The 115,343-nt window shown below is 60.8% G+C and carries 83 protein-coding genes and 1 pseudogene (1 of these 84 only partly in view); 39 read left to right on the top strand and 45 right to left on the bottom strand.

Going from position 1 to position 115,343, the window contains the following annotated elements:
* From HDE79_RS01085 to HDE79_RS01105, 5 genes and pseudogenes are all read left to right on the top strand, one after another.
* Positions 1 to 494 (top strand): annotated as a pseudogene (locus HDE79_RS01085) (hypothetical protein); the annotation flags it as partial.
* A 172-nt stretch (positions 495 to 666) separates the two neighbouring features.
* Positions 667 to 6,210 carry an RHS repeat-associated core domain-containing protein gene (locus HDE79_RS01090; RefSeq protein WP_184600082.1) on the top strand — a complete coding sequence of 1,848 codons (5,544 nt, stop codon included), beginning with the start codon at positions 667 to 669 and terminating at the stop codon, positions 6,208 to 6,210.
* A gap of 8 nt (positions 6,211 to 6,218) precedes the next feature.
* Positions 6,219 to 6,563 (top strand): hypothetical protein, encoded by a 345-nt coding sequence (locus HDE79_RS01095; protein ID WP_184600083.1) that lies wholly within the window; start codon positions 6,219 to 6,221, stop codon positions 6,561 to 6,563.
* 91 nt (positions 6,564 to 6,654) lie between these two features.
* The gene (locus tag HDE79_RS01100; protein ID WP_343205911.1) at positions 6,655 to 8,004 is read left to right on the top strand and encodes an RHS repeat-associated core domain-containing protein; all 1,350 of its coding nucleotides are present in this window, start codon (positions 6,655 to 6,657) and stop codon (positions 8,002 to 8,004) included.
* Between the two features lie 108 nt (positions 8,005 to 8,112).
* Entirely contained in the window at positions 8,113 to 8,589 is a 477-nt protein-coding gene (locus HDE79_RS01105) for a hypothetical protein (RefSeq protein ID WP_184600084.1), read from the top strand.
* 123 nt (positions 8,590 to 8,712) lie between these two features.
* On the opposite strand, the gene HDE79_RS01110 is transcribed toward HDE79_RS01105, so the two are convergent.
* Positions 8,713 to 9,318, bottom strand: coding sequence for a transposase (locus HDE79_RS01110; protein WP_343205890.1), 606 nt, complete (start codon positions 9,316 to 9,318; stop codon positions 8,713 to 8,715).
* Positions 9,319 to 9,538: 220 nt separating this feature from the next.
* Between HDE79_RS01110 and HDE79_RS01115 the strand changes: the two genes are divergently transcribed.
* Together HDE79_RS01115 and ntrC are read left to right on the top strand one after the other, a co-directional pair.
* Positions 9,539 to 10,546: an ATP-binding protein gene (locus HDE79_RS01115; RefSeq protein ID WP_184600085.1), complete on the top strand. Its 1,008-nt coding sequence runs from the start codon at positions 9,539 to 9,541 to the stop codon at positions 10,544 to 10,546.
* Positions 10,539 to 11,918 (top strand): nitrogen regulation protein NR(I), encoded by a 1,380-nt coding sequence (gene ntrC / locus HDE79_RS01120; RefSeq protein ID WP_184600086.1) that lies wholly within the window; start codon positions 10,539 to 10,541, stop codon positions 11,916 to 11,918. The genes HDE79_RS01115 and ntrC overlap by 8 nt, the downstream gene beginning before the upstream one ends.
* Before the next feature lie 25 nt (positions 11,919 to 11,943).
* Here ntrC and HDE79_RS01125 read toward each other — a convergent pair whose 3' ends face one another.
* A complete protein-coding gene (locus HDE79_RS01125; protein WP_184600087.1) occupies positions 11,944 to 15,807 on the bottom strand; it encodes a glycosyl transferase family 36 in 3,864 nt (1,287 codons plus the stop codon).
* Positions 15,808 to 16,211: 404 nt separating this feature from the next.
* Here HDE79_RS01125 and HDE79_RS01130 point away from each other — a divergent pair, with 404 nt between their 5' ends.
* The 4 genes from HDE79_RS01130 (at position 16,212) to HDE79_RS01145 (ending at position 22,315) form a co-directional block, all read left to right on the top strand.
* Positions 16,212 to 17,528, top strand: coding sequence for a glucoamylase family protein (locus HDE79_RS01130; protein ID WP_184600088.1), 1,317 nt, complete (start codon positions 16,212 to 16,214; stop codon positions 17,526 to 17,528).
* The gene (locus tag HDE79_RS01135) at positions 17,528 to 19,060 is read left to right on the top strand and encodes a mercuric reductase (protein ID WP_184600089.1); all 1,533 of its coding nucleotides are present in this window, start codon (positions 17,528 to 17,530) and stop codon (positions 19,058 to 19,060) included. Before HDE79_RS01130 ends, HDE79_RS01135 begins: the two co-directional genes overlap by 1 nt.
* Before the next feature lie 102 nt (positions 19,061 to 19,162).
* Positions 19,163 to 20,071 carry a phosphogluconate dehydrogenase (NAD(+)-dependent, decarboxylating) gene (gnd, locus tag HDE79_RS01140; RefSeq protein WP_184600090.1) on the top strand — a complete coding sequence of 303 codons (909 nt, stop codon included), beginning with the start codon at positions 19,163 to 19,165 and terminating at the stop codon, positions 20,069 to 20,071.
* A 615-nt stretch (positions 20,072 to 20,686) separates the two neighbouring features.
* Entirely contained in the window at positions 20,687 to 22,315 is a 1,629-nt protein-coding gene (locus HDE79_RS01145; protein ID WP_184600091.1) for a protease pro-enzyme activation domain-containing protein, read from the top strand.
* Between the two features lie 391 nt (positions 22,316 to 22,706).
* Here the strand turns inward: HDE79_RS01145 and HDE79_RS01150 are convergent, their stop codons facing one another.
* The 7 genes from HDE79_RS01150 to HDE79_RS01180 all read right to left on the bottom strand — a co-directional run bounded on the left by HDE79_RS01150 (position 22,707) and on the right by HDE79_RS01180 (position 29,310).
* Entirely contained in the window at positions 22,707 to 23,345 is a 639-nt protein-coding gene (locus HDE79_RS01150; RefSeq protein ID WP_184600092.1) for a glutathione S-transferase, read from the bottom strand.
* 36 nt (positions 23,346 to 23,381) lie between these two features.
* Positions 23,382 to 23,747: a VOC family protein gene (locus HDE79_RS01155; RefSeq protein WP_184600093.1), complete on the bottom strand. Its 366-nt coding sequence runs from the start codon at positions 23,745 to 23,747 to the stop codon at positions 23,382 to 23,384.
* A gap of 44 nt (positions 23,748 to 23,791) precedes the next feature.
* On the bottom strand, positions 23,792 to 24,355 hold the full coding sequence (locus HDE79_RS01160; protein ID WP_184600094.1) for a GNAT family acetyltransferase: 564 nt from the start codon (positions 24,353 to 24,355) through the stop codon (positions 23,792 to 23,794).
* 106 nt (positions 24,356 to 24,461) lie between these two features.
* Positions 24,462 to 25,166 (bottom strand): LytTR family DNA-binding domain-containing protein, encoded by a 705-nt coding sequence (locus tag HDE79_RS01165; protein WP_184600095.1) that lies wholly within the window; start codon positions 25,164 to 25,166, stop codon positions 24,462 to 24,464.
* Complete coding sequence (locus HDE79_RS01170; RefSeq protein ID WP_184600096.1) at positions 25,144 to 26,244, bottom strand: histidine kinase; 1,101 nt, start codon at positions 26,242 to 26,244, stop codon at positions 25,144 to 25,146. Before HDE79_RS01170 ends, HDE79_RS01165 begins: the two co-directional genes overlap by 23 nt.
* Positions 26,245 to 26,386: 142 nt before the next feature.
* The gene (locus HDE79_RS01175) at positions 26,387 to 27,049 is read right to left on the bottom strand and encodes a dienelactone hydrolase family protein (RefSeq protein WP_184600097.1); all 663 of its coding nucleotides are present in this window, start codon (positions 27,047 to 27,049) and stop codon (positions 26,387 to 26,389) included.
* An 89-nt stretch (positions 27,050 to 27,138) separates the two neighbouring features.
* Positions 27,139 to 29,310 (bottom strand): prolyl oligopeptidase family serine peptidase, encoded by a 2,172-nt coding sequence (locus HDE79_RS01180; RefSeq protein ID WP_184600098.1) that lies wholly within the window; start codon positions 29,308 to 29,310, stop codon positions 27,139 to 27,141.
* 157 nt (positions 29,311 to 29,467) lie between these two features.
* Here HDE79_RS01180 and HDE79_RS01185 point away from each other — a divergent pair, with 157 nt between their 5' ends.
* The 4 genes from HDE79_RS01185 to HDE79_RS01200 all read left to right on the top strand — a co-directional run bounded on the left by HDE79_RS01185 (position 29,468) and on the right by HDE79_RS01200 (position 34,165).
* Entirely contained in the window at positions 29,468 to 31,915 is a 2,448-nt protein-coding gene (locus tag HDE79_RS01185; protein WP_184600099.1) for a prolyl oligopeptidase family serine peptidase, read from the top strand.
* A gap of 752 nt (positions 31,916 to 32,667) precedes the next feature.
* On the top strand, positions 32,668 to 33,402 hold the full coding sequence (locus HDE79_RS01190; RefSeq protein WP_184600100.1) for a hypothetical protein: 735 nt from the start codon (positions 32,668 to 32,670) through the stop codon (positions 33,400 to 33,402).
* Between the two features lie 48 nt (positions 33,403 to 33,450).
* Positions 33,451 to 33,672, top strand: coding sequence for a hypothetical protein (locus HDE79_RS01195; protein ID WP_184600101.1), 222 nt, complete (start codon positions 33,451 to 33,453; stop codon positions 33,670 to 33,672).
* 82 nt (positions 33,673 to 33,754) lie between these two features.
* Positions 33,755 to 34,165 carry a hypothetical protein gene (locus HDE79_RS01200; protein ID WP_184600102.1) on the top strand — a complete coding sequence of 137 codons (411 nt, stop codon included), beginning with the start codon at positions 33,755 to 33,757 and terminating at the stop codon, positions 34,163 to 34,165.
* A 415-nt stretch (positions 34,166 to 34,580) separates the two neighbouring features.
* Here the strand turns inward: HDE79_RS01200 and HDE79_RS01205 are convergent, their stop codons facing one another.
* From HDE79_RS01205 to zwf, 4 genes are all read right to left on the bottom strand, one after another.
* On the bottom strand, positions 34,581 to 35,231 hold the full coding sequence (locus HDE79_RS01205; protein WP_221439980.1) for a bifunctional 4-hydroxy-2-oxoglutarate aldolase/2-dehydro-3-deoxy-phosphogluconate aldolase: 651 nt from the start codon (positions 35,229 to 35,231) through the stop codon (positions 34,581 to 34,583).
* A 57-nt stretch (positions 35,232 to 35,288) separates the two neighbouring features.
* Positions 35,289 to 37,106 carry a phosphogluconate dehydratase gene (edd, locus tag HDE79_RS01210; protein WP_184600103.1) on the bottom strand — a complete coding sequence of 606 codons (1,818 nt, stop codon included), beginning with the start codon at positions 37,104 to 37,106 and terminating at the stop codon, positions 35,289 to 35,291.
* A gap of 81 nt (positions 37,107 to 37,187) precedes the next feature.
* Complete coding sequence (gene pgl, locus HDE79_RS01215) at positions 37,188 to 37,901, bottom strand: 6-phosphogluconolactonase (RefSeq protein WP_184600104.1); 714 nt, start codon at positions 37,899 to 37,901, stop codon at positions 37,188 to 37,190.
* Between the two features lie 165 nt (positions 37,902 to 38,066).
* Positions 38,067 to 39,518 carry a glucose-6-phosphate dehydrogenase gene (gene zwf, locus HDE79_RS01220; RefSeq protein ID WP_184601055.1) on the bottom strand — a complete coding sequence of 484 codons (1,452 nt, stop codon included), beginning with the start codon at positions 39,516 to 39,518 and terminating at the stop codon, positions 38,067 to 38,069.
* A gap of 296 nt (positions 39,519 to 39,814) precedes the next feature.
* On the opposite strand from zwf, the gene HDE79_RS01225 reads away from it, so the two are divergent.
* From HDE79_RS01225 to HDE79_RS01250, 6 genes are all read left to right on the top strand, one after another.
* The gene (locus tag HDE79_RS01225; protein WP_184600105.1) at positions 39,815 to 40,567 is read left to right on the top strand and encodes a GntR family transcriptional regulator; all 753 of its coding nucleotides are present in this window, start codon (positions 39,815 to 39,817) and stop codon (positions 40,565 to 40,567) included.
* Between the two features lie 64 nt (positions 40,568 to 40,631).
* On the top strand, positions 40,632 to 41,663 hold the full coding sequence (locus tag HDE79_RS01230) for an SIS domain-containing protein (protein ID WP_184600106.1): 1,032 nt from the start codon (positions 40,632 to 40,634) through the stop codon (positions 41,661 to 41,663).
* Between the two features lie 90 nt (positions 41,664 to 41,753).
* Positions 41,754 to 42,893 (top strand): N-acetylglucosamine-6-phosphate deacetylase, encoded by a 1,140-nt coding sequence (gene nagA / locus HDE79_RS01235; protein WP_184600107.1) that lies wholly within the window; start codon positions 41,754 to 41,756, stop codon positions 42,891 to 42,893.
* A gap of 6 nt (positions 42,894 to 42,899) precedes the next feature.
* Positions 42,900 to 43,220: a TonB-dependent receptor gene (locus HDE79_RS01240; RefSeq protein ID WP_184600108.1), complete on the top strand. Its 321-nt coding sequence runs from the start codon at positions 42,900 to 42,902 to the stop codon at positions 43,218 to 43,220.
* 274 nt (positions 43,221 to 43,494) lie between these two features.
* Positions 43,495 to 46,668 (top strand): efflux RND transporter permease subunit, encoded by a 3,174-nt coding sequence (locus tag HDE79_RS01245; RefSeq protein WP_184600109.1) that lies wholly within the window; start codon positions 43,495 to 43,497, stop codon positions 46,666 to 46,668.
* Between the two features lie 248 nt (positions 46,669 to 46,916).
* A complete protein-coding gene (locus tag HDE79_RS01250; RefSeq protein ID WP_184600110.1) occupies positions 46,917 to 50,090 on the top strand; it encodes an efflux RND transporter permease subunit in 3,174 nt (1,057 codons plus the stop codon).
* Between the two features lie 763 nt (positions 50,091 to 50,853).
* Here HDE79_RS01250 and HDE79_RS01255 read toward each other — a convergent pair.
* From HDE79_RS01255 to HDE79_RS01305, 12 genes are all read right to left on the bottom strand, one after another.
* The gene (locus HDE79_RS01255) at positions 50,854 to 51,138 is read right to left on the bottom strand and encodes a hypothetical protein (protein WP_184600111.1); all 285 of its coding nucleotides are present in this window, start codon (positions 51,136 to 51,138) and stop codon (positions 50,854 to 50,856) included.
* Between the two features lie 59 nt (positions 51,139 to 51,197).
* Positions 51,198 to 51,509: a hypothetical protein gene (locus HDE79_RS22180; RefSeq protein WP_343205891.1), complete on the bottom strand. Its 312-nt coding sequence runs from the start codon at positions 51,507 to 51,509 to the stop codon at positions 51,198 to 51,200.
* Positions 51,510 to 52,379: 870 nt separating this feature from the next.
* Positions 52,380 to 52,859 carry a DUF3617 family protein gene (locus tag HDE79_RS01260; RefSeq protein ID WP_184600112.1) on the bottom strand — a complete coding sequence of 160 codons (480 nt, stop codon included), beginning with the start codon at positions 52,857 to 52,859 and terminating at the stop codon, positions 52,380 to 52,382.
* Between the two features lie 99 nt (positions 52,860 to 52,958).
* The gene (locus HDE79_RS01265) at positions 52,959 to 55,004 is read right to left on the bottom strand and encodes an alkaline phosphatase family protein (protein WP_184600113.1); all 2,046 of its coding nucleotides are present in this window, start codon (positions 55,002 to 55,004) and stop codon (positions 52,959 to 52,961) included.
* 208 nt (positions 55,005 to 55,212) lie between these two features.
* Positions 55,213 to 56,868, bottom strand: a complete 1,656-nt coding sequence (locus HDE79_RS01270) for a multicopper oxidase domain-containing protein (protein WP_184600114.1) — start codon at positions 56,866 to 56,868, stop codon at positions 55,213 to 55,215.
* Between the two features lie 218 nt (positions 56,869 to 57,086).
* On the bottom strand, positions 57,087 to 58,535 hold the full coding sequence (locus tag HDE79_RS01275; RefSeq protein ID WP_184600115.1) for an MATE family efflux transporter: 1,449 nt from the start codon (positions 58,533 to 58,535) through the stop codon (positions 57,087 to 57,089).
* Positions 58,536 to 58,725: 190 nt separating this feature from the next.
* Positions 58,726 to 59,247 carry an acyloxyacyl hydrolase gene (locus tag HDE79_RS01280; protein WP_184600116.1) on the bottom strand — a complete coding sequence of 174 codons (522 nt, stop codon included), beginning with the start codon at positions 59,245 to 59,247 and terminating at the stop codon, positions 58,726 to 58,728.
* Between the two features lie 157 nt (positions 59,248 to 59,404).
* Complete coding sequence (locus tag HDE79_RS01285; protein ID WP_184600117.1) at positions 59,405 to 60,931, bottom strand: DHA2 family efflux MFS transporter permease subunit; 1,527 nt, start codon at positions 60,929 to 60,931, stop codon at positions 59,405 to 59,407.
* Between the two features lie 133 nt (positions 60,932 to 61,064).
* Positions 61,065 to 62,336, bottom strand: a complete 1,272-nt coding sequence (locus tag HDE79_RS01290; protein WP_184600118.1) for an HlyD family efflux transporter periplasmic adaptor subunit — start codon at positions 62,334 to 62,336, stop codon at positions 61,065 to 61,067.
* Between the two features lie 9 nt (positions 62,337 to 62,345).
* Positions 62,346 to 63,851, bottom strand: a complete 1,506-nt coding sequence (locus HDE79_RS01295) for an efflux transporter outer membrane subunit (protein WP_184600119.1) — start codon at positions 63,849 to 63,851, stop codon at positions 62,346 to 62,348.
* A 24-nt stretch (positions 63,852 to 63,875) separates the two neighbouring features.
* Positions 63,876 to 64,361 (bottom strand): MarR family transcriptional regulator, encoded by a 486-nt coding sequence (locus HDE79_RS01300; RefSeq protein ID WP_184600120.1) that lies wholly within the window; start codon positions 64,359 to 64,361, stop codon positions 63,876 to 63,878.
* Positions 64,362 to 64,469: 108 nt separating this feature from the next.
* Entirely contained in the window at positions 64,470 to 64,736 is a 267-nt protein-coding gene (locus HDE79_RS01305; RefSeq protein ID WP_184600121.1) for a hypothetical protein, read from the bottom strand.
* 218 nt (positions 64,737 to 64,954) lie between these two features.
* Between HDE79_RS01305 and HDE79_RS01310 the strand changes: the two genes are divergently transcribed.
* Positions 64,955 to 65,770, top strand: a complete 816-nt coding sequence (locus HDE79_RS01310; protein ID WP_184600122.1) for a helix-turn-helix transcriptional regulator — start codon at positions 64,955 to 64,957, stop codon at positions 65,768 to 65,770.
* 236 nt (positions 65,771 to 66,006) lie between these two features.
* Positions 66,007 to 67,611 (top strand): peptidase S10, encoded by a 1,605-nt coding sequence (locus HDE79_RS01315; protein WP_184600123.1) that lies wholly within the window; start codon positions 66,007 to 66,009, stop codon positions 67,609 to 67,611.
* Between the two features lie 21 nt (positions 67,612 to 67,632).
* Here the strand turns inward: HDE79_RS01315 and HDE79_RS01320 are convergent, their stop codons facing one another.
* On the bottom strand, positions 67,633 to 68,682 hold the full coding sequence (locus HDE79_RS01320) for a LacI family DNA-binding transcriptional regulator (protein ID WP_184600124.1): 1,050 nt from the start codon (positions 68,680 to 68,682) through the stop codon (positions 67,633 to 67,635).
* Between the two features lie 139 nt (positions 68,683 to 68,821).
* Entirely contained in the window at positions 68,822 to 70,108 is a 1,287-nt protein-coding gene (locus HDE79_RS01325) for a sugar MFS transporter (protein WP_184600125.1), read from the bottom strand.
* A gap of 537 nt (positions 70,109 to 70,645) precedes the next feature.
* On the opposite strand from HDE79_RS01325, the gene HDE79_RS01330 reads away from it, so the two are divergent.
* From HDE79_RS01330 to HDE79_RS01345, 4 genes are all read left to right on the top strand, one after another.
* Entirely contained in the window at positions 70,646 to 71,668 is a 1,023-nt protein-coding gene (locus tag HDE79_RS01330; RefSeq protein ID WP_184601056.1) for a glucokinase, read from the top strand.
* 157 nt (positions 71,669 to 71,825) lie between these two features.
* The gene (locus HDE79_RS01335; RefSeq protein ID WP_184600126.1) at positions 71,826 to 74,639 is read left to right on the top strand and encodes a TonB-dependent receptor; all 2,814 of its coding nucleotides are present in this window, start codon (positions 71,826 to 71,828) and stop codon (positions 74,637 to 74,639) included.
* 204 nt (positions 74,640 to 74,843) lie between these two features.
* Positions 74,844 to 77,165: a family 20 glycosylhydrolase gene (locus tag HDE79_RS01340; protein WP_184600127.1), complete on the top strand. Its 2,322-nt coding sequence runs from the start codon at positions 74,844 to 74,846 to the stop codon at positions 77,163 to 77,165.
* Positions 77,165 to 78,238, top strand: coding sequence for a heparan-alpha-glucosaminide N-acetyltransferase domain-containing protein (locus HDE79_RS01345; protein ID WP_184600128.1), 1,074 nt, complete (start codon positions 77,165 to 77,167; stop codon positions 78,236 to 78,238). Before HDE79_RS01340 ends, HDE79_RS01345 begins: the two co-directional genes overlap by 1 nt.
* Positions 78,239 to 78,265: 27 nt before the next feature.
* Here HDE79_RS01345 and HDE79_RS01350 read toward each other — a convergent pair whose 3' ends face one another.
* The gene (locus HDE79_RS01350; protein ID WP_255488203.1) at positions 78,266 to 82,744 is read right to left on the bottom strand and encodes a DEAD/DEAH box helicase; all 4,479 of its coding nucleotides are present in this window, start codon (positions 82,742 to 82,744) and stop codon (positions 78,266 to 78,268) included.
* Positions 82,745 to 82,960: 216 nt separating this feature from the next.
* Here HDE79_RS01350 and HDE79_RS01355 point away from each other — a divergent pair, with 216 nt between their 5' ends.
* Positions 82,961 to 84,976 (top strand): serine protease, encoded by a 2,016-nt coding sequence (locus HDE79_RS01355; protein WP_255488204.1) that lies wholly within the window; start codon positions 82,961 to 82,963, stop codon positions 84,974 to 84,976.
* A 112-nt stretch (positions 84,977 to 85,088) separates the two neighbouring features.
* Here HDE79_RS01355 and HDE79_RS01360 read toward each other — a convergent pair whose 3' ends face one another.
* The 6 genes from HDE79_RS01360 to cyoA all read right to left on the bottom strand — a co-directional run bounded on the left by HDE79_RS01360 (position 85,089) and on the right by cyoA (position 90,948).
* Positions 85,089 to 85,661, bottom strand: a complete 573-nt coding sequence (locus HDE79_RS01360; protein ID WP_184600130.1) for an acetate uptake transporter — start codon at positions 85,659 to 85,661, stop codon at positions 85,089 to 85,091.
* A gap of 310 nt (positions 85,662 to 85,971) precedes the next feature.
* Positions 85,972 to 86,763: an SURF1 family protein gene (locus HDE79_RS01365; RefSeq protein ID WP_184600131.1), complete on the bottom strand. Its 792-nt coding sequence runs from the start codon at positions 86,761 to 86,763 to the stop codon at positions 85,972 to 85,974.
* 27 nt (positions 86,764 to 86,790) lie between these two features.
* On the bottom strand, positions 86,791 to 87,201 hold the full coding sequence (gene cyoD, locus HDE79_RS01370; protein ID WP_184600132.1) for a cytochrome o ubiquinol oxidase subunit IV: 411 nt from the start codon (positions 87,199 to 87,201) through the stop codon (positions 86,791 to 86,793).
* Positions 87,198 to 87,839: a cytochrome o ubiquinol oxidase subunit III gene (cyoC, locus tag HDE79_RS01375; RefSeq protein WP_184600133.1), complete on the bottom strand. Its 642-nt coding sequence runs from the start codon at positions 87,837 to 87,839 to the stop codon at positions 87,198 to 87,200. Before cyoC ends, cyoD begins: the two co-directional genes overlap by 4 nt.
* Complete coding sequence (gene cyoB / locus HDE79_RS01380; protein WP_184600134.1) at positions 87,832 to 89,835, bottom strand: cytochrome o ubiquinol oxidase subunit I; 2,004 nt, start codon at positions 89,833 to 89,835, stop codon at positions 87,832 to 87,834. The genes cyoC and cyoB overlap by 8 nt, the downstream gene beginning before the upstream one ends.
* Before the next feature lie 84 nt (positions 89,836 to 89,919).
* Positions 89,920 to 90,948 (bottom strand): ubiquinol oxidase subunit II, encoded by a 1,029-nt coding sequence (cyoA, locus tag HDE79_RS01385; protein ID WP_255488205.1) that lies wholly within the window; start codon positions 90,946 to 90,948, stop codon positions 89,920 to 89,922.
* Between the two features lie 198 nt (positions 90,949 to 91,146).
* On the opposite strand from cyoA, the gene HDE79_RS01390 reads away from it, so the two are divergent.
* Positions 91,147 to 92,484, top strand: coding sequence for an MFS transporter (locus tag HDE79_RS01390; protein ID WP_184600136.1), 1,338 nt, complete (start codon positions 91,147 to 91,149; stop codon positions 92,482 to 92,484).
* Positions 92,485 to 92,558: 74 nt separating this feature from the next.
* Here HDE79_RS01390 and HDE79_RS01395 read toward each other — a convergent pair whose 3' ends face one another.
* Complete coding sequence (locus tag HDE79_RS01395; protein WP_184601156.1) at positions 92,559 to 92,732, bottom strand: hypothetical protein; 174 nt, start codon at positions 92,730 to 92,732, stop codon at positions 92,559 to 92,561.
* A 264-nt stretch (positions 92,733 to 92,996) separates the two neighbouring features.
* On the opposite strand from HDE79_RS01395, the gene HDE79_RS01400 reads away from it, so the two are divergent.
* The 4 genes from HDE79_RS01400 to HDE79_RS01415 all read left to right on the top strand — a co-directional run bounded on the left by HDE79_RS01400 (position 92,997) and on the right by HDE79_RS01415 (position 97,309).
* Positions 92,997 to 93,257 carry a hypothetical protein gene (locus HDE79_RS01400; RefSeq protein WP_184600137.1) on the top strand — a complete coding sequence of 87 codons (261 nt, stop codon included), beginning with the start codon at positions 92,997 to 92,999 and terminating at the stop codon, positions 93,255 to 93,257.
* Between the two features lie 226 nt (positions 93,258 to 93,483).
* A complete protein-coding gene (locus HDE79_RS01405) occupies positions 93,484 to 94,512 on the top strand; it encodes an AraC family transcriptional regulator (RefSeq protein WP_184600138.1) in 1,029 nt (342 codons plus the stop codon).
* A gap of 107 nt (positions 94,513 to 94,619) precedes the next feature.
* Entirely contained in the window at positions 94,620 to 96,044 is a 1,425-nt protein-coding gene (locus tag HDE79_RS01410; protein ID WP_221439981.1) for a D-arabinono-1,4-lactone oxidase, read from the top strand.
* A complete protein-coding gene (locus tag HDE79_RS01415; RefSeq protein WP_184600139.1) occupies positions 96,041 to 97,309 on the top strand; it encodes an alanine racemase in 1,269 nt (422 codons plus the stop codon). Before HDE79_RS01410 ends, HDE79_RS01415 begins: the two co-directional genes overlap by 4 nt.
* Positions 97,310 to 97,369: 60 nt before the next feature.
* Here HDE79_RS01415 and HDE79_RS01420 read toward each other — a convergent pair whose 3' ends face one another.
* The 5 genes from HDE79_RS01420 to HDE79_RS01440 form a co-directional block, all read right to left on the bottom strand.
* Positions 97,370 to 98,545 carry an MFS transporter gene (locus tag HDE79_RS01420; RefSeq protein WP_184600140.1) on the bottom strand — a complete coding sequence of 392 codons (1,176 nt, stop codon included), beginning with the start codon at positions 98,543 to 98,545 and terminating at the stop codon, positions 97,370 to 97,372.
* 363 nt (positions 98,546 to 98,908) lie between these two features.
* The gene (locus tag HDE79_RS01425; protein WP_184600141.1) at positions 98,909 to 99,766 is read right to left on the bottom strand and encodes an alpha/beta hydrolase; all 858 of its coding nucleotides are present in this window, start codon (positions 99,764 to 99,766) and stop codon (positions 98,909 to 98,911) included.
* A gap of 115 nt (positions 99,767 to 99,881) precedes the next feature.
* The gene (locus HDE79_RS01430; RefSeq protein ID WP_184600142.1) at positions 99,882 to 101,171 is read right to left on the bottom strand and encodes an MFS transporter; all 1,290 of its coding nucleotides are present in this window, start codon (positions 101,169 to 101,171) and stop codon (positions 99,882 to 99,884) included.
* Positions 101,168 to 102,523 carry a GH1 family beta-glucosidase gene (locus HDE79_RS01435; protein WP_184600143.1) on the bottom strand — a complete coding sequence of 452 codons (1,356 nt, stop codon included), beginning with the start codon at positions 102,521 to 102,523 and terminating at the stop codon, positions 101,168 to 101,170. The genes HDE79_RS01430 and HDE79_RS01435 overlap by 4 nt, the downstream gene beginning before the upstream one ends.
* Before the next feature lie 164 nt (positions 102,524 to 102,687).
* On the bottom strand, positions 102,688 to 105,171 hold the full coding sequence (locus HDE79_RS01440; RefSeq protein ID WP_184600144.1) for a TonB-dependent receptor: 2,484 nt from the start codon (positions 105,169 to 105,171) through the stop codon (positions 102,688 to 102,690).
* Between the two features lie 758 nt (positions 105,172 to 105,929).
* Between HDE79_RS01440 and HDE79_RS01445 the strand changes: the two genes are divergently transcribed.
* A complete protein-coding gene (locus HDE79_RS01445) occupies positions 105,930 to 106,952 on the top strand; it encodes an HDOD domain-containing protein (RefSeq protein ID WP_255488207.1) in 1,023 nt (340 codons plus the stop codon).
* 79 nt (positions 106,953 to 107,031) lie between these two features.
* On the opposite strand, the gene HDE79_RS01450 is transcribed toward HDE79_RS01445, so the two are convergent.
* The 5 genes from HDE79_RS01450 to HDE79_RS01470 all read right to left on the bottom strand — a co-directional run bounded on the left by HDE79_RS01450 (position 107,032) and on the right by HDE79_RS01470 (position 111,300).
* Positions 107,032 to 108,315, bottom strand: a complete 1,284-nt coding sequence (locus HDE79_RS01450) for an HDOD domain-containing protein (RefSeq protein WP_184600145.1) — start codon at positions 108,313 to 108,315, stop codon at positions 107,032 to 107,034.
* Between the two features lie 113 nt (positions 108,316 to 108,428).
* Positions 108,429 to 108,875, bottom strand: a complete 447-nt coding sequence (locus HDE79_RS01455; RefSeq protein WP_184600146.1) for a flagellar protein FlgN — start codon at positions 108,873 to 108,875, stop codon at positions 108,429 to 108,431.
* Positions 108,872 to 109,186 carry a flagellar biosynthesis anti-sigma factor FlgM gene (gene flgM, locus HDE79_RS01460; RefSeq protein WP_184600147.1) on the bottom strand — a complete coding sequence of 105 codons (315 nt, stop codon included), beginning with the start codon at positions 109,184 to 109,186 and terminating at the stop codon, positions 108,872 to 108,874. Before flgM ends, HDE79_RS01455 begins: the two co-directional genes overlap by 4 nt.
* Positions 109,187 to 109,294: 108 nt before the next feature.
* Positions 109,295 to 109,993 (bottom strand): flagellar basal body P-ring formation chaperone FlgA, encoded by a 699-nt coding sequence (flgA, locus tag HDE79_RS01465; RefSeq protein ID WP_184600148.1) that lies wholly within the window; start codon positions 109,991 to 109,993, stop codon positions 109,295 to 109,297.
* On the bottom strand, positions 109,990 to 111,300 hold the full coding sequence (locus HDE79_RS01470) for a methyl-accepting chemotaxis protein (protein ID WP_184600149.1): 1,311 nt from the start codon (positions 111,298 to 111,300) through the stop codon (positions 109,990 to 109,992). The genes flgA and HDE79_RS01470 overlap by 4 nt, the downstream gene beginning before the upstream one ends.
* Before the next feature lie 272 nt (positions 111,301 to 111,572).
* On the opposite strand from HDE79_RS01470, the gene HDE79_RS01475 reads away from it, so the two are divergent.
* The 5 genes from HDE79_RS01475 to flgE form a co-directional block, all read left to right on the top strand.
* Positions 111,573 to 112,502 (top strand): chemotaxis protein, encoded by a 930-nt coding sequence (locus HDE79_RS01475; RefSeq protein WP_184600150.1) that lies wholly within the window; start codon positions 111,573 to 111,575, stop codon positions 112,500 to 112,502.
* A 189-nt stretch (positions 112,503 to 112,691) separates the two neighbouring features.
* Positions 112,692 to 113,093, top strand: coding sequence for a flagellar basal body rod protein FlgB (flgB, locus tag HDE79_RS01480; RefSeq protein ID WP_184600151.1), 402 nt, complete (start codon positions 112,692 to 112,694; stop codon positions 113,091 to 113,093).
* Complete coding sequence (gene flgC / locus HDE79_RS01485) at positions 113,093 to 113,524, top strand: flagellar basal body rod protein FlgC (RefSeq protein WP_184600152.1); 432 nt, start codon at positions 113,093 to 113,095, stop codon at positions 113,522 to 113,524. The genes flgB and flgC overlap by 1 nt, the downstream gene beginning before the upstream one ends.
* A 15-nt stretch (positions 113,525 to 113,539) precedes the next feature.
* Positions 113,540 to 114,223, top strand: a complete 684-nt coding sequence (locus tag HDE79_RS22185) for a flagellar hook capping FlgD N-terminal domain-containing protein (protein ID WP_343205892.1) — start codon at positions 113,540 to 113,542, stop codon at positions 114,221 to 114,223.
* Positions 114,224 to 114,261: 38 nt separating this feature from the next.
* Positions 114,262 to 115,343 carry the 5' portion of a flagellar hook protein FlgE gene (gene flgE / locus HDE79_RS01495; RefSeq protein WP_184600153.1) on the top strand. Its footprint extends 145 nt past the window's final position, so only the first 1,082 of its 1,227 coding nucleotides appear in the window; its start codon is at positions 114,262 to 114,264; its stop codon lies beyond the right edge, outside the window.

A 115,343-nucleotide genomic window follows, 5' to 3' on the forward strand; every position in this document is an offset into this window, starting at 1 on the left:
AGATCACAACCGGCAATTACTACACATATATAAACACCACCGGTACAACGATGGTGAACCTGCCGAACTTGCCGGCCGGAGGTACCTATACGCTGGGCGCTCACACTGCTTCTGGAGCGCCAGCGACGGCGCAACTCACGTGGTTTGCCGTCACAGGTCAACCCGTCACGGGAACGGTGCAAAATTTCGCGACGTTGGCGGCCGGACAAAGCGTGTTTCTTGTCTTCACGCCGACGCAAGGTCAGGACCTCAAGCTGGCGCTGACTAACCTGTCGATCACGGGGTCTACCGGTAACGCGGTACAGGTGCTCATTGATGATCCCGCCGGTAATACCGTGGCCAACGTCAGTTGCGTGGTCAATGCCGGCGTCAATTGTCTGATACCGCTATGGAAGCTTTCGGCGGGGCAATATTCGGTGATCGTGTCGCCGCCGGATGCGAACAGCACGATCAGTTTCGGCGCCAGCCTCGAACCCAACGTCAACCAGCAATGATGGCCCAACGGAAACATTGGGGTGCTCGCTTTGCCTCCTCACGTTGGGCGCATGAGCCAACGTATGCGCAAGGCGTGACATGTCTTTCGTCGTTGTCGTTGGGAAAGGATCTTAGGAATCAGTGCATCAATGACTTCGCGGTTCACGCCACGAAAAAGAAAGGGAAGCCGTCATGATCGGGAAAGGTATTCGCGGGATCGGCGCGCGCAGCATGGGTGTGTTGGCGTTGGCCGTCATCACGGCCACGGCCGGGTGGCTGGCGCGGGGATCGTCGATGATCATGCCCAGTGCGGGGCAGGCCGACAACGCCCCCTCGTCGATCGCCGCTCGCCAAACGCTGCTGCCCGATGGCCGCGGGTTGTCCATCGATGAGGCCGGTCAACAGGCCAGCCTGAGCGATGGCGCGACACGTCGGATCGTCAAGCTGCCGGAAGTACGTCGCCAGGGTTCCGTCACCGTCATGCCCGGTGGCCAGGTATTGCTGTGGGGCGGCATGGATGCCAGCGGTAACGTGTTGGCGACCGGTGAATGGTTTGATCCGGCGACCGAGCGTTTTGTTCGCACCGGTATCCTGGGCTTACCCGCGCGTGCCGGCCATACGCTGACCGTACTAACCGATGGGCAGTTGCTGATGGCCGGCGGTTGGTCGGCGAAGGGTGCACCGGCCAGCGATGTGGTGGTGTGGCAGCCGGCGTCGCACACCATCACCGCGCGCACGCCGCTCCCCGATGGCCCACGTTTTAACGCACACGCCCAGTTGCAGCCCGATGGCGCCATACGTATTGCCGGTGGCGTTGATACCGGTGGTCATGTCGTGCAGTCGACGTGGTTGTTTCAGCCGAGTACGCAGCGCGTCACGCGCGCGCCCGAGCAAACCCTTACGCGCGCATCCAATGTGCCGATGACCTTTCCCGCTGCCGATAGCACCAGCGCGCCGATCCAAGGTCCGCTGGCGCTACGTTTCGCCACGCCGGTCGATGTCCGTCAACTGACGCGCTCCACCATCACCTTGCTCGGACCCGAAGGCGTGGTGCCGACCCGTGTCGTCGGCACCGAAGGTGGTCGTCTGGCCTTCGTTCAATTGCCCGATGATCTGTATCCGGGTTCACGCTACACGCTCTTCGTCAAAGGTCTGCACACCACGGCGGGCGCCGCCGTGCCGTATACCGCGGTAGGTTTTACGACCGCGCAAGTCTTCCCGGAAAGCGTGGTGATGGCAGGCCAGGGCCACCGCCGGTCACCTTCGTCCGTGGTAGCGGATAGTGCGATGCCGGCATCGGACGCGCCGCCGCTTTACCTCATGGCCGGCGATGGCAAGGTCTCCTGCAGCGGTCACGAGAGCGATCAGTTGTGTCGCACACAAAGCTTTATCAAGGACGGTGCCTGGTACCCCGGCCTGAATAACGCGCCCAATGTGACCGGCTCGCACTGGCGTTTGTATCAGCCCTATCAGCACCTGCCCGATACGCACACACTCGAAGCCAGCCTGCCCAAGGGCGGTGCTGCGCTGATCGGTCAGGTCCGGCAGATCGACGAGACGCCGGTGGCGAATGTCGAGGTCAGTATCGGTGGCAACAAAGTGCGGACGGATGCGCGTGGCGTGTTCGTCCTCAAAGGTCTCAACCCGGGCCGACAGGACGTCTTCGTCGACGGCGGCAGCGCCAGTCATGACACGGTAAACTACGGCCGTTTCCTGGTCGGCGCCGACGTCAAAGCAAAAACCATCACGCACATGCCTTTCGTGATGTACCTGCCGCGCGTGTTGCCGCGTGACGAGATCGCGCTGCCATCGCCGACCACGCGCGAAACCGTACTCACGCATCCGGACATGCCGGGGCTGGAACTGCACGTGCCGGCGGGCGCCGTGTTCAAGGATCGCCAGGGTCATGTGCTGACCCATATCGCCATCGTCCCCACACCCGTCGATCACGCGCCGTTCCCGCTGCCCGACAATTTTCCGATGTACTTCACCATCCAGCCGGGCGATGCGGTGCTGACAGGATTGACCCCCGAAGCGGCCAAGGGCATGCGGGTGGTGTACCCCAATTACGGGCACGCCAAGCCCGATGTCGTGGGCAATTTCTGGGTCTACGACACCCAGCAGGGCTGGAGAATGTACGGTGGCGGCCATGTCACCGCCGATGCCCGGCATGTGGCGCCGGACAAAGGCGTGTCGCTGGTCGCTGCGATGGGCGCTGGCGTGTCGCTCAGCAGTGCCAATGCGCCCGATAACAAAAAGCCGAACAACAAATGTGCGGGCGACCCGGTTGACGAGCAGACCGGAACGTTCTTCCATGAGTGGAACGATCTGTCGATCAAGGACATCGTTCCGCTGACGGTGATGCGCGCCTATAACTCCGACGACAGTGGCTCGCATGTCTTCGGCATCGGCGGCAATGCCAATTTCAGCCTGCACTTGTACAGCAGCGACGGTAGTTTCACGGCGCCGCAGCTGATACTTCCCTGCGGTCAGGGCATCGTCTTCAATTCAGTGACAGGCACCTCCACCAACTGGCCGCTGACGGGCGACGTGTGGGAGCATACGGCGACCAACTCCGCCTACTACGGCGCGACGTTGCAGTTTTTCACGGGCACGCCGATCGGCGAGTTTTGGCAGCTCACGATGAAAGATGGCACGCAATACGGCTTCCAGAGCGACGTGCCCAATCAGCTGGAATGGAGCCAGGACCGCTTTGGCAATCAGCTGCTTTTCAATTACAACGGCGGCCTGATGGATCAGATGGTCTCGCCCAGCGGACGCTCCATCACGTTCAATTACGACACCAGCAATCGCGTGTCGAGTGCCGTGGACAATACCGGGCGTACGGTCAGCTACACCTACAACAGTGCCGGCGAGTTATCGCAGGTCACCTACCCCGACCAGACCAATGAGCAATATACCTACGACAGCAGTAACCACATGCTCACCCTCCAAAATCGGCGGGGCAACACTGCCATCACCAACCAGTACGATGCCAACGGGCGCGTCACCCAGCAGACCTACGCGGATGGTACGAGCTATCAGTTTGCTTATACCCTCGATAACAGCGGCAGCACGGCCAGTAGTGTTAAAGCCGCTGCGACTCGAGCAGCCGGCAAATCAATGGATCCGATCAGCGTCATCGGGATTCCTGGAAGCGGTTCCACCGGCGTCGTCACCGCCGTCGTCGTGACGGACCCGGACGGCCACCAGGAGCAAGTGACCTTCGATCAGGCGAGTCTCTATATGGCGACCGATACGGTCGCTTACGGTACGCCGTTGGCACAAACCACCACCTACGTGCGCCAGGCATCGGGGTTGGTCAGCAGCATGACCGATGCGTTGGGCCGCCAGACCACTTACACCTACGATGCCTTGGGTAACGTCACGCAAATTACCCGACTCGCCGGCACATCCAGCGCCGTCAGCGGGCGGCTAACCTATACCCCCGATTACAACCAGCTGGCATCGTTGACGGATCCTCTGGGGCATACCACGAGCTTTAGCTATACGAACGGCTGCTTGACCAAAGTCACCGATCCGCTGGGTGATAGCACGACCATTCAATGTAACGCCGCCGGGCAGCCGACCAGCGTGCATGACGCTCTAGGAGACGTTAAATCCTTTACTTATCAGGGCTACGATCTGCAAAGCGTGAGCGATGCATTGGGTCGTACGACCTCGTTCGTGGTCGATGGGCTGGGTCGCACGGTGGCGACCAAGGATCCACTAGGCAATGTGGGGCTGATGCAATACGACGTCGAAGATCGGGTGACACAGGTCACGGACGCGCTGAATCAAACGACGACGGCCAACTACGACGGCAATGGCAATCCGTTGAGCGTGACGTTGCCTAGTAAGGCGGTTATTAGCACAGCCTACGATCTTCGCAATCGTCCGATTTCGCGGACGGATGCGCTGAATCAAACCGAATCATGGACGTACGATGGCGTGGGCAATGTATTGTCTCACACTGATCGTAAAAACCAGGCGACGGTGTCTACCTATGACGCACTGAACCGCCGTGTCCTCACGTCATATGCGGATGGGTCGACCATACAACCCAGCTACGACGCCGCCAATCGCCTGACCGACCTGCTGGACTCTGGCAGTGGCCAACTCAGCTGGACCTACGACGGTCTGGATCGCGTCACCTCGGAGGTGACGCCGCAGGCGACCATCGGCTATACCTACGACGCCGCTGGCCGGCGGTTGACTATGACCTCGGGAGCGCAGGCAACAGTGAACTATGTCTACGATAATGCCAACCGGCTCACGTCGCTGACGCAGGGCAGCGAAACCGTGCAGTTCGGCTACGACGTCGCCAATCGCCGCACTTCGCTGATCCTGCCCAATGGCATCAGCCTGAGCTACGGCTACGATGCGGCCAACGAGCTGACCGGCATCAACTATCTCAACCCCAGCAACACAAGCATGGGCTCGCTGACCTACGGCTATGACTTGAGTGGTCGGCGGATCGGCAAGACCGGTAGCTTCGCCACTGACGTGCTGCCGGCGGCCACCACGCAGAACGCCACCTTCGACAGCAACAATCGCCAGACTGGTTACAACGGCCAGACGCTAAGCTACGACGCTAACGGCAACCTGACCAGCGATGGTGTCAACACCTACGTGTGGAATGCACGCAACCAGCTGAGCCAGATCACGCAAGGCACGACGGTAGGTGCAAGTTATACCTACGATGCGATGGGACGCCGCACAGCGAAGACCACGGGTACGACAGCTACGCAATACCTCTACGACGGCATGAATGCGGTGCAGGAGACGCAGGGCGGTACGGTCAACCCGATACTGACGGGATTGGGGGCCGATGAGCGATTCGCGCGCAACGACGTCACGGGGCGCACGTACTTCCTCACGGATGCCTTGGGTAGCACCCTCGGCCTTACGGATTCCACCGGTGCTATGCGCCAGCAATACAGCTACGACCCGTACGGCAAAACGACCGCGACGGATACCACGACGGGCTTCACCAATCCGTATCAGTACACCGGGCGGGAGGCAGATGGTCAGGGCCTTTATTATTATCGGGCAAGGTACTACAGCCCTATGATTGGGCGGTTTATTTCGGAAGACCCACTGGGTTTTAAGGGGGGGCAAAATAATTTATATGCCTATGTCGGCAATAATCCGCTTAGCAACGTAGATCCAAAAGGGTTAGAGTCGCCACGCGCGGCGTCAGGATGCGGCAGCATGTCATGGGCAGCGTGTGGGTCTCTTCCTCCTGCGATACCCAAAGCAGGTTGTAGTGGTGGCGGAATTGATCCAACTCTTCTTGCGACGATTATTGCTACGGAGATTGCAGGTGGTGGTCCAGAAGATCCTCTCGCCGACGCAGCGGTGGTGGAAGAAATAATTGCCGCTGATGAAGCCGCCGAAGCCGCCGAAGCCGCTGAGGCTGCAGAAGCCGCAGAAGCCGCAGAAGTGCCAGCCTCGACGCCCATAGGTAGGTCAGGCAACCCAATGGATGTGGCTGACGGAACAAATGCGCCGGGCTCCGTTGGTGATACCGAATATTCTGGGCATGCATTTGACGAAATGCAAAGTGACGGCGTTATGCCTTCAGCTGTTCAAAACGCGATAGACGATACTGCCCCAATAGCAGGAAAGGTGCCAGGCACAACGGCTTACCTTGACACCACGAATAACATTACAGTGATAACAAATTCTGAAGGCAGGGTAATAACCGTGTCGCGTGGTTTGATAAGGCAGTAGAGAAAATTATGAAAAATACGGAATCCGAAGATTTCAATCAACGACAGCTGAAGATCATGGCTGATGAATTGAATGAATTCAAATGTCAAAAAATCTCGCTCAAGTATTTAATTAAAAGGCTTAAGGAAATTTTCTGGATAATAGAATCTATGGATAAGGAATGGAGTGAGAGCTTTTTAAGGGAGTGGGGTACTTTGGAGACCGTATACGCAATATTCCTTGATCAACGAGAGCAAGGAATATTATCGGGCAAAAAAGCAGAGGAATCTATTAACGCTAGAGAAATTTCTATACTGGAGAGCGTGGAGAAGCTTGAATTTCTAGTACAGACTAAGCTTGAGCATAGGGTTTAACAGGCTGTTGAGAAACTCTCTGGCATCGTCGCGGACATAGAATGTCCAGTTCCAGATTATTCAAAGCCGTAGAGAATTATCGAGCCAAGCCATCGTCAACTATGTCTACGACAATGCCAACCGACTGACTTCGTTGACGCAGGGCAGCGAAACCGTGCAGTTTGGCTATGACGCGGCCAACCGGCGCACTTCGCTGATCCTGCACAACGCGGTCAGCATGGTTTACGGCTACGATGCGGCCAACCAGCTGACCGGTATCAATTACGTCAGCCCGACGAACACGGCCATGGGATCGCTGGCCTACGGCTATGACCTCGATGGTCGTCGCATCAGCAAGACCGGCAGCTTCGCCACCGACGTGGTGCCGGCCACGACCTCGGCGCCGGGGACCTTCGATCTGAGCAATCGCCAGACCAGTTTCAACGGCACCACGCCAAGCTACGACGCCAATGGCAACCTCACCAGCAACAGCATCGATACCTTCGTGTGGAATGCACGCAACCAGTTGAGCCAAATCACCGAGGCGGGCAATATCAAGTTCAGCTATGCCTATGACGCTCTGGGGCGGCGCACCAGCAAGAGCGTCGTGGGCGCCACGGCACCGACGACGTATCTCTACGATGGGTCCAACGCGGTGCAGGAGGCAATCGGTAACGTCACTAACCCGATATTGACCGGCCTAGGTACGGACGAGCGCTTCGCCCGCAACGATGTGAACGGACGGACCAATTTGCTGACGGATGCGCTGAACAGCACGATCGCCCTGACTGATCTCACGGGAACGATCACGCAGCAATACAGCTACGATCCTTACGGGAATGTCACGCAGAGCGATACCACGACCGGATTCACCAATCCGTATCTTTATACCGGGCGTGAGGCCGATAGCACGGGGCTGTATTATTACCGTGCGAGGTATTACTCGCCGACGATGGGGCGGTTTATTTCGGAAGACCCGATGGGGTTTGGTGGGGGGCAGAATAATTTTTATGCCTATGTTGGTGATAACCCGCTAATACATCGCGACCCGTCTGGATTATGGGTTATAAATATAGGAATTAGTGGAACTGTAGGTTTTGGGTGGGGATTAACTGGTGGTGCTGGTATAGTTTTCGACAGCTCAGGAAACATTGGAACATACGCCTATGGCGGTGATGGATTTGCTTATGGGGCTAGTGCTGGAGTCGGCGGATCGTTTATGGGTTCACTGGGAGATGACACAACGACAATTAACGATTTTAGTGGCCCCTTTGGCAATCTGAGCTTTCCATTTTTTGACGGCTATATTGATCCAAGTAATTCGGACCATTTGGGCGCAGGCTCTAGCTATGGAGTTGGAGGATCATTTTTTGCCGGATGCACAATTACCAATGTTCAAAACTACGGTAATATTAATAATATTGACGATTATGTTTGGCGTAAGATTTTTGGGAAAATGTAGGATGGTGAATAATGAGGTAAACGAAATAGGTAACCTTAATAGCCTTCGTTCCCTAGACTATGTGGCTGGAAAGGTTTTTGGTGACCAGTGGCGAGGTGTTGCACAATGGTGAAATTAATTCGTTGGGCAACGGATGATGATGAGGAGGATGAAAAATATATCCCCTTCGGATTAATGTTCTTACTTATGTGTGTAAGTCTTTATGCAATTGTGGTATCTGCACAACGAATTCGTGATATTTTTCTGCTTTCGATCGATTTTGTTGTGGAGAGTTCCCATCAGGTTTGTGAGGCTCCATTAAATAATCGTTGCGTAACCCACTACACGGTCAAAAATGGCGACGGGACAGAACATGACTTTGTTCCTTTTGGCGATCAGTTTAGCGATGACTTACTGGTATTTGATCCGCATATCGTGAAAACAGCGCGCAGCTTTACTTATGAAATAGATGGCAGAGAGGAGCGGTGGCCCTACCTCTGGCAGCATATTTTCGCTTTATTTGCAGGCGTAGTTGGCCTAATTTTTTTATTCAAACTTATAAGTACCAGAAAGTTATTTTTCGGCTTTCGTAGGCCTTTCGACTAGAGCATTTTTTGATTTATCCGCATAGATATCCTGAGGACACAAAGAAATGCGTGGCACTCGCTTGCAGAGAACGTGTCGAGGATTTCAAAATGACGGGGTCAGGTTCTGAGGTTCCCCACGTTTTCATGCCGGCAGACCCAGTTGATCCAGCAGTTGTGAACTGGGGTGTCTTAGCTGATCGATGAGTTCGCTCAAGCGCGTACTCGACCACCGTCGCATTAATGCCTCACGACCCAGTCGCATCAACGAGTAGAGTCGTCGCTTCGATCGGAACGGCGCGAGCCAGTCGTCGATACCGCAGTTTTCGCAGGCCATGCCCACGAGCCAGCTTGCAAAAGCGGCCATCGCGCTTAGTAGCAAGAGCACTTCGATACGCACACCTTTGCGCGTGAGGCTGTCTTCAAAACCCTGCCCGTAGCGATGGGATTTCAGGTCTCGGAACGACAGCTCAATTTGCATGCGTCGCCCATATAGCGTGATCAGCTGTCGCGCAGTAAGTTTCAGCGATGGGGAGGCTACCAGCAACCACGGTTCGCTTTCGCGTTGCGCGTTTTTGCGGCTATTGGAATTGCGCGCTGGCGCACCGTATCGATTGCGGTGCTTGCGTCCTTTGGGCGGTTTGGCGTGCAACACGACACGCGACGTCATTGGCTTGCTGCGCGCGACTTCCATGGCACCAAAGTCGCGCGGTCCACGCGCCGCCAGGTCGTACATGGCTTTGCATCTCACCCACTCATCCTGTCGACTTCCCGTAAACTTGATCCAGCACAATCAGAGATCTCCGGGCAAACTAACGCCAAGGAGACTGAAGGTGCACAAGAGCAAGTAGGCTCAAAATCCAAACTTTGTATCTCGCCCAAAATTTGGATTGCCGTCCAACGATGCCCGCAGTGCGCGGGTCTCTGCGACATCAATTGCACCAAACCAACGCATTGTCCATGATAGTGCAATGAATAAAGCGGTTTGGCAGGCGTGGGCTGAGCAGATGGCGACCGGGTTGGTATTGGTCGATGCGGACTTGCGCCTGGTCTGGATCAATCGAGCGCTGGCGGAGTGGATTGAGCTGGGGCCACGCAGCGCGGTGGGTCAGCCGCTGGCGCTGTTGCTGCGTGAGCCGGAACCCCTGCTGCTGGCCGCACGCGTCATTGAACAGCAGCGTCCACTGCAGTTGCGCGGTCTTACGCTGCGCACCGCAGGCGGGCGGGAAAGCCTGGTCGATATCGCGCTGCAGCCGTTCGATGCCGGGCTGTTGCTGGAACTACATACGTTGGCCGAACCGGCGGCTAGCGGCTCACCGTTGTCAGCGACGCTGCGCGGCTTTGCACACGAGGTGAAGAACCCGTTGGCTGGTCTGCGCGGTGCAGCGCAGCTGCTGCAGCGTCGCGTGGCAACGGATGATCTGCGATCGCTGGCTGGGCTGATCATCGACGAGGCTGATCGGCTGGCCACGTTGGCCAATCGTCTGCTGCATCACGATGGCGCGCCGCAGCTCGGCGCGGTGAATATCCATCATCTGCTGGAACGTCTCACCGATCTGCTGCAGGCGCAGCCGCAAGCTCTGCGGTTGAAACATGACTACGATCCCAGCGTGCCGGATCTGCTTGGCGACGCCGATCGCCTGCAACAGATTCTGCTCAACCTCGCACGCAACGCGCAGGAAGCCGGTGCACAAACACTCACCTTACGTACGCGCGTCGAACACGGTTTGCGCTGGGGCGACCGGATGCTGCGTATGGCGTTGCGGATCGATGTGATCGACGACGGCCCCGGTGTACCTGCGTCGTTGCGGGATACCCTGTTTCAGCCACTGGTGTCCGGCCGTGCCGACGGCAGCGGTCTGGGATTGGCGCTGTCGCGCGAGATCGCCCGCGAGCACGGCGGTGAACTGCGCTACGCGAGCCGGCCGGGCGAGACGGTGTTCTCTTTGTATCTGCCGCTGGAGCGCGCACATGACTGACGAAATCTGGATCGCCGACGACGATCGCGGCATACGCTTTGTGCTTGCCGAAGCTTTGCGCGATGCCGGCCTCGCCGTGCGCGAATTTGGCGAAGTCGGCGCGGTGCGTGATGCGCTGCGCGAGTCACGGCCGGCGCTGCTGGTCACCGACGTGCGCATGCCCGGTGAAGATGGTCTGAGCCTGTTGAACGATATGCAAAAACAGGGCATGGGCCCGGTCATCGTGATGAGCGCCTACACCGACGTGGCGACTACCGCGGCGGCGTATCGCGCCGGCGCGGTGGATTATCTGGCAAAACCGTTCGATCTCGACCAGGCGGTTGCCGCTGTGCAGCGGGCGTTGGAAAGCGCGCAATCGCCCGTCGCTCAACAGGCTGCCACGAGCGTCGCGAACCACGCGTTGATTGGCGAAAGCGCACCGATGCGCGAAGTGTTTCGTCTGATCGGCCGCGTGGCGGCCAGCGATCTCAACGTGTTGATCACCGGCGAAACCGGCACGGGCAAGGAGCTGGTGGCACGCGCACTGCACGAGGAAAGCGCGCGTCGCGGCAAGCCTTTCGTCGCGTTGAATACGGCGGCGATTCCCAGCGAGCTGTTGGAGAGCGAACTGTTCGGTCACGAAGCCGGCGCGTTCACCGGCGCGGTTCGCCGTGTTTCCGGTCGCTTCGAACAGGCCGAGGGCGGCACGTTGTTTCTCGACGAGATCGGCGACATGCCGCTGGTTCTGCAGACGCGCCTGTTGCGCGTGCTGGCCGGCGGCGAGTTCTATCGCGTCGGCGGCCGCGAGCTGATACGCGGCAATGTACGCATCGTCGCGGCGACGCATCAGGATCTCGCGACGCGCGTGGCGGCCGGGCAGTTCCGCGCTGACCTGATGCATCGACTCGATGTAGTGCGTATCGAGCTGCCGCCGCTGCGCACGCGCCGCGCGGATATCCCGATACTGGCACAGCATTTTCTCGCCACGGCAGCGCAGGAACTCAAGCTGGCACCGAAGCGTTTTTCGAAGGCGGCGTTGAAGGCGGTCGCGCAGCGCGACTACCCGGGTAATGTGCGCGAGCTGGAAAATCTTTGCCGCCGCATGGCCGTGATTGCGCGTGGCGCGGAAATTCTGCCGGCCGATCTTGGCGAGATCGCCGGCAAAGCTGCTGGCGGCGAGTGGACTGACGCGTTGCGCGAATGGGCATCGGCGGCGTTAGCTAACGACGAGAAAGACATTCATGCGCGTGCCCGCGATGCGCTGGATCAGACCTTGCTGCAGGCGGCGATGCAGAGCAGTGCGGGCCATCGCCAGAATGCTGCGATGGCCCTCGGCATGGGGCGCAATACGCTGACCCGCAAGCTCGGCGCGTCGCGTACGCGGCGCAGCTGAAAGGTCGGTGCGTCGCTAGCGTTCGTTAGCCGAGCACGATGCGCAGCGTATGCGTCTGTCCATCATCAACCAAAGCAACGGATTGATCAGCGGGAAGCGTCTGGCCGTCCAATGCGATCTGCTTCACGCCATGGCTAACCTTGTCTGGGTTCTCCACGGCGATCCGGTAGTGCGTGATCGCGCCGGACTTTCCATGATGCTGATAGGCCATCTCGAAGCCGGGCCAGCCTTTCGGAATGCGCGGGTCAATCTGCAGCCGGTCGCCGTGCTTGTGGAAGCCCAGCACTGCCTCCATGCCGCCGCGATAAAGCCACGCGGCCGAGCCGGTGTACCAGGTCCAGCCGCCGCGGCCGACGTGCGGATCGACTGAATAGACGTCCGCGCAGGCGGCATACGGCTCCACTTTGTAACGGGCAATGGCCTCGGCGCTGTCGCTGTGACGGATCGGATTGAGCAAATCGAACTGCGCGGCGGCGCGTTCGCCATCGCCGAGCCCGGCCCACGCAAATATCGACCAGGTGGCGCCATGCGTGTACTGGCCGCCGTTTTCGCGCACGCCCGGTGGGTAGCCCTTGATGTAGCCAGGGTTCTCCTTGCCGTGATCGAACGGCGGGGTAAACAGCCGGGCGATCTGGTTTGGATGATCGACCAGCAGTTTGTCGACCGAGGCCATCGCCTGTTCGGCGTGCTCGCGGTTCGGTGCGCCGGCAATCACGCTCCAGGATTGTGCGATGGTGTCGATCTGGCATTCGTCGCTTTCGCGTGAGCCCAGCGGCTCGCCATTGTCGTAGTAACCGCGGCGATACCACTCGCCATCCCATGCGTTTTCCAGGGCGCCGCGCATGCTGTCGGCATAATCGCGCCAGTGTTTGGCGCGCTCGGTTTCGCCGCGCAGCTCGGCGCGCGGGGCGAACAGTCCGATGGTGGCGATCGCCAACCAGGCCAGCCAGCTGCTTTCGCCGCGGCCGGCTTCGCCGACCGCGTTCATGCCGTCATTCCAGTCGCCGGTGCCCATTAGCGGCAGGCCGTGCGCACCCTGCGTGAGGCTGGAGTCGATACCGCGAGCGCAGTGTTCGTAGACCGATACCTTTTCGTCCGATACCGATGGCTGGAAGAACGCATCGCTGGCGCCTTCCGGAATCGCGTCGCCTTTGAGGAAGGGCAGCAACTCGTCCAATACGGTGTCGTCGCCGGTGACATCGACATAATGTGTGGCGACGTAGGCAAGCCACAGACGATCATCGCGGATCCTGGTGCGAATACCCTGGCCAGCCGGCGGCAACCACCAGTGTTGTACATCGCCTTCGGCAAATTGCCGACCGGTCGCACGCAGCAGGTGTTCACGCGCCAGATCGGGCCGGCTCACGCACAGCGCCATCACGTCCTGCAACTGATCGCGGAAGCCGTAGGCACCGCTGGCCTGGTAGTACGCCGTGCGTGCCCAGACGCGACTGGCCAACACCTGATATGGCAGCCAGTGGTTGAGCATTACATCCATCGCACGATCCGGCGTCTTGACCTGCACGGTGTCAAGCAGGCCGTTCCACTGCGCGCCGACGTCGGTCAGCACGCTGTCGATGTCGATTGTGCGATAACGCTTCACCAGTTCCTGCGCCTCGGCTTCGGAGGCCGCATCACCCAGCGCGAAGACGATATCGATTTGCGTATCCGGTGGCAGTTCAACGGTGGTTTGCAACGCGCCGCAGGGATCCAGTCCGGCGCCGACGCGGCCCGACAGCGGTGCGCTGCTGCTCAAGGCGGCGGGATCATCGATCGCGCCCAGCTCGCCGAGAAACTCAGCGCGATCACCGGTGCAGGACTGCTGCCGGCCGCCAAGATCGATGAATGCCACGCGATCACCGAAGTCACCGCGCCACGGGTTGCGCGCAAACAGCGCACCGGTGGACTCATCGCGTGAAGTGATCACGAATGGTGCCGGCGTGGTGCCGTTCGAACCCAGTGCCCACTCGACGTAGCCAGTGACGGAGATTCGGCGCGTGCGTCCGGAATGGTTACTCAGGCGCAGCCGCGACAGTTTGATCGAATCGACTGTGGGCACGCACTGCGTCAGCTCGGTGCCGATGCCATGTGCGTCATTGACGAAGCGCGTCCAGCCCTTGCCGTGTATGACGGCATATTTCGCGTCAGCCACGCGCACGGGTAGCGCGGTAGCGCTCCACACGTCGCGGCTTTCCTCGTCGCGCAGAAAGAGAATATCGCGTGGTGTGTCGCTGACCGGATCGTTCGGCCACGGCGTCAGCGGATTTTGCTGGCTGTTGAGCGACCATGCGTAACCGCCGCCCTCGGCCGAAACGATAAAGCCGAATGCCGGATTGGCGATCACGTTGACCCAGGGTGCCGGTGTCGGGCGATTCGCATCGAGATCGATGCGGTAGGCGCGGCCCTCATCGACGAAGCCGCCGTGGCCGTTGGAAAATTCGAGCGTGGACGGTGTGGCTGTTGCGGTGATCGGCTGCGTCGCGCGAATCGCCGCGGCGGCAGGCGTTGAGCCCGCATCCGCCGGAGCAGTATCGCTGGCGATCCTGTCGCCCAGCACCACGCGGGCCACCGTCAGCAAACCGTTGCGTAGCTCGTCCCAGATCGCGCTGTCTTTCAGACAAAAGAGTTCAGCCTTCGGTGCGTTGTTGTCCTCCTTCAGCAGCGCCTGCTGGGCGTTGATCAGTGGATCGAGTTTGCCCTGCAGGGCATCGGCGTCTTTCGCCGCGTTCAACACCACCACGTCGACGGCTAGCCGCTGGCTGCGCCACAGGGTTTGCGCCAGCAGCAGTGCTTGTACCTGCGGCAAGGTCGAGTCCTTGTCCAGTCGCAACAGCACGATCGGACGATCGCCGGAAATGCCGGCGCCCCACAGCGCTGGCGGGCCACCGCGGCCCTGAGCCAGCAAGGCGGGAGCAGCGCGTTGCGAGGCATCGCTGCTGAGCAGGGCCGACATCCAGTGGGCGAAGCGCGCGGCCTGGGCATCGTTGATGTCCAGCCGCTCTTGCTCGGCCTGCGCATGTTTTGCCGCGCCGGCAAACAGGCTCTCCGCAGCGCCACCGTCAGCCAACTGAGCTGCCAGCGCGGTTGCGCCCTCGCGTGAATCGGCCAGCTGCGTCCATAGCAGCAGCGTGACGCTGGTGCCTGGGGCAAGCGTCACGTGCTGGCGCAGGGCAAAGACCGGATCGAGTACGCAGCCGGTCGTGCCGGACAAGCTTGCACTCATCTGCATGGCCTGCGCGTGGCGCAGCGTACGGCCGCGGCCGAGAAAGCGCGCACGGTCCGTCTCGAATTCCTCGGTCGCCGGCTGGCCCTCGATGTGCAGCGCCTGGGCCGCCCAAACCTTGGCTTCGCTGGTGGCGCGTCGGCGACGGGTGGCCAGCAACAAACGATTCGCAGCATCCCAGTCGGTTTGCACAAACATCTTGGAGAAGGCCGGATGCGAATTGTCCGCGCCGATTGGGCCGATAACGACCTCCGCATAGGCGGTTATGGAGAGCGCGCGCGGCTTGTCGCCATAGTTGGTCAACGTAAGGCGGCGAAGTTCCACGTCGGCGTCGCTCGCTATCGCCACCTCCAGCATGCTGTGTATGTGGCTGTGATGACGATTGAAACTGGCGCGTCCGGGCGAGAACGCTACGGTATCGTCGGGCCCGCTGCTGCCATACGGCTGCTGGCTGGCTGACCAGACTTCGCCACTCTCTTCATCATGCAGCAGGAGATAGCTGCCCCATGGATCGCGGGTGGCATCCTCGCGCCAGCGGGTCACCGCCATGTCGCGCCATTGGCTGTAGCCGGAGCCATGCGCGCTCAGCATCACGCTGTAGTTGCCGTTGGAAAGCAGGTGCGCGCGTGGTGTGGTGCGCGGTTGTGAGGATGAGCGGAATGACATGAGAGGGTAGAGCTCCTGCGCGATCGGCGGGGGTGAATGTCGCAACCGTCATAGCGTACGTCCGCACCGGGCTAATACCGCGTGAAGTCGATTCCGGCTGGTCGTCGAATCAGGAACAATCCGTTCCATGGGAAGTCACAATGCTGCCCCGGCTTTACACGCATTACATGCATCGCACCCCACCATCATGTGCCGACCTACTTTCGGACGATACGATGATCCCGGTAATACAAGATGACGCAAGATGGCATGCGGCGACGCACAGACGAGTCGCTCCGCCCGGCGGACGTTCCGCGGAATGGCTTGTCAGCAGACGAGGTGTTTCGGTGCAGTTCGCCAAGCGTGGTTTAAATTGATTGGTCAAAATTGATTCCAGACTCTTGGCTATATCGGAAACCCATGCAATGACACAGCTACCCACGCTCACGGACGAGGCCATGCTCGATCAGATGCAGCAAGCGGCTTTTGGCTATTTTCTGGAAACCGTGAATCCGGACAACGGGCTAGTCGCCGACACCTCGCGCGAAAATTCACCGGTCAGCATTGCGGTCGTTGGTTTTGCGCTCTCGTGCTATCCGATAGCGATAGAGCGCGGCTGGATGAAACGCACCGAGGCGGTCAAGCTCAGCCTGGCGGCGCTGCGTTTTTTCCGCGACAGCGACCAGAGCGGTGAGCCGAATGCCACCGGCTACAAAGGTTTTTACTACCACTTCCTCGACATCCACAAAGGCACGCGGGTCTGGCAGTCCGAACTGTCGATGATCGATACCGCGCTGTTGATTGCCGGTGCGCTCACTGCCGGCCAGTACTACAACGCCGATACGCCGGAGGAAACCGAGCTGCGCGAGTTGGTCGACTTTCTCTACTGCCGCGTCGACTGGCGCTGGTCGCAAGACAGCGGCGGCACCATCCGACAGGGATGGAAACCGGAGAGTGGCTTTCTGCACTACGGCTGGGAAGGCTATAGCGAAGCGATCGTGCTGTACGCCATGGCAATGGGCTCACCGACGCACCCGATCAAGGACGACTGCTACACCGCGTGGACGGCCACCTACCAGTGGGAAAACCTCTACAACCACGATTATCTCTACGCCGGCCCGCTGTTCGTGCATCAGTTCTCGCACGCCTGGGTTGACCTGCGCGGCATCCGTGATCCCTTCATGCGCGAGAAGAATACGGACTATTTCGAGAACAGCCGCGCCGCAGTCCACATCCAGCGCCGATACACCGAGCTCAATCCTCACGAATTCACCGGCTACGACCAGAACTGCTGGGGACTCTCCGCCTGCGATGGCCCCACCGACGAGCAGCCGGATGAAGTCAGCGAAGATCGGCGCCTGTTTGGCTACGCGGGGCGCGGCGTGCCCTATGGTCCAGACGATGGCACGCTGTCTGCACCAGCCGTGCTTGCCTCGCTGCCGTTCGCGCCGGAATTGGTCATGGAGGCCATACGCAACATGCTGATGCGCTACCCGCAGATGACGGTCGATAACCGCCTGGCCAGCAGTTTCAATCCCTCCGTTCTGGTGAACGGCGAGCTATGGATTTCGAACGGTTACTACGGACTCGACCAGGGTATTGTGGTGATGATGATCGAAAACCATCGCAGCGGCCTGCTGTGGCAGTTGATGCGCGGTTGTAGCTACATCCGCGACGGGCTGCAGCAAGCCGGCTTCACCGGTGGCTGGCTGCAGCCTTCCGATACCGATGGAGCACGCTGATGTCGCCCCCTTTCGATGCCTCGATCACCGCGCCGCAGGATGCGTGGGAAGACAAACGGCTGGCCGACCTGCATCCAGTGGCATGGGCCAACCCGAAGCCGATGGACTGGTATCAACTGGTCATCGTTGGTGCGGGTTCGGCCGGTGTGGCCGCTGCCGAACTGGCCATTGCCATGGGCCTGAAGGTGGCGATGATCGAGCGCCACCTGATCGGCGGAACCTGCCTCAACACCGGCTGCGTGCCGTCCAAGGCGTTGATCCGTACCGCGCGGTTGTACGCGGATATGCGCAACGCCGGCCGTTACGGCGGCAAGGTGCCGGATCATATCGAGGTGGATTTTACCGCCGTGATGGATCGTGTACGGCGCATCCGCAGCCACCTCAGCGGTGGCTCGTCGGTGCGACGGATGGCCTCGCTTGGCGTCGACATGTTCTTCGGCAATGTACGTTTTACCGGTGCCGACACGCTGATGGTCAACGACCTCACGCTGCGCTTCGGCAAGGCGATGATCGCCACCGGCACGCGCCCCCATATCCCGAACGTGCCGGGTCTGCGCGAAGCGGGCTTTCTCACCAATGCCACGGTCTTCAATCTCACCGAGCTGCCCAAGCGTCTGCTGGTGATTGGCGGCGGCCCGGTCGGCTGCGAACTGGCCCAGGCGTTTCGTCAGCTGGGCTCCAAGGTCACCATCGTGCAGGACAAGCCGCTGTTCCTCGAAAAGGAGGAACGCGACGCGGCCCAGATTCTTTCCGATGCGTTTGCGCGCGATGGCATCGAGGTAAGACTCAACACCACGGCAACGGCCGTGCGCGTCGAGAACGGCGTCAAGCAGGTCGACCTGCTCAGTGCTGACTACAAAAGCACCATCGAGGTCGACGCGATTCTCACCGGCGTCGGTCGCGTGCCGAACGTGCAGGGGATGGATCTGGAAAAGGCCGGCATCAAATACGACGACGAAAAGGGCATCAGCGTCGACGATTTCCTGGTGACCAACAATCCGCGTATCTACGCTGCCGGCGACGTCTGCCTGGAGGATCAGTACACCGACACCGCAGCGGCCTCGGCACGCATCGTGGTCAACAATGCCTTCATGCGCGGGCGCATGCGCCTCAGCGAGCTGGTCATTCCGTGGTGTACTTACACCGACCCGGAAATCGCCCATGTCGGGCTGTATGTGCGCGAAGCCAATCTCAAGGGCATTCCGGTAAAAACGTTCACCGTGCCGATGCACCAGATCGATCGCGCGGTGACCGACAGCGAAGAGGGCGGCTTCGTGAAAATCCATATTCGCGAAGGCACCGACACCATCCTCGGTGCCACCATCGTGGCGCGCCATGCCGGCGAGATGATCAACGAGATCACCCTGGCCATGGTCGCCAAGATCGGCCTGCGCACGCTGGCGCGGGTGATCCACGCGTATCCGACTCAGGCCGAAGCCATTCGCGAAGCGGCCAAGGCCTACAGCCGTACCCGCATCACCTCACGCCTGCGTGCGCGCCTGCAGAAATGGCTGGCGCGTACCACCGAGTAAGTTTCTGCGATCACGCCGGCTTATCGACGACGTGAATAGACTGTGCAACACAAGCATCAAGAATTCTTCCTCTCCCCAATCACTCTACGTAAAGGACATCCGATGGAACTTGGCATGGTGGGTCTCGGCAAAATGGGCGCCAATATGGCGGAACGTCTGCTCAAGGGCGGTCACAAGGTCACCGGTTTTGATCCCAACGCTGACGCGCGCACGCTGCTGGTGTCCAAGGGCGCCGGCGAAGCCGACTCGCTGGAAGCGCTGGTCAAGGCACTTCCCACGCCACGCGTGGTATGGGTGATGGTGCCCTCGGGCAAGATCACCGACGACACCGTCGATACCTTGTACAAGCTGCTGTCGGCCGGTGACACTGTCATCGACGGCGGCAACTCCAATTACAAGGACACGCAGCGCCGCGCGGCCTCGTACGTCGACAAGAAAATCAACTATGTCGATTGCGGTACCAGCGGCGGCATCTGGGGTCTGGCCGAGGGTTACAGCATGATGGTTGGCGGCGACGAGAAAGCCGTTGACGCGATCAAGCCGATCTTCGAAACGCTGGCGCCAGCCAAGGATCAGGGCTGGGGTCGCGTCGGCCCGGTCAGCTCCGGCCACTACACCAAGATGGTTCACAACGGCATCGAGTACGGGATGATGCAGGCGTACGCCGAGGGCTTCTCCATCCTCAAGCACAAGACCGAGTTCGGCCTCGACCTGAAACAGGTCGGTGAAATCTGGCGTTACGGCAGTGTGGTGCGCTCATGGTTGCTCGACCTCACCACGGATGCGCTGGGCAAGAATCCCAACATGACCGGCATTGCGCCGTACGTCGTCGATTCGGGCGAAGGCCGATGGACGGTGGATGCGGCGATGGAGCTGAGCGTTTCCGCACCGGTGATTACCTTGTCACTAATGGAGCGCTACCGCTCGCGCGACAACGACTCGTTCGCCGACAAATTGCTGGCGTCGATGCGCAACGAGTTTGGTGGGCATGAGATCAAGAAGGAAGGGTGATTGTCGCTGGCGCGACCGAGCTTGCCGGGGTTTGATGGACACGTATGCCGAACGATAAAGTTCGGGATACGTGTCCATCGTGTCTCCACGTATCCGTCGTCGTTTTACCGAAGAATTCAAGGCCAACACCACCGCAATGGTCACCGAGCAGGGACACCCGTACCGCTGCCGATCTGGGCGGCCCGTCGTCAATAGTTGGCATGGTTAAGAGCGAGTCGGAATCCGAGTCGTCCTGGCTCCGATGGCGTGGTAATGATTCGATGTATTTCTGGTAGATCGCGCCTCCGGGCCGGCCGTCGGGCCTAGGTGCGTGTAGCTCATGCGCAGTTCCACTTGACACTAAAGCTGCGCAGGCTGCCGAGCCCGCTGCTCTTCACTTCATCTTGTGACGTACTTCAGAGTTGAATTGGTCGCGCTTCACAATTTGATATATGGCACCAGCTTATCGTAGCGATTGCAGGGGCAGATTGGCGCTGTGCACGGATTTAAGGTTCCGGCGCTCGTACAAAGGAAGGCGATGATATGAACGCCATGAGGCAACATCGGCCCGCAATACGGGCATTAAGATTTACGACGCTTGTATTGGCCTTGGTCGCAGCGTGTGCCACGAGTGATGTGCAGGCGACAGACACAGTCTGGGTCGCCACCCAGACTCAGGCCTTTTTGCCATCGACGACGGCGACGGCGTTACCGGCGACCACCAGCGAACATGTGGTGGCAGCACTCAACCCGGTTCTGCCGGATAGCAAGCCGACTCCTGCGCAAGTCCAGGCGGTAGTCGATTACCTGCAGCAAAATGGCTTTACCGGCATCAAGGTGAGCTCCAGCCAACGGTTGGTCGACGCAACCGGTACGGTGGCCGGCATCCAGGCCGCATTCAACACCACCTTGATGAGCTTTCAGTATCAAGGTCGCGCCGCATTCGGCAATAACGCGCCCGCCCAAGTTCCGCAGGCGTTGGGCGGCGTGGTAGTGGCCGTGCTCGGCCTGCAGAATGTAGCGACGGCCCAAGCCGTTGTTGAGGTGGCGCCGTCGCCGGCTTCGACGAAAGCACGCGCGAACGCGGCCGGCACGGCGGTGGAGGTAGCGCACGAGCTGACGGAATTTTCGGCTTTCTACGATGCGGATAATCTGCCCATCGGCACGGGCAGCACGGTGGCCATGGTTGCTTCCGGCGACTTGACGGCGGTGCTGGCCAATCTCAAGGCGTACACCACATCGCATGGCCTGCCGGATGTATCCACCCAGGTGATCCCCGTGGGCGATGGAAGCTATCAGGACGACCCCGCCAAGGATCTGGTGTGGACGACAGCAGTCGAGGCGATGGTCGGGATGGCCGGTGGATTGAAGCAGATTGTTTTCTACAATCCGCCCGATCTCAGCGATGCCAATCTGATCCTGGGGATTGACACGATGGAGGACGAATTCAGCTGGCCTGTCCAATATGCGAGTGAGCTGCTTCCCTTTGCCATATCGGAAGACGATGCCCATCGCAGCGGCTTGATGGCGGCATCCGACAATGCGATCGCGTTTATACCAGAGAACATCGCTCCTAGCGGCGACGACGGTGCATATGCTGAATCCGAGGGTGTGATTCTCGATGCCCAGGGAAACTGGCTAGTTGCCCCGGGCAGCTATACCGTGAACTATCCGGCAAGTGACCGCGATGTCTGGGCGATAGGCGGCACTTCGCTGTATACGAGTGGCGGCATTTATGCGTCCGAAACCGGGTGGAATTCTGGCGTGGCTCCTGTCGATCCGGAGAACCTCACGAGCGACCAGCAACTCCACGCCGGTGGTGGTGGTGTGAGCAAGTTCGAGGGAGGTCAAGGGGACTTGTTCAATCATGCCCCTTGGCGGATCGTTCCGGACGTTGCCTTCGATGCTGACCCTGCGAGTGGTGCCCTGGTCTATCTCCAGGGGAACGCCACGCCCGTCCAAGTGGGAGGCACCGTGCTCGCCGCGGCCTTGTATGTGGGTCTGAGAATCAGGATGGGATACCATCCGGAAACACCTCTCGAGCTGCTCTACACCTGCTACGCCGACTATCACGATCACATCAAAAACGATTACGCCCTTAGTGGCTACTCGATGCAACAGCTGGTGCATCCAGTCAATGAGGGCAACAACGGCTATGGTGGTTATGGGTACAACGCCGTTGCTGGTTACGATGCCATCGGTGGCTGGGGCAGCATAAATGCGCGAAACTTGAACGCACTGGCCATCGGTTACTTCCATGATTAGCCGAGTTTGAGGAGTGCCGAGTCGCAACAGACGGTATGAAGTACTCGGTGCTTCTGCCGTCAAACAATGGGTGGTCGACAGTCACTTAGCACGAGTTGAGCGATGACTTTTCAGTCTTATGCCGTCGAGGCGCAGGAGCACGCGACCATCGCTGAGTGTTTTCAAACCCAGTAGTCGTGACGGTGGGACGAGGCAGTTGTGGTGCAGGCGGATGAGCAGGTAATCGATGGTGCCTAGGTCGAAGGCCTGCCGCGCATGCGCTTCGTAGGCGGTGCAGAATCCCTACGGGTCTGCCGGCCTCAGCTCACCGCCGCACAGGGGAGTGGTACGTCAAAAGGCAGAGCTGAAGCCAGAGCGGTAAGGCTGGAGTTGCCTCAACTTTTCCATCGGATCAATCGGCGTCTCGATAGGTTGTCGAGCCGCATGGTGCGGCTGTGAATTCGGGCAGAGCTTCGGCTTTTTCCGAGAAGGCTTGCAGCGAAGGATAGTCGGCAGTTGGCACGAGTCCGGGGAGCACTTCCTGGGTGAACTTCCAGGCTACGGCGGTGCTGATGCCGGCCTGATCGATGGTGCGACTGGTGATGGCTTGCGATTGATCGCGGAAGGCTGATTCAAGCGCGTTGAAAGCGGCAAACAATTGTCCGGTGACGCGCTCTATCCATGGTTCGTGCTGTTTTTCGGCCGGCCGAAGATTGCGCTCGTAGATGATCTGCACGCTTTTCTCGTTGGCAGCCAGCGCCAGCCCAATGATGTGCAGCGCGTGGCGAAGCTCGGCGTTGCCGCTTGGCATCAGGCTTCTACCGGAGCTCGCGATCGATTCGGCATATTGAAGAATCAGCGTCGAATCGATCAGTACCTCGCCGTCATCGCAGATCAACGTCGGCGCCTTCACCACCGGATTGATCCGCTGAAATTCGTCGAACCCGCCGAATACCGAAAGCGACTGGTGTTCAAATCGAAGACCAAGCAATTGCAGCGAGATCGCCACGCGGCGAACATAGGGTGAGTCGAGCATGCCGATCAATTTCATGGTGATTCCTTTTGCATGGAGCCTGAATGGTAAAAGCTATGCGCAATAGCGATAAGCGCGGCTGGATATTGATACTGAATTCTTGTCCGGATCTTTGGCGTTTGCGAACGCATATCCATTGGCTTGATGGGTGCTTCCAAACGTCAGTCCAAGTTCGGCGCTCTTTACCTTGAATGCCTCGACATCTTCCACCGCAAAGACCAGCTTCACGGCGACCTGCCCCAGCTTCATGCTTTTTGCCGCCTGGTGTATCAGGATGATCGGGCCGCCGTCCGTCGAACTCAACTCGATCAAGCCTTCAACTTTTCCTGTGGACGCCAGTCCGAAAAATCTCTGATAGAAGTCAGCTGTTCTATCCATGTCCTTTGCATAGATCACGATGGCGTTGAGCGGTGAACGCATGGTCATTCTCGCTGTTGCCTCAAAGAGTTTCGTTGATCATCTGACTATTTAAAAATGCTTTTTGATGTGTCATACGCGAGTTCATGGTACTGGTTGCCGTTGAACTCAAATTCCTGAATCACATGAAGGCCAAGCTTCCTGGTGTGGGCGGCAAAAGATCGAGTGTTCGTCTTGTTGATAAAGGTGAGCAGGACGGGATATCGCTCGGCCATTTGGGCTCTGGAAAAATCGAACACGGCCTCAAGCACTCCGCTTCCCCTGACGGATTTATCAATGCAGACAGGGCCATATTGATACGAGTTCTCGACCGTCAATGGCTGGCCGAGAAACTCCAGTTGATCGAGCCCCTCAATCATGTGGGTGAATATCGGCCACTGCGACCAAAACCCCCAGGACGCCGCCATGACGTAGGCCACAAGACGTTCGCCGTCACGAGCGATGGACAAGCCACCTTCATCAGCTATCAGGCTTTTCAGTTGGTCCTTGGTGAACAACGTTGTTACGAAACCACTCGATTTATCCGGCTCTGCAATGGAAGCGACGTGATACTTTTTCTGAAGCTCCAGCACGTCGTAGATATCAGAAGATTGTGCAACGCTGATTTGCATTAAAACCTCATTCAAAACCAGTTAGACGAAGCAGTTGGTAGTGACCTTCCGTGCTATCCGATGGCACGACGTCCGGTAATCTAAAGAAACAGCTTTCCAAAATTCATTATCCCAACCGCAACAACTTCCTCACCGCCGGCAAATTGCGGCGGCTGATTTCGGGACTTATTTCGGTGCCATCCAGACGCGCGAGCACACGACCGTCGCTGAGTGTTTTCAAGCCCAGCAAGCGCGACGGTGGGACGAGGCAGTTGCGGTGCAGGCGGATGAGTTGGTTGGGGTAGGTGTCTTCGAGTTGGCGCAGGGATTCTTCGATCAGCAATTCGCCGCGGCGGTGCTGCACGACGACGTATTTTTCGTCGGCAACCAGGCAGATCACTTCATCGAGGGCAATGCGCACTTCTTCGCCACGCAGGCGGCCGCGCAGATACTTTGGTGTGTCGCGGCCCTGGTCGGCGAGGCGGCGCTCGGCGCGCTGCAAGGCATCGCGCAGCCGTTCGAGGCGCACCGGTTTGAGCAGATAGTCCACAGCGCCGAGTTCGAACGCCTGCAGCGCGTGGGCTTCGTAGGCGGTGCAGAAAATCACTTGCGGTCTTGCGCGGCCGGCTAGCCGTTTGGCCAAGGTGGTGCCGTTGAGTCCGGGCATGTTGATGTCGAGCAGCAGGATGTCGGGCTGCTGCTCGCCGATGGCGGCGAGCGCGCTTTCGCCATCGGCGACGCTGCCGACGATTTCCACATCGACGCAGTCGCTCAGCAGCACGGCCAGCCGCGCGCGAGCCAGCGGTTCGTCATCGACGATCAGTACGCGCATCGTTCGCCTGCCCTGATGAGTGAAGTATGGGTAGGTGGAGGCGAACGATGAAGCGTTCGCCATCGGGTCCGCTTTGTGGGCCTGCTTCGACGCGCGCCTGCGGACCATAGCGGTAGGTCACGCGCTGTCGCACGCTATCGAGGCCGTGACCGTTGCCGGGTTCGGCCGCGGTGGCAGGCAGTGGGTTGATGATTTCGATAAGGATGGCGTTACCGTTGCGCTGGCCGCGCAGGATCACTTCGCCGCCGCCGATCAGCGGCTGGATGCCGTGGCGTACGGCGTTCTCGACTAACGGCTGCAACAGCAGGCGCGGCAGCGGGAAATTATCCGGCAGCGATTCGATATCACGCTGCACACGCAGACGATCGCCCAGGCGCAGTTGTTCAATCGCGAGGTAGCGTTCGATCAGCGCCAGTTCGTCGCCGAGCGTGCCGTCGTCGTTGTTGTGCTGGCCCAGCGCGGCGCGAAACAGTTCGGAGAGATCTTCCACCGTACGCTCGGCGGCATCGGGATCAACGCGGATCAGTGCAGCCACGGTGTTCATGCTGTTGAAAAGAAAGTGCGGCCGGATGCGCGCCTGCAGTGCATCGACCTGCGCGCGCGTCACCGCGGCCAGCCGCGCTTGCCACTGCGCCAGCACGTAGAAGTAGCGCAGCATCGCGGCACCGAGCAGCGCGGCGATGGCCACGTTGTCGCGCACAAAGACGCCGCGGCTGTCAGTGCCCAATTGCATCTGCAGCGCAACATCGAGCCAGCGCGCAATGCTGCTGGCAATCAGCACGATAAGCACAATCAGCAGCCACACGCCGACATAGGACAGGTGGCCTGGCAGGCGCTGCAGCAGCGCACGCGACTTGCACAGAACCACGGCGATCACCAACGCCAGCCAGGTGACGAACAGCATGCCGACGCTATAGCTCGCCCAGTCGCGCTGGCCATTGCGCGCCAGCCACATTACCGTCACCGTTAGCGCGCCCACTATGATCAAGGCGAACAACGCAGGCAGCCGGCAGAAGTCCGGCAGCGGACTCTGCTCGACGCGTTCGCGTGGATTATTGGCGGTGGTCGGTGGAGGCATGCGGGAAGTATGCCGCATGAGTGTGGTCAAGCCGCGAGCAGTGGATCCCCATTCCAGCTTTGTCCCCAGCGATGAGAAGGAGACGATCGGTACGGAGGTGAAAGTTTCCTCGGCGAAGACGCGTGGCTGATTCGACAGCTTGTTACTTCAGCCGCTGCCCGATCCAGTCGCGCAGGTCGAAAATCTCCTGCGGGCATACGGCGTGCAGCATCGGGTAGGTATGCCAGTCGACCGGGTAGCCCAGTGCGCGCAGGCGATCACGCGAGTCCAGGCCACGCTGCAGCACCACGACCGGATCAGCCTGACCGTGGCCCCAGAAGATCGGCGTGGCCGAATTCGCCGCGTGGCGTTCGGCGGTCAGTGTGGTGTGCATTGGCAGGTAAGTGGATAGTGCAATGATGCCGGCCAGCTTCTCTGCATGGCGCAGGCCTGCTGACAACGCGATGGCGCCGCCCTGCGAAAAGCCGGCCAGCAGGATGCGCTCGCTCGGCACGCCGCGGCTGTGTTCGCGGGCGATCAGCGTTTCCACTTCGGCGACCGACGCGCGCATGCCGGTTTCGTCTTGCTGCGCGTTGAGATCGAACGCAGCGATGTCGTACCAGGCACGCATCGACATGCCGTTGTTGATGGTTACCGGCCGCACCGGCGCATGCGGAAATACGAAGCGCAGCGCCGGCCAGCCCGGTGCTGCCAATTGCGGCACGATCGGTGCAAAGTCGTTGCCGTCGGCGCCCAGTCCATGCAGCCAGATCACGCTATGGGTCGGGTTGGCGGCGGTTTCCTGTTCGGCGGTAGGCAGTGGCATGAGTGGTGTGCTTTTGAAAATAAAAATCCATGGTAGCAGCCACTGCACTGTTGCCCGAACGTTGGTGCCGGCGCATTTACTGCCTTCAATTATTTCGCATCCAACCCCAGCTCCTGCGCAAAGAAGGTCAGCATGATGGCGGTGTTGCCCACGCGCTGGCTGAAGGGTGCGCCGATGCCATGGCCGGCATTGACACGCGTCAACAGCAGAATCGGTTGATCCGATGTAGTGGAGTTTTGCAGCGCGGCGGTGAACTTGCGCGATTGCCATGGCGCCACGCGCGGATCGTTGGCGCCGGTGGTCATCAGCACGGCGGGGTAGGCGGTGTGCGGCTGCACGTTCTGCAGTGGCGAGTAGGCCAGCGTGGCCTTGAACTGCGCCGCGTCGTTCACCGTGCCGTATTCGCTGACGTTATACGCGCCATTGGCGAAGTCGGTCTCATGACGGATCACGTCATAGATGCCGACCATCGATACCGCCGCGCGGTAGTCGCCCGGATGCTGCACCAGTGAGGCACCCATCAGCAGGCCACCGTTGCTGCCGCCGAGAATGCCCAGGTGCGCGCGGTCGGTCCATTGCTTGTCGATCAGCGCCAGCGCGGCCGCGTGGAAATCATCGAACACGGTCTGCTTGTGCAGCATCTGACCCTGCGCATGCCACGCTTCGCCGAACTCGTTGCCGCCGCGGATATTCGCGTAGGCCAGCACGCCGCCGCGTTCCAGCCACGCAAGGTTGGCGCCGACAAAGTTGGGCGCGATCGGAATATCGAAACCACCATAGCCGTAAAGAATCGTCGGACGCTTGCCATTCGGTGTGATACCGCGCATCGATATCACCGTCACCGGTACATGGCTGCCATCGATCGAGATGCCATCGATGCGCTGAACGTCGATGTTCGAATAGTCGCCCGCGGGCTTCACCTTGAACACGGTTTTCAGATGGCCGCTGCGCGCGTCGTACTCAGCCCAGCGCGAGGGTGTGGTCCAGCCGGCATAGCTGATCAATGCCTGATTCTGGCCCTGCTCGGCCGCGATGCTGCCGACCGATATACCTTGCTCAGGCAGTGGCAGGCGCCGCACGAACTTGGCCCTGGCGTCGTACTGCTCCACCCACCAGTCCGGCCCCCAGCTGCGCGTGACCAGAAAGCCGTTGGCGATCGGTTCGACGCCCTGAATTGCACCATCGCGCTCGCCCAGTATCTGGCTTACCGCGCCCTGCGCATCGACCGCCAGCAGCTTGCCGCGCGGCGCATCGGCAAAGCTCGCCACAAACAGCCTTTGGCCGACCCATGCGGCCAGGCGCACGTTCGCTTCATCGCCGATGATCTTTTTCCACTGCGTGCCATCACGCTGGTAGACGCCGGCCGGGCCGCCGTCGCCGACGTTGGTCAGCACGGCCAGCTGCTTCGCGCCGGGCGAGCTGAGCAGGCGATATTCCGCCACGCGCGAGTAACCCTGACCGAAAACCACGGTGTCGTTCGACGCCGGCTCGCCCAACACGTGATGCACCAGCGTGGCATCAAACTGTCTGACCTCCGCATTGCCTTGCGGCGGCGCAAAGCGCACGTAGGTAAAGCCTTTTTCATCGGCGTCCCAAGCCAGCGCCTGCGGCGTGGTGCCACCGCCGGCCCATGGCAAGGCGTCGTCGAGAACCTTGCCGGTGGCCACATCAAGTACATGGATGGTGGTCAGCTCGCTGCCGCCCTCGGCGGTGCCGTAGGCGAGATAGTGCGCGCGTGGCGATGGCCAGTAGTCCGTAATCGCAGTGTTGCCGCCGTTGGCGTTGAGGTCGATCAGCACACGCGGTTTGCCGTTCGGCCACAGCTGCGCCATCAGCTGTGGTTGCGGTTGTGGTGGCGTTTCCTGCATGTAGAACAGTGTGCCGTTGGCCAGCAGCGGACCGGATCGTGTGGCCGACGTGATCGCCAGTTGCTGCACGCGTGCGGTCATCGCCTTGCCGTCGGGCATCGCGGCCAGTACGGCCTCGGTATGCGCGTTCTGCACGGCGATCCACTTCTGCACGGAGGGGTTGTCGGGATTTTCCAGCCAGCGGTAGGGATCGCTGACGTTCGTGCCGTGCAGCACACTGGCATCCTTGCCCTGTGGTGTGGACGGCGGCATCGAGGGTGGGTGGTCAGGATCGATCAGCGAGACATCGCGGGCAGGCAACACGGCGGCTGGCTGTACCTGGGCGGCGCAGAAAGAACTCGCGCCGAGCAGCGTGCCAGAGATAACGATCAGGCGAACGATGGCGAGGCGCATGAGCTTTACCCGGTGATCGAAGAAACACCAGCGTAGCGCCACGGCGCGTCCCGTGCAGCAGCGGCGACCCTGACTTCTGGCACGGGTAGGCGTGCAGGGCCGCTGTGCTCGGCTATGCTGATTTTTCTCATAAGATACTTTCCGTGGAGACAGACCCATGCGTCGACTGCTGCTTGCCGGCCTTATTGCTTTTGCTGTGCTGCCCGCCGCAGCCGTCACACCGCCAGCCAGTGGCGCGCCCACCAGTACACCGCTCGATCTGGAACCCATCATGGCCAATCCGGACTGGATCGGTCATCCGGTCGAGATGCCGTATTGGAGTGTGGATGGGCGTAGCATCTATTACTCGCTCAAGCGCGATGGCAGCCCGGTGCAGGATCTGTATCGCGTCGACGCCGCCAGCGGTCAAAGCACCAAGCTCGATCCGGCGGCGATGGCGCAGGCCGAAGGCCCGGCAGTGTTCGACCGCACGCATCGGCACGCCGCGTATGTGATGCACGGCGACGTGTTCGTGGTTGACGTCAGTACCGGCCGTCGTACGCAGGTCACCCGCACGCCGCAGGAGAAATCCTCGCCGCAGTTCTCCGCCGACGGTCGCGCGCTGCAGTTCCGCGACGACAACGACTGGTACAGCTACGACCTCGTTAGCGGCGTCACGTCCCCCGCTGCTGTGCTGAAATTCGCCAACGATCCGCAGGCAAAGAAGGCTGACGAGCTGGGTGATCTGCAGCTGCGTCTGTTCAAGACCCTGCGCGACATCAAGGCCGACAAGCAGGCGCTGAAGGACGAGGACAAGGCGCTCGATGCCGCCGACCCCGGTCGCGCGCCGGCGCCGTTCTTTCTGGGCGACAAGGCTACCGCCGTCGATACCGAACTCTCGCCCGATGGTCGCTGGCTGCTGGTGGTCACCGCACCGAAAGATCACGACGACGGCAAGGCGCCAGTGGTCAATCACTACGTGACCGAGAGCGGCTACACCGAGCCGAAGGAAGCGCGCACCTATGTCGGTCATAACGATCCGGCGCGGCAGTCGCTGCTGCTGCTCGATCTGCGCGAACACCAGAGCTATCCGCTTGCGACCGACGACCTGCCCGGCATCAAGGACGATCCACTGAGAGCGCTGCGCAGCCAGACTGTGGCCGCGCTGGAAAAAGACGGCAAGTCCGATGAGGCCAAGGCATTGAAGGCACCCGATGTGCGCGGCGTCCGCGTGGTCGGCAGCCCCGAAGATGGCGGTGGCGGTGGTATCGCCTGGAGCGACGACGGCAGCCATCTCGCCGTGCAGGTGCGCGCTATCGACAACAAGGATCGCTGGATCGCGAACGTCGATTTCAGCCAGCACAAGCTGGTCAACCAGCAGCGGCTGACCGATGAAGCCTGGATCAACTGGAACTTCAACGATTTCGGCTGGCTCAAGGACAGCCGCACGCTGTGGTATCTCAGCGAGCACACCGGTTACTCGCAGCTCTACAGCAAATCGCTCGACGGCAAGGCGACGGCGCTGACGTCCGGCAAGTTCGAGGTCAGCCATCCGCTGCTCAGCGACGACGGCCAGTGGTTCTACGTGCGCACCAACCAGGTCGCACCTTACAGCTATGACGTCTATCGGCTGCCGGCGAAAGGTGGCGCGCTGACTCGCGTCACGCAGTATCAGGGCATGGACGATTTCAAACTCTCGCCCGATGGCAGGCAGCTCGCCGTGCTGCATTCCTCGCCATACATTTTCCCGCAGCTGGCTGTGCAGCCTTCCGCTGGCGGCGAAGGTCATGACCTCACCAATACCATCAAGCCGGCCTATACCGCGCATGCGTGGATCGCGCCGAAGATCGTCGAGATTCCCTCCAGTCACGGTGCGGGCGTGATCTACGCCAAGTACTACGGCCCGGCTGATGAAACCGAGGCGGCCAAGCGTCCGGCGGTGTTCTTCGTGCACGGTGCCGGTTACCTGCAGAACGTCACGCTATCGTCCAGCTACTACTTCCGCGAACAGATGTTCAACAACCTACTCGTACAGCAGGGTTACGTGGTGCTCGACATGGACTACCGCGCCTCCGAAGGCTACGGTCGCGCCTGGCGCACCGCGATCTACCGGCACATGGGCCATCCGGAGCTGGAGGATCTGCTCGACGGCAAAGCATGGCTGGTGAAAAACCACGCTGTCGATCCTCAGCGCGTCGGCATTTACGGCGGCAGCTACGGTGGCTTCATGACCGAGATCGCACTGCTGCGCGCACCGGGTGAATTCGCGGCCGGCGCTGCCCTTCGCCCGGTCTCCGACTGGACCAGCTACAACGACGACTACACCTCCGACATCCTCAACGAACCGCAGCTCGATCCCGAGTCATACAAGATCAGCTCACCGATCGAATACGCCGACCAGCTGCGTGCCCCGCTGCTGATCGAACACGGCCTGATCGACGACAACGTGATGGCCAGCGATTCAATCCGCCTGTATCAGCGCTTCATCGAACTGCACAAGAAAAATTTCTGGATCTCGCTGTACCCGCTGGAGCGCCACAGTTTTGTCCATGCGGACGATTGGCATGATGAGTATCGACGGATTGATGAGTTGTTTGAGACGTATTTGAAGTCGCCCTCTAATTGATTTCTGTTTTGTTGTTGTAGCGGTGACGAATACTGGTTCGCCTGCGTCGATTGAGCCGCGCTTTTCCTCCTCTCCCCGTTGGGGAGAGGATTGAGGTGAGGGGCGGGTGCTCGCGGTTCCGTTCCTTTTTTGGCGGAACAGCGAAGAGCTTTCGTCCTCCTTCGGAGGGCGAGTCACTTTCTCTTGCGTGGCCAAGAGAAAGTAACCAAAGAGAAGGCTACCCCGCTTGGCGCTTGCCGGGCATCCATGCCCGGCAAGTCCGTGAGGTGGGGCCGGGCTTTTCGACAGGGCTCCTGCCCTGACGAAAAGGAATCGACGTCCTGTCGATTCCCCTGCGGGCCTGTCGACCCCACCTCACCGCCGCACAGGGGCCCCGTTTAAAAGCAGCGCGCCTCCTGCGCGCTCGGCCATTGCTTGCTTTGCTGTGTAAACCTAGAAAAGAGAGAAGCAATATTCGGCCTTTACTTACTACACGGGCAGCGCCCCTTGGGGCGGCGGACGCACAAAAAATCGCATGCTTAGAATTTGCCAGTTGTGTCCTCTGTCAGCTCACTTTTGCGGGGCATAAGACATAGCAACTCTACTAATGAGATGTGTAAATGCATGAATCGGCTATCGCGATAAAGAGCGATAATCCCGGACTTTTGTCACGCGCATATTTTCCCGCTTGACGCCTCGGCACCCAAGCCTGAGCATCTGTTGTATATGCCGTGACCGATGCCAAAAAACGGCTTGCCGCCCTGGAGTAAAGCGTGCGCTTGCTGATTCCTTGCATGAAATGCGTTCGAGATTTCGGAAGGCCCAGCCAGGAGCTCGCTAGTGTTGAGTTCCGTGACGATGGGAAGTACGAACTAACTTGTTCAAACGGCCACGAAACTACAACGCTCCTACAGCAACAGAGGTTCGAGTTACTTTTTGATATTGGTGCGCATGCCATTCTTGACGGCTACTACAGAGAAGCAGTGTCGTCTTTCGCCGCCAGCCTTGAGCGGTTCTACGAGTTCGCCATTCGCGTCTTTCTAAACAATGCGGGCACACCTGAAAATGTGGTTACGGCCTGCTGGAAGACAGTCTCAAATCAATCAGAGCGCCAACTAGGGGCCTTCGTGCTCATCTGGGCATCTAAATTTCACGCCAAACCAAAGCTACTAGAGCCTAATCAAGTTACGTTCCGCAACGAAGTCGTTCATAAGGGCAAGATACCCTCTAGGGAAGAGGCGCTCTACTTTGGCAATTCCGCTCTTGATGTGCTTCGTCAGAACATGCTGCAAGTACGCGATCAACTTCCAGATTCAGTGGGACAGGTCATAATTCAGCACCTGCGCAACTGCCAAGCCAACAATTCTCAGCATCATTCCTCTACGTTGTTCGCTAGTACTATCGTGAGCCTAAGTGCAGGCGACGCGTTACATCACGAGGGGGATTTGGAGCACCAGCTTGGCAAGCTAAAAACGTTGCGTTCGCTAGTGCGTGGCGGAAATGCATAACAAGTCATTCAAGCGTTAGATGCTGAGTAGCCTGGGAAATGAAAAAGCATGCGAGAAGAAGATGCATCGGAAATTGCCAAGCCTCTTGAGCTGGCAATCTGCCAACTCAGCATATCTCTTGCAGCAGCTCAGTCTGTTCTTGGCGCTTCGGAGTTCGCTCAGTTCAAGCGGGTTGTAGGCATTGCCATCGGCAACATCTCATATGAGCTTTTGGGGCCTATATATGTCCAGCATCCCGGCCTCGCTCCGTCTGGCCTGCGCGATACATAGATAGCATTCACAAAGCCGCAGCGGCTAACAATGCGTTTCTCGCGCCTCCAGCGCCGTTTAATTCCAACGTTAGGTTGCATAGATGCCGTCCTGCGTACTCAGAGTCTCTGGATCGACAGCAAAAGTTCGGGAGTTCCTTGCCAGCTCACCTGTCGAACCGATTCAAGTCCTTTGGAAAGGTGAGCCACGAATCGCTCAAGGGGGCAGTATCGTCAAGGTTTCGGGCTTCAACCTCGTGCTTTCTGATGCCGAAGGCATTGAAGCTCAAGCTGTGCAGGCAGTTCGCTTTATCCTCAAGCACAAAGACCTGGCACTTTTAATCAAGAGCCTTGGCTTCTCGTCGTCCGAGATTGATTTCGGCTTATATGACTTGGCGAGTGATAGTCGCCCTTGGCCGTCCTATCGAATTCCTTCGCGTCTTGTCCAGATAGCCGCCGATCTTGGTTGTGAGATTCATCTATCTTTCTATGGCGCACTAGCAGATGCGTCCTAGTATTTAGTTCGAGTCGACGCGCCTAATTAGGCTCGACAACAAGCGCTTACCGCTGGCAAGAAATGCTTTGGAGATTCTTTGCTTAGAAGCATCATGCCTTGGGCGATGCGTAAGCGAGCATGCTCTTGCTTTACCAAACCCCTGTGCGGCGGTGAGGTGAGGTCGATAGGCCCGCAGGGGGATCGGCATGGATGCCGATTCCTTTTCGTCAGGGCAGGAAGCCCTGTCGAAAAGCCCGGCCTCGGCTCACGGACTTGGCGGGCGCAGCCCGCCAAGCGCCAAGTGGGGTGGCCTCTCTTTTGGTTACTTTTCTCTGGCCACGCAGAGAAAAGTCACTCGCCCTCCGCAGGAGGACGAAAGCTCTGCTTCTAAAACATCGGCGTGTACGGGAGCGGAAGGTCGTGCCCAGAGAAAATCAGAGCGAGCGTAACCCGGCCGCTTCGCGCGCCAACAACTCAACCCCAGCCCAATCCCCCGCCGCCAACTTATCCGCCGGCGTCAACCAAGAGCCACCCACACAAAGCACGTTCGGCAGCGCGAGAAAATCCGGTGCACTCGCCAGACTGATGCCACCCGTAGGGCAGAAGCGCACCTGCGGCAGTGGACTGGCCCAGGCACCGAGCAACTTGGTACCACCGGCTGGGACGGCAGGAAAAAATTTCAGGAAGCGATAGCCGCGCTCCAGCAAAGTCATCACTTCGCTGGCCGTTGCCGCGCCGGGCAGCAGCGGTACGTCGCTGTCGTCGACGGCGTCGAGCAGTTTTGGCGAGACGCCGGGCGATACCGCAAAGCGTGCGCCGGCCTGCCGCGCGGCTTCCAGATCGCGCACGGTCAGCACGGTGCCGGCTCCGATAACGGCGCCTTCCACTTCGGCGGCAATCGCGCGGATCGCATCGAGTGCAGCCGGTGTGCGCAGCGTCACCTCAATCGTGGGGATGCCGCCGGCGACGAGGGCGCGTGCCATCGGCACGGCGTCGCGGGCGTTGTCGATGATCACGACCGGAATCACCGGCGCCAGCCGCATAAGGGTTTCGACCTGTTGCTGCTTGTGTTCGATGCTGCTCATGAAATCGCTCGCGGAAGGTTGGAAAGTAATAGCGGCTAGGCGTTTATCGCGAAGGGCTCAAAGCACGCCTGCGCCAAGATCGGCGGTGGTGGCGGCCTGCCGGAACAGGCCGAACAGTTCGCGCCCCATGCCGCTGTGCTGGGAGGAAAGATCGGCGTGCTGCGGCAGACGTGCGTCGAGTTCGTGCGCTTCCATCAGCACGTCCAGATGGCCATTCACCGCATCGAGCCGGATCATGTCGCCGTTGCGGATCTTGGCGATGTTGCCGCTGGCCACGGCCTCGGGGGTGACGTGGATCGCTGCGGGCACGCGGCCGGAGGCGCCGGACATGCGGCCGTCGGTGAGCAGGGCGATGCGATGGCCGCGATCCTGCAGCAGCGCGAGTGTCGGCGTGAGCTTGTGCAGTTCCGGCATGCCGTTGGCCTGCGGACCTTGGAAGCGCACCACGGCAATGAAGTCGCGATTGAGCTCGCCGCGCTTGAACGCGGCGCCGACTTCGTCCTGGTCGTGGAACACCACGGCAGGCGCCTCGATGATCAGTCGATCGTCTGGCACGGAAGATACCTTGATCACGGCGCGGCCGAGATTGCCCTGCAGCATGCGCAGGCCGCCGTCGTGGCGGAACGGTTCGTCGATGCTGCGTAGCACGCCGCGGTTGCCGCTCTGTTTTGATACCGGTACCCAGCGCAGCGTGCCGCTGTCGTTGAGCTGAGGAATCTGCGTATAGCCGTCCATGCCCGTGCCGAAGATCGTCTGCACGTCGGCATGCATCAGGCCGGCGCTGAGTAGCTGGTCGATCAGGAACGCCATACCGCCGGCCTGATGGAACTGGTTCACATCGGCGTAGCCGTTTGGATACACGCGTGCCAACAGCGGGATGACGCCGGAGAGCGCGTCGAAATCGTCCCAGCGCAGCTGTATACCAGCCGCATGTGCAATGGCGACCAGATGCAGCAGGTGATTGGTGGAGCCGCCGGTGGCGTGCAGGCCGATGACGCCGTTGATGATCGCGCGCTCGTCGATGATGTGACCAATCGGCAGATAGCTGTCGCCGAGCGAACTCAACGTATTGACCCGATGCACGACGTCGGCGGTGAGCGCGTCGCGCAACGGCGTGTCCGGTGGCTCGAAGCTGGCGCCGGGCAGATGCAGGCCCATGATCTCCATCAGCATCTGGTTGGAGTTGGCGGTGCCGTAGAAGGTGCAGGTACCGGCACTGTGATACGAGGCGGCCTCGGCCTCCAGCAGTTCGGCCTTGCCGGCCTTGCCTTCGGCGTAGGCCTGGCGAACCTTGGATTTCTCCTCGTTCGGAATGCCGCTGGGCATCGGGCCGGACGGCACGAATGCGCCGGAAAGATGGCCGAAGCTGAGCGCGCCGATCAGCAGACCGGGCACGATCTTGTCGCAGATGCCCAGGTACAGCGCGCCGTCGAACATGTCGTGCGACAGCGCAATGGCGGTGGCCATCGCGACGAGGTCGCGCGAGAACAGCGACAGCTGCATGCCCGGCTGGCCCTGGGTCACGCCGTCGCACATCGCTGGCACGCCACCGGCCACCTGCGCGGTGAAGCCCGCATCACGGGCGATTTTCCGGATCAGCTCGGGATAGCGCTCATACGGCTGGTGCGCCGAAAGCATGTCGTTGTAGGCGGTAACGATGGCGACGTTGGCGCGCCGACCGTTGCGCAGCGCATTCTTGTCGTCCGGGCCACAGGCGGCAAAACCGTGCGCGAGATTGCCGCAGGAAAGACGGTCGCGTTGTGGACCATCGCGATCGACGGCGTCAATCCGCTGAAGATACGCCGCACGCGTTTCGCGGCTGCGCTCGCGCAGGCGTTCGGTGACTTCGGCAACCACGGGGTGCAGCGTGTTCATCTCAAAACTCCGGACATTGCCCGTGTGCAGCGGCGGTGTGTGTCGCCGCTGCAGGGCATCAATAAATGGAAAACTTGCGCATCACGGGCACCAGTAAACCGCCACCGGCACGCGCTGCTGGGCTATCACGGCGTGCACCGGGTAGTCGCGCGCGGCGCCCAGGCCGAGTCGCACATCGGCCAGCAAGTCGCGCTTTTTGTCACCGGCAACCAGTAGAAACAGCGACTCGGTTGCGAGCAGGGTCGGCAAGGTCAACGTAATGCGCGGCTCGCCGGCGTCAGGTGCACGCATCGGCAGTACGCGGGATTTGCCGTTGAGGTCGAGCGCGTCGGCGAGGTGATCGCCACCGGGAAAGAACGACGCCGTGTGACCATCGTCGCCCATGCCTAGCACCACGGCATCGAACGGCAGCGCGAGTGCATTGATGCGTGCGGTGCTGGCAGCGAGGCCATCTTCTGGTGTTGGCGCATCGGTATAGAGCGGCACGAACGACGCTTCGGCGGCCTCGTTCTGCAACAGGATCGATTTCACCAGACGCGCGTTGGAGCGCTCGTCGGTGTCGGGCACCCAGCGCTCGTCGACCAAGGTGATTTTCACATGGGCCCAGTCCAGTGACTCACGCGACAACTGGGCAAAGAAATCCTTGGGCGTGCTGCCGCCAGAGACGGCGAGCAGGGCGTGTCCGCGTTGATTCAGCCCGACGCGCAGCCGTTGGGCGACACGCTCGGCGAGCGCGATGGCTTGTGCGTGGCAATCGGTGAAACTGTGGGTGGTGACGTTGAGATGAGTAGTCATGGGTAGTGGCCACACGCTCGACAATCGGAGCTTGCCAGCGTGTGCTGCTTGTCGTTAGGAAGGGACGTGGAGTCTGACGCAGAGGTCGCCTTCAACGAGTGAATTGTCGGTAAAGGCGGCGAGTTCCGGGGTTTCTCGCCATTCGATCTCTCGTGGGTCGCGAAGCTACTCACTGTCCTCGCTCCAGGTCCGGCCGTCGCGTTCGATCAGGGCAATGGCGGCGCTTGGGCCCCAGCTACCGGCAGAGTACGGACGTGGCGCTTCACCGCTGGCTGACCATGCGGCCAGAATCGGGCCGGCCCAGCGCCACGCGGCTTCGACTTCGTCGCGACGCATGAACAGCGTGGGATTGCCGCGCACCACGTCCAGCAGCAGGCGCTCGTACGCATCGGGCTGCGAGACGCCGAAGGCTTCGGCAAAGCTCATGTCCAGCGGCACGTGGCGCAGACGCAGGCCGCCCGGACCGGGGTGCTTGATGGTCAACCACAGTTTGACGCCCTCGTCCGGCTGTAGTCGCAGTACCAGACGGTTCTGCGCCAACGTGCCGGCGTCGGCGCTGAAGATCGAGTGCGGTACCGGTTTGAAGGCGACCACGATTTCCGACACGCGATCGGGCAGGCGCTTGCCGGTGCGCAGATAGAACGGTACGCCGGCCCAGCGCCAGTTGGCGATTTCCGCCTTCACCGCGACAAAGGTTTCGGTGTGCGACTTGGTATCACCCAATTCATCGAGATAGCCAGGCACTTTGGCGCCATCGGCTACGCCGGCGCGGTACTGGCCGCGCACAGTGAGCTGGGCGACATTGCTGCTGTCGATGTGCTTGAGCGAATTGAGTACTTTCAGTTTCTCATCGCGCACTGCGTCGGGTGCCAGCGATGACGGCGGCTCCATCGCGACCATGCACAGCAGCTGCAGGATGTGGTTCTGCACCATGTCGCGCAACGCGCCGGCGCGATCGTAGTAGGAGCTGCGGTTGCCGGTGCCAAGCGTTTCGGACACGGTGATCTGCACATGGTCGATGTGCGCGTTGTTCCACAGCGGCTCGAACAGCGCATTGCCGAAGCGCAGCGCCAGCAGGTTCTGCACGGTCTCCTTGCCGAGGTAATGATCGATGCGGAAGGTCTGCGATTCGTCGAATACCCGGCCGACCGCGTCGTTGATCTGGTTGGCGCTGTCGAGATCGCGGCCGATCGGCTTCTCCAGCACCACGCGCGATTTGCCCTCGTTGAGCTTGTAGTGACCGAGGCGGCCGCAGATATCGACGAAGAGTTCCGGCGAGGTCGAGAGATAGAACACGCGGATGTGTTCCGGTTGCTCGCCGATCAGGGAGGCAAATTCATCCCAGCCTTCGTCCTTGCGTGCGTCGAGCGAGCGATAGCGGACCTGTTTCAGGAAAGCCTCGATTTTTGCCTTGTCGGCGCCGCTGGTCTTGCCCAGGGTTTCGCGAACCTGCTCGCGGTAACTGTCGTCATCCAGCCCTTCGCGGGCAATGCCGACGATGCGGCTGCTATCGGGAATCTGACCGTCGATAAAGCGGTGATACAGGGCGGGCAGCAGCTTGCGCACGGCGAGGTCGCCGGTGCCGCCAAAAATCACCAGGTCAAACGGTTCGACCACCTGGGAATAAGCCGTTTGGGACGAATTGGCTTGGGTAGAACTATGGGAAGAAGCAGTCACGCAGTCACCTCGACAGATGCCAAAGGGCAGATAGCGCGACCAAGAGGCGCTACTGCCCGGTTGCCAAGGATCATACCAGTGACATACCAGATAGCACCAGACGTTTCTGCCGAATGGTCAATATCGCAAGAGGAATGAGCAAAATGCTTGGAAAATGTCACGCGGATGTCATGACTTCATCGACATGTCTTTAAGCTAGTTGCACAAGTGGTTTGTGATTGGTATCTTGTGCGACTATGGAAACCGCTCTGGCCAACGAATACCGCCGAATCTGCCACGATCCGGCCACCCATCAGCCGCTGGCCTACTTGCGCCTGCGCCGGGCGATCCGCAACGTGGTCGAGCATCGCGATATCGAGCCGGGCCAGGCGCTGCCCAGTGAACGTGATCTGTCGCTGGCGCTGAAGCTGTCGCGAGTCACCGTGCGCAAGGCGATCGCCGGGCTGGTCGAGGAAGGCCTGCTGACCCAGCGCCACGGTGCAGGCACCTTTATCGCCGAACGCATCGTCAAGCCGATGTCGCGACTGACCAGCTTTACCGAAGATCTGCGCGAGCGTGGATTACACCCGCGCTCGGAGTTTTTCGAGCGCGGTATCGGTGAAGTGACGCCGGAAGAATCGATGGCGTTGAACCTGTCGCCCGGCTCGCTGGTGGTGCGCCTGCATCGCGTGCGCTACGGCCAGGATGAGCCGCTGGCCATCGAGCGCAGCGTGGTGCCGGCCAGCGTGCTGCCCGATCCGATGCTGGTGCACGACTCGCTGTACGAGGCGCTGGAGCGCTTCAACAGCCGGCCGCGCCGCGCGCTGCAGCGGCTGCGCGCGGTATCGCTGAATGCCCAGCAGGCTCGCCTGCTGCATGTCAGTGCCGGCAGCGCGGGGCTGAATATCGAGCGGCGCGGCTTTCTAGACGACGGCCGCGTGGTCGAGTTCACCTGCTCCTGGTATCGCGGCGACATCTACGACTTTGTTGCCGAACTGCAGACGGATTGATTGGCGCGCGCCTGATCAAGACGTTTAGACGTCCATAACCTGACGATTTCAAATCGAGAAAACCATGCAAGCACGCGACACCTTGATGTACAGCGAAGCACACGAAGCCGCCGATGTCGTCGCACGCCAGTTTGCTGCCAATGATGAAATCGTCACCGCGCTGGCGAATTCGCTGCGCGCGCATCCACCGCGCTTCATCATCACTTGTGCGCGCGGCAGTTCCGATCACGCTGCGGCGTATGCGAAGTATGTGTTCGAGACACAGCTCGGCATCGTCACCGCTTCCGCTTCGCCGTCGGTCACGTCGGTGTACGCGGCCGAGCAGCGCTGGCAGGACGCGCTGTTTATCGCCATCTCGCAGTCGGGAAAAAGTCCGGACCTGGTACGCAACGCGCAGGCGGCCAAGATCGCCGGCGCACGCGTGATCGCCCTGGTGAATGTCGAGGATTCGCCGCTGGCAGAGATTGCGGATACGGTCATCCCGCTGCATGCGGGACCGGAGCGCAGCGTGGCGGCGACCAAGAGCTACATTGCTGCGCTGGCTGCCGTGTTGCATCTGTGCGCGCGCTGGCGCGGTGACACCGAACTGGCTGAAGCACTGCACGTGTTGCCCGATGCATTGCGCAGCGGCTGGGATGCCGACTGGTCGAGCTTGAGCGAAGGGCTTGAGGACGCGCACAACCTGTTCGTGGTGGGTCGCGGCTTCGGCCTCGGCATCGCGCTGGAAGCCGCCCTGAAGTTCAAGGAAACCTGCGGTTTGCATGCCGAGGCGTTCAGTGCGGCCGAGGTCAAGCACGGGCCGATGGCATTGGTGGGGCCGAATTTCCCCGTGCTGTGTTTCGCGCAGGATGACGACACGCTGGAAGGCACGCTGGCGCTGGCCGACATGTTCCGTCAGCGCGGTGCGCACGTGTGGGTCGCCGCACCGGGTCAGAAAGGTAAAGGCAGTCTGCCGGTGATGAGCGGCCTGCCGGCGCTTTGCACGCCGCTGTTGATCATCCAGAGTTTCTATCGGGCGACTGCCGAGCTGTCACTGCGCCGCGGTTTCAACCCCGATGTGCCGCCGCATCTCAACAAGGTGACCGAGACGGTTTGAGTTTTCGAGGGGCGAGGATCAGGCAAGAGCTGCTCTCGCCGGCGCCAACCATTTGATCTGCTTGTCGGACAAGCACCAAGGCCATCATCCATGACAATCGCCCTCACCAACGCTCGCGTGCTCACTGTGCAGGGCTGGCGTGACGATCTTGCCGTACTGCTGGAAGGCGAGCGCATTCTTGATCTGGTGCCGCATTCGGACCCGCGCGTGCAAAGCGCCGAGCAGCAGGATCTGCATGGCAAGACGTTGCTGCCCGGCTTTATCGATACACAGGTCAACGGCGGCGGTGGCGTGCTGTTCAACGATGCGCCTACGGTGGAGACCATTCGCCAGATTGGTGCCGCACATCGTCGCTTTGGCACCACGGGGTTTTTGCCGACGCTGATCAGCGACAGCGTCGACACCATGCGAGCAGCCATCGCGGCCGTCGAACAGGCGATGGCGGAGAAGGTGCCGGGGGTGCTCGGCATCCATCTCGAAGGCCCCTACCTCGCGGCGGCGCGCAAGGGCGTGCACGACCCCAAATATTTTCACACGCCCGGCAGCGCTGAGCTCGCCATGCTGTGTGCGTCCCATGCTGGCGTGCGTCTGCTCACGCTGGCACCGGAACAGGTGGCGAGTGAAAGCATCGAAGCGCTGGCAGCGGCCGGTCTTGTGCTGTGCGCTGGCCACACGGCAGCCGATTACGCGACAACCAAGGCGGCACTCGCTATCGGCATTCGCGGCTTCACTCATCTGTTCAACGCGATGACCCCGCTGGGCAGTCGCGAGCCGGGTGTCGTCGGTGCCGCGCTGGATGATGCGCAGAGCTGGTGCGGGCTGATCGTCGATGGCCATCACGTGCACCCGGCCACGCTACGTGCGGCCATCGCCGCCAAACCTCGCGGCAAGATGCTGCTGGTCACCGATGCGATGCCGCCGGTCGGCGCGGATCATCCGGATTTCGTGCTCAATGGCGAAACCATCACCGCCAAAGACGGCGTCTGCCAGACCGCGCAAGGCACGCTTGCCGGTTCCGCGCTGGACATGGCCGGTGCCGTGCGCAACGCGGTGGAAATGCTGGGTCTGCCGCTGGACGAAGCGGTGCGCATGGCCAGCACCTATCCCGCCGATTTTCTCGGCCTCGGTGCAAGCCACGGACGTATCGCGGCCGGCTATCGGGCCGACCTGGTGGTGATGGACGACGACTACAAAGTCACGCAAAGCTGGATCGGTGGCGCCGTCGCCTGAAGGCGCTTGCATGACACCGCGTTGCAGCCGATAAACGATGGCGCTGGTGCCAACAATGGCAACCTGCTGCCACGTCGGCCCAAGCAGGCGGCATGCGTCGATCTGGATAAGAGCTTCGGCAAATTTGCAGTCGGTGGCACCTTCAACGCCGACAGCAAACGCCACGACGATACGGCCAACCAGCACCGGCTCGGCGGTTACACCACCACCGGCCTTCGTGCCAGCTACGCGTTTGCGCCGAGCTGGAGTGTCGAGGCGCGGCTGGCCAATATCTTCGATCGCAATTACGAAACCGCGTACTGCTTCAACCAGCCGGGCCGTACCTGATACCTGACCTTGCGTTACAGCCCGGCGAGTCTTTAATCATTCGGCTGCCGTCAGCACGGAAGCTGGCGGAGCAGCACTGCAGGGAGTCGGGAGAGGGGCGAGAACACCCCTGCCTTCCGACAGGGTGAGGACTTAAGGCACATACGCTGCGGCTCGCCGACAGGCATAACGTCGGTATGATCGAGACGCACATCACTGCCGCACGCACATCATCTACCGCGACAGTGTTCGTACGCAGCGGCTCGCCGCTATGCTTGCAGGCCAAGGAAGCGCCATGAATATCTTTGCCCCCATGATCCGCCGCCCGGCAGGCACTTCGCTGCTTGCCCTGGGCCTGATACTCGCCGGCATCTGCGCCTATTTTCTGCTTGGCGTGGCGGCGTTGCCGTCGTTCGAGCTGCCGGTGGTTTTCGTGCAGGCGGCCCAACCTGGTGCCAGCGCGCAAACCATGGCCAGCACGGTGCTGGCGCCGCTGGAACGGCACTTGGGCCAGATTCCCGGCATCGACGAAATGTACGGCAATGCGACCGAAGGCTCGGCGACCGTCGTCGTGCGCTTTCATTTTGGACGCGATACGGACAAGGCCGCGCGCGATGTGCAGGCCGCCATCAATGCGGCGCAGGCCGATTTACCCGTGTTGCCGAGTCCGCCGCAGTACTTCAAGGCAGACACGGCGTCGATTCCGATTTTGCTGGTCACCCTGAAATCCGATGGGCTGCCGATCGACAAGGTCTACGACCTTACCGATACGCTGCTGCAGCCTGCGATGGCGCAAATTCCGGGCGTGGCGCAGGTGCAGGTGTTCGGTGGCACGCCGCACGCGGTGCGTATCGATCTGGACATGCATGCGCTCGCTGCCAAGGGGCTGACCGCGAACGACATCAGCAATGTGCTGATCGCCGCCAACGTCACCTCGCCGCAGGGCATGCTCTCCGACGGCCGCACGCAGATGACGGTGACGGCAAATGACGGACTGCAGACGCCGGAAGATTTCGGCAAGATCTTGATTTCCGACACCAACGGCGTTCCGGTGCGCATGTCCGATGTGGCCAAGGTCTACAGTGGCGAGCAGGACAAATACCAGGGCGCCTGGTTCAACGGCAGCAAGACCGTAGCGATGCAGATCAGCAAGCGCCCAGAGGCCAACGCGGTCGCTACTGTTGAAGCAATCCGCGCCAAGCTGCCGCAGCTGCGCGCCGCGTTGCCGGCCAATATCACCATCACGCCGATCTTTGATCTGACCCAGACCACCAAGTCGGCTCTGCATGAGGTCGAAGTGGCGTTGGCGATCAGTATCGTGCTGGTTGTGCTGGTGATGCTGGTGTTCCTGCGCAGATTACGACCCACGCTGATCGCCACACTCAGCGTGCCGCTCTCGCTGGCCGGTGCCTTCGTGATGATGTGGATACTGGGCTATACGCTCAATACCTTGTCGCTGGTGGCGCTGGTGCTGTGCATCGGCTTCGTGGTCGACGATGCGATCGTGGTGATCGAAAACATCGTGCGGCATATGGAGCACGGAGAGGACGCGCTGGAAGCGTCCCTGGTTGGCGTCAGCGAAATCGGTTTCACGGTTATTTCGATTACGCTGTCCTTGATCGCGGTATTTGCGCCGCTGCTGTTCGGCAACAGCATTCTGGTGCTGTTGCTGCGCGAGTTTTCGGTGACGCTTACCGCTGCAGTGGTGATCTCTGCCTTGGTATCGCTGACCCTGACTCCCGCGTTGTGCGGGTTGCTGCTCAAGCAGGATGCACCCGGCGTCGTGCGCGAGCAGTCGCGCATCGAGCTGGCGATGGAGCGCTTCGACCGTGGTCTGCATCAGCGATATGAGCGGGCTCTGGACTGGGCCATGCGGCATCGACGCGTGATGCGCTGGCAACCTTTTCTGCTGCTGATTCTCACCTGCGCTCTGGCCTTTGCCGTGATAAAGACCGCTGGGGGCACCTTTATGCCGGACGAGGACACCGGCCAGCTGGAAGTCGACCTCACGGCGGATACCAATATCTCGCCAAGCTTGCTGACCGAGCGTGTGAAGCATGCGGCCAGCATCATCCAGGCCGAGCCCGATGTCGTCGATATCCTCAGTATTCTGGGAGCCAACGGTGGCGGTAATGGCGCTGTCGGCAACAACGGCAGCATGTTCGTCGATCTCAAGCCGCGCGGCGGCGGCCCGGATGAGCGCCATGAAAACATCAAGGTGTTGATCGAGCGGTTGGGCAAGAAACTCGACGCGCTGCCCAACGTGCGCGTCGAAGTCTCACCGGTGCAGTTTCTCGGCGGCGGCGGCAGCGGCGACAACGCCGGCCAGTACGAATTCCAGCTCGTCAGCGCCGACGGCGGCGATTTGCAGCCATGGACGCTGAAGATGGTGCGTCAGTTGCGCACGTTGAAGCAGCTGCGCGATGTCAGCAGCAACTTCGATCAGGTCGGCAAGCAGCAGATGATCAAGGTGGATCGCGATGCCGCCAGCCGCCTCCAGGTCAGCATGGGTGCGATCGATTCGGTACTGCAGAACTCGTTCGGCCAGCGCCAGGTGTCGGTGATCTATTCCGACCTCAACCAGTATCGCGTGGTGCTCAATTCCGCTGCGGCCGAATCCATCAGCGCGCAAGCGCTGCTCAACAGTTACGTGCGCAATACGCAGGGCAACATGATTCCGCTATCGGCGATGGCGAGCATTGCGCCAAGCCTCACGCCAACGCGCATCCGCCACCATAACCAGATGGAGGTGTCGACAATCAACTACAACCTGGCCAAGGACGTGACCCAGGACAAGGGCATCGCGCTGATCAACCAGGCGGCAGCGATCGTGCAGTTGCCCGAAGGCATGCGCGTCGATTTCACTGGTGCCAATCAGAATTTTCAGCAGGCCCAAAGCAATGGCTACATACTGCTCGTGGGCGCGATCATCGCGATGTATATCGTGCTGGGTATTCTCTACGAAAGCCTCGGCCATCCACTGACGATTCTCTCCACCTTGCCTGCTGCCGGCGCCGGCGCGTTTCTCGCGCTGCTGGTCACGCAAACGCAGCTCAGCCTGATGGCCATCATCGCGATCCTTATGTTGATCGGTATCGTGAAAAAGAATGCGATCCTGATGGTCGACTTCGCCCTCGTCGCTGAACGTGAGCGCGGTCTTCCCGCACCCGAGGCGATCCGCGAGGCGGCGCTGGTGCGCTTCCGCCCGATCACCATGACCACGCTTGTTGCGATGGGGGCTGCCCTGCCGCTGGCGATCGGCTTCGGCGTCGGTTCGGAGATGCGTCAGCCGCTCGGCATCGCCATCGTCGGTGGTCTGCTCGTTTCGCAGTTGCTGACCTTGCTGAGTACGCCAGCCATTTATCTTTGGAACCACGACCGGAAGATTCGCAAGGCAGCGCGCAAAGAACGCAGGGCGGCAAAAAAGCGGCTCAAGGCGTTGGGTAAGTCGGCGCTGGCTGCGGGCTGAAGCAAACGCGATCATCTCGCTATGCCTGGAACTGTCTTCTCTCCCCAGACTTCATTGGGGAGTTTGCTACGGAGCAGCACCCCCTGCCTTTCGACAGGGTGAGGACTTAAGGCACATACGTTATGGCTCGCCGACAGGCATAACGTCGGTATGATCGAGACGCACGTCACGGCCACTCAAATACCGCCCATTGCGACGGTATTCGTGTGTGGTGGCGCGCCGCTATGGTTGCAAGCCACGGAAGCGTCATGAATATCTTTGCCCCCATGATTCGCCGCCCGGCCGGCACTTCGTTGCTTGCCCTTGGCCTGATACTCGCCGGCATCTGCGCCTACTTGCTGCTTGGCGTGGCCGCGCTGCCGTCGCTGGAGTTTCCGGGCGTCTACATTGTGGTGCAGCAGCCTGGGGCCAGCGCGCAGACCATGGCGTCCACCGTGGTGGCGCCGCTGGAACGTCACCTGGGCCGCATTCCCGGCATCGATGAAATGCACTCGGAAAGCAACGAAGGTGCGGCGTTCGTACAGATCCGCTTCAATCTCGGCCGCAGCGCGGACAAGGCCGCTCGTGACGTGCAGGCGGCGATCAATGCCGCGGCGCCCGATCTGCCCGCCGACCTGCCGACGCCACCGCAATATTTCAAATTCGACACCTCGCAGATTCCGGTGCTGTTGGTTGCGCTGACCTCGACCAGCCTGCCACCGGAAAAACTGTACGACCTCACGGATACGCTGCTGAGGCCGGCGGTGGCGCAGATTCCGGGCGTGGCCCGCGTGCAGGTGGGTGGCGGCTCGCCGCATGCGGTGCGCATCGCCTTGGATACGGCCGCACTGGCAGCCAAGGGGCTTACCGCCAACGACGTCAGCAATGCGCTGATCGCCGCCAATGTCAGCTCGCCGCAAGGGACCTTGAGCGATGGGCGCATTCAGACCACGCTGATCGCCAACGACGCCTTGCACGAGCCGGCCGAATTCGCCGATCTGTTGATCGCGATGAAGAATGGCGTGCCGGTGCGCATGTCGGACGTAGCGACCATCAGCAGCGGCCAGCAAGATGAATACCAGGGCGCCTGGTTCAACGGTCAGCGCACGGTGATCCTCAATATCAGCAAGCGGCCAGAAGCGAACTCCGTGGCCACCGCCGCCGCGATTCGCGCCAAGCTGCCGCAGCTGCGCCAATGGCTGCCGGCGGACGTGCAGCTCACGCCGATGTTCGATCTCACCCAGACCACCAAGTCGGCCCTGCACGAGGTGAAGGTGGCACTGTTGATCAGCATCGTGATGGTGGCGCTGGTGATGCTGGTATTCCTGCGCCGATTGCGGCCGACGTTGATCGCGATGCTGAGCGTGCCGCTGTCGTTGGCCGGCGCGTTCGTGGTGATGTGGGCCTTCGGCTACACGCTGAACACGTTGTCGCTGGTGGCGTTGGTGTTGTGCATCGGCTTCGTGGTGGACGACGCGATCGTGGTGATCGAGAACATCGTGCGGCACATGGAGCACGGCGAGACTCCGCTGGAGGCGTCATTGAACGGCACCCGCGAGATCGGTTTCACGGTGATCTCGATCACGCTGTCGCTGATCGCCGTGTTTGCGCCGCTGTTGTTCGGTAACAACCTGCTGGTGAAGCTGCTGCGCGAGTTCTCGGTCACCCTGACCGCGGCGGTAGTGATCTCGGCGTTGGTGTCGCTGACGCTGACGCCGGCGCTGTGTGGCACTTATCTCAAGTTCGAGCACGTCGGCGAGCACCTACCGGGGCGATTGGAACGCGCGCTGGAACGCTTCGATCGCGGCCTGCACCGTGCTTATGAGCGCGCGCTGGACTGGGCCCTGCATCATCGCCGGCTGATGCGCTGGCAGCCGCTGCTGCTGCTGCTCCTGACTGTTGCATTGGGCGTCGCGGTGGTAAAGACCGCCGGCGGTGCCTTCATGCCGGAGGAGGACACCGGTTTGCTGCAGGCACAGATCCAGGCCGACGCCAATATTTCGCCGAAGCTGATGAGTGAACGCGTGAAGCAGGTTGGCGCCATCGCCCAGGCCGATCCGGCGGTATTCGACGCCACCACCATCCTCGGCAACGACAACGGCCCCGGCGGCGCGGTCGGCAACAACGGCACGATGTATATCGACCTCAAGCCCAAGGGCAGCGGCCCGGGGCAGCGCCGTGAAAGCGCCAAGGTGATATTGGCGCGGCTGAGCGAGCGCTACCAGAAACTGGCGGACGTCGGGGTGTACCTGGATCCGGTGCAGTTTCTCGGCGGTGGTAGCGGCAACAATCGCGGCGGCCAGTATTCCTTTCAGCTGATCGACAGCAGTGGCGGCGATCTGCAGCCTGTGTCGCTCAAGGTGGAGCAACTGATGCGCACGCACAAGGAGCTGCGCGATATCAGCAGCGACTTCGACAGCGTCGGCAAGCAGCAGTTGTTGAAGATCGATCGCGATGCCGCCTCGCGGCTGCAGGTGAGCGTGGGCACGATCGATTCGGCACTGTACAACTCGTTCGGACAACGGCAGGCATCGATCATTTACTCGGACATCAACCAGTATTGGGTGGTGCTCACGTCAACCGCCGCCGAGCGGATCAGCCCGGAAACCCTGCTCGACCTCTACGTGCGCAATACGCAGGGCCAGATGGTCCCGTTGTCCGCGCTGGCCCACATCGAACCCAATCTCGCGCCCACCCTGATCACCCACGAAGACCAGCAGCAGGCCTCGGAAATCCACTATAACCTCGCGCCGGGCATCACCCAGGACAAGGGCGTGGCGCTGGTGCAGCAGATTGCGGCGGCGGCCAATCTGCCGGGTGAGGTGCGGCTCGATTTCACTGGCGAGAACCAGCGCCTGCAGCAGGCGCAGTCCAACGGCATGATCCTGCTGCTGGCGGCGATCGTCGCGATGTACATCGTGCTGGGCATCTTGTACGAAAGCCTGGGCCATCCACTGACGATCCTTTCCACTTTGCCAGCTGCCGGCGCAGGCGCGTTTCTGGCGATGCTGGTGACGCACACGCAGCTCAGCCTGATGGCGATTATTGCCATCCTGATGTTGATCGGCATCGTCAAGAAGAACGCAATTCTGATGGTCGACTTCGCCCTGGTCGGCGAACGGGAACGCGGCCTGTCGGCGCCCGAAGCGATTCGGGAAGCCGCGCTGGTGCGCTTCCGCCCGATCACCATGACGACTCTCGTTGCGATGGGTGCGGCGTTGCCGCTGGCGATCGGTTTGGGTGTGGGATCGGAGATGCGCCAGCCGCTGGGTATTGCCATTGTTGGTGGTTTGCTGGTGTCGCAGCTGCTGACTCTATTGAGTACGCCGGCGATTTATTTGTGGAATCACGATCGGAAGATTCGCAAGGCGGCGCGCAAAGAACGCCGAGCGGCGAAAAAGCGACTCAAGGCGTTGGGTAAATCGGTGCCAGCTGCGGGCTGAAGTGAAAGCTTTCGTCCTCCTTCGGAGGGCGAGTCACTTTTCTCTGCGTGGCCAGAGAAAAGTAACCAAAAGAGAGGCCACCCCACTTGGCGCTTGCCGGGCTGCGCCCGCCAAGTCCGTGAGCCGAGGCCGGGCTTTTCGACAGGGCTACTGCCCTGGCGAAAAGGAATCGACCTCCATGTCGATTCCCCTGCGGGCCTGTCGACCTCACCTCACCGCCGCACAGGGGAGTGGAAAGCAGAGCAGCTTTCCCGTAAATCAATTTAATCTTGTAACGCTGGAGTTAAGCAGCGCCTGAGGCGTCCGCCTTGAACGAGTCGTTAGCAGGCTTAGCCACGCCGCACCCACCCAATGCTGAGCACGTAGCGGGAACCCTTGGTTACTCGCGTAACACTGTGCTCGCACGCGTCAGGCCGGAAAAATTTGATGCGCGTAGACGCGTAGATTGGCGTGGAACATACAAAATCGCCACCAGAAGCTGCGCGCTTAACGACTACGTTGAGGCGATAGTGTCGACCAAATGAAACCGGGTCAGTATGCGGCGCAATTTCTGATCCCTGAGAAAAACGGAGGATGTATATGTCGAATGGTAGTGGCCACATGCTCTGGAGAAGGAGCATTTTGTCGTAGCCGGAATGTTGCCGGCCAGCTTGCCACCGAAACGCCGTTCGGAAGTAGGTGCGAACTGGAGACGGCGCAGAATTCATATGCCTGCTGACGTTGGAGTTAAGCAGCGCCAAGGGCGCCCGCCTTGAGCGAAATGTTAGATGCACCCCGAGACATGCTGATGCCACAGATGCTCGAACAACTGAGCAGTGATAGCAACATCGGAGAACTCCGAGGATGCGTTGATCTCCGTCAATGATGGAACCGCCATAGTGCCGAGATCGGTGCCGCTAGAACACTGATCTTTGCAGGCAAAGCCGACAGCGCCGCTGCGAAAGAACTGAAGTTTACGAATTTCGTAGCGTTGACCATCCAATTCAGAGACCAGACGAATTGGATCTTCGCTGTATTCGTGAAGCCACTTGACATCGATGTATTCCATAGCACCTAACGCTGAATTAGGCCGAGCCGCGAAGCGGCTTCGGCTTGAGCCCGTCGTGTCTATGCCTGATGGCTAGACTCCTTGTAGCAGCCAAGGAGTGTTTGCTCGAAACCAATGATGGTGACGGTCTTGTAGTCAATCATCCGTATCCGTGAGACAGCGAGCTTAACTAGCGCTTGGTCTGCGTCGACTAAGCGATCTTTGACACCAAGACTCAAGTCCAACAGTGGAAATATCCACCGAGGATCACCAACCTCTACAAAGTTATGAAGGGACGCGCCACTAGGGCACTCGAAGACACTGATCCAGTGAGCGCGGAAATCTCCGACCTCGTGTAGTGCTAACCCGCAATGGCTACAGTGTCTTGTCATGGGCCTAACGCTGGAGTTAAGCGGCGGCGTACCCGTCCGCCTTGAACGAATAGCTAGAGCCTAGCTTCTAGCAATGCTACTTCGCTTTGAAGGCCCATGTTTACAGCAGCGCTGTGTAACTCGGCCCAGAACTCCTTTGGACCGCCGCATAGCTCACCAAGCTCCACAGCGTCGTCGAGAGCAAGACCAAATTCGTTGTGATGTAAGAACTCCTGCATCGATAACCAGCAGGCATCAGCATCTTGGCTTGGCAGCGTTTGCGGCAAATAAAAGCGGCTTGCTGCGAGATGTCGAAGAGTTTTAGCTAGCGATGCCTTCAACTCAATGGGCGACATTGTTCACCTAGGCTCTAACGCTTGTTAGACCCCATATCGGGGCATATGCAATGAATGTTCCGGTTCGGAATGAATTCCGTCAAGCGGGGAAGTCTAGGCGAGACAACGCTTTGGGGTGATGCGTTCTCGTTGATGGCACCAAGTCATGACTTTGCATATTTCACGAAATAAGTCGCTATGTCTTACGCCCTCAAAAGTGAGGTGATAGCAGATGCGAGGGACAACGATTGTCGGTTGAGTTTGTGTAAGCCGAATGCAGATTCGTAGCGCGAGCTGCTCTTCCAACTCCCCTGTGCGGCGGTGAGGCGAGGTCGACAGGCCCGCAGGGGAATCGACATGGATGTCGATTCCTTTTCGTCAGGGCAGGAGTCCTGTCGAAAAGACCGGCCTCGGCTCACGGACTTGGCGGGCGTAGCCCGGCGAGCGCCAAGTGGGGTGGCCTTCTCTTTGGTTACTTTCTCTTGGCCACGCAAGAGAAAGTAACTCGCCCTACGCAGGAGGACGAAAGCTCCGTTTCAAAAACAGTAAAACCAAATCAGTCGCTAGGACTGGTACAAGCCGCGTACCGCTTCCCCTCCACGCGAATCACCTCACCCTGATCCTTCATCGTGATGCTCGCCGTGTAGTGCTCCGGCGAATCGAAATCAACGCGTCCGTTGCCGGTGGCTGACGTCGGGCCCGGACAGCTGAATGACCAGTCCAGCGCGGTGCTGCGGCGATGTTGATCGCCGCGCAAGCACTTCGTCTGGTTCGGTACATCGATGTTGGCAAATTCGACCCACGGATCGGCGCCTTCATCCACACAGTGCCAGGTGATCGTTGGCTGACCGGCCTGGCCGTGATTGACGATGCTTGTGATGACTTTCCACAGGCCGGGCATCGCCTGGAAGTCGCCGGGATCGGCGAGTGTCGCGGTGCTGCCTAGCGCAGCAGCGAGGAGTAGAAACACGATAAAGCGGCGACGGACGTTGGGCCGGTGACCTGCGCGTCGCGTCTTTTGAATGGGCAGATGCATGATGAATCGATCTCCGCTAACAAAAACAAAGCAGGCCCCGGGCAGCTGCCCGGGGCCTTTATGTGTACTCCCGCGTTAGCAGGAGTGCACCTTACGTCATCAGTTTTGCGTGCCGTCCTGGACCGCTGCGGTCGCCCAACCACCGCGCCGGAAGTCGAACATATCCATCAGATTGCCGATGGCCGGCGCGTTGAGCGGCACGTACGGGTTGCTGAATCTTGCGATTGGGTTCGGCAGGTTGTCGCGACTGCGTGGCGAGATGGTGTCATACAGACCCCAGTTGGCTTCGACGAATTTGTCGAACGAGACATGGTCGTAGTACGTGTGCACCACGCGGCCGCCTTCGGAGTACTTCGAGATCACCAACAGCGGGATGCGCGTGCCGTCACCGAAGAAGTCGATCGGCTGCACGTAACCGGAGTCGTAGAAGCCGCCACCTTCGTCCATGGTCACCATGATCACGGTGTCATCCCAAACCTTCGGGTTCGCCTTCGCCATCTCGACGATCTTCTGCACATAGCCTTCGAAGAGTTCGAGTTTGGACGATGCCGGATGGCCGTCCAGAATGCCATCCGGTTTGGCGATGGATACTGCGGGAAGCGTATCGTTCTGGATATCGTTGTAGAGGTCGTTGATATCCTGATTGTTCGCGCGCAGGGTCGGGTTGGTCATGATCTGGGTGGAGTAGAGGAACGGGTCGCAGATGTTGCAGAAGGTACCTGCCTCACCGTTCTCCTTGCCATCGCCCCAGCCTTCGCCGTAGTACTTCCAGCTCACGTTGTGCTTGCTCAGCAGCAAGGCGATGTTGTCCTGCTTGGTCGGCGGGATGGTGAACTGCGTGCTGCCCAGCGGAGCCGGTGTGCCGTCACCCATGTAGCCCGGGTTGTAGTTGTTGACCAGGTAATACGCACCCGGCTTGCAATCCGTGCCGCGGAAGGTGCGGTACGGTAGCGACTTCAGATAGCCCTTCACCGAAGCCACGCCGGGCTGCGTGTCGTCCGCGCAGTTGACGTAGGAACCGCCACCGTAACCGTCCTGCACCCACCAGTTGTTGGTGCCGGACTGCGAGTTCGGATTCTCTATCTGGTTGGTCGGTGGCACGATCGGGTTGCCGTTGGCATCGGCATAGAAGATCGGATTGCCGAAACCGAGCATGATGTGATTCGCGCCGGTACCGCCCATCACGGACTGGTGAAAGTTGTCGCTCAAGGTATAGGTGCGGGCCAGCTCGGCAAAGTACGGCGCATCACCCTTCGCCACGTTGAGGAACTGCATCGCGGTGGAGCCTTCGCCGGTGCTCTCGTTGGTGAAGTTGGCCGGCTGCGTCACACCGTTGTTGCCGGCACCCATGGTGGTTTCAACCCATGGGAAAAGATCGGCGCGGCAGCCACTGGGGTTTTTCGCCGTGGCGGTCGCCGTGCTGCAGTCGAGCTGCTGCCACATCTGGAAGAAGCGATGGACCGGGCTGTTGGCGTAGTCGTTGTAGCTGAGCGACGCATGCATGTCGACCGGTGCATTGGCCAGCTGCGTGGGGAAGCGCGTGTCGACCACATCGTTGGGCAGGCCCGTGCCGCCTTCAGCGAGTTCGGCATAGCTGTCCGTTGGCAATGCAGGTTCGATCGACTGCGCCTGCGCGGCGGACGAGAAAGGTGCCTGCGTCGGTGCGCCGCCGGTGTTCATGGATGGCAGCGCCGTAAACGGTGTGGTGTGCGTCGGATTGTTGGAGTAAGTCCCGGTCTGCGAGGCCTGCCACTGCTGCGCTTTGGCGACGTTGGGGCCCGGGGTGCCATCGGCATTGACGATGCCTTCGGACAGCAGGTTGTTGATGCTTTGACCCTTGGGTGGCGTATAGGTCGCGAACACGTGGTCGAAGGTGCGGTTTTCACCGATCAGCAGGATCACATGCTTGATCGGCGTGCGGGTGTATCCGCTGCGATCACCGCCCTGGCCTGGACTATGCAGCGTGACGATGCCACCGGGCAGACCCACCTGATGCTTGGAAGCGGCGGCTGGCACATCCTGACGGAACGCGGCGTCCTTGTCCGGTGGTGTGGTGCTCTGCGCGCTGACCACGCCGGCAATGGCAACGGTTAACAGGCCGAGCAAGAGCGGTTTGTAGTGTTTGCGGCTAATCGGTATACGCATGACTTTGTCTCCTGCAGTTGCAACTGAGCTGCAATCGAATGGTTCCCCCTGATTCGTAACCGTCGGCATTGCGGGCACAACGGTCGGCGGGAGTCTGTGCCGTCAACATGACGTTCCGTTGGCGCTTGTGCGACAGCCCGCGAGCTGTGTATGACAGCGCGACGACAGCGTAAAAACCTGTGTGAAAATTCGCAGGAACACACGCAACTCACGCCGGCAGAAGCTCGTACGGACGCATCATTTCGTTGTCCTCGTGCTCGAGGAAATGGCAATGCCATACGTAGCGGCCAGGCTCGCCATCGAAGCGCATCGCGATACGTGTGACCATGCCGGGATCGGTGCGCACGGTATCTTTCCAGCCGGCTTCGTGCGGCGGCGGCACCTCGGCGGGCCCGGTGTATTTGACGATGCGATGCGCGTTCCAGGCGAACAGGTCGAACGGTCGGCGATCGATGATCTGGAAGCGCACCAGATGTAGATGAATCGGATGCGCGTCACCGGTGATGTTGACGAAGCTCCAGGTTTCCGTCGTGTGCTGCCGTGGTTTTTCGCTGATCGGATCGGACCACATCTTGCCGTCGAGCAACATCGTCATGGCGTTGCCGCTGGCATCGTCCTGCTCGCCCAGCGCGAGCTGGCGATCACGTACGGCGCTGGCGGGGTCGATGCGTGCGACGGGTCGCAGCATAGCTGGCAGCACGGAGGTATCTTTATTCCCACGGTCGCGCACGCGGAATTCCAGAATGCCTTCGGATTGCTGGCGCAGCTGCAGCGACTGGCCATCCATTCCGGAAAAATCCACGATCACTTCCGCGCGCTCGGCTGGATACAGCTCGATGCGCGAGCGTTCCAGTGGCGCGCTCAGTAGGCCCTGATCGCTGGCGATCTGCTGAAAGGCGTGGCCGTGCGATAGCGACAGATCGAAGAAACTGGTGTTGGCGACATTGATCAGGCGCAGTCGATAGCGCCGCGGTTCAACCTCGAAGTACGGATACAGCTTGCCGTTGCACAACACGGCGTTGCCGTGACACTCCGATACCCACGGTGCGGAAGGGTCGTCGGACACCGGGTAATAAAGTTGGCCATCTCTTGCGATCAGCCGATCGCACAGGATCAGCGGAAGATCGTAATCACCGGAGGGCAGGTTGAGCGCCTGTTCGTCGGCATCGTGCACGTTGAATGCACCGAAAAGCCCTGCGTAGATATTGAGCCGGGTAATGCCCATCGCGTGATCGTGGTACCACAGCGTCGCCGCATCCTGCACGCTCGGGTAGTGATACTGCACGGATTTGCCCGGTATGTACCAATCCTCCGGCCAGCCATCGCTGCCAGCTGGCACGCGCGCACCATGCACGTGCGTCACGGCACGTACCAGCGGTTTGTCTTTTTCTGCGCCGTGGATGGTGTGATCGATCGGCAGGAAATGTTTTGTGGGTAGGGCATTTGCCCATTCGATCAGCAGCGGCTCGCCGCGTCTTGTCTCAATGGTCGGGCCGGGCGAGCTACCGTTGTAACCCCACATCGGTGTGGGGGGCAGGTCGCGGTGCAGTTTCGCGCGGAAGGCCTGCATTTCCATGCGGTAATACGGCAGGCTGCGGTTCGGATACGCGGGATGAGTGCGCTGACCGGTGGCGCGCGCTATCGACGGCACCGGCAGCGCATCGACGAATTTGACGAGCGAGGTGGGGTTGAGCAGCGGAACATTGGGCGCCGCCAGCGTCGGCATGGCCATGCCGGCCGGCTTCATCGGCATGGACATCGCCGGTGCTTCGGCTGCCGAAGCCAGCCGCAGCGCATCGCTCAACGCATAGGCGCCGATGAGGCCGCCGGCACTGCACAGAAACTGACGCCGCGACAGCGTCACCGAGAGGGCGGCTCTTGAGTTGGACGGCCATTTGAAATAGCGGGCCCAGCGGCGAAAAAAAGGAAAGCGGTCAATTCACCGAACGGAAGTGCGCGAGTCATGCAAACACTCTAGGCAGGCTGGATGACAGTTGTGTGGCAGCTTTTTATTGCGACTGCTCGATTTGATTTGCTGCCTGCCGGCACATGAACGGAAGAACTTTCGTCAGTAGAAACGTCTCAGTCTATCGCCTGCATCACCGAGCTGGCCGGCGCGCCCTGGCCTGTGCTCGGTGCCTGTTCGGCCGCGGTGGGTTCAAGCATGTGCGCGCGACGCCAGCCACCCCAGCGGTAATAACTCATCGCCAGCAGCATCGCTACCAGCGAACCTAGCGGGAAGCTCCACCAGATCGAATCTGCACCCAGTCGGGATTGCAGCAGCAGCGCGAACGGCGGACGGATCAGCCACATCGAAATCAGCAGCATGACCAATGGCGGCCACACCGCGCCGGTTGAGCGCACCACGCCAAACAATACGAACGTGGCGCCGAAGAACAGGAACGACCACATGGCGATGATGTTCAGGTGCATTGCCAGCCGGATCGCCTCGCCATCGTTCGGAAGAAACAGTCCCAGCGCCGCGCGGTTGAACAGGTAGATGATGCCGATCAGTGTGCCGCCCAGCAGAAAGTTGTAAAGCAGCCCCGCACGCGCGATACGACTGACCCGATCCCACAGCCGCGCGCCAACATTCTGTGCGGACATGGACGACACCGCCGCACCGATCGCCATCGCCGGCATTTGTACGTAGGTCCACAGCTGGCTTGCAGCACCATAGGCTGCCACGGTGTGCGAGCCATAGGCGTTCACCAGCCGCATCATCAGGATCGCGGAGCTCGATATCACGATCATCTGCAGGCCCATCGGCAGACCCTTGAACACCAGTGCACGCAGCAGTGCCGGGTCCGGTTTCAGATAGCTCAGCTCCGCGCCCGTCAACCGCAGGAAATGCTTGCGTCGGTACAGCGTCGTGATGAGCGCGGCCAGCGCGATGATCTGCGCGATCAGGGTGGCCGTGGCCGAGCCGGCTATGCCCATCTTCGGCAGCGGACCCACGCCGAAAATCAGCAGCGGATTGAGCACGATGTCCAGCACCACGGCCAATCCCATGAAGATCAGCGGCGTCTTCGAATCACCGGCGCCGCGCAGTGTCATCATCAGAAAGTTGAGGAAGTACATCGGTGGCATCGCGATGAAAATCACATGCAGATAGGCAATCGCAAACGGCAGAGCATCCGCCGGCGTACCGAGCAGGCGCAGGATCGATTCGGTGCCCAGATAACCGGCCACAGAAACCAGGATGGATAGCGCGACGAAGAATCCGGTACCCGTGCCGACCACGCGCTTGGCCTCGTTGATATTGCGCGCGCCCAGGCTTTGTCCCACCAGGATGGTGCTCGCCATGCTTACGCCGAACACCATGCTCAGCAGCAGAAAGATGATCAGCGACGAGTTGCTGCCGGCGGTAAGCGCGGCCTCGCCAAGGTAATGGCCGATCCACATGGCATTGACGGATGCGTTGAGCGACTGCAGCACGGTGCTGCCCAGAATCGGCAGCGCAAAGAACAGCAGCGTGCGGGCGATCGGGCCTTCGGTCAGCAGCGGTTGCCGGGATCTGGGTGAAGACATGCGGACACTTCCGGAGGAGGTATTTGGGTAACGCAGACGACGATGGCTACATCAAGTTGAGGGTGCCATCGTTTGTAAACGACGCATCATCGCTCAGAAAGTCCTGAAAGGCTCGTTTCCATAGCTGGAAAAGAAAATCCCCAGCGCATGGACTGGGGATCTCATTATCAACATGCCGATACAGTGCCTGTCAGAAACTCAGGCCTGCCAGCGCCATGGTTTCACCGCGATTGGGTTCGTGAAGGCCTGCGTTGGATATATGTCGTAACTGCAAACTGAAATGCTTTCCCTGCCAGCCGAACGTACTGGCGAACTCCAGAGGGCCGCTCAGCCCCGGTGTGCGACCGGTGTTGTACGTGGGCTGGAAGCTGAAAAACAGATGCCGGTACCAATCACCCTGCTGTCCATACTGAAAGCGCGCACCGGCGCCGGCCAGGAAAGCATTCTCACGGGTGTTTTTGCCTTCGATATGGTGTTCATAGAGGTCACGCCCGTCGAGCCAGCCCAGCGACACATCGGGTTCCCAACTGAACAGGCTGCTGCCGATCGGTTGGGCATCGAAAACGCCTTCGACGAAAGCGGCATTCGTGCCGTAACTGTTGGAATAGCTGCGCCCGGCCTCAACCTCGAACGTGGTCGCCGCGGCTGGCAGGGTCAGGCTTAGAAGTGCTAGCGCTAAGGCAGCGCGCAGCGATTTGGCGGGCAGTCGCATGAGGGAATCCCTATCTTCCGATATAAAAGTTGATGGATGATTTTCGATGACGCGTCGCTTCAAGGTGAATCCAGGCTTAGCTCAACTGCTGGCGACTCGCTTGAATTTCAAGCGGGCGCCGGAAACGATGCGTAAAGGTTGATTGAAGTGCGCCATATCAATGACCACCCGACGCTGCGCCGGCCTTTGCTGCAAACGGTGGTCGGGTCATCCAGATCACCGCGATCAATGCGATAAAAATCCAACCCAGCACGTGGAACACTTCGTTGAATGAAATCTGGTAACCCTGCTGGGTAATCATGTTGTTGATCACGCTGCTGCCGGCCGTTGCATCGCCGCGCCCCAGTTGCGAGATGGCCGTCTGTGCGGTTGGGCTGTAGGGCGTGATGCTTTCCGCCAGCTGCTCGTGATGCACGATGGCGCGGCGATCCCACAGGAACGTGGTGAGTGAGGCTGCAAAACTGCCACCCAAGGTTCTCAGGAACGTGGCCAGACCGGCGCCGGAAGCGAGCTCGTTCTGCTTCAGATCCGATAGCAGGATGGTTAGCACCGGCATGAAGAACAGTGCCACTCCCAAGCCTTGCAGCAACTGCACCATGGCGACGTGATAGAAGTCGATGTCGAGGTAAAAACCCGAGCGCAGAAAGCAGGTCGAGCCCATCACCAGAAACGCGCCTGATGCCAGCATGCGCAGGTCGAATCGCGTGGCGTACTTGCCGACCGCGAACGTCAGCAATACCGGTATCACGCCCAGCGGTGCAGTGGCGTAACCGGCCCAGGTGGCGGTGTAGCCGAGATTGCGCTGCAGCCACAGCGGAATCAGCAGGCCGATCGCAAAGAAGGCGGCGTAGGCAAACATCAGCGATATCGTGCCGTAGCGGAAATTGCGGTGTCGGAACAGTTTGAGATCGACAATCGGGTCCTTGTCGGTGAGTTCCCAGATCAGGAATACCGCCAGCGAAATCGCCGACACAATGCTGGTGAAGATGATGAAGTTCGAGTTGAACCAGTCATCGTCATTGCCCTTGTCCAGCACGATCTGCAGCGCGCCCACGCCGATGATCAAGGTGATCAGGCCGACATAGTCGATCTTCGGTCGCTGGGTCTGCTCGACGCGGCCCTTCATCTGGTTGGCCACGACCATGCTGGCGAAGATGCCGATCGGCACGTTGATGAAGAAGATCCATGGCCACGAATAGTTGTCGGTGATCAGGCCACCCAGGATCGGACCGGCGATCGGTGCCACCACGGTCACCATCGCCAGCAGCGCCAGCGCCATGCCGCGTTTTTCCGGCGGATAGATGCCGATCAGCATGCTTTGGGTGATCGGATACATCGGGCCGGCCACCGCGCCCTGAATCGCACGGAACACGATCAGCATGCCCATGCTTTGCGAGATGCCGCACAGAAACGAGGTCAATGCGAACAGCAGGGTGCTCCAGACAAACAGCTTCACCTCGCCGAAGCGCCGCGTGAGAAAACCGGTCAGCGGCAGCGAGATCGCCATGCTGACCGCGAACGAGGTGATCACCCAGGTGCTCTGGTCATTGCTCACGCCGAGGTTGCCGGCAATCGTCGGCAGCGACACGTTGGCAATCGTGGTGTCCAGCACTTGCATGAACGTGGCCAGCGAGAGGCCGATCGTGCTCAGTGCAAGGTTGGGTGGACGGAATGGTTCGGCCATGGGGATCTTCAGTCGGGGATGTCGGGCGCGCAGCCTTCACGCAGGAGCAGATCGGGTTTGCGCGAGTCACCGTGTGATCGCGCAAACCGTTTCCGGTTTAAGCGGTGATCTGTTTAAGCGTTGATCTGCGCCATCATTTGCTGCTGCCCATGTTGTCGTGAATGACCTTGGTGATTTCCAGGTCGGCCTTGGCCAGCTGTTGCTTGTAGACGTCGGTGCTGAACACCGGTTCGGTCGGCGCGTGCTGTGACAACGTCGGGCCGCTTTGATCGTGCAGAGTCACGTCCACGGTCACCGACATGCCCAGGCGCAGCGGATGCTGCTCCAGCTGCTGCGGATCGTCGAAGAACACACGAACCGGAATGCGCTGCACGATCTTGATCCAGTTGCCGGTGGCGTTCTGCGCGGGCAGCAGCGAGAACGCGCTGCCGGTGCCGACGCCGAGGCTTTCGACCTTGCCCTTGTAGGTCACCGCGCCGCCGTAGACGTCGGATTTGACTTCCACGGGCTGACCGATACGCATCTTGGTCAGCTGGGTCTCCTTGAAGTTGGCATCGATCCACACACCATGCAGCGGCACCACCGCCATCAACGCCGTGCCCGGCGCAACGCGCTGGCCGACCTGCACCGAGCGTTTGGCTACATAGCCGTCCACCGGAGCGACCAGCGTGGCGCGCACATCGTCGAGATAGGCCGAACGCAGCCGGGCGGCGGCGGCCTGCACATCGGGGTGCGAGGCGACCACGGTATCGTCGATCAGCACGTTGCTGGTCTTGTACTGCTGCTGGGAGGAGGTCAGGCCACTTTGCGCGGTGTCCAGCGCATCGCGTGCATGCGACAACTCCTCGGCCGAGATGGCGCCGGATTTGGCCAGCTCGCGACGGCGGTTGTAGTCGGCCTGGGCTTTCTGCAAGGCGACCATGCGCTGCGCTACATCGGCCTTGGCACCATCGACGTTGCTGTACAGGCCGCGCACCTTGCGCACCGTGTTCGCAAGGTCGGCACGGGCTTCGGCGACCATCACGTCGGCGTCGCTCGGATCGAGTTGCACGAGCACCTGGCCTGCGTGGACGCGGTCACCGTCATCGGCGCCGATGCTGACTACCGTGCCAGCGACCTGCGGCGTGATCTGCACCACGTTACCGTTGACGTAGGCGTCGTCGGTACCTTCGTGCCAGCGGCCATCGAGGAAATACCAGAGCGCCCAGCCGATGATGCCGAGCACCACCACGATGACGAGAATGCGCAGCAACAGGCCACGCGAATTCTTCTTCGGTGGCTCGGTGGTCTGTGCACCGGCCGGCTTGCCGGCGAGCGTGGATTGATCGGGTTTGCCCTGACCAGACGCGTTTGAATCAGGCCGGCTTGGATCAGATGTGTTCTGATCGGATGGTTGGCTGGACATGGTGCTGCCTCAGGAACGTGAAGATGTAAGGGAAGGGGAAGAAACGAATGCGGATGGAGTGGCGGCAGCCTGGGATTTGGCATCGTCGTGACCTGGCAGGCTTTCCGGACGGAAACCGCCGCCCAGCGCCTGGATCAACTGCACCGAAAGATCGACTTGCTGCGCCTGCAAACCGGCCATCGCCTGCTGGGCAGACAGCAGCTGCTGGCGCACACTGAGTGCTTCCAGATAGCTGCCGATGCCGGCCTTGTAGCGTTGCTGTGCCAGCTGCCATGCACCGTCGGCGGCATCCACAGCTTGCTGCTGGGCGGTGATCTGCGCTTGTAGTGATCGCAGGCCCGAGAGGTCGTTCGCAACATCGTTGACCGCACCGACCAGAATCTTGTTGTATTGCGCCACGGCTTCGTCGTACTGCGCGTCCTTGCCGGCAAGATTGGCGCGCAGCCGGCCGCCGTCGAAGATGGGCAGGCTGATTGACGGCGCCACGCTGAAGAAGCGCGCTGGTGCTTCAAACAGGTTGCCGCCGCCCAGCACCACCAGCCCGGCATAGGCGCCGATGCTGACATTGGGCAGAAACTGTGTCTTGGCCACCTTGATGTTTTTGCTGGCGGCTTCGACGCGCCAGCGCGCGGCAACCAGGTCGGCGCGATGGCCGATCAGATCGACCGGCAGGTTGTCCGGCACCGCCACGGCAGCAGGATTCAGCGTTTGCGGCCGGGTAACCGCCAAGCCACGATCCGGACCCTTGCCGAGCAACACCGACAGCATTGACTGCGCTGTTTCGATCGAATGATTGGCGACGGCGAGCTGTTCGTTCGCGCTGGCGACTTCGGAGTCGCTCTGCCTGAGCTGGATCTGATTGTCGATGCCGGCGGCCACGCGCTGACGCGTCAGCGTGCGTGCGCTGTCGGCGCGGCTCAGTTCGGCCTTGGCCACGTCCTGCCCGGCATACGCGTAGCCAAGCTGCACATAGGCGCGAGCGACATTGGCCGACACCTCGATGCGGGCGGCGCGGCGTTCGATCTCGTACGCACGCGCCTGACCGAGCGCGGCTTCCCACGCGGCACGCTTGCCGCCCCACAGGTCAAGGCTCCAGCTGAAGCTGACATCGGCATATTTGTACGGTGCGGTGTGTCCGTCACCCAGTGGCTGCGCGGTGACCGGCAGCCGTGCATCGCCGACGCTACCGCTGGCATTGACCTTTGGCAGCCGCGCGGCGTTGGCGATACCGGCCTGTGCCTGCGCCTCGCGTGCCCGCGCGTCGGCCACGGCCAGGTCGGGGTTGCTCTGCAGCGCTTCGGCAATCAGTGCGCTGAGCTGGGGATCACCCAGCCCGGTCCACCAATCCTCGTTCGGCCACGCGGCCGGGGAGACGTTGAGTCGGGCCAGGCTCTGCTCGGTTTTGAGCGAGTTCGGATCCGTCAGCGTGCCGTCCGAATGCAGGCCGCCGCTGCTGGCGCAACCGGCCAGTGCGAGGGTTAATACAGTCGCTGCTGCGAGAAGATGCAGGCGCATGAGTCAAAGTCCAGAGAGTAAAGGTCAGTTCTTGTCGCGAAGCGTGTGCAGCACACGCTCCAGGTAGTCGTGCAATTGCGCTTGCTCGCTGGCGCTCAACGTACGCTGCGCTGCCGCCATGGCGCGATTGCTGCAGGCGAAAGCGGGGTCGCGCCATATGGTATGTCCGGCCTCCGTCAGTTCGATGCGAAGGGCGCGCCGATCCTGCGCATGCGGCGTGCGACGCAGGTAGCCCTTGCGCTCAAGATGGTCGAGCTGACGTGTCATGGCCCCGCCATCGATCTCCACCGCACGGGCCAGTTCGGTTGCCGACACGGTGCCGAGTTCCTGTGACTTCTTGAGGATCAAATACTGCGTAAAACTCAAATCCACATTCTGGCTGGCGAATTCCGCCTCGATGGCACGTACCAGTTCGGAGCGAACCATCGCCAGCAGTGAGCCCAGGCTGTTTGCAGGAGCTTTCGTGCTGAGAGGTTTCTCGGCGGGTGAGGCGGGCGGATGCTGATTCATGCCATGCATTCTATTGCAAGCTATATATTTGTCAAGGCAAATATATTTATCTTTATCTTTGCTCCAGCAAAAGTCGGCTCAAACCTGCTCCATTCAAACCCGCGTCATTCAAACCTGCTCCAGGCCATTCCAAAGGCGGCCAACGGCCAGCTCGTCAGCCAGCCAGGCACGCAAGGCCGGATCGCGCAACTCAAACAGTTCGAACACGCCCAGCGCCCGCAGGGTCGGCAGCTGTGCCAGCAGCCGCGGCTCCATGGCGCGACGCACGTGCTCGGGGGTCGCGGGATCGAGCATCTGGTGCGCACAGGCGACAAAGGTTTCCAACGGCGATGCTGTCGGTTCGCATTTCACGGTGTGCAATTTGATGGGTGGCATGGGAGCCTCCTGAATACGCGGCGGGGCACTGCAACAGGGAGTGATGTCAGAGGCGCATGAGCTTGGCGCCCTCTTCGGTGCGCCCTCATTCGGCCGAAAAACCGCGAGCGGCGGCAGCGGCGGGATTCCAGTCACGCGATGACTGGATAGCCGATAGCTTAGGCAAGTCAGCAACAATCTGATAACGTTATTTGGTCAACTTATATCGAGAACCGGCCATGACGATGTCCAAGCAGCAGGCCCACGAGCTCATCGAGCGCATCGATGGTCCCGCCCTGATCGCTTACTGGTTCAACGACGAGGCTGCCAGCGAATATGGCGAAGGCACGCGCACCTACGACTGGCATCAGCATTTACGCGGGCAGTTCTTTTGCATCGAGAGCGGTCTGGTCCAGGTGCATACCCGGCATGGTTCCTGGCTGCTGCCGCCGCATCGCGCCGGCTGGATGCCGCCGGGCGAGCAGCACACGGTCACGATCAGTGGTGCGATGAGCGGCTGGGGCGTATTCATCAGCCCGACGATCGACCACGGCCTGCCCCATCACCCCTGCGTCATCGGCGTCAGCGAGCTGACCCGTGCGCTGATCCGTCGAGCCAGTTCATGGGCATGGCATGAACAGCTGAACGATGAGCAGGAGCGCGTGATGACGGTGCTGCTGGACGAGATGCGCCGCGCGCCGCACGAATCGCTCTATCTGCCGATGCCGCTCGATCGCCGATTGATACGCATCGCGCAGGCCATACTCGAACAGCCGCATGACAACCGCGGCCTGGACGACTGGGCGGCCTGGGCCGGTCTGTCCGCGCGCAGCCTGAGCCGGTTGTTCCGCGCCGAAACCGCGCTGAGTTTCGCCCAATGGCGTCAGCAGGCGCGGCTCAGTCGCGGACTCGAGCAACTGGCCGAAGGTACGCCCGTGGCTGCGGTCGCCGACGCGCTGGGCTATGTCAGTGTCAGCGCGTTCGTGGCGATGTTTCGGCGTAACTTCGGTCAGCCGCCGGCCCGTTATTTCGCGCGCCGGCCCATGCCGGCCTGATCAAACGCATGCGTGGTACGTTCTGCGCGCGCATCGAGCGTTACCGCAGCATCCGGCACTGATTTTCGCCAGCACCAACATCGGCGGTGTGCTGATGGCGCTGGCGGCGATCGGCATGATCGCCTGGAGCTGATCGCGCGACAGTGACTTCTGGGAGATGAAAGCGTACGGCGGCCATGCCTATGCTGAAAACTTCCCGGCGCGTGTGGCGCCTTCGTCACCAGGATACTTTTTCCATGCGCAAACTTCCCCTCGCGACGGCGCTGGCCGCCCTGCTGATCAGTGCCGTCGCGGTAGCCGCCGACAAGAAGGATGACCAGCACAAGCCCGATGCAAAACCGGACGCTGCGCTGCTGGAGCCACAGTCCTCGACCACCGATGGCTCGGTGTCGGTCGAAGGTCACAGCATCAGCTACAAGGCGGTCGCCGGCACGCTGGTGCTGCATGGCAGCGGCGACAAGGAGAACGAGCCGCAGGTCAGCATGTTCTACGTCGCCTACATGAAGAAAGGCGTGGAGCCGGGCAAGCGGCCGGTCACCTTCATCTATAACGGCGGCCCGGGTTCGGCCACGGTGTGGCTGCACATGGGGGCGTTCGGTCCCAAGCGCGTGGTGACTGCTGACGATAGCCATACAGCAGCTGCGCCCTATGGCCTGGTCAACAATAACTACAGCCTGCTCGATGCCTCCGATGTGGTGTTCATCGACGCGCCAGGGGCCGGCTTCAGCCGCCTGATTGCCGCCGACGACGACAAGTCCAAGCGCGACGAGCAGATGAAGGATCGCAAGAAGGCGATCTACAGCGTAGACGGCGATGGCCACGCGTTCGCGCAGTTCATTACGCAGTTTCTGTCGAAGTACGGCCGCTGGAATTCGCCAAAATATCTGTTCGGCGAAAGCTATGGCACCACGCGCTCGGCCGTGCTGGCGAATATTCTGGAGAACGAGAACAGCGTCGATCTCAACGGCGTGATTCTGCTGTCGCAGATTTTGAATTTCGACACCAGCATCGATGGCCCGCAGTTCAACCCAGGCATCGATCTGCCGTACGAACTGGCATTGCCCACGTTCGCCGCCACCGCGTTCTATCACCACAAATTGCCGCAGCAGCCGGCGGCGCTGGAACCGTTCCTCGAAGAAGTGAAGCAGTACGCGCTGGGCGACTACACACAGGCATTGATGGCCGGTTCGCGACTGGGCGACGCGCAGAAACAGGCGGTGGCGGAGAAACTGCACCAGTACACCGGCCTGCCGGTCGACTACCTGCTGAAGGCGAATCTGCGGGTGAGCGGCGGCATGTTCGAACATGAACTGCAGGCCGGCGACGACATCACCACCGGCCGGCTGGACAGCCGTTTCTCCGGCCCGTCACTCGATCCGATGGCCAAGGATTCCGAATACGATCCGCAGTCCTCGGCGATCAGCTCAGCCTATATCGCCGCGTTCAACGACTATGTGCGCCGTGACCTGAAGTTTGGCGATGGCCAGCAGTACCACGAGTTTGCGGACGTCGATCATTGGGATTTCTCGCACAAGGCGCCAGGCGTGGATGGCGAGGCACTGCAGTCGTCGACCAACGTGATGCCGGATCTGGCGACGGCGATGAAGACCAATCCCAATCTCAAGGTCTACTTGAACGGTGGCTATTACGATCTGGCCACACCGTTTTTTGCGGCCGACTATGAGATGCATCACATGCCGATACCGACCAGCCTCGAGAGCAATATCAGCTATTCGTGGTATCCGTCCGGGCACATGGTTTACGCACACGAGGCCTCGCTGAAAGAGCTGCACGACAACGTCGCCCGCTTCATCGAGCAGACCGACAACGTCAAACGCTGATTGAGCTTCGCCGCCGGGCGCTCAGCGTTTCGGCGGCACGGTATGGCGCGGTGCGGTTGAGCCGCGCACCACCAGTTCGGGACGGAAACCTTCGTTGACTGTGCTCAGCACTTCGCCATTGGCTTCACGCTGCAGGTCGTCGATCAACCGTTTCGCCGCGTGACGGGCGATTTCTTCGGTGGCCTGGCGTGCGGTGGTCAGCGCCGGCCACGACTGCTTGGAAAACGGACTGTCCTCGAATCCGGCGATCGACAATTCGTACGGCACGTTGATGCCGTCCGAATGCGCCGCTGCCAGCACGCCGGCAGCGATCTCGTCGTTGGAGCCGAAGATCGCGGTCGGGCGATCCTTCAGCGCCAGCAATTTACGCGCGCCACGGAATCCATCGTCGAAAGTAAAATCGCCAGGCAGGATCAGCTTGCGATCCAGCGCGATACCGTAATCCCTCAGCGCATCCTCGTAACCCTGGTAGCGCTCGGGGCTCGAGCGGTGCTCCCGCCCGCCCCACAGAAAACCGATGCGTTGATGGCCGAGCTGGATCAGATGTTCGGTGATCGCATAGGCCGCATCGCGGTCGTCAACGTAGACGCAGGGATAGCCGTCCTGCGGATCCTGCCGCGCCGAAATGATCCGCATGAAAGGGATCTTGGCTTCCGTCAGCGTGCGGATCAACTCCGGTTGTTCCGACATCGGCGGTGCCAATACGAGGCCGGCTAGCCGCGAGCGACGTGCCAGCTCGCACAGTTCGTCGGCCAGCTTCGGTGAGGACGAGTCGCAGGGATGAATCTGCAGGCCGAAGCCGCCGCTGCGGCACGCCGACAGCACGCCGAGCTGCATGTTGATGATGTAGTGTGCGTTCGGGTTGTCGTAAACCAGGCCCAGCGCGTACGCACGCGTACTGCGCAAACTGCGCGCGGATGGATCGGGCTGATAGCCAAGCGCGTCGATCTCGCGCTGCACCTTGGCACGCGTTCGCGCATGCACCGACGGCTCATTGTTGATAACGCGCGACACCGTCTTCAGCGAGACGCCTGCCTTTTCTGCGACATCCTTGATAGTGGAACTGCGCAACCGCTAAACCTCATCTGTCGACTGTGATGGCAGCGCCATCGCGCCGACAACACCGCACGTGGCGTGCGGTGTTGCGTGCATCCTAGCGTATGGCCATGACCGGGGCGACCTCGAATGAAGCCGCCGGACCGGATTCCGGTTACTGCTGCTGGCCAACGCGATGACCGGCGAGTCCGTAAAACAGAATGTACAGATAGCAGGGCACCATCAACAGCAGAAACGCGAGCTGGAAATCGACATGCTCCTTCAGGTGCACGAACAGCTGCGGTATCACTGCACCACCGGCAATCGCCATGATCAGCAAGGCCGAGCCACGTTCGGTGAGCGCGCCCAGTCCCTTGATCGCCAGCGGAAAGATCGCCGGCCACATCATCGCGTTGGCAAAACCCAGCGATGCGACAAAGCCAACCGACAGATAGCCGTGGGTGAGAAATGCACCGATCGAAAACAGCACGCCAAGCACCGCCGAGATCGCCAGATAGCGCTGCTGCGAAACGATTTTCGGAATCAGCAGCAGGCCGGCGACGTAGCCCAGCAACATCGCGCCCAGCGTAAATGCGGTGAAGAACTTGGTTTGATCCAGCGGCAGATTAAAGCCGGCGCCATAGGTGCCGATCGCGTCACCGGCCATCACTTCGACGCCGACATACACGAACAGGCACAGCACACCCAGCCACAGATGCGGAAAATGCGTGATGCCACGCGATGCGGTTGCATCGCCGGCACGTGCCGGTGTGCTGTTGGCCGAGGCCGACTCGATATCCGGCAGCGAGGAACGCGCAATCCAGATCGCCAGCAGCACCAGCACGCCGGCGATCACCATGTACGGCACATGGACTCGCGAGGCGAATTCGTTGAGCAGCAGTTCGCGCGTGACGGGATCAGCTGCCTTCACCTTCTGATCGAGATCGCCAATGCCGTGCAGCACCAAGGTGCCGATCAGTATCGGCGCCAGGATGCCGGCCACTTTGTTGCAGATGCCCATGAACGCGATGCGCTGCGCCGCGCTGTCGATCGGACCGAGAATACTGATGTACGGATTCGATGCGGTTTGCAGCAGCGACAGCCCGGCACCGATGACAAACAGTCCAGTCAGTGCGCCGGCGAACACACGCATGCTGACGAACTGGCCGAACAAAAGCGCACCGATAGCCATCACGAACAGCCCCAGCGCCATGCCTTTTTTCATGCCGGTACGGCGCAGCACCAATGAGGCAGGCAGCGACAGAAAAAAGTACGACAGATAAAACGCTGATGGCACCAAAAACGCATTGAAGTCGTTTGTCTGAAACGCGAGTTTGACGAAGGTGATCAGCGGCCCGTTGAGCCAGGTGACAAAACCGAAGATGAAAAACAGCATGCCGATAATCATCATCGGTCCGAAATTCGTGCGTGCGGCTGGCGCCGCCGTCAGTGTCGCTGCCATCGATGATTCTCCCCGGGTGCTTCGATCTGATTGATCTGGTCATTCGCGACGTCATCGGCCGACTGGCGGTGGCATCACGAATGTCTCTTTATTGGCCGTAAAGTGCATCGTTGTCAATTCGCGTCGCACAAAAGCGCCATGCTCGTTTGACGACTTGATGGTTGCGAAGCCGTCTGATCCAGCTTATGCGGCACTGCGACAGCTAGCAATACAGGCGAAATTTATCTTCTTTTAACCTGATATCTAGCCATTTGAAGGCATTCTTCATGTCATCTCGCCAATAGTTCATGGATGGATGTTGCGGTGCCGCGCAACGCGAAAAAATAAATTTGATCGCAAAGTTGACAACGTTGTCATTTTAATTCCAGACTCCGTCAAATCAGGCCCGCAACAGGCCAGCGGTGATCCACCGTTGTCCGGTCGAGGCCATACCGTTGTCGGGAGAACGGAGTGGGGGAAGTCGCCAATCAGCGTCATGCATCGGAGCCGCAGGCAGCAACGCTGCCGGGTACGCCGGTGTCTGGCGAGTCAAGCCGAATCGTCGAAGCGTTGAACCGACCGTTCCTCGCCGCCGATGTGGGCGGCACGCATGCGCGCATCGCTCTAGTGGCCGGCAGCGCGGACAGCAAAACGCCGATCAACGTGTTGCATTACCACCGCTACAACTGCGCCGAATGGTCCAGCCTGGGCGCGATGCTGCAGGATTTTGTGGTGCAACTGGCCGGCACGCCGCACGCTGCCGCAGCCAGACACATCGATCGCTGTGCGCTGGCTTGCGCCGGCTATGTGCTCGACGACGTCATCATCAACGAAAATCTGCCCTGGCCTGTGCCGATCGCTCCGATTCGCGAAGGCTTGGGCATCGACAAGCTGGAAGTGATCAACGATTTCGAGGCGGTGGCCTACGCCACCCAATTCATCGACGCATCCGAGACGCGACCGATCATCGAAACCGCGCAGCCGATATCGACCGGACCGATGCTGGTGATGGGACCGGGTACGGGGCTCGGTTCCGCGGTGTTATTGCCAGGCCAGCCGCGGGCGCGGGTGCTGCCGACCGAAGCGGGGCTGGTGGCGCTGGCGCCGGGCACCGAACGCGAGATCGAAATCCTGCGCGTCTTGCGCCGCGACCGTCCGTACGTGGCGTATGAAGACGTACTGTCCGGTCCCGGTCTGCAGAGGCTCTATCGCGTGCTGTGCGAATTGCGCGGCGGCGAAGCCAGCCTGCACACGCCAGCACAGATCACCGGCGCGGCCTTGGCTGGCACGGACGCCGCCGCATTGGAGTCGCTCAATGTTTTCTGCGGGCTGCTCGGCAGCTTCGTTGGCGACCTGGTGCTGCTGTATCGCGCCAGTGGCGTGTATCTGGCTGGCGGCATCCTGCCGCAGATCCAGTTTTTTCTGCAGACCAGCACCTTTGCCGAACGCTACTTCAACAAGGGCGTGATGCGTGCCTTTCTGCAACAGGTTCCAGTACGACTGATCGAGCACGGCCAGCTTGGTGTCATTGGCGCCGCAGGCTGGTTTCTGGACACGGTGCATGAAGAGGAGGCGACATGAAGAGTGAGTGCACCCGATCGGGTAACACGAGATCAGGTAACACGGCGCCAAGCCGCAAACGCACACCAGGACTTACGTAAACCAGGGACACGCAAACCAGCCCAATGCCGTGCACCACGCCGGCCTTGATCCGCATCACCTCTGAGGGGAGGACGTCATGAATTATCGCAAGACTCTGCTAGCCGCCAGCATCATTACCAGCCTGTGTATGTCTGCGGCGGCGTTTGCCGCCGATGGTGCGCCGACACCGAGCGCACCGGCACAGGATACGTCCAGCCAGTCGACTACAACCACGCCAGCGCCAGCCGCCACGCAGGAAACACGCGACGCCAACTCGAAGAAGGTCACTAACCTGGTCGGCGTTACCGTCACCGGCATCCGCGCCAGCCTGCAGGCATCGATCAACACCAAGCGCAACGCTGATGCGATTGTCGATGCGATCACCGCCGAAGACATCGGCAAGTTTCCCGCCAGCAACGTGGCCGAGGCCTTGGCGCAGATGCCCGGCATCACGCTCGATCGCAGCATCCCCGGTACCCAGCGCGTCTCGATCGACGGTATCGATCCCAGCCTCAACCTCACCCTGCTCGATGGCCATCCGGTGGCGCAGGCGATCTGGCTCTACGGCGACAGCCCGAACCGCGGCTTCAACTACTCGCTGCTGGCACCGGACGTGATCGGCAAGCTCGAGGTCTACAAGAGCCCCGAGGCGCGTCTGCCGGAAGGCGCGATCGGTGGCACCGTGATCATGCACACGGTCAAGCCGCTGGATGTGCCGTCGAATACGCTGAGCGGTTCGTTTGGCGACAACTACAACGACATGGTCGGCCACGGTCGTCCGTCCGCGTCGGTGTTCTATAGCTGGAAAAGCGATGACAATACCTTTGGCGTCGACGTTTCCGCTCAGCACCACGAGCAGTTCGGTGATCGCCAAGGCCTGGAAAACTACGGTTACACGCAGGTAGGAACGCTCGCGGCAAGCAGTCCGGTAGTTGCCAGCGAAATTGCCAGCGGTGCCATCAAGGCCACTGATCAAATTCCAAACCAGGTCAGTGCCACCAACTTCCAGCAGACCGAGAAGCTCGACAGCGTCACCGTCAACCTGCAGTGGAAGCCGACCGAGAACTTCTCCTCGACCGTTGGCTTGATGTATGTCAGGGACAACCTCGACAACGTCAACCAGTCGATGTATCCGTGGGCGACCAACAACCCCGTCGGCATCACCTCGCTGACCGAAGGCCCGAACGGCATCATTACCAGCGGCACCCAGGCCGGCACCGCTTGCCTCAACAACCTCAATTGCGTCAGCACCGCGCATACCTATACCGACAACAACGCGCGCATCTCGACCATCACCACCAAGGGCATCGATTGGCAGGCCGAGTACAAGGGTGATGGCTGGCGCTTGAACGGACAGGTCGGCGTGAGCACGTCGCGTAACCCGATGGAGCAGGCGGTCAAGGAAATTTTCTACGGCGGCGGCTTCGACTGGAGCCTGTCCAAGGGCCCACAGTTCACCGATCCGACAACGGCCAACAACCCGGCCTACTGGGCTGACAACGGCTGGGGCGGCAACCTCGGCAAGGAGCTGTACAAGTCCAAGGACACCTATGGTCAGCTCGACTTCAGCAAGGATTTTGACGGCTTCTTCAACGAATTGCTGGTCGGCGCGCGCTACACCTCGCACTGGGAAAGCCAGGTGCTTAACGTCTACACCGGCGCAGCCACGCTCACTCTCGACCAGATCGGCTACGGCGGCCTTAGCGACCTGGATGGTTCGTCCAGCCTGGGTCTGACCAACAGCTCGATCCACCACGTACAGACGTCCGGCTCCAGCGCGATCTTCAACACCATTCTCGGCACGCCGGGCTTTGGTACTGCGCAGGATGCCAACTCATACTGGGACAACACCTTCAACGTGCAGCAGCAGAACAGCGCGGCGTATGCCCAGCTGAACTTCGGCAACGATGACGTGCACGGTAACCTCGGCGTGCGCTTCGTGCATACCAAGTTCACCGACAGCGGTTACAACATTCCCGGCAACTGCGCGGCAGCCGACTCGTTCGACTGTACCTTTCCTGCCGGTTACGGTTACATAACCCAAAACAGCACGCGCAACGATTGGCTGCCAGCTTTCAACATCGCGTGGAACGTGGCACCGGACATCATCCTGCGTGGTGCGGCGTCGGAGACGGTGGCCTATGCGCCGTATAACCAGATGGCACCGTACTTCCAGGCGAATGACACGGTGCTCACCGCCGCTGCCGGCAACCCGAACCTGAAGCCGTACCGCTCACTCAATGCCGATCTGTCGGCAGAGTGGTACTTCAACGATACGTCGGTATTGGCCGTATCGGGCTTCTACAAGAGCATCCTCAATTACATTGTCAATGCGGCGACGATGCAGGAACGCATCAATGGTTCCTGGACCCTGCCGGGTTATGCGGTCAACAGTGCCGCTTCGTTTATTGCCACCGGCCAGTGCACCACGGCAGGTATTTGCGACTACAACGTGACTGCGCCGGTTGATGGCGGTCGCGCCAAGGTCAAGGGCGGCACCATCAGCTACCAGCAGGCCTTCAGCGATACCGGCTTTGGCATCCGCGCGAACTACACGTACTCCAATGCGTCAACCGCGACCGGCGGCGCATTGCCGTACAACTCCAAGAACGCCTACAACCTCAGCCCGTACTTCGAGCAGGGGCCGTACAGCGCCAGCGTCTCTTACGGCTGGCGTTCCAGCTATCTGGCCGGTGGCTACGTGGCGGGTGCGCCGGCGACCTATGTCGACGGCTACAAGGAACTTGACGCTACCGCGGGCTACGAGTTCAACAAGAACTTCTCGGTCAACCTCAACGCACTCAACCTGCTCAACTCGACGTACCGCGCTTACCTGGGCAGCAAGACCCAGTTGTCCGAGGAATATGTCACCGGTCGCCAGTACATGCTGAGCGCGCACTTCAAGTTCTGATCGACCAGTTCTGATAGAAAAGCACTGATAGACAAGCACTGATCCACCCGTAACGTTTCACCATCAGGTTCTCTTCTTGAGGCTTTCTTCCCCCACGGACCTGGCACTCTTGCCAGGTCCATTTTTTTTGGTGGGGAACATTGATAGGCAAGGCGGTAGCTCATCGGAGCTGCCGTTACCACAACGCCGCCGCCGAGACACGTCATGAATCTTGCACGTCTTGTTTTCTGTCTCAGCTTTTGCTCGGCGACCGCTATGGTTCATGCGGCGACGCCAGCGGTTTCTCCTCCACTGATTCCGCTGCCGGCGCAGATCAGCTATGCCGATGGTGCGTTTGATGTCGATGCAAAGACGCCGATCGTGGTGGTTGATCGTGATGCATCGACGCGCAAGACAGCGGATTATCTGGCTGGCATCGTTGCGCGGACGCGTGGCCTGCATCTGCGGGTTGAAGAGCACCCGGCATCTCCGAAAGCCATCGTGCTGCAGCGTGATCCGCAGGCCACGATGGCGAATCGCGAAGGCTATGTGCTTGACGTGACGCCGCAGGGTATTCGCATCAGCGCGCGCGACGATGCTGGCCTGTTCTATGGTGCGATGACGCTGGCACAGCTGCTTACGCCAGATGACAAACACGGCCCGGTACACGTGGTGGCCATGCACATCAATGATCAGCCGCGCTTTGTCTGGCGCGGGCTGATGCTGGACTCGGCGCGCCACATGCAGAGCATTGCCGAGATCGAAACACTGCTCGACCAGATGGCCCAGCACAAACTCAACACCTTCCACTGGCACCTCACCGACGACCAGGGCTGGCGCATCGAAATCAAGCGTTACCCCGAACTCACCCACACCGGCGCCTGGCGCAAGCCGGTCGATGCCGGACGCGACGGCCAGCCGCTACGCTATGGCGGCTTCTATACCCAGGAGCAGATTCGCCAGCTCGTCGCCTATGCCGCTGCGCGCTACATCACCGTGGTGCCGGAAATCGACATGCCTGGCCATGCGCAGGCGGCGGTCGCCTCCTATCCGTTCCTTGGCGTTACCGGCAAGCGGCCGCCGGTGTCCGAGGACTGGGGCGTGCATCCGTATCTCTACAACGTCGACGATGCGACGTTTACTTTTATGGACAACGTGCTCGACGAAGTGATGGCGCTGTTCCCCTCGCATTACATCCACGTCGGTGGCGACGAGGCGGTCAAGGATCAATGGAAGGCCTCGCCGGCTGTCCAGGCGAAGATGCATGCGCTGGGGCTGAAGGACGAGGATGCGCTGCAGGGCTGGTTCATCAGCCGACTCGGCCGTTACCTCTCTGCGCACGGCCGCCGGCTGATTGGTTGGGACGAGATACTCGGAGGCGCGGTGCCGGACGATGCTGCGGTGATGTCATGGCGCGGCATCCAGGGTGCGATCGACGCGGCGCGGCAGGGTCACGATGTGGTGCTGTCGCCGTCACCTGACCTGTATTTCGATCAACTGCAGAGCGATCGGGCGGACGAAATTGCAGGGCGCATTCCGGTCAGAAGTCTGGCCAGCGTGTATGCGTTCGAGCCCGTGCCAAAGGCGCTCAATGTGTCACAGGCAACGCATGTACTCGGTGCGCAGGCCAATGTGTGGACCGAGCACATGCCGACGATCGCGCACGTTGAGCACGCAATGTTTCCACGACTCGATGCGCTGAGCGAGGTGGATTGGTCGCCCGCGGCGGCACGCGATTGGCATGGCTTTGTCGCGCGCCTGCCTGCGCAGTTCGCGCGCTATCGTGAGCAGCAGATCGGCTACGCGGACAGCGCGTTCGCGCCGGACATCACGGTCGATCGGACCATCGCACTGACCACTGGCGCAGCGCAGCTCACGCTGACCAATCAGGCCGGCGATGACACATTGCACTACACGCTGGACGGCAGCGTGCCGACCGTCGCCTCGCCGCTGTACAGCACACCGCTCGCGGTGAAGCTACCGTTGACCGTGCGTGCTGCGGCCTTCAGCAGCAGCGGCATGTTGCTGGCATCGCCTCGTCAGCGCCTGCTGGATCGGACCAGCCTGCTCAGCGTCAGCGGCAACGCCATGCCGAACTGCCCGGGCAGCGATTTCCGTCTGCGCGTGCAGCCGATGCCCGACGCCGTCTCACTGGCACCGGTCTATAGCATCAACGTATTCGACAGCTGCCAGTTCTATCCCTCCACACCGATGGATGGCATCACGCGCATCCACGTCGATGCCGTGCGGCTGCCGCGCAATTACCAGCTGGCGCACGATGCGAAGCTGGTGGTGTCGCGTCCGCACAGCACGCCGTTCGGCGAGCTGGTGGTGCATCAGGATCGCTGCGATGGTGATGTATTGGTCACGCTGCCGTTGCCCGATCCATCGCGCAGTGCCCGGCGGTTCCCGCTCGACGCGGCGTTGCCCGTGTCGCACGGTTCGCATGCGCTATGCCTGATCTACACCGCACCCATCGAGGGTGATCTCTATGCGCTCGACCGCGTCACTTTGCTGACGGGCAACGCAACGGGCGATACGCGCTGATGAGCACTGCTCCACACCGGCTCGCCTCGGTCGATGCACTGCGCGGCTGTACCGTGGCGGCGATGCTGCTGGTCAACGATCCGGGTGATTGGGGTCATGTCTACGCACCGCTGGATCACGCCGTGTGGAACGGCTGCACACCGACCGACCTGATCTTTCCCGTGTTCCTGTTCGTGGTCGGCGTCTCGGTGGCGCTAGCCATGCTGCCGCGATTGGAGCAAGGTGCTGCGCCGCGACCGTTGATCCATGCCGCGCTGTGGCGGGCACTGCGTATCCTCGCGCTTGGTGTGGCGATCAACCTGCTGGCATGGCTGTTGATGCCCGGTGCCCATCTGCGTTTTCCGGGCGTATTGCAACGTATTGGCGTGTGCTTTGCGGGCGTCGCGCTGTTCGCGATTTATACGAAACCACGTGTGCAGTGGGCGACGATTGCGCTGTTGCTGATCGGCTACGCAGCGCTGCTATGGTGGGGCGGCTCGCTGGCACCATGGACCAACATCACCAGCCGGGTGGACAGCGCGGTGTTCGGTCGCTTCGTCTACTTGATCGATCCGGCCACGGGTCGTGGGCACGATCCGGAAGGTCTGCTCGGCACGCTGCCGTCACTCGCCACGGCCTTGCTGGGCCTGCGGGCGGGATGCTGGCTGCGCCAGGGGCAAAGGAAAACCTTACTGATAGCGGGCCTGGTTGCGCTGGTGGTTGGCGTGCTGTGGTCGTTATGGCAGCCGCTCAACAAGAATCTGTGGACGCCTTCGTTCGTACTGTGGTGCGCGGGCTGGTCGATGCTGGCTCTGCTGGCTTTTCATGTGCTGGTGGATCGCTATGGCTGGCCGGCGCTGGGCCGACGTTTCGGCATCAATGCCATCGCAGCCTACGCCGGCTCCGAGCTGATGCAGATCGTGCTGCATCAGCTTGGCTGGCAGGAGCCTCTCTATCAACACGTGTTTGCCAAGCCACTCACGCCGCTGGTCGGCGCTTATATGGCGTCGCTCGCTTACGCGCTGGCTTTCGTCATGGTCTGGTGGCTGATCGTGTACGCGCTGGATCGGCGGCGCTGGTATCTCAAGCTTTGACGGGTGAGGCAGTGCGTAAATCAGTGATTATTGCTGCGCGGCCATACTGTCATTCAGCGGCATGGCATGCCGCAGCAGTGCGTGCTGTGCGAGCTGGATATCGGCCGAAGAAAGCTCGATCAGCGGCGTGATCTTGCCGGCGATCAGTGCCGCGATGGCCATGCCGTCGCGGTAAAGCACGCGCGAGCCCGTCAGTGCCGGTACCTTGTCACCGACCAGCACCGTGCCGACCAGATTCAGTGGATCGCAACCGCTGAGGCAGACCAGCTCGTTCGCATCCGCGCGTTTGCGCACGGCGCGTAGCGGCGCGATCGCCTCGGGCAGCGCGAACTGCTCGCCGACCAGGCCTTCGACGAAGCGACCACCGCGAATCTCGCCGCGTGCCTCCAACCGCTGATACACCCGCCGCAATTCCCGCCACGGTGGGAGCCACGGTGCCTCGCGCTCCAGCAACTTCCAGAACACCACGCCGTAGCGGCGCAGCAGGGTGCGCGCGATGTGCTCGATGGCCTCGGGGTCACGCTCGCTGGAGGGTGGCGTACTCGCGCCGCGCGCCAGCGACCAACGCCCCGCATCCTCGATGCCATTGAGCGCATGCCGGCGCATGCGCCGATGCCGATGGGCGTCGCGTTTGGCGGCAGGCAGTAGCAGAGCCCGCATGCCGGCGAAGCTGTCGGCGCTGACGCGACCGGCCGCGACCAGCTCGCCCAGGGCATCTTCCATTTCAGTGCGCAGCAGTCGCGTGGCGCTCATCAGTTCATCGAAGAACAGCGCGCCCTGCGCCTGCAGCGCGTCAGCCACGGCCTGGGCGCGTGACGACAACAGAACATCCTGCTGGTCGGAACCTGAGGCTATGGACGTCCAGACGGCCATGCTTCGCCGTGGCAGAAGCACGATCGGCGTGCTTCGCACCGGACCGCCACCGCCGCCACTACCGCTGCGCAGACGGCTCCAGCCAATTCGGCCTGCGCGGCACAGATCATCGAGCCAGCTGATCGAATAGTCACCGACGCGCGCCGGCAGGATTTCCGATTCCCATGCCCCGGCGGCCGCCTCGAAGCCTTCCAGCTGGCTCAGCGTGGCGTGCAGCGCATCCGGCCCGCTGAGTCGGGTAGCGATCGATACATGCTGCCAGTCGAACAGAAAGCGCATCAACTCGCGCCGGCTCACTGGCTCGATCTCGCGCCGCAGCCGACCCAGCGTATAGCGATGGATGCGCGCCAGCAGGTGTCGCTCACACCACTCGGTATCACCGGACTGGGCGGTGAAGCGGCCCTGCATCACATAGCCTTCGGACTGTAGCCGGCTCAGCACGATGTCTATCTCGCCCATGTCGACGGCCAGCGATCTGGCGAGAACGGCTGCCGTGACCGGGCCCAGGCAGCCGAGGCGATGCCGTACCAGCTCCAGCAGCGCATCGTCGCGATTCCAGGTTTGCTTCGCGTACTCGGCCGGTGCATGGATGGCCGGCTGCATCGGCGACGACGCATGCACCGCCTGCCAGAGCGGCAGCTTCTCGGCGCAGGTCCATACCTCGTTGTCCTGGCCAAGCGTGAGTCGTGTTGCGCGATGCGACCTGCCCAGTGTTTGCAGTCGCTCATTCCAGCCGGTGTTAGCCTCGGCCTCTGACGCGGTAACGAAGCCGAGTACATTCAACGCCTCGTGCATCTCATCCGCGTCGCGCACCTGTGGCCACGCTTCGTCACGCACGGCGGCGATGGCCTCAGGGTCGAGACGACCGAGATCGTCCGCACTGTCGGCGCCGTTCCACTGGCGTGACTGCACCGCCTGGGTACGACGTTCTTCCAGCGGCGCGTCATCGAGGAAGGCATACGGTGCGGCGTTGAGCACTTCGGCGGCCAGCGGGCTGGGGCCGGTGAGGTCGCGTGCCACGACGCGGATGGCGCCGCTTTCCATCGCACGCAGCACCTCCAGCCAGCCGTCGGTATCCATCGCTTCGCGCAGGCAGTCGTGCATGGTCTGGTCGACCAGCGGGTGCTTGGGCACCTCGCGCTCGCCGACGATGTTTTCCAGGCAGGCCACCTGATCGGGAAACACCGCGGCCAGCAGGTCTTCGCTCTTCATCCGCTGCAATGGCGGGGGCACCTTCTTGCCGGAGACGAACCGCGGCAGCGCCAGCGCGGTGACCGCGTTCCAGCGCCAGCGCGCGCCGAACAGCGGGGCATCGAGCAGGGCCTGGATCAGCACGTGCTCGGCGGTGTTGGAGTGCAGGTAGTGCGCGACCTCTTCCAGTGGAAAACTGTGGCTGGTCGACAGCGACAACACGATCGCATCCTCGGTCGCTGCAGCTTGCAACTCGAAATTGAACTGGCGACAGAAGCGCTTGCGCAGCGCCAGCCCCCACGCACGATTGATGCGGCTGCCCCACGGCGTATGGATCACCAGCTGGGTACCACCGGATTCGTCGAAGAAGCGTTCCAACACCAGCGTGGTCTGCGTCGGCAGCACGCCGAGTGCGGCCTTGGCGCGGGCCAGATAGTCGACCAGCTGCTGCGCGGCGGCGGCATCCAGTTGCAGCTCATCGCGCAGCCATATCAGCGCTGCGGGAATGCCGCCGGCATCGAGCTGCATTTCGATGTCATCGCGCAAACGCGACACGCCGAACGATAGTTCCTTGCTACGCCCCGGCGCTTCACCCAGCCAGAACGGAATGCTCGGTGGCGCACCGTGCGCATCCTCCACGCGCAGACGGTCGCGCTCGACCCGCTGGATGCGATAGCTGGTGTTGCCGAGCTGAAAGATGTCGCCGGCCATGCTCTCGACCGCAAAATCCTCGTTCACCGTGCCGACGATGATCGTCTGTGGTTCCAGCACGACCTTGTAATCGGCGGTATCGGGAATGGTGCCGCCGGACATCAGCGCGGTGAGTCGCGCGTTGCGCCGTGCACGCAGCTGGCCGTGTACGGCATCGCGATGCAGGTAAGCCGCGCGCGGCCCCTGGCGCGTGGTGAAACCCTCGGCCAGCATCTTCACCACCGCATCGAAATCGCCGCGGGACAGTGCGCGATACGGCCATGCACGACGCACCAGCTCGTACAGCGCATCCTCGCTCCATTCCTGGCAGGCGACCTCGGCGATGATTTGCTGCGCCAGTACGTCGAGCGGCTGCGGCGGCAGGATGAGCGCATCGAGCTCACCGCGCCGCACGCAGTCCAGCAGGGCCGTACATTCGATCAGATCGTCGCGCGTGGCGGGAAACAGCCGAGCCTTCGGCGTGCCGCTGATGCTGTGGCCGGAGCGGCCAGCGCGCTGCAGAAACGCGGCGATCGAACGCGGCGAACCGAGCTGGCACACCAGATCGACGTCGCCGATATCGATGCCCAGCTCCAGTGATGTGGTAGCCACCAGCACCGACAGCTCGCCGCGCTTGAGCCGCTGCTCGGCATCCAGCCGAAGCTCCTTCGACAGGCTGCCGTGATGCGCGGCCACGTTCTCCTTGCCGAGCCGTTCGGACAGATGCCGCGCCGCCCGCTCGGCCATCCGCCGCGTGTTGACGAACACCAGTGTGGTGCGATGTGCCTGCACCAGCCCTGCGACCTGGTTGTAGACCAGCTCCCAGCTATCGTTGGACATCACCGCCTCGAGCGGCACCGGTGGCACGGTGATCGCCAGATCGCGCGGGCGGGTATGGCCGACGTCGATGATGGTGCAGGCGAGATTCTCCCTCTCCCCATCGGGGGGAGGGCAGGGTGAGGGGCGGGTGCTCGCGGGGTTGTCACTCTCGGTGGCCGCTTCGGTGTTGTTTCCCCGCGACCCCGGCCCCTCACCCCGGCCCTCTCCCCAAAGGGGAGAGGGGGTGCAAGCGCCAACTAAGAAGTTGGCGACTTCCTCTATGGGTTTCTGCGTTGCGGACAAGCCGATGCGCAGCAAGCGCCGCTGGCACAGCGATTCCAATCGTTCCAGCGACAGCGCCAGATGCGAACCGCGCTTGCTGCCGGCAATGGCGTGAATCTCGTCGACGATGACCGAGCGCACGCCGGACAGCATCGCCCGGCCGGAAGCGGAACCCAGCAGCACGTAGAGCGATTCGGGCGTGGTCACCAGGATGTGCGGCGACTGCTTGCGCAGCAATGCGCGCTCGGCCTGCGGCGTGTCGCCAGTGCGCACGGCAGTGCGAATGGCCACATCGGGCAGGCCGAGTTTTTCGAGTTCTTCGCGAATGCCCTGCAGCGGTACGTCCAGATTGATCTGGATGTCGTTCGACAACGCCTTCAGCGGCGATACGTAGAGCACGCGGGTGGCGTCGGGCAGCACGCCACCGCTGGCCACACCTTCGCAGACCAGCGCATCGATCGCGGCCAGAAACGCGGTGAGCGTCTTGCCTGAACCGGTCGGTGCGGCCACCAGCGTGTGCTTGCCCGCGCGAATTGATGGCCATGCCTGTACCTGCGCCGCCGTGGGCGCTGAAAAGGCCTGGCGAAACCAGCCCGCGACGGCGGGATGGAAGGTTTCCAGTACGGCAGCGTCCAGGGAGTTGGAATCCAAGCGCATCGGCGATGGTCCGTGCGGCGGCGATAGGGTATTCACCTGATCATATATGGGGATGCCGCAAGGCCGGTCAAACGGGCATGCCTGACTGCCCGTTCATCGCTCGATCAGTGCCGGTGCAAGCGCCGAGCAGGCATGTCAATATCCGCGAGCGGCCGTCGCCTGTCAGGATTCCGGGGGAGTTCAACGACGGCTTTCATGCAAGGGATATTCATGCACGTTTTGCGAGTGATTTGGTGCCACGCTGGCGCCTCGGCTTCGATGCTGCAGCGGCTGGCACTGGTGTTATTGATCGGGCTGTGTGGCGCAACCACTGCGCATGCCGCCAGCCTCGATCCGGCGATCTTGCCGAAGATTCAGGCGGCCACGTTTGAAGTGGTGGCGGCCAAGCCGCTGAACGATCCGCTGACTTACGAAAAGCCGCTGCCGCTGGAGCTGTTGCCGTTTCAGGAACGCAACGACAAGTATTTTTCGATCGGCACCGCGTTCGCGATCGGCAATAACCGCTATGTCACCGCGGGCCATGTGCTGCAGATTGGCATCGGTAGCCTGTGGGCGCCGCCGGCGCTGCGCGATGCCAGCGGGCATGTCTATGCTATCGACAAGATCGAGAAGTATTCGCTGCAGGAAGATTTCGTGGTGTTCTCGCTGGCCGAGCAGCCGGCCAACGCCGCGGCGCTGGAGGTCAATACCAGCCCGGCGTTGAATGAGGTCGTCTACGCGGTGGGCAATGCGCTGGGTACCGGCGTGGTGATCCGCGACGGCTTGTATACATCGGACACGCCGGAGGATCAGGACGGTCGCTGGAAATGGATGCGCTTTTCGGCCGCCGCCTCGCCCGGCAACAGCGGTGGCCCGTTGCTGGACAAGGATGGCAAGCTGATCGGCATCGTGCTGATGAAGTCGGCCAACGAAAATCTGAATTACGCGCTGCCGATCGGACTGATCCTGAAGGCACCCGATCACCTGGCCGTGATGGATCAGCGGGTGCCCTACCAGCTCGATATTTTCGACACCACGCAGAACAGCATCTTCAAGGAACAGTTTGCTTTGCCGCTGAGCTTCGCTGACTTCAGCGCGGCCTATACCAAGCGCGTCAATGCCTATACCGATGCGCAAATCAAGCTGCTGCTGGGCAAGGAACCTGACAAGTTGTTTCCGCACGGCGACGGTTCCAACCGGTTGCTGCACAGCGTGGCACGGCAGAGCAGCTTTCCCGGGTTGATCGTTCGCAGCAGCACGGGCGACTGGGATGTGTCGGGCAAATCCGGCCAGAAGATTCCGCTGTCCAGCAATGGTTACGTGACCGCTGGCGTGGCCAAGAACAACATCCTGTTTCATCTGCGCAAGCCGGATAACGTGTCGGCCAGCGAGCTTTACGGCAACCCGGCCCTGCTGATGGAGCAATTGGCCAAGGTCGGCATCTTTCAGCGCCGTGTGGGTTCGGAAAGTATCAAGATCACCTCGCTGGGCAAGCCCGCCAGCGACACCATCCACGTCGATACCTGGCAGCGCCGCTGGCAGGTGCGCATATGGACGATGCCGTACGTGAATGTGCGCGTGGTGACCTTTTCGCTGCCGGTGCCGGACGGTTACGTGACCATGTTGCGCTTCGCACCGCCAGGCCATGAATACGACAGCCTGGCCGACATGAACGTGCTCACCGATTTTATCGATGTGAGCTACGACGGCACACTGGCGCAGTGGAAGGATTACTTGAAAAACACCGCGCTGCTGCCGGCGGCACTCAAGGACATCACGCTCGACCTCGACTATGGCAAGCATTTCGGCTATCGCGGCAAGCGGCTGAGTTTTTCCTTCGCGCCCACCCTGCAGAAGGTCGAGCAGGACAGCATGCTGAGGCTCGGCTTCGGCTTTTTCGAGGATCACGGCAAGGTCGTCTGGGACGTGGGCGACGTGCAGGTGCTGGCCAATGCCAACGACCCGGATCAGGTCAACGTCGAGCGACACGTCGCACCTTCTGCGGATATGGACGACGACTTCAAGAGCGAGTGGAACAAGCTGGTGCACCAGCGCCATCCTTATGACAGCGTCGCGCAAAGCGACAACGGCCAGATGGAGATTGTCACCACGGCGGGCGCGTCGGGTAGCTCCACACCAACGGTGCTTTACAGCGTCGGTGTCGCTGTTGACGGCACCCAACCGCAGCCGGCGATGAAGGCCAAGCTCGACCTGCTGATGCAGAACCTGCACGTCGACGATCACTGACGTTCGATCAACAATGCTGGCGTGCTGGCCACGACATCGTGGTCAGCACAATGCTTTCAGCTTGAAGCGGAGCACTGATCGCAGCTGTTGCTGCACCATTGACGGCCACGTATCAGTGGGGCGCCCCAATCGGTAGCACCGTGCGCTGATGTGCCTCGTTGATGACTTCAGCTGCCGACAGATAGAACGCCAGCGCCGCGGTGATCAGGCCGCCATAGCCGCCGGCCATCTTCAAGCCTGGCATGCCGGTCCATTCGGCGGCAGCGAGCAGGAAGAAGGTGATCCACAGCGCGAGGAAAACCAGCTGCAGTGCGCGCGGGGCTTTCCACGTGGCGACCCACATGTAGAGCGTAAATATGCCCCACATGAAGAGATACCAGCCCACGAATGCCGCCGGTACCTTGTCATGCAGAAACAGCACGAATAGCGCGAACGACCACCAGAACGCGCCGTAGCTGACGAAGGCCGTGGCGCCAAAGGTATTGCCACGCGGCAATTCCATCACGCCGGCAATCATCTGTGCCGTGCCGCCGTAGGCCAGTGCGACGGCCAGCACAATGTTCATCCCGTCGGCCGTGAACCAACCGGCGTTGATCATGCTGAGCAGCCACGTCGTTAGCGCGAAACCGGCGAGGCCCAGCGGTGCCGGGTTGGAGAATTTTGTCGGTATGTGTTCACTGCTCATGTTGTGAAACTCCCCTGAGTGGATCGAGCCGATGATTACGCCGTTAGCTGCAATCGGTGTTGCGTGTATTTCTAGCCGCACGTAAACCGGATTCAATCGTCATCATGACGCTCCGCTGCCGATCTTTCCGCGTGCATCGCGCCCTGCATCGGCTCTGCGACCGTTCGAGCATACGCATGCGGGAGCGCGGACTCATGCTGCAATGCGGTGTTTCATGCTCGCGATTCATACCCTGCATGGCAGATGACCACGGCGATGTGACAGGCCAGTGGCAAACGGCGTATCACGCCGACAAGCTCGCGAGTACTTTTCAGTGCGTTTCGATCACACCAGAATGATTTCGTCGCAGCCGCCGTAGTCGTTTTTCCTCGCGGCCCACACGCCAGGCCGCCCACGCCACCATCAACGCCAGCAGGTACCAGGTGATTGCATAGACAAGATGGTTATTGGGGAATGAGATCACGGTCAGACCACCGGCCGGTTCATTGTCTTTGTCGCTATCGGCGGATGGCGCAGCATCGGCATCCACGAAGTACGGTGCAACGTGCGACAGTCCGCGCGCGGTGGCAATCGCCTGGACATCGCGCGAAAACCAGCGATTGCCCGCAGGATCATTCTTGCGTAGAAAGCCGCCGCGCGGTTCGCTGATGCGCAACAGTCCGGTGATGGTGACGGGGCTCGTTGTGCCGGACGATGGGGCGTCTTTCCACTCGCGCGGAATGAAGCCGCGGTTGATCAGCACCACACTGCCATCCGCCCTTTGCAGCGGTGTCAGCAGCCAGAAACCGCTGCCCAGGTCGGTGCTTGCCTGCACGCGTGTTTCGCGATCGTCGAGAAAATGACCGGTGACGCGCACGTGCCGATACTCGTCGCTCGCGGCGGTCACATCAGGCCATTGATCTGGTCCGGGCGGCGCGACGGCCGGCGCATGCACGCGCTCATCGACCTTGGCGATGAGGTCGAGTTTCCAGGCGCGACGATAGACCTGCCAGGTACCCAGCCCAACGAGGCTGACGAACAAGATCAGTCCGAGCAAGCTCAGGCCGACCAGCGCAACGGTACTTCGTGGTTCGCGATCAGCAGCTTTTTCGGCAGCAGTCATGATCGTCCATGCGAGCGCCTGACGCGCTCAGGGCATGTTTTTCATCTGTTGTTCCATCATCGACGGCATCATGTTGTGGTCCAGGTGATACATCACCCAGATCGAACCGCTCAACGTGATGACGACAAGCACGATGGTGAAGATCAGCGCCAGCAGCGTCCAGCCACCCTCGGACTTCGAGTTCATGTGCAGAAAGTAGATCATGTGCACGACGATCTGCACGGCGGCAAACGCCAGGACCACCAGCGCGGTCATGCCCGATGTATGCAGTCCACCGCTCATCACGATCCAGAACGGAATCGCGGTGAGGATGACCGACAGCACGAAGCCGGTCATGTAACCCTTGAACGTGCTGTGGCTGGCGCCGGTATCGTGACCGTGATGGCTGTGATCGTCGGCGTGTCCGTCTTGGGGGACGAGATCGGTATGCGTGCTCATTTCAGCACTCCCATCAGATAGACAAAGGTAAACACGCCGATCCAGACCACGTCGAGGAAGTGCCAGAACATCGACAGGCACATCAGCCGACGTTTGTTTTCCGGCGTGAGGCCGAGCTTGCCGGTTTGCACCATCAGCGTGATCAGCCACACGATGCCGAAGGTGACGTGCAACCCATGCGTGCCGACCAGGGTAAAGAACGATGACAGGAACGCGCTGCGCTGCGGGCCATTGCCCTCATGGATCAGATGCAGGAACTCATACATCTCCAGGCTCAGGAACGCCGCGCCGAAAAGGCCGGTGATAGCGAGCCAGATCAGCATCGGCCGCAGCCGGTTGCGCTGCATTTCGAGGATGCCGAAGCCGTAGGTGATCGACGACAGCAGCAGCATCGAGGTGTTGACCGCGACCAGCGGCAGTTCGAATATTTCGGCGCCGGACGGTCCACCGGCGTAGTTGCGCCCCAGCACGCCGTAGACGGCGAACAGGCACGCGAAGATGAGACAGTCGCTCATCAGGTACATCCAGAAACCCAGCAAGGTGCCGTTTTCCGGGTGGTGTTCATGAGTCAGATGAAACTGCAGCGGACCCGCCGAGTGCGCGTCGCTGGTGATGACGTGTGCGTGGGAATCAGACATGGTTGGCTAACAGCGTGGTGCGGGCTGCCTCGGTACGGGCGACTTCGTCGGCCGGAATGTGGAAGTCGCGCTTGTAGTTGAAGGTATGGCCGATCGCGACCGCCAGCAGGGCGATGAACGACACGACCACCAGCAGCCACATGTTCCAGATCATGGCAAAGCCAAAGACCGTGCTGAGGCCGCCGAGCATGATGCCGGCACCGGTATTCTTGGGCATGTGTATCGGGATGAAGCCTTCTTCCGGCCGTTTGTAGTGGGCTTGCTTCATCTGCCACCAGGTGTCGACATCGTGCACCAACGGGGTAAAGGCAAAGTTGTAGGACGGCGGCGGCGACGAGGTCGACCACTCCAGCGTGCGGGCATCCCACGGATCGCCGGTGACATCGCGCAGTGCCGCACGGTGACGGAAGCTCACGTAGAACTGGATCAGCATCGAGATGATGCCCAGCAGGACCAGGAACGCGCCAAAGGCGGCAATCTCAAACCAGATCTGCAGCGACGAATCGTCGAAGTGGCTCATGCGACGCGTGACGCCCATCAGACCCAGCACGTACAGCGGCATGAAGGCGAAATAGAAGCCGACGGTCCAGAACCAGAACGAGCACTTGCCCCAGAACTCATCCAGCTTGAAGCCGAAGGCCTTCGGGAACCAGTAGTTGATGCCGGCAAACAGGCCGAACAGCACGCCGCCGATGATCACGTTATGGAAGTGCGCCACCAGAAACAGGCTGTTGTGCAGCACGAAATCCGCCGGGGGCACCGCCAGCAGCACGCCGGTCATGCCGCCGATGGTGAAGGTGACCATGAACCCCATCGTCCACAGCATCGGTACCGAGAACGTGATGCGCCCGCGGTACATGGTGAACAGCCAGTTGAAGATCTTCGCACCCGTGGGTATCGAGATGATCATCGTGGTGATGCCGAAGAACGAGTTGACGCTCGCGCCCGAACCCATCGTGAAAAAGTGATGCAGCCAGACGAGGTAAGCCAGCACTGTGATCACGATGGTCGCGTAGACCATCGAGGTGTAGCCGAACAGGCGCTTGCGACTGAAGGTGGCGGTGACCTCGGAGAAAATGCCGAACGCGGGCAGGATCAGGATGTACACCTCGGGATGGCCCCAGATCCAGATCAGATTCACGTACATCATCGCGTTGCCACCGAGTGCGGTGGTGAAGAAGTTCGTCCCTACGTAACGGTCGAGCGAGAGCAGCGCCAGCACCGCGGTCAGCACGGGGAACGCGGCGACGATCAGCACGTTGGTACACAGTGCCGTCCAGACGAACATCGGCATCTTCATCAGGCTCATGCCGGGCGCGCGCATCTTGATGATGGTGACCAGCAGGTTGATGCCCGATAGCAGCGTTCCGATACCGGCTATCTGCAGCGACCAGATGTAGTAGTCGACTCCCACGTCGGGGCTTTGCGCGATGCCCGACAAGGGCGGATACGCGAGCCAGCCGGTGCGCGCGAATTCTCCGACGAACAGCGACATCATCACCAGCACGGTGCCGGCCGCGGTCATCCAGAAACTGAAGTTGTTGAGAAACGGAAACGCCACGTCGCGCGCGCCGATCTGCAGCGGAATGACGAAGTTCATGATGCCGGTGATCAACGGCATCGCCACAAAGAAGATCATGATCACGCCATGCGCGGTAAACACCTGGTCGTAGTGTTCCGGCGGCAGAAAGCCGTTGTTGGCACCGAACGACATGGCTTGCTGCGCGCGCATCATGATGGCGTCGGAGAAGCCGCGCAGCAGCATCACCAAGCCCAGGATGATGTACATGATGCCGATTTTCTTGTGGTCGATACTGGTGAACCAGTCGTGCCACAAATAGCCCCACAGGCGGTTGTAGGTGATGACGGCAACCAGGGCCAGACCGCCCAGCATGACCACAATCATGGTGCCCAGCACGATCGGAACGTGCAGAGGCAGCGCCTCCCAGGTGAGTCGGCCGAAAATCAGTTTTACGAGATCAAGATGGTCAAACATCGTGTGCACCGGAACATGAAACTTCAAAAAGCGGGGCGCTGAATGGCGAAGCGCGCCACAGGCAGGCAGGGTCGCTGGGCGGCATCACGGCGTGTGACCTGACGGCGCGGCGGGGGCGCTTTTCGATTCGCTGGCGGCCGGCATTGGCATCGACATGGCGTCATGGGCCACCGCAGCATCGGCGTGCGCGGCATCGCCGGATGGCATCATGGCGTGCATGTCCGGAGTCTTGGTTCCGGCATCGCTGGCGGAGCCCATCATTGAGTCGGCGCATTTCTGCGCCGCAGCCACGCAGTTGTTGAGGATGGCGTCGTACAGGCCGGGCGCGACGCTGGCGTAAAAGTGGATCGGCTCGCGCTCGCTGGGTTGTTCCAGGTGTTGATAGGTATCCACACTCAAGGTTTCGCTGCTCTTGCGAGCCCGCTGCACCCAGGCGTCAAAATCCCGATCGCTCATGCCGTGAAACTTGAAGCGCATGCCGGAGAAGCCGTCGCCGCTGAAGTTGGCCGAGAAGCCTTCGTACTCGCCGGCCTTGTTGATGACGGCGTTGAGCTTGGTTTCCATGCCGGGCATCGCGTAGATCTGCCCCGCCAGCGATGGGATGAAGAATGAATTCATCACGTTGGCGGCGGTGATCCTGAACTCGATGGGCCGGTCGACCGGTGCGGCCAGCTCATTGACGGTGGCGATGCCCTGCTCGGGATAAAAGAACAGCCACTTCCAGTCCAGCGCGACCACCTCGACAACCAGCGGCTGGGTGCCGGCGGCCACCAGGCGACCCTTGGACAGCTGGTCAAGCGGGCGATACGGGTCAAGCTTGTGCGTACTGACCCAGGTCAATGCCCCCAGCGCGATGATGATCAGCAGCGGTGCCGCCCAGATCATCAGTTCGAGCATGGTCGAGTGATGCCACTCGGGATCGTACGAGGCTTGCGTGTTGCGGGCGCGATAGCGCCAGGCAAAAAACAGCGTTAGCGCAATCACCGGAATGACGATCAACAGCATCAGTCCAAGGGAAACGATGATCAGATCGCGCTGCTGCAGCGCGACATCGCCTTCGGGATGCAGCAATACGGCATTGCAGCCTGCCAACAATGCCAGGGCAGGGAGCAACAGCAGTCCACGGAGGGTCTTTTTGAGAGGCATTGCGTGAGGGTAGAACTGTCTGGGGATAGTCAAAAAGGTACACTGGTTGCTGCAATGCAGGAATAGGACACTTTGTCCTATGGCGGCGCCAGGCCACGGATGCGATCCTTCGCAATGAGCGCATTATATCGCTGACGCAACATACGTCCCGAATTGAGCACGCCGATGTCGAGCATTACCCAAGAACAGCATGATCCGTCCCCGCACATCGCGGATTATGACGGCGGTCACGTCCCCGCCGGCCACTCGAAAGTCGCCCCCGGCGAGATCGCTGTAGGCGTCGTCATTGGCCGCGCCTCCGAGAATTTCGACTTTTTCGTTTACGGTATTGCGTCGGTGCTGGTTTTTCCCTCGGTGTTTTTCCCGTTTGAGAGCCGCCTCGATGGCACGCTGATGTCGTTCGGGATCTTTGCGCTGGCCTTCATTGCGCGCCCGTTCGGCACCACGCTGTTCATGGAGATACAGCGTCGTATGGGGCGCGGCTTCAAGCTGACGCTGGCGCTGTTTCTGCTTGGCACGGCCACGGTGGGCATGGCGTTCCTGCCCAGCTATGGCGTCCTGGGCGGCGGAGCCATCGTGCTGCTGGCGTTTTTCCGAATGCTGCAGGGTTTCGCCCTCGGCGGTTCATGGGATGGTTTGCCTTCGCTGCTGGCACTCAATGCGCCGGCGGGCAAGCGCGGCTGGTACTCCATGCTCGGCCAGCTCGGCGCACCGATCGGGTTTCTGATCGCCAGCGCGCTGTTCCTGTTCTTGCACGCCAATCTTTCGAACGATGACTTCATGGACTGGGGCTGGCGTTATCCGTTCTTCGTCGCGTTTGCGATCAACGTGGTCGCGCTGTTCGCGCGCCTGCGGCTGGTGTTGACCGAGGAGTACACGCAGTTGCTGGAAGAGGGCAATCTGGAGCCGATCGGTATCACCGAAATGTTCCGCGCCCAGGGCTACAACCTCTTTATCGGCGCCTTCGCGGCACTCGCTAGCTACGCGCTGTTCCATCTGGTGACGGTGTTTCCGCTGTCATGGATTTCGCTGCATTCGACCCAGTCGATCGACAGCGTGTTGATCGTGCAGATCGTCGGTGCCGTCGTGGGCGTTCTCGGCACCATTGCATCCGGCGTCATCGCCGACCGTTTCGGGCGGCGCAATACGCTGGGTACGCTGGCGGTATTGATCGGCATCTTTGCCTTGTTCACGCCGTGGCTGCTCGATGGTGGCCCGGCCGCGCAGGATGCGTTCATTCTGATCGGCTTTGCGCTGCTGGGTATTTCATACGGCCAGGCCTCGGGTACGGTGACGGCCAACTTCCTCTCTCGCTTCCGCTACACCGGTGCGGCGCTCACCTCCGACTTCGCATGGTTGATCGGCGCGGCGTTTGCGCCGTTCGTGGCGCTGGCGCTGTCGGTCAAATTCGGACTGGCCGCCGTGAGCATTTACCTGCTGTCCGGCGCCGCGTGCACGCTGGTGGCCCTGAAGATCAATCGGGCGCTGGAATCCCGCGACTGATGGGTGCCAGCATGACGCCGGTCCAAACCGAAAAGGGTTAGTCGGCTAGCTGGCAAGCGCCGCAGTGTTTACGTTCAGGCGAACGGCTTGTCGATCGACACCGAGCGATCGGTGAACCACTCGGCACCTGTCGGAGTCACGAAGAAATGGTCTTCGATACGCACGCCGAATTCACCGAAGCCAAGACCATCCAGATCCAACTCGTCAATGAATACGTCGATCACCCGGATCGGCTTCTCTTCATCCATGTAGTCGTCGAGTCGCTCAGGAAAAAGGAAACTTCGTGAACGATCGGCACCCTCGGCGGTCCGATATTCAGGCGCGCTGGAAGTTTGCTTCAGCTCGCAGGTCCCCTGACAAACTCCGCTGTTGACGCCGCCGGAGAAGATGCTTCCCGGTCTTATGCCTTGGACAATCGATCAGGCACTCGCCGACCGGTTCTAGGCGCTGGCTGGGCGGTTTACTGGCATCGAGTTCGATATCCGAGAAACTCTGAAAGTGGGTGAGGCATCATGAATAGCGGCATGTCACGCCTTTCGTCTACCCCATTGCATGCGCATGGAAGCTATCCGGCTATCCAATGTGCAGCGACTGCAGCGGTACTGCGTTGGGCTGTGCGTATTGATGCTGACGATGCGCATGCCCTTGATTGGTTCAGGACCGTGCAAATTCATGAGCTGGGTAACAAAACAGCCGCTGAGCTCGTGCGGGATGGCGCGCACGATGAGGTCATCCGATTTCTTGAAGAGATCATTGCAGGCTGCCGTGGTTGATGGTGCATTGAACGGAATAATTCATCGCTGACCATCATCGACACAGCGGGGCGCGAATCGAGTTGCTGGAGTATCAGGGCGCTGAAGCTCGCCGTGAAAGTCCACGGCCGTTCGATGCCGGGCATAGGACGAATCAGGTCAATTGCAGTGGATGCTGCAACGCACGGAGCTAGAAGACAAAAGCCAGCGTAGGATGGGGACCATCGCGGCCACTAGGGGGTCAGACGTGCCACGTCCCAAACTCGATCCACGTCAATTTGCTCCTGAAATCGCGCCGTTGGCGCTGGCGGAACTGACCGAACTGGTGAGCGAACTCGGTATTGCGCCCGAGCGCTTATGTGCGGATGTAGGCATCAGCAGTGCCGACATGTGCGCCGGCGAGTTGATTTCCAATCGCCAGGTCGGGCGTCTCGTCCGACGCGCCATCCAGCTGACTGGCCGTACCGATCTGGGTCTCGAAGTGGGGCGGCGCCAGAACATCAGTCACTTCGGTCTGCCTGGCTTTGCCATGACCGCGATGCGCACATTCGGCGAGGCCGTCGATATCGGTGTGCGCTATCAAGGACAAAGCGGTGGTCTGATGGACGTCAGCTTTGAACTCAACGACGATCTCGGTGCTCTGATCGGACAGCCGCGCACGAGCGACCCGGTAGTGCAAACGTTCGTGGTCGAAGAGTTGTACGCCAGTGTGATGGTGCTGATCCGTATTCTTCTGGGCAGCGGTTATCGTCCACAGGCTCTTGAATTTGACTATCCTGCACCGCCACATGCCGCACGTTACGCCGAAGTGTTCGGATGCCCGGTGCGCTTCGGACAGCCACGCAACCGTGGTCTTTTTCCGCGCCATTGGTTTGCGCTGCCGTTGGCCAGCCATTCGCCGGTGGCCGCCGCCGAATTGCGCGCCTTGCTGGAAGCGCGCGCACTGAGTCAGCACACGCCTAATACGGTGGCCGCCATCGAACACGTATTGCAGCAGACCGGCAACGTGGCGATGTCGGTTGAAGAGGTGGCAGCTGCACTTGGCCTGAGCTCGCGTACTTTGCGTCGACGCCTAAGCGAGGCCGGCACATCGTTCCGCATATTGAGCGAACGTTTGCGCGCACTGAAGGCGCAACACATGCTGCGGGATGAAGGACTGACGGTGGCAGAGACCAGTGAGCATCTTGGTTTCAGCGATGCGCGCGCGTTCCGGCGCGCTTTCAAACGTTGGGTGGGTGAAGTACCAGGGACGATGCGGCGCAACGTAGGTGTGTGACGCGAACACGCGAGGGAAGGTCACTGCCGGATTTGGCCGCTACCGACCCCTGTAGCACCCACAGGAGCTGTGCTGCACTAGCGCTTTAGAGCTTCGAGCCAGCACCTATGTCTGAGAGACCGTCACGGCTTGCCGATGAACCCATGCATCCGCAGCCGTTGGCGGCGCCGCGGAAACGTGGTGTGTTGTCCCGTCACTTCACACCCCCAGCGCCACGCACCGGCCTGGATGATGGCCTGCATGGCGCGCAGCCGACATGGCAGAACTGGTCCGGCGGACAGCTTGCGCAACCTTTCGCGAAGTGGTCACCGCAGGACGAAGATGAGCTGCGCCGGCAGGTGCGCGACGCAGCCAGCGTGCGCGTCGTTGGTGCCGGTCATTCGTTCAGCCCGTTGGTGCCGACATCCGGCGCGATCCTGTCGCTGGATCACCTCAGCGGCTTGATCAGCCATGACGCGCAGAAACAGCAGGCTCGTTTGTGGGCCGGCACTCGTCTGTTCGACGCCGGTCCGTTGCTGTACGGCATCGGCCAGGCGATGCCGAACCTGGGCGATATCGATCGGCAGAGTCTGGCTGGTGCCCTTTCCACCGCTACGCACGGTACCGGTATCACCTTGCCTTGCATCGCTGCCGGCGCCACCGCGCTGCGGCTGGTGACCGCACAGGGCGACGTGCTCGAATGCAGCCGCGATAGCGATAGCGACCTTTTTCGCGCGGCCGCGGTATCGCTAGGTGCACTCGGCGTGATCACCCAGGTCACGCTGCAGAACGTGCCGGCTTTTCGTCTGCGCGAGCGCGTGCACCTGCAATCGCTGGATCAATTGTTACCCGAGATGGAGGAGTGGGTACGTCAACATCGTCACTTCGAACTCCTGGTTTTTCCATTCAGCCGTCTAGCCATCGTCAAGACGCTCGATCTCACCGAAGAGCCACCTACAGGTGAAGCGCAAGGTGCCGACTCCGCAGATGCCATGCTGAGATTGAGCTGCGAACTCAATCGCCGGCTGCCGGGCCTGGGACGGCGGTTGCAAACGTTGATTGGCCGCTTCATCAAACCCACGGATCGCGTCAACTGGTCATACAAGATCTTTGCGTCGGCGCGCAACGTGCGCTTCAACGAGATGGAATACCAGGTGCCGCTAGCCACGGGTGCATCCTGTCTGGATGAGGTTTGCAGGGCGGTGAGCAAGAGCAAGGTCGGTGTATTTTTTCCGATGGAGTTCCGCTTCGTCGCCGCCGATGACTATTGGCTGAGTCCATTCCAGAGTGCTCTCGGCGAAGCGCGCTGTTCGATCTCGGTACACCAATATCACAAGCAGGATTACCGGCCGTTGTTCGCGGTGGCGGAACCTGTTCTGCGTCGTTACGGCGGCCGTCCGCACTGGGGCAAGTTGCATACCGTCGGTGGCGCAGATCTGCGTAGCCTATATCCCGATCTCGAGCGCTTTCTGCGTTTACGCAGTGAACTCGATCCGCGTGGAAAGTTTCTCAATCCGCACCTGCGGCAGTTGTTCGGAATGGCAAAGTCATGAGCCGAGACCGCTCCATCACGTCGGTCGTGCCATCGTCGCCAGATGCCATTCGCGATAGCTCGCCAGCGACTCATGCCGGCCCCCACGATAGTTATTTCAGTGGCTTGCAGAACGCACTGAGCCAAGCCGGCATTGCCAGTCCCAGCGTGGTGATCGATCGGGCGCGCCTGCGCCGCAACGCGATGCGCCTGAAGGCGTTGATTGCGTCGAACGCGCAACTTCGCCTGGTCGAGAAATCGCTGCCGGTACCGGCGCTGCTGGACGAGGCCATGAAACTGACCGACACCAGCGCGTTGATGGTGTTTCATGAGCCACAACTGCGTCAGGTGGCACAGCGGTTTCCCGACAGCGATCTGCTGATGGGCAAGCCGATGCCGGTGCTTGCCGCGCGGCATTTCTACCAGCACCTGGGTAAGACCTCTTTCGATCCCGCACGCCAGCTGCAATGGCTGATCGATACGCCGGCGCGGCTGCAGGAGTATCTGGAACTCGCGCGTGGTCTAGGCACGAAGTTACGTGTCAATGTCGAGATCGATGTCGGCTTGCATCGCGGTGGTGTGACGGATCCGGCGGCTTTGCGCATCATGCTCGAGCGATTGCATGGTACGTCCGAGCATCTTGAGTTTGCGGGTTTGATGGGCTACGACGCTCACGTTGGCAAATTGCCGGGCCTGGTGGAGAGTCGCGAGACGAGTTTCGGCAAGGCCGTCGATGCGTATCGTTCGTTTCAAGCGGTGGCGCGCGCGGAGTTCCCCGAACTGGCGCCGACGCTGTGCTGGAACGGTGCCGGTAGCCCGACCGTTGCCCTGCATCGGCACAACTCGCCGCTCAACGATGTGTCCGCTGGCTCGGCCCTGCTCAAACCGCTTGAGTTCGATATCGACTTGCTGGCGGAATTCGAGCCTGCGGTATTCATTACCACCCCCGTACTCAAGGCCCAGGACGGTACGCGCCTGCCGGGACCGGCGTGGCTGTCGAAGCTGCTGTTCGGCGGACGCGCGCAGCGTGCACGCAGCTACTTCATCTATGGCGGTGGCTGGCCAGCGCAGCCGGCCTCGCCAGTGGGACTGTTACCCAACAAACAGTTTGGTCTCAGCTTCAACCAGTCCATCCTCAACGGCCCGCGCGAACATGCGCTCGCGGTCAACGACACGGTGTTCTTTCGCCCGTATCAGTCCGAAGGTACGTTGCTGCACTACGGTCCGGTACGTGTGATCGAGGATGGTCGTGTCGTCGATGAGTGGCTGCCATTCGGAGAAATCTGATGATGCGGGTTGTCCTGCGTTGGTTGCGGTTATTTACCCTGTGGACTCAAGCATCCATCGTTATGGCATATCGGCCGACGGTATGGTTGATCTCGTTTGACGCGGCCCTCCTATGACGGCGAGAGCCGCCTGCACGACCAGCAGTGCGATCAGCAGACAACAACCCAGCGTCCACTGCCCGGCATCGGCGATTGGCTCGAGCGCGGCGATAATGGCTGCGGCGCCAGCGTTACCCATCAAGAAAAACAGGCTGACTGCGGTGCCTGCATGCTCCTCGCCAGTGGTGTTCACCACGGCTTGGATCAGCAACGGCAGCGGCGCCAACAGGGTCGCGCCGAGTACGATACCGGCAAGACCCAGCACGATCGGTGAGCTGCTTGCGAACAGCACGACAGTGACGCCGATCGAGCCCAACGCGGCAATCAGCATCAGCATGCGCAGGCTCAGTATGCGCGAAACGCGCTCGATCAACGCCATGCACACGATGCCGCTGATCAGCATGCATAGCGCGACGATGCCTGCGGTCTGCGGGTCAATCCCGTGCCGGTGCAGGATCGATTCCAGCCAGGTGGAAATGGCATTGAAATAGCCATTGGCGAGAAAGAAATACGCGGTCAATACCAGGAACGTCGGCGCGCGCAGCATCGCCAGCATCGCCGATCGCCATGATGGCCGAGGGCCTGGCGTGGTGGCAGCCTCGCGCGGATCGGCCGGCACCCACAGCCAGGTCAGCAGTGCCAGCGCACCCAACACAAGCACATCAAGCCACAACGTCTGATACCCGATCATCGGCACCAGCACAAAGGCCAGGCCAAGGCCTGCGAACATCGCCATGCTGGAGATCTCGGTCGCACGCAGCCGTTCGTCTTCGTCGAACCAAACCGCGGCCAACCGGGCGACCAACGCCAACACCAATGGCTGCAGCACCGAGAACATCACCTGGCCCGCCAGCAGAAACCCGTAGCTCGGCCCTAGAATGCGCAGCAACGCAGCCAATGCCATCCCTACCGCGCTGATGCGTAGTGACGTGCGCACTGGCACGCGATCGAGCAACATGCCCGCCGGCAATGCCAGCGGTATGAACAGCAAGGGAAACACCAGCGATAACGTACCGATGGCGCTCGGCGACACCCCGTAGTGGATGGCGATCTCGCTGGTGATCGGCGCAAAGCGCAGCCATTCGAACTGCATCAACGCCTGCAGTGCGGCATAGACCGTGAGAACGCGATAACGCATTGGAATCATCTTGGTTCTACCCCATCACTGGCGTCGGTTGCGCTCATGTACGTTGTCGCCGATCAATGCACAGTCGAACACACCATCGGAGAACGCCAAAGGGCAAATCGGGCCAAAACGCGAGCGTACGCTTACTTGCTGTCGCGGATGATCTGTTATTGCCTCGCCTGGCATGCCGCTGGTATTGATCATTCGATTACCAAGGCCAAAATCAGCACACGACATGGCATACGAATACCGCATCCAGAATGTGCTGAAACCGGTATTTCCGTTTGTATTCAAATGAAAGAGGCTTGCTTAAATCGATGCGGCCGAATATCGGGTGAAGCAGTCGAGCCATCGCCTATCGGCTGGATTCAGCACCTAATTTATTCGCTGTCGGATGAAAGCGCCGATGTCGCGGATGGCCTCGTTCGCTTCTTTGAAAGTGGGAGCAAACGCTTGCCAGACGTGCCACATCCCCGGCCATACGCGCAACGACACGTCCACTCCGGCGGCTTGGGCACGCTGTGCCAGCAAGCGAGAATCATCCAATAGGATTTCGTCGTCGCCTACCTGGATCATCAGCGCCGGCAATCCATGCAGATCGGCATGGATCGGTGACATATAGGGATGCGCCAACGGCAGGTCGCCGGCGTACATGGCGGCGCTGCGGTGCAATCTTTCCGTGGTGGGGAAAAAGATGTCGCGGCTGGCGAGGCTGGTGACTGACGGGTTCGCAAGTTCCAGGTCGGTCCAGGGCGATAGACAGACGACGGCAGCGGGCAACGGCATGCCTTCGTCGCGCAACCGCAGGCTCAAGGCCAGTGCCAGACCGCCTCCAGCGGAATCGCCAGCCAGCGCAATCCTTCCTGGCGCAATGCCTTGATCGCTGATCAGCTCGCGATAGGCGGCTACGGCGTCATCAAGTGCGGCAGGAAACGGATGCTCAGGCGCCAAGCGATAATCCAGCAGTAATACCGACGCCGCGCTGGCCACGGCGATGCGCATGGCCAATGCACGGTGCGTATTGCACGAGCACAGCACATAGGCTCCTCCGTGCAAATACAGGATGACCTGATCGTTCGTCGAGCTGTTCGGCCGCAACCATTCTGCATAGCGGCCGCCCGCACGGGTAGCCTGCTTCGTTACTCCTTTGGGTAACTCGCGCTTTCTGGCCATGGCTTCATAGCGCGCGCGTATCGCTTCCACGGATGCGTTTGGATCAGTCCGTTCGATCATTTTCTTCACGATGTAGCGAACGATTCGGCTCTTAAGTGATGTCATGTCGGCCCAAGGTCAAAAAAGTAAGGCGGCCCCCACACCCTAGAAGCACGCCGTGTTGATGTATGGCGGTTTAGGGAACGTTGCGGATCTGGCGCACCAGCACACCGCCCAGCAGGGTAAATATTGCGGTGATCAGATATAACGCGGGATAGCCACCCAGCTGCGTCACCAGGATCGCCGCGATAGCCGGCGCCACTACCTGCGGGGCGGAGTTGGCGATGTTGATGATGCCGAGATCCTTGCCGCGGTCGGTGGCCAGCGGCAGCACCTGGGTGATCAAGGCCTGGTCAACTGCGACGTAGATGCCATAGCCGAGCCCGAGTACGGCCGAAGCCGCCAGCACCAGTGGCCAGGTGGGTGAGGGCATCAGCATCAGTGCCGCGGCCGTCATCACCACGCTGGACAGGATCACATGGATCTTGCGGCGACCGCTGCGGTCGGAGAGCGCACCGCCCGCAAAGGCTCCGACCAGTACGCCAGCCGTGTAGACCGCCACCACGATCAGCAAACCGTCTTCTGCCGCCCTGCCCGGAAACAGTCGCTCGTAATGCAATCGGTCGCGCAGGAAATACAACATGTACAAGGTGCCGATGGCGTTGCCGAGATTGATCAGGAAGCGCGTTGCCCAGGCCCAGGCGAAATCCGGATGTTCACGCGGGCTGATCCAGAAGCCGCGCAGGAATGCGCGCCCATCCCATGTCGGGCGCTGGTCGTGTCGCAAAGGTATATCGCGCACCAGTCCCACGAATGGCAGCGCGCACAATACCAGTACCACAGCGACCAGCAGATAGCCTTGCGCGATGCCATGCGCCAGTTGGGTTACCAGCAAGGCACCGACCACCACGCCCAGTGGCTGGGTCACACCCACCCAGGCGCTGCATACTGCACGCTGCGTCACCGGCACCTGGTCCGGCACTTCGGCGGTCAAGGCAGCGAGCATCGCATTGAGCGCGAACTGCGCCACGCACCACCACAGCGTGATGCCTAGCAGGGTGCCTTGCCGGCCCAGCATCACCATGGCTAATGCGCCGACCAGCGCACCGCCAATATTCCAGGGGTGACGGCGGCCGAAGCGCGAGATGGTACGGTCCGACCAGGCGCCGAATAGCGGATTGGCGAACAGCGATACCAGCGCACCGATGCCAGTCACCCAGCCCAGTGCGGACTCTTTGTGCGTCGGTGCGAGAACTTCCATTTGTTGTGCCAGCAGGATCTGGATTGGCGCGAAAAAGGCCATCCATACGCCAAGATTCGACAGCGCCATGCTGGTGAAAAATCGAGCGCGTACCGGTGTGACAGGTTCGGCCAACGCACTGCAGGATGCCCCACTATCGGCTTCATGTGTGGCGCTTATGTTCATCGATTGGCTGCGATCACCTGGCGATACCAGTCGAACGAAGCCTTGGGAGTGCGCTGTTGGGTCGAATAATCGACATGCACCAGCCCGAAGCGGGGCCGATAGCCTTCGGCCCATTCGAAGTTGTCGAGCAATGACCAGACGAAATAGCCGCGCACGTCGACGCCCGCGTCCATCGCCTGGCGCAGTGCGTGCAGATGCGCCTGCAAGTAGGCAATACGGCGCGGATCATCGATGCGGCCCTGCGCATCGACTGCATCGGGAAATGCCGCGCCGTTCTCGGTAATGAAGATCGGCGGTAACTTGGCGCGATAGCGCTTGCGCAGATACAGCAATAACTCGCTGAAGCCATTGGCATCCACCGGCCAGCCCATCTCGGTACGTTCCAGGTGCATGGGTGGCTCGGTCGCTTCAATCGGCACGGCACCGCCCTTCGGCGCACTACGGACGTATTGCGGGTTATAAAAATTGATGCCGAGGAAATTCAGCGGTTGCGCAATGGTTGCCAAATCGCCAGCGCGCAATGCCGACCGGTCTATGCCGAGTAGGCGTAACGCCAGCGGATAACGGCCAAACAGTAGCGGATCGGTATGCATTCGCAGATGCAGGGCTTCGAGCAGGTGGGCCGCTAGTCGATCCTTGATGCGGCTAGACGCGGGCCGCGCGCGCGCCATGCTTTGCGCGATACCGATCTGCGCGCCTGCCGGCAGTATCGCTCGCAAGGCCTGCACCGCCTTGCCGTGCGATAGCAGCAAGTGATGCACCACCGAGAAGATATCCAACCCCAACTGCTGCCCCGGTGCGTGCGTACCGATGGCATGGCCGAGCACGGTGTGCTCGAAGGTTTCGTTGTGGGTGATCCAGCGCGACACGCGATCGCCCAAACGTTCAGCAACGATCCGCGCGAATTCGGCGAAACGATCGGCAGTGTCACGGTTGAACCAGCCCCCGGCGTCCTGCAGGGCTTGCGGCAGATCCCAATGGAACAAGGTCGGCGTTGGACTGATGCCTTTCGCCAGCAGCGCGTCAATCAGGCGCGAATAGAAGTCCAACCCCTTGGGATTCGCCGCACCACGACCATTCGGCTGGATGCGCGACCAGGCGATCGAGAAGCGATAGGCATCGACACCGAGCGTGGCCATCAGTGCCACATCGTCGGGATAGCGATGATAGTGATCGCAGGCGGTTTCAGCCGTATCACCGTTGGCGATGCGGCCGGGCTCGCTGCAGAAGCTATCCCAGATCGAAGGGCCACGACCGTCTTCGTGCAGCGCGCCTTCAATCTGATACGCCGAGGTGGACACCCCCCAGAGAAAATCTTTGGGGAAATCCAGTTTCTTAGCGGATTCGTGCATGGTGGCGATCTTATTCAAGGTGATCTTGTTCAAGATGTAGATGCCGGGACTCGAATGTCCGCTTCTGCCGCATGCCAACCACTTTCGCTCGAGTGCAGCCCGGATTCGGCATACGCGTTCCGGGCTTGCGCTGGTTATCTCGCTTCGCAACCTCGCACCAACAGTCAGAAGCTCATGCCCATTTCTACACCCCACATGCGTGGCGGCGTGATGTAGGCGAACGGTGTTCCCAGAATGCTTGCGCTGATATTGTTGATGCTCTGCACGTACTGTTTGTTGAACACGTTGTTGACGAAGAGCCCGACGCTCCATGGCGAATGCGGTGAAGACCATCCCAGGTGCAGATCGGTGCGATTCTGCGCCACGCCAAGGGTAAAGGCAGGCGTGGTCAAACATTGACCTTGCGCTACCGAATCGTCGTTGCAGCGGGTTTTCCCGCGATGAGCTTCTTGCAGGGTGAAATTCAGATCGCCGTTGGCGACATCGTGCCAAACGTATTCCATACCCGCGGCAATCGTCCACAGCGGCTCACCCACGGGTTGTCCTGCAAGACTGCCGCCTTCCGGATCCACGTAGTGCTGGTAGGTCGCATTGATATAGCTGGCGGTAAGGTTCAGTCGCAACGCTGTTGTCGCTTGCCAATGCGCCTCGAGATCGACGCCTTTCGCCACCTGGTCACTGATGGTGACTTCGTATATGGGTAACGCGCCGTTGCCATTGGAAATCAGGCTGAGCGATTGCAGGTTGGAATAGCGGTAGTAATACGTCGACGCGTCGAACAGCAGCCGATATTCCGGAAAGTAGCTCTTGATGCCAAATTCGTAGTTCCAGACTTCTTCCGGCTGGTACACCGAGCCTACCTCGTCCGCATTGAAGCCACCGGCCTCGTAACCCTTGGCTACTGAGCCGTACAGCATCACGTTGGGAGTCCATTTGTAATCGAGCACGACGCGCGGACTGAAGTCGTTCCAACTGCGACTGATGCTGTATGGGGCACTCGTTGCCGCTGGGCTGTTGAATTCGATGTTCTGCTGAAAGGTCTGGATCGGTGGCACACCGGGGATGTTGAAGATGCCGAGCGCCTGCAGCTTGGCCAGGGTGGCATCGAGCTGCGGCGCGACGCGTTCCGGGTTGTACCAGCTGAAGGCCTTTTCGTCGCGGGTGAAGCGCAGGCCCGTCGTCAAATCCAGACGATCGGTCAAATGCCAGATCAGGTCGCCATACAAGGCATAGGCCTGCGAGCGCGCATGATTGAACATGTCTTCCTGCCACGGGTCATTGAGCAACGACAATGACCCTAGCCCTGCCGACGAAAGCGCGCTGCTTATGGGTCCATACAGGCCGCCCGGTGCGACCCCGGTATTGTTCAAAACCGTATCGATACTGTTCGTGAGCAGATCGATCTGATTGTCCTGCCGTGCATTGTCATGGTAGTAGCTCGTGCCCGCGACCCAGTCGAGCAGATCGTTCTTGCCGGACAACTTGAATTCCTGCGACCAACTGGTGTTCTGCTCGATATTGTCGGTGGCAAGATAAAGGTACGGCTGGTTGGTGCCGTCGCTGTCCTCGAGATTCGACGTGGAAAAATGCCGATAAGCCGTGATCGAACTCAGATCACCGAACGAGAATGGATGGTCGACAGACAGCGTCACGCCATCGAAGTTGCGCTTTTCATTACTGTTGGCGACGTCGTTGTAAACCGGCGCCGTAATGGGGTTCAGATAGGTTTGCGGATTGGCCGGAAACGGCAGCACTTCCGGAGCAGACGGAACAGGGACCAGTCCGATCGCCGGGCGCGCCGGCTGGTTCAAATGCTCGTGTTCCCAGGCGACTCGTACCACGGTATCCCCGGGGAAGTTCCAGCGCAGTTGGTTGCGCATACCCCAGTCGTCATTCTTGTTGTAGTGCTGGCCCGTCGCTGCATCGCGCAACCAGCCGTCACTTTGGTTGTCGACAAAACTGAAGCGATAAGCGGCGTCAGGCGTGATCGGGGCATTCAACACGGCGTCGATATAACGTGTGCCGTAGTCTCCCAGACGCACGTGCGCCTGTTCTTCCCAGTCATCTTCCGGGGCAACGGTCACCACGGAAATGGCACCCGCCGCACTATTGCGTCCGAACAGCGTGCCTTGGGGGCCCTTCAGCACTTCGACGCGCTCAATATCGTCGAAGGTGAGTAGCGCACCGCCAGTCTTGCCGGTGTAGACCCCGTCTTCGTAAATGCCGATAGGGGAATCCGTACCGATACCAAAATCCGTGACACTGATGCCACGCAGCGTGTAAACAGGTTGCGTCGGCTGCGAGCCATCGACAAACAGGCCGGGAATGTAACCGTTCATTTTGGACAGATCGGTCGCGGCCAGTGTATCGATCTGTGCCTGAGTCACGATCTGCATGGCAATCGGCACGTCCTGCACTGCCTGTGTACGGCTCTGCGCGGTCACCGTAACGTTGCCAAGATTGGTTGCCGCCTTGTCGTGGGTCGCGGCTGTGCTGGGCGTTACCTTCGCCGCTTTCACAGGGGTTGGTGCGTCGGGAGCGGGCTGCGTCTGCGCCATCGCGCCAGCGCTCAGCAGCAGCGAAAACGCGACACTGTTGCCCAGGATACCGCGCAGACAAACGGCAAGTTTTCTTTGACGAATCGACATCTTTAACACCCCTCGACGATCTCGTGATGACCCCAACGGCGATTTCCAATCGGAGCAACGCCACTGTTTCAGCGTGCGAATCATTTCGCATTGGCGGCGTCTTCGTGGCCGGTGCGATACCTCCCCCGAACGGCACGTAACGACGCCAGCCCCGTTTCCAATAGTGATTCACTTCCGGCGGGTTGAAGTGAGGACGGTTTGGGCCGATTCGATCCCCACTCGCCACCCGTTGTCAGCACCGCCAAGCCCAGCTGAACTCACGAAAGGATTGCCTTGCAGCGAACTATGCGCGCGTCACTGAATCCAGTATGGGGACCAAAATGGCCAATTGCGGAAAGAACCATTCCAAACGGTGGAATGCGGTCGGTCCATATCGCTGTGATTTCACCTTGTTGGACAGTGAGCCCTCTTCGAAGCCGTCTATCTTCGGCGAGTGCTGGCAGCATCCAGAGAGCTGCATCCAGATACCGGGATATCATTGCCGCAACAGACTGGGAGGTTGCCTGCTGCACGATGCGAATTTTTGGGCTGTTCGCGCGCAGGGTGAATCACCTGACGATCTCAAGTATTGGCAGCCTCGGCCGTTGAACAAGACAGTCTGTCGACACATCCCTGACCTGACACGGTCAAGGCGGCGAGTAAACGATCATTGCGGCGGTATCCCGCTGCTGCGGAGAGACGTGACGCGCCGTCGGGATTGAGAAAAAGCCGGCAGCGGAGCGTGAGAAGACATGGGGAAAATCTGGAAGCGATGGTTTATGCGTGATGTGCCCGTGGCTGGATCAGTCGCGGCTATCAGAACGGTCGGCGCATTCGCGTCCGCCGCCGATCCGTCGACGATGCAGGATGTTCCGGTGCTCGACAGTGCCGAGATCGAAGACCGCTTTTATCGCCTGGTGCTTGGCATGCCTGACTCGACTGTCGTCGACATGCGTCTGCCTGAAGCGGCCATGCTCAAGCGACTCGATGAAGTGTGCGGTGCCGATCGCTTCGACATTGGCAGTTTGCCGCGTCTGCCAGCGATACTGCCGCAGCTTTTGCGTCTGCTCAAGAGTGATGAAGCTGATGGCACCAAGGTAGCCCGGTTGATCGGTCGCGATCCCGTGCTCGTCGGTGAAGTCATGCGCGTGACCAAGAGTGCGCATTACCGCACGCTCAAGCCAATCGCGAGTTTGCAACATGCTGTGGTCCTGCTCGGCCATGACGGTCTGCGCAGGATGGTGACGCAGCATGTGATGAAGCCGATCTTGCAGGGCAGCGCCGGCATGCTTGGTCATGCTGCCGGGCAGCGTTTGTGGGATCACGCCGAGCAGTGCGCGCACGCTGGCATGTTTCTGGCCAAAGGCCAGAGTGATCCGTTCGAAGCGTACTTGGCCGGCATCGTCTGCAATGCAGGTATCGGCGCGATGATCCGCGTGCTCGACCAGGAGGTATGGCCGACGATTGGTGTCTTCAGCAGGAGCTTTCTGACCAGCATCGCGAAGATGGGGAATCACCTGACATTGCGAGCGGCACAACACTGGGAGTTGCCGCCCAACGTCATTGACGCCTTGCGCGAGCGCATGGATGCACGCAGCAAGCCGCCGGTCACGGTGCTTGGCAAGGCGCTGCTGGCCGGCGATCAGCTGGCGATGATTCAGCTGCTGGCCGAAAATCATCGGGTGGAGCGCGCCACACCGCTGACCAAGGATCGTGTCGATGGTCTGCCAGCGTTGCTGGTCGATCGTGCCCGACAGGATCTGCGGCGCAGCTTCGGGCCACCGGACAGAAAAATCCATTGAGCGGATCGATGCGCGACCGATCGCTCATCGCCTTGCTGGTGCGCCAATCCTCACAAGGTATCTGGCAATTGCCGAATTATCAGTAGGCTTGCCGGTTGGCGAAGTTGTAAACCTGATCAGCCCATTCGGTCGATTCGAGATAAATCGCCGACATCCGTTCGATGTCCTGCGGCTGCACGTCGGTGGCACCAAGCTCACCCGCTTCCCAGATGTAGATCTGCCGCAGCGGGGCTGCGAAAGGGCCGCGATCTTCCACCAGCGCCTCGTGGATTTCGGGCGCGAGTGGCAGATGGCTCAGTACAAACTCCATCGGTGCGCACATCAGCGTGTCCAGCAGCGACAGCAGCCCGGCCATGAATGCCATGTCCTGGTATTTTACAGGCATGTCTTGCGCCAGCTTTTCGCACATATGGGCGCGGATCAACGCGGCGCGCAGCAGTTCGGGCGGCCGATCGTCCATGCCACCCAGCATCATGGTGTAGATCCAGTTGCGCATACGCGCCACGCCGAAAAAGATCGCCGCCTGCTGGATGGATTTGAGCTGTCGCGGTAACGCAAAATAAGCTGAGTTGACGCAGCCGAGAAGCTTGTAGCTCAGCACCGCATCGTCACGGATGATCTCGCCAAGCTCCACCGGGCCGGGATTGTTTTCCTGCAGCGCATTCATCAACCGCAGCAGACTCACCCGACTGGCGGTGAGGACCGGCACCTCGAATTGTTCGGGCAGAAGCAGGTAACGCCCCTGTATGGCCTGCACGGGCAGATGCTGGCAGCGACTGTAGATTTCGTAGTCGTCCACGAAGCCGGCAATCACGTCCAGCCCGCGCGCATGGAGTTCCTTGCTGCGCATCGCCAGCGTGCGTGCATCGAGCGCGCCGGCATCCAGCCGCACATGGGTGGCCATGGCCAGCAGCGGTTCCAGATTGCCGTAAGGTTCGTCAGTGTTGGCATCCAGCTCGCTCAGGTCCAGCAACAGTGCGCAACCGCGCTGGGCAAGTTGCTGCAGGCGTGGCACCAAGGCTGCGTCGCTGATGCTGGTCGGGTCGACGATGATACCCAGGCGTGGATGGTGCGCCAGCACATCGGTCTGCTCCATCAGCAGATCGCGCGACAAACGAAGGAAAGCGCGATTGCCACGCACCAGCCGAGTCATCACGCCATCGGTGATAGTGGCGAGCAGGCGCCGCATCAGCGTCGCTTCGGCATCCGGTCCCAGTTCGTCGCGATGGAACAGCAACTCGTAGGCAACCAGTTGACCGCGGCTATCCAGCATGGGGCTGCGCACGATCGGCAAGGGCAGATCGGGGATCAGCGCGCCGGTGTCGTCGTGACTGGACATGGTTCTGGCTAAGGTTGAGCTCATTGATCTTTCGTCAGGATCGGGCAAGTGCGTCGCCGTTGCAGGTGATCGCAGAGAACAAAAGTCGCCGCCATCGCACGACTGAAACGGCGCTTATCAAAACAGCGCTTTATCAATCAGGCTTCGGCCAGAGGCAGGGAACGATGTCCGGCCTGAAGCGTTCCGCTGTGACTGTAGACGCTGCTTTCATTGCCATTTCCCGTCAACACGGAAAGTGCCCGGCGCACCTGGGAAAGCCGCTGGCCGACCAGCGCGCCGTTGCGTTGATTCTTGTCTCTGCAAGTGGTCAACGTCTTGAGCAGCGCGCTCCATGCCGGTTGAACCGCTTGCGTGGCGTGTGCCGAGGAAGAACTCATGTGCAGCCGTTCGGCATCGAGCTGCTCGAGTCGGCGCATCAACATCTGTTTGGCTTCGCCAGCGCGGTTGAGTGCATTGGCGTCGGCACGGTTGAGCGCTTCGCGCTCCTCGTCCAGAACGAGGATCAGCTGCGTCGTGGCCGCACTCATGTCGTCCACGATGGCGCGCAGTGCGTCGTCGAGTTCGGCCTGCAACGGCGCGATCATGACGTGCCGTTGATCTGGCTTTCGATCGAGGTGAGACGATCGGCGATATTGCTGGCGTCGACGCGATAATTGCCGTCGGCGAGCGACTTGCGGATCTGCTCGACTTTGGCCGTATCCACCGGGCTTTGCGCATTCACGCTGCTGGCCTGATGCAGCGCGCGCGCCGAGTCGGTCAGCTTGACGCTGTCGTCGGCCTGCGGCGAAGCCGAGCCGCTGGCGCTGGTCGTGCTGGTCTGACTGCCGGCGCTGCCTTGGTTGGTCTTTGTCTGCGGTAGCGCAGGCAATCCGTTGGGCGAAATGGTCGTGTTCATAGGTCCTAGGATTCTCTTGTGCGTTGAGCCCCTGTAGTGGGCTTATCGGCATGTCCATCTGAAACTTTAAGGTCACCACTGCTGCTTAAGTATGCTTTTAATCAGACGTCAAGGTAATGCCTTCACTTCGCCCGCTGCCAGCACGATGCCGGGCACAATCTGCCCCGAATGCCCGTTACGTACACGCAGGCGCGTCCCGGTGTCGCCGCCGTCCAGGGCTTGACCGGTGGTGCGCACTTCGATGCCATCGAGCTGAGCGATCAGTTCGACCTGATCGCCGGCCCGCACCATCTCACGTCCATTGAGCTGGCCCGGCTGGAGCACGGTGCCCGGGCTCAAGGGCCGCGCCAGCGAACGGCCGGCGACCTGATCCAAGTTGTCGACGTAACCGTAGCCAAGTCGCGTGATGTCGCGCTCCTCGCTATGCACATCGCCCAGCCCGACGCTGTCGCCGCGGGCCAGCGGGCGGGTAGTGACAAGTACCTGGCGATAGATCTGCAGCTGGATCGGGACCCGGATCATCCAGCCCGCGCTGGTGGGGCAGCTCACTGACACGGCGACGCGCGAGCTGAGCCGCTGGCCCGCGGGCAGGCGCGCCTGCAAGGCTTGCGGACAGGCGGCGAGGCGCAGGCGCGAATTGAGCTGTTCCGGCACGATCACCACCCGCCCACCGGCTTGGGCGTATTGCGCGCGCACCGCCTGTTCGGCGACGGCGCGCACGTCGGTCGCGATATCCGACGCGGCTGCCGAAAAGCTCGTTGCCATGGCAGGAGCCAGCAGCAAGGCGATGAGCGTTGGCCGCTTCATGGGTGATTGTCGGCCAGCATGGTGGCGAGCTGGGCGTTGATGGCCTCGCGAGCGCTCTCGAATTTGCCGGACATCTGCGCCGCCTGATCGAGCTGGCCGCTGCCCAGTAGTTCGAGAAAGGCGTTGCCTTGCTCATGCAGGCGCGCGGCGGATTCACGCAAGGTCTGGCTGGCCGGATGACCGTCGTGGCGTGCCGCGAGTCGGTCCAGGCTGCGCTGAAGTGCATCTGTATCGAACCAGCGACGGTCCAGCGCGGTCGGTTCCTGTAGCGCCAGTTCCATGCCGTGGCGCAGACCCTGCACGGATTCGCGTATGGTCAGGCTGAGGCTGGCGATGTCATTGCCGTTCTCACTCTCCAGCCAGCTCAGACACAGCCGATGCGCCAGCACGGCCGCGCGATTGAGCCCTTCGCCATGGCGCCGCGCCTCGTTGGCACGGCGTTGCAGTGCGCCGAGCGATGCCTGAATAGTGGTGGCGCGGACCTGCAGGCCGTCTTGATTCTCGCGCAGCGTGCGCAATCGTCCGCCGGTACCTTGTAACGCGTCGCGGCCCTGATTCAACGAGGCTTCCGCGATGCCGATGCTGCTCTGCGCGCGTTCGAGCCGCTGCAATCCCAGTTGCACATCACCGTCCATGTGCAGCGAGAATTCGCCGATGGAGCCGGTCACGGTTTCGATTTCGGCTGTGGCCAGCGCCGTTTTTTCGGCCAGTTGCTTGACCTCGTCGGCGACTACCGCGAAGCCGCGACCTGCTTCGCCGGCGCGCGCTGCTTCGATCGCGGCATTCAGTGCCACCAGATTGGTCTGATGGGCGATCTCCTGCACGCTGGTGGTCAGGGCGCGGATCTGGGCGACCTGCTTGGCGAGATGGCTCTGGTTATGATTCATCGCGGACAATGCGCTGCGCAGCAGGCGTAACTGGCCGTTCAATTCGCTTACGGTGGCCTGACTCTGCTCGCTGGCCACGCTGGCCGCATCGAGACTGCTCTGCACCTGCTGCAAGGCAGTCGAGATCCCGGCACTGCCATCCGTCAAGCGGCCGACGCCATCGCGGCATTCGCCCGCGGATTGCTCCAGCGATGCCTGTTCGCGATTGAGCGCCTGTGCGTGGGTCAATACCAGGCTCTGCTGCTCCAGCGATTGCAGCGCGACGGAGGCCGGCGGACGCGGTGCCAGTCGCGCCAGCAGCGGCGCCAGCGCGTTGGCGGCGGCGGGATGCTGGTGGCTCAGTGCGGCGAGCTGCGCCTCGTTTCCGGCGAGTGCAGCTTGCGTCAGGGCGGCCAGATGCTGGCTGCGGATCAGGCTCATAAGCAAGGCAATTCCTAAAGGTCGTCACCCAGAGATCGTCTGGAAGTGCATAAACTTGAGCAAGCAAGGCACATGCCATCGCCAAATGGATGGCGAATCGACATCGGGGCATCACGATCGACATCACCATGATCGACGGCATGCGCCGATACCTTTGGATACCGGGGCCTCGCCATTGACGGGCGCGCTCGATGCGCTCAAGTCCGTGCGTGACGTGGCCGATACCATGCAATGAGTCGCGCTTGCAGTGGCTACCGTATCGAGGAACAAGCATGGTCGCTGCACCCTTGTTGGAAAGCGTGGAAAGCCACACCCGGCTGGCCGGACACAATCGGGTGGCGATGTTGCTGTTTCGTCTCGGCGATGCCCAGTTGTTCGGTATCAATGTGTTCAAGGTGCGTGAGGTATTGCGCAAGCCACCGCTGGAACGCATGCCCGGTGTACACGCCTTGCTCGCCGGCAGTTGTGACTATCGAGGCAAGACAATCCCGGTGATCGATCTTGGCGCGGCGATGGGCTATCCACCGTTGACTGCGATGGATTCAGCCCATCTGGTGGTGACCGAATTCAGTCGCTCGGTGCAGGGTTTCCTGGTGGCCGATTTCCAGCGCATCGTGCATTGCACGGGCGAATCACTGGAAGCGCCGTCCGGCGCGCTGGGTTTCGGCAGTCGGGTTAGCGCGGTGACGCGTATCGATGGCCAGCTGATGGCGGTTATCGATGTGGAACAGGTGCTGGTCAGTATCGATGGCTCGGCAGTCGAGGTATCCACGCGTTTGCAACAGGCCGCCGAGCAGCAGGCGATAAATCCGCGCCGGATACTGGTGGTGGACGATTCACTCGTGGCGCGTCAGCGCCTGGTAAGCGTTTTCAAACAGATGCACATCGATTGCGTCGTGGCAAAGAACGGTCGCGAAGGGCTTGATCGCCTACTCGAGCTGGCCAACGGGCCGGCCGAGGGAGGGGTGAATCTGGTGGTCTCGGATATCGAGATGCCATGCATGGACGGCTATGCGCTGACGCGTGCGATTCGCGAATCCCCCGCATTGCGCCGGATCAAAGTGGTGTTGCACAGCTCGTTGAGTGGCGTGTTCAACGAATCGATCGTGCGTGAAGTAGGTGCGGATCGGTTCATTGCGAAATTTCAGCCGGATTTGCTCGCCCAGACCGTATTGGAACTATTGCCGACGTCAACAAATTGACGTCGGTTTTTCAGGTCTAGCCGCGTCGGGATTTCGTCCTGACACGCCGATATAACGTCACCCAATGGGGTGAGGCGCCCGGCTGAGCGCGTTTTATCGGCCTTGAATCCGCAATCTGTCGCGTTGCGCTGTGGTGGCATGCAATTTGCTCTCGACTCTCAGGCGGACATTGCCGTAGGGAGTTTGCCCATGACCATCACCACTGACAGCGTGTTTGGACTGAATGCCCCGGCGCTCGCCCTCTGGCAGCGTCGATCCGAAGTCATTGCCTCCAATCTGGCCAATGCGGACACGCCCGGCTATCAGGCACGCGACGTGGATTTTCGCGCCGCGCTGCAGCAGGTCGGTGGCGAATCCAGTCAGCTTGCGATGAGCACGCCGACGGCAGGGCAGATCGATGCGACCAGCACCAGCACCGATGACCTCAAGTATCGCGTACCGATGCAGCCGAGCATGGATGGCAACACCGTCGATGCCCAGGTCGAACAATCCGCATTCGCCTCGAACACCGTCCATTATCAGGCCAGTCTGAGCTTCATCAACGCGACCATTCAGACGCTGCGCCTGGCCATCACCGGAGGTACCAGCTGATGTCGCTCATGAAGATTTTCGATACCGCCGGTTCCGGCATGGCCGCGCAGTCGCTGCGCCTCAACACCGTCGCCAGCAACCTGGCCAACGCCGACAGCGTCAGCAACAGCCCTGACTCGGCGTACCGCGCGAAAGAGCTTTTGTTCGCGCCGACGCAGAGCACGCAAGCGGGCTCGATCATGCAGGACGCCAGCGAAGGCACCAACGGCGTGCAAATGCTCGGTGTGACCGAAAGTCAGCAACCGGTCGAGACGCGTTACGAGCCCGGCAATCCCATGGCCGATGCCAATGGCACCGTCTACGGCAGCAACGTTAATCCGATCGACGAGCTGGTCAACATGATTTCGGCCTCGCGCTCGTACCAGAACAACGTCGAAGTGATGAACAGCGCCAAGCAATTGGCAATCAAGACCATCGAACTTGGCAGCTAACCAGAGGAATCATCCGTGACTATCGGCAGCGTTTCATCAACCAATACCAGCACTCTCAGCCTCACTGGCAGTACCACCACCACGGCGAGCTCGGGTTCGGAGCTCACGCAGGCTGACTTTCTCCAGCTGATGACCGCGCAGCTCCAGGCGCAGGATCCCACCAGCCCGATGGATAACTCGCAGTTCGCCTCCCAACTGGCGCAGTTCAGCCAGTTGTCCGCGACGCAGGATATAGACACCAACCTGCAATCGTTGAGCACTTCGCTGAGCAGTTCGATGCAGGCATCGCAGGTGCTCAGTTCGGCCAACCTCGTGGGGCGCCAGGTGATGGTGCCCTCCAGCACGGCGACCTACAGCGGCACTGCCGCCGTCAACGGCGCGGTGAACGTCACCAACGCCGGCGACATCCAGGTGCAAGTCACCGATTCGACCGGCACCGTGGTGCGCACGATGGATCTGGGTACGCAGCAGGCCGGACTGGCCAACTTCAGCTGGGATGGCACGGACAACAGCGGCACCGCCGTCGCCGCGGGGACCTACTCGCTGTCGGCGAACAATTCGGGAAGCACGACGGCACTCACGACCTATGTGTCCGCCGCTGTCACCGGCGTCGGGTATGGCGGAAGCACGACGGGTACGTATTTGCAGGTGGCGGGGATCGGCGGTGTTCCGCTGAGTCAGATTGCACAGATCAACTGATCGTGTCGCAACCGTAATCACTTTTCGAGGAATCCAGCATGGCTCTCAATCAAGCTCTCAGCGGCATCATCGCTGCGCAATCCGAACTCAACGTCATCTCCAACAACATCGCCAACTCCGGCACCACCGGCTTCAAGGGCTCGCGTGCCGAGTTCGCCGATGTTTTCTCGGTGACCGGGCTCAACCTCGCCGCGACCGCGGTCGGCAGTGGTGCCCGTCTCACCGACGTGGAGCAGCAGTTCACCCAGGGTGACATCCAGACCACCAACAACAGTCTGGATCTGGCGATCAGCGGCAACGGATTCTTCGCGGTCAACAATGGCAGCGGCGTGTCCTATACACGTAACGGTGATTTCCATCAGGACGCGACCACGGGTTTCGTGGAAACCGCGGACGGTTCGCGTTTGCAGGTGTATGCACCCAACGGCGCGGGCGGTTTCGATACCAGTTCGCTGACCAACCTGCAGCTCAACACCGCGCAGAGCAATGCGACGGCAACCAGCACCATCAGCATCACGGCAAACCTTCCTTCCAGCGCCACGGTTCCGACCACCACACCGTTCGACCCGAGCGACTCGACCAGCTACAACAATGCCACCTCGCTGACGGTGTATGACTCGCAAGGTGGCTCGCATCAGGCCACGGTCTACTACACCAAGACCGCGAACAACACGTGGAACGCGAGCCTGTATATCGACGGCGCGAGCGCCGGCACGCAGGCGGTCACGTTCAATTCGTCCGGCCAACTGGCAACCCCGGCCAGCGGCAATCTTTCGTTCACGCCGGTCCAGCCGACCAACGGCGCCACGTTCCCGACCAATATGACGGTCAACCTCACCAATACGACCCAGTTCGGAACGGCGTACTCCGCTGGATCGACCAGTCAGAACGGTTTCGAGGCCGGCACGCTCTCGTCGATCGATATCGATGCCAATGGCATCGTGACCGCGTACTACTCGAACAATCAGAGCAGTCAGCTCGGTCAGGTAGCGCTGGCCAACTTCACCAACCTGGGCGGGCTCGACCAGATCGGCAACACCAGTTGGAAGGCCAGCTCGGCTTCGGGTACCGCCATCATGGGCACTGCCAGCACCGGTCAGTTCGGTACGATCCAGTCGGG

Origin of the sequence: Rhodanobacter sp. MP1X3, assembly GCF_014207165.1 — a bacterium.
Taxonomy (GTDB): domain Bacteria; phylum Pseudomonadota; class Gammaproteobacteria; order Xanthomonadales; family Rhodanobacteraceae; genus Rhodanobacter.

Excerpts from the sequence above, each read along its gene's own strand:
- HDE79_RS01290 (WP_184600118.1), bottom strand. The coding sequence starts at position 62,336 with ATGTCCAGCCAACCATCCGATCAGAACACATCTGATCCAAGCCGGCCT.
- HDE79_RS01205 (WP_221439980.1), bottom strand. The coding sequence starts at position 35,231 with ATGAGCAGCATCGAACACAAGCAGCAACAGGTCGAAACCCTTATGCGG.
- HDE79_RS01455 (WP_184600146.1), bottom strand. The coding sequence starts at position 108,875 with ATGATCGCGCCGTTGCAGGCCGAACTCGACGACGCACTGCGCGCCATC.
- HDE79_RS01425 (WP_184600141.1), bottom strand. The coding sequence starts at position 99,766 with ATGATCGAACGGACTGATCCAAACGCATCCGTGGAAGCGATACGCGCG.
- HDE79_RS01200 (WP_184600102.1), top strand. The coding sequence starts at position 33,755 with ATGCCGTCCTGCGTACTCAGAGTCTCTGGATCGACAGCAAAAGTTCGG.
- HDE79_RS01275 (WP_184600115.1), bottom strand. The coding sequence starts at position 58,535 with ATGTCTTCACCCAGATCCCGGCAACCGCTGCTGACCGAAGGCCCGATC.
- HDE79_RS01195 (WP_184600101.1), top strand. The coding sequence starts at position 33,451 with ATGCGAGAAGAAGATGCATCGGAAATTGCCAAGCCTCTTGAGCTGGCA.
- HDE79_RS01470 (WP_184600149.1), bottom strand. The coding sequence starts at position 111,300 with ATGAGCCTGATCCGCAGCCAGCATCTGGCCGCCCTGACGCAAGCTGCA.
- HDE79_RS01280 (WP_184600116.1), bottom strand. The coding sequence starts at position 59,247 with ATGCGACTGCCCGCCAAATCGCTGCGCGCTGCCTTAGCGCTAGCACTT.
- flgM (WP_184600147.1), bottom strand. The coding sequence starts at position 109,186 with ATGAACACGACCATTTCGCCCAACGGATTGCCTGCGCTACCGCAGACA.
- HDE79_RS01185 (WP_184600099.1), top strand. The coding sequence starts at position 29,468 with ATGCGTCGACTGCTGCTTGCCGGCCTTATTGCTTTTGCTGTGCTGCCC.
- HDE79_RS01180 (WP_184600098.1), bottom strand. The coding sequence starts at position 29,310 with ATGCGCCTCGCCATCGTTCGCCTGATCGTTATCTCTGGCACGCTGCTC.
- HDE79_RS01310 (WP_184600122.1), top strand. The coding sequence starts at position 64,955 with ATGACGATGTCCAAGCAGCAGGCCCACGAGCTCATCGAGCGCATCGAT.
- HDE79_RS01250 (WP_184600110.1), top strand. The coding sequence starts at position 46,917 with ATGAATATCTTTGCCCCCATGATTCGCCGCCCGGCCGGCACTTCGTTG.
- flgA (WP_184600148.1), bottom strand. The coding sequence starts at position 109,993 with ATGAAGCGGCCAACGCTCATCGCCTTGCTGCTGGCTCCTGCCATGGCA.
- HDE79_RS01165 (WP_184600095.1), bottom strand. The coding sequence starts at position 25,166 with ATGCGCGTACTGATCGTCGATGACGAACCGCTGGCTCGCGCGCGGCTG.
- nagA (WP_184600107.1), top strand. The coding sequence starts at position 41,754 with ATGACAATCGCCCTCACCAACGCTCGCGTGCTCACTGTGCAGGGCTGG.
- HDE79_RS01135 (WP_184600089.1), top strand. The coding sequence starts at position 17,528 with ATGTCGCCCCCTTTCGATGCCTCGATCACCGCGCCGCAGGATGCGTGG.
- HDE79_RS01335 (WP_184600126.1), top strand. The coding sequence starts at position 71,826 with ATGAATTATCGCAAGACTCTGCTAGCCGCCAGCATCATTACCAGCCTG.
- HDE79_RS01285 (WP_184600117.1), bottom strand. The coding sequence starts at position 60,931 with ATGGCCGAACCATTCCGTCCACCCAACCTTGCACTGAGCACGATCGGC.
- HDE79_RS01430 (WP_184600142.1), bottom strand. The coding sequence starts at position 101,171 with ATGAACATAAGCGCCACACATGAAGCCGATAGTGGGGCATCCTGCAGT.
- HDE79_RS01160 (WP_184600094.1), bottom strand. The coding sequence starts at position 24,355 with ATGCAAATCAGCGTTGCACAATCTTCTGATATCTACGACGTGCTGGAG.
- flgC (WP_184600152.1), top strand. The coding sequence starts at position 113,093 with ATGTCGCTCATGAAGATTTTCGATACCGCCGGTTCCGGCATGGCCGCG.
- HDE79_RS01395 (WP_184601156.1), bottom strand. The coding sequence starts at position 92,732 with ATGGATGAAGAGAAGCCGATCCGGGTGATCGACGTATTCATTGACGAG.
- HDE79_RS01475 (WP_184600150.1), top strand. The coding sequence starts at position 111,573 with ATGGTCGCTGCACCCTTGTTGGAAAGCGTGGAAAGCCACACCCGGCTG.
- HDE79_RS01435 (WP_184600143.1), bottom strand. The coding sequence starts at position 102,523 with ATGCACGAATCCGCTAAGAAACTGGATTTCCCCAAAGATTTTCTCTGG.
- HDE79_RS01300 (WP_184600120.1), bottom strand. The coding sequence starts at position 64,361 with ATGAATCAGCATCCGCCCGCCTCACCCGCCGAGAAACCTCTCAGCACG.
- HDE79_RS22180 (WP_343205891.1), bottom strand. The coding sequence starts at position 51,509 with ATGACAAGACACTGTAGCCATTGCGGGTTAGCACTACACGAGGTCGGA.
- HDE79_RS01260 (WP_184600112.1), bottom strand. The coding sequence starts at position 52,859 with ATGCATCTGCCCATTCAAAAGACGCGACGCGCAGGTCACCGGCCCAAC.
- HDE79_RS01355 (WP_255488204.1), top strand. The coding sequence starts at position 82,961 with ATGCACGTTTTGCGAGTGATTTGGTGCCACGCTGGCGCCTCGGCTTCG.
- HDE79_RS01345 (WP_184600128.1), top strand. The coding sequence starts at position 77,165 with ATGAGCACTGCTCCACACCGGCTCGCCTCGGTCGATGCACTGCGCGGC.
- cyoD (WP_184600132.1), bottom strand. The coding sequence starts at position 87,201 with ATGAGCACGCATACCGATCTCGTCCCCCAAGACGGACACGCCGACGAT.
- HDE79_RS01090 (WP_184600082.1), top strand. The coding sequence starts at position 667 with ATGATCGGGAAAGGTATTCGCGGGATCGGCGCGCGCAGCATGGGTGTG.
- HDE79_RS01420 (WP_184600140.1), bottom strand. The coding sequence starts at position 98,545 with ATGCGTTATCGCGTTCTCACGGTCTATGCCGCACTGCAGGCGTTGATG.
- gnd (WP_184600090.1), top strand. The coding sequence starts at position 19,163 with ATGGAACTTGGCATGGTGGGTCTCGGCAAAATGGGCGCCAATATGGCG.
- HDE79_RS01125 (WP_184600087.1), bottom strand. The coding sequence starts at position 15,807 with ATGTCATTCCGCTCATCCTCACAACCGCGCACCACACCACGCGCGCAC.
- HDE79_RS01255 (WP_184600111.1), bottom strand. The coding sequence starts at position 51,138 with ATGGAATACATCGATGTCAAGTGGCTTCACGAATACAGCGAAGATCCA.
- cyoC (WP_184600133.1), bottom strand. The coding sequence starts at position 87,839 with ATGTCTGATTCCCACGCACACGTCATCACCAGCGACGCGCACTCGGCG.
- HDE79_RS01415 (WP_184600139.1), top strand. The coding sequence starts at position 96,041 with ATGAGCCGAGACCGCTCCATCACGTCGGTCGTGCCATCGTCGCCAGAT.
- HDE79_RS01400 (WP_184600137.1), top strand. The coding sequence starts at position 92,997 with ATGAATAGCGGCATGTCACGCCTTTCGTCTACCCCATTGCATGCGCAT.
- HDE79_RS01265 (WP_184600113.1), bottom strand. The coding sequence starts at position 55,004 with ATGCGTATACCGATTAGCCGCAAACACTACAAACCGCTCTTGCTCGGC.
- HDE79_RS01130 (WP_184600088.1), top strand. The coding sequence starts at position 16,212 with ATGACACAGCTACCCACGCTCACGGACGAGGCCATGCTCGATCAGATG.
- HDE79_RS01325 (WP_184600125.1), bottom strand. The coding sequence starts at position 70,108 with ATGGCAGCGACACTGACGGCGGCGCCAGCCGCACGCACGAATTTCGGA.
- HDE79_RS01115 (WP_184600085.1), top strand. The coding sequence starts at position 9,539 with ATGAATAAAGCGGTTTGGCAGGCGTGGGCTGAGCAGATGGCGACCGGG.
- HDE79_RS01365 (WP_184600131.1), bottom strand. The coding sequence starts at position 86,763 with ATGACTGCTGCCGAAAAAGCTGCTGATCGCGAACCACGAAGTACCGTT.
- HDE79_RS01170 (WP_184600096.1), bottom strand. The coding sequence starts at position 26,244 with ATGCCTCCACCGACCACCGCCAATAATCCACGCGAACGCGTCGAGCAG.
- flgB (WP_184600151.1), top strand. The coding sequence starts at position 112,692 with ATGACCATCACCACTGACAGCGTGTTTGGACTGAATGCCCCGGCGCTC.
- HDE79_RS01450 (WP_184600145.1), bottom strand. The coding sequence starts at position 108,315 with ATGAGCTCAACCTTAGCCAGAACCATGTCCAGTCACGACGACACCGGC.
- pgl (WP_184600104.1), bottom strand. The coding sequence starts at position 37,901 with ATGACTACTCATCTCAACGTCACCACCCACAGTTTCACCGATTGCCAC.
- HDE79_RS01225 (WP_184600105.1), top strand. The coding sequence starts at position 39,815 with ATGGAAACCGCTCTGGCCAACGAATACCGCCGAATCTGCCACGATCCG.
- HDE79_RS01230 (WP_184600106.1), top strand. The coding sequence starts at position 40,632 with ATGCAAGCACGCGACACCTTGATGTACAGCGAAGCACACGAAGCCGCC.
- HDE79_RS01245 (WP_184600109.1), top strand. The coding sequence starts at position 43,495 with ATGAATATCTTTGCCCCCATGATCCGCCGCCCGGCAGGCACTTCGCTG.
- HDE79_RS01445 (WP_255488207.1), top strand. The coding sequence starts at position 105,930 with ATGCGTGATGTGCCCGTGGCTGGATCAGTCGCGGCTATCAGAACGGTC.
- HDE79_RS01315 (WP_184600123.1), top strand. The coding sequence starts at position 66,007 with ATGCGCAAACTTCCCCTCGCGACGGCGCTGGCCGCCCTGCTGATCAGT.
- HDE79_RS01175 (WP_184600097.1), bottom strand. The coding sequence starts at position 27,049 with ATGCCACTGCCTACCGCCGAACAGGAAACCGCCGCCAACCCGACCCAT.
- ntrC (WP_184600086.1), top strand. The coding sequence starts at position 10,539 with ATGACTGACGAAATCTGGATCGCCGACGACGATCGCGGCATACGCTTT.
- HDE79_RS01410 (WP_221439981.1), top strand. The coding sequence starts at position 94,620 with ATGTCTGAGAGACCGTCACGGCTTGCCGATGAACCCATGCATCCGCAG.
- HDE79_RS01340 (WP_184600127.1), top strand. The coding sequence starts at position 74,844 with ATGAATCTTGCACGTCTTGTTTTCTGTCTCAGCTTTTGCTCGGCGACC.
- HDE79_RS01295 (WP_184600119.1), bottom strand. The coding sequence starts at position 63,851 with ATGCGCCTGCATCTTCTCGCAGCAGCGACTGTATTAACCCTCGCACTG.
- HDE79_RS01390 (WP_184600136.1), top strand. The coding sequence starts at position 91,147 with ATGTCGAGCATTACCCAAGAACAGCATGATCCGTCCCCGCACATCGCG.
- HDE79_RS01155 (WP_184600093.1), bottom strand. The coding sequence starts at position 23,747 with ATGCGTTCACCGCTCAACGCCATCGTGATCTATGCAAAGGACATGGAT.
- HDE79_RS01305 (WP_184600121.1), bottom strand. The coding sequence starts at position 64,736 with ATGCCACCCATCAAATTGCACACCGTGAAATGCGAACCGACAGCATCG.
- edd (WP_184600103.1), bottom strand. The coding sequence starts at position 37,106 with ATGAACACGCTGCACCCCGTGGTTGCCGAAGTCACCGAACGCCTGCGC.
- HDE79_RS01150 (WP_184600092.1), bottom strand. The coding sequence starts at position 23,345 with ATGAAATTGATCGGCATGCTCGACTCACCCTATGTTCGCCGCGTGGCG.
- HDE79_RS01360 (WP_184600130.1), bottom strand. The coding sequence starts at position 85,661 with ATGAGCAGTGAACACATACCGACAAAATTCTCCAACCCGGCACCGCTG.
- HDE79_RS01440 (WP_184600144.1), bottom strand. The coding sequence starts at position 105,171 with ATGTCGATTCGTCAAAGAAAACTTGCCGTTTGTCTGCGCGGTATCCTG.
- HDE79_RS01095 (WP_184600083.1), top strand. The coding sequence starts at position 6,219 with ATGAAAAATACGGAATCCGAAGATTTCAATCAACGACAGCTGAAGATC.
- cyoB (WP_184600134.1), bottom strand. The coding sequence starts at position 89,835 with ATGTTTGACCATCTTGATCTCGTAAAACTGATTTTCGGCCGACTCACC.